102 protein-coding genes, 1 tRNA gene and 2 pseudogenes (1 of these 105 running past the window's edge) are annotated in these 115,343 nt (G+C 72.3%); 66 read left to right on the top strand and 39 right to left on the bottom strand.

Annotated elements, in window-relative coordinates:
* A protein-coding gene (locus tag ACZ404_RS17555; protein ID WP_468440726.1) for an ATP-binding cassette domain-containing protein crosses the window boundary here: on the bottom strand, positions 1-285 show its start. It extends 534 nt beyond the left edge of the window; only the first 285 of its 819 coding nucleotides appear in the window; its start codon is at positions 283-285; its stop codon lies off the left edge, out of view.
* 176 nt (positions 286-461) lie between these two features.
* Here ACZ404_RS17555 and ACZ404_RS17560 point away from each other — a divergent pair, with 176 nt between their 5' ends.
* From ACZ404_RS17560 to ACZ404_RS17570, 3 genes are all read left to right on the top strand, one after another.
* The gene (locus ACZ404_RS17560) at positions 462-1,085 is read left to right on the top strand and encodes an SAV_6107 family HEPN domain-containing protein (RefSeq protein WP_468440728.1); all 624 of its coding nucleotides are present in this window, start codon (positions 462-464) and stop codon (positions 1,083-1,085) included.
* Positions 1,086-1,326: 241 nt separating this feature from the next.
* Positions 1,327-2,151 carry a methyltransferase gene (locus tag ACZ404_RS17565; RefSeq protein WP_468440730.1) on the top strand — a complete coding sequence of 275 codons (825 nt, stop codon included), beginning with the start codon at positions 1,327-1,329 and terminating at the stop codon, positions 2,149-2,151.
* Positions 2,152-2,427: 276 nt separating this feature from the next.
* On the top strand, positions 2,428-2,811 hold the full coding sequence (locus tag ACZ404_RS17570) for a DUF3040 domain-containing protein (protein ID WP_468440732.1): 384 nt from the start codon (positions 2,428-2,430) through the stop codon (positions 2,809-2,811).
* A 117-nt stretch (positions 2,812-2,928) separates the two neighbouring features.
* Here ACZ404_RS17570 and ACZ404_RS17575 read toward each other — a convergent pair whose 3' ends face one another.
* The 4 genes from ACZ404_RS17575 to ACZ404_RS17590 form a co-directional block, all read right to left on the bottom strand.
* Positions 2,929-5,316, bottom strand: coding sequence for a transglutaminase TgpA family protein (locus ACZ404_RS17575; RefSeq protein WP_468440734.1), 2,388 nt, complete (start codon positions 5,314-5,316; stop codon positions 2,929-2,931).
* Complete coding sequence (locus tag ACZ404_RS17580; RefSeq protein ID WP_468440736.1) at positions 5,313-6,671, bottom strand: DUF58 domain-containing protein; 1,359 nt, start codon at positions 6,669-6,671, stop codon at positions 5,313-5,315. The genes ACZ404_RS17575 and ACZ404_RS17580 overlap by 4 nt, the downstream gene beginning before the upstream one ends.
* Positions 6,671-7,708 carry an AAA family ATPase gene (locus ACZ404_RS17585; protein WP_468440738.1) on the bottom strand — a complete coding sequence of 346 codons (1,038 nt, stop codon included), beginning with the start codon at positions 7,706-7,708 and terminating at the stop codon, positions 6,671-6,673. Before ACZ404_RS17585 ends, ACZ404_RS17580 begins: the two co-directional genes overlap by 1 nt.
* 262 nt (positions 7,709-7,970) lie before the next feature.
* Positions 7,971-8,519 carry a beta-class carbonic anhydrase gene (locus ACZ404_RS17590; RefSeq protein WP_468440740.1) on the bottom strand — a complete coding sequence of 183 codons (549 nt, stop codon included), beginning with the start codon at positions 8,517-8,519 and terminating at the stop codon, positions 7,971-7,973.
* Between the two features lie 387 nt (positions 8,520-8,906).
* Between ACZ404_RS17590 and rsmH the strand changes: the two genes are divergently transcribed.
* The 16 genes from rsmH to ACZ404_RS17670 all read left to right on the top strand — a co-directional run bounded on the left by rsmH (position 8,907) and on the right by ACZ404_RS17670 (position 26,665).
* Positions 8,907-9,863, top strand: coding sequence for a 16S rRNA (cytosine(1402)-N(4))-methyltransferase RsmH (gene rsmH / locus ACZ404_RS17595; protein WP_468440742.1), 957 nt, complete (start codon positions 8,907-8,909; stop codon positions 9,861-9,863).
* Positions 9,864-9,926: 63 nt separating this feature from the next.
* Positions 9,927-10,511 (top strand): cell division protein FtsL, encoded by a 585-nt coding sequence (gene ftsL, locus ACZ404_RS17600; RefSeq protein WP_468440744.1) that lies wholly within the window; start codon positions 9,927-9,929, stop codon positions 10,509-10,511.
* A gap of 5 nt (positions 10,512-10,516) precedes the next feature.
* Positions 10,517-12,484 (top strand): peptidoglycan D,D-transpeptidase FtsI family protein, encoded by a 1,968-nt coding sequence (locus ACZ404_RS17605; protein WP_468440746.1) that lies wholly within the window; start codon positions 10,517-10,519, stop codon positions 12,482-12,484.
* Between the two features lie 41 nt (positions 12,485-12,525).
* Complete coding sequence (locus ACZ404_RS17610; RefSeq protein ID WP_468440748.1) at positions 12,526-14,193, top strand: UDP-N-acetylmuramoyl-L-alanyl-D-glutamate--2,6-diaminopimelate ligase; 1,668 nt, start codon at positions 12,526-12,528, stop codon at positions 14,191-14,193.
* A gap of 4 nt (positions 14,194-14,197) precedes the next feature.
* Positions 14,198-15,604, top strand: a complete 1,407-nt coding sequence (locus tag ACZ404_RS17615) for a UDP-N-acetylmuramoyl-tripeptide--D-alanyl-D-alanine ligase (protein WP_468440750.1) — start codon at positions 14,198-14,200, stop codon at positions 15,602-15,604.
* On the top strand, positions 15,601-16,674 hold the full coding sequence (gene mraY, locus ACZ404_RS17620) for a phospho-N-acetylmuramoyl-pentapeptide-transferase (RefSeq protein ID WP_468440752.1): 1,074 nt from the start codon (positions 15,601-15,603) through the stop codon (positions 16,672-16,674). Before ACZ404_RS17615 ends, mraY begins: the two co-directional genes overlap by 4 nt.
* Positions 16,656-18,092: a UDP-N-acetylmuramoyl-L-alanine--D-glutamate ligase gene (gene murD, locus ACZ404_RS17625; protein ID WP_468440754.1), complete on the top strand. Its 1,437-nt coding sequence runs from the start codon at positions 16,656-16,658 to the stop codon at positions 18,090-18,092. The genes mraY and murD overlap by 19 nt, the downstream gene beginning before the upstream one ends.
* 69 nt (positions 18,093-18,161) lie before the next feature.
* On the top strand, positions 18,162-19,526 hold the full coding sequence (gene ftsW, locus ACZ404_RS17630) for a putative lipid II flippase FtsW (RefSeq protein WP_468440756.1): 1,365 nt from the start codon (positions 18,162-18,164) through the stop codon (positions 19,524-19,526).
* Between the two features lie 6 nt (positions 19,527-19,532).
* Entirely contained in the window at positions 19,533-20,621 is a 1,089-nt protein-coding gene (gene murG / locus ACZ404_RS17635) for an undecaprenyldiphospho-muramoylpentapeptide beta-N-acetylglucosaminyltransferase (protein WP_468440758.1), read from the top strand.
* Positions 20,622-20,647: 26 nt separating this feature from the next.
* The gene (locus ACZ404_RS17640; RefSeq protein WP_468440760.1) at positions 20,648-21,442 is read left to right on the top strand and encodes a cell division protein FtsQ/DivIB; all 795 of its coding nucleotides are present in this window, start codon (positions 20,648-20,650) and stop codon (positions 21,440-21,442) included.
* Between the two features lie 279 nt (positions 21,443-21,721).
* Positions 21,722-22,933, top strand: a complete 1,212-nt coding sequence (gene ftsZ, locus ACZ404_RS17645) for a cell division protein FtsZ (protein ID WP_468440762.1) — start codon at positions 21,722-21,724, stop codon at positions 22,931-22,933.
* Positions 22,930-23,658 carry a peptidoglycan editing factor PgeF gene (pgeF, locus tag ACZ404_RS17650; RefSeq protein ID WP_468440764.1) on the top strand — a complete coding sequence of 243 codons (729 nt, stop codon included), beginning with the start codon at positions 22,930-22,932 and terminating at the stop codon, positions 23,656-23,658. Before ftsZ ends, pgeF begins: the two co-directional genes overlap by 4 nt.
* Positions 23,659-23,664: 6 nt before the next feature.
* Positions 23,665-24,384 carry a YggS family pyridoxal phosphate-dependent enzyme gene (locus tag ACZ404_RS17655; protein ID WP_468440766.1) on the top strand — a complete coding sequence of 240 codons (720 nt, stop codon included), beginning with the start codon at positions 23,665-23,667 and terminating at the stop codon, positions 24,382-24,384.
* Between the two features lie 127 nt (positions 24,385-24,511).
* Positions 24,512-25,153, top strand: coding sequence for a cell division protein SepF (locus ACZ404_RS17660; protein ID WP_468440768.1), 642 nt, complete (start codon positions 24,512-24,514; stop codon positions 25,151-25,153).
* Positions 25,154-25,203: 50 nt separating this feature from the next.
* A complete protein-coding gene (locus tag ACZ404_RS17665) occupies positions 25,204-25,491 on the top strand; it encodes a YggT family protein (protein WP_468440770.1) in 288 nt (95 codons plus the stop codon).
* 55 nt (positions 25,492-25,546) lie between these two features.
* Positions 25,547-26,665, top strand: coding sequence for a DivIVA domain-containing protein (locus ACZ404_RS17670; protein WP_468440772.1), 1,119 nt, complete (start codon positions 25,547-25,549; stop codon positions 26,663-26,665).
* 239 nt (positions 26,666-26,904) lie between these two features.
* On the opposite strand, the gene ileS is transcribed toward ACZ404_RS17670, so the two are convergent.
* Positions 26,905-30,048 (bottom strand): isoleucine--tRNA ligase, encoded by a 3,144-nt coding sequence (gene ileS, locus ACZ404_RS17675; RefSeq protein WP_468440774.1) that lies wholly within the window; start codon positions 30,046-30,048, stop codon positions 26,905-26,907.
* A gap of 606 nt (positions 30,049-30,654) precedes the next feature.
* Here ileS and ACZ404_RS17680 point away from each other — a divergent pair.
* From ACZ404_RS17680 to ACZ404_RS17705, 6 genes are all read left to right on the top strand, one after another.
* Complete coding sequence (locus tag ACZ404_RS17680) at positions 30,655-32,241, top strand: TraR/DksA family transcriptional regulator (protein ID WP_468440776.1); 1,587 nt, start codon at positions 30,655-30,657, stop codon at positions 32,239-32,241.
* Between the two features lie 68 nt (positions 32,242-32,309).
* Positions 32,310-32,909: a signal peptidase II gene (gene lspA, locus ACZ404_RS17685; RefSeq protein ID WP_468440778.1), complete on the top strand. Its 600-nt coding sequence runs from the start codon at positions 32,310-32,312 to the stop codon at positions 32,907-32,909.
* A gap of 72 nt (positions 32,910-32,981) precedes the next feature.
* Positions 32,982-33,926 carry an RluA family pseudouridine synthase gene (locus ACZ404_RS17690; RefSeq protein ID WP_468440780.1) on the top strand — a complete coding sequence of 315 codons (945 nt, stop codon included), beginning with the start codon at positions 32,982-32,984 and terminating at the stop codon, positions 33,924-33,926.
* Complete coding sequence (locus ACZ404_RS17695; RefSeq protein ID WP_468440782.1) at positions 33,923-34,390, top strand: GNAT family N-acetyltransferase; 468 nt, start codon at positions 33,923-33,925, stop codon at positions 34,388-34,390. The genes ACZ404_RS17690 and ACZ404_RS17695 overlap by 4 nt, the downstream gene beginning before the upstream one ends.
* Positions 34,391-34,508: 118 nt before the next feature.
* Positions 34,509-36,095 (top strand): Na+/H+ antiporter, encoded by a 1,587-nt coding sequence (locus ACZ404_RS17700; RefSeq protein ID WP_468440784.1) that lies wholly within the window; start codon positions 34,509-34,511, stop codon positions 36,093-36,095.
* Between the two features lie 131 nt (positions 36,096-36,226).
* Entirely contained in the window at positions 36,227-36,967 is a 741-nt protein-coding gene (locus ACZ404_RS17705) for an SDR family NAD(P)-dependent oxidoreductase (protein ID WP_468440786.1), read from the top strand.
* A gap of 13 nt (positions 36,968-36,980) precedes the next feature.
* Here the strand turns inward: ACZ404_RS17705 and ACZ404_RS17710 are convergent, their stop codons facing one another.
* Positions 36,981-38,087 (bottom strand): mechanosensitive ion channel family protein, encoded by a 1,107-nt coding sequence (locus ACZ404_RS17710; RefSeq protein ID WP_468440788.1) that lies wholly within the window; start codon positions 38,085-38,087, stop codon positions 36,981-36,983.
* A 105-nt stretch (positions 38,088-38,192) separates the two neighbouring features.
* Between ACZ404_RS17710 and ACZ404_RS17715 the strand changes: the two genes are divergently transcribed.
* Positions 38,193-38,762, top strand: a complete 570-nt coding sequence (locus ACZ404_RS17715) for a dienelactone hydrolase family protein (RefSeq protein ID WP_468440790.1) — start codon at positions 38,193-38,195, stop codon at positions 38,760-38,762.
* A 19-nt stretch (positions 38,763-38,781) separates the two neighbouring features.
* On the opposite strand, the gene ACZ404_RS17720 is transcribed toward ACZ404_RS17715, so the two are convergent.
* From ACZ404_RS17720 to ACZ404_RS17735, 4 genes are all read right to left on the bottom strand, one after another.
* A complete protein-coding gene (locus ACZ404_RS17720) occupies positions 38,782-40,452 on the bottom strand; it encodes an alkaline phosphatase D family protein (protein WP_468440792.1) in 1,671 nt (556 codons plus the stop codon).
* 90 nt (positions 40,453-40,542) lie between these two features.
* The gene (locus ACZ404_RS17725; RefSeq protein WP_468440794.1) at positions 40,543-41,370 is read right to left on the bottom strand and encodes a thioredoxin domain-containing protein; all 828 of its coding nucleotides are present in this window, start codon (positions 41,368-41,370) and stop codon (positions 40,543-40,545) included.
* 66 nt (positions 41,371-41,436) lie between these two features.
* A complete protein-coding gene (locus tag ACZ404_RS17730; RefSeq protein WP_468440796.1) occupies positions 41,437-42,153 on the bottom strand; it encodes a hypothetical protein in 717 nt (238 codons plus the stop codon).
* A 68-nt stretch (positions 42,154-42,221) separates the two neighbouring features.
* Positions 42,222-43,562 (bottom strand): DUF2252 domain-containing protein, encoded by a 1,341-nt coding sequence (locus tag ACZ404_RS17735; RefSeq protein ID WP_468440798.1) that lies wholly within the window; start codon positions 43,560-43,562, stop codon positions 42,222-42,224.
* Between the two features lie 170 nt (positions 43,563-43,732).
* Between ACZ404_RS17735 and dnaE the strand changes: the two genes are divergently transcribed.
* Positions 43,733-47,272, top strand: a complete 3,540-nt coding sequence (gene dnaE, locus ACZ404_RS17740) for a DNA polymerase III subunit alpha (protein WP_468440800.1) — start codon at positions 43,733-43,735, stop codon at positions 47,270-47,272.
* Between the two features lie 93 nt (positions 47,273-47,365).
* Here dnaE and ACZ404_RS17745 read toward each other — a convergent pair whose 3' ends face one another.
* Positions 47,366-47,545, bottom strand: a complete 180-nt coding sequence (locus tag ACZ404_RS17745) for a hypothetical protein (RefSeq protein WP_468440802.1) — start codon at positions 47,543-47,545, stop codon at positions 47,366-47,368.
* 225 nt (positions 47,546-47,770) lie between these two features.
* Here ACZ404_RS17745 and ACZ404_RS17750 point away from each other — a divergent pair, with 225 nt between their 5' ends.
* The 4 genes from ACZ404_RS17750 to ACZ404_RS17765 all read left to right on the top strand — a co-directional run bounded on the left by ACZ404_RS17750 (position 47,771) and on the right by ACZ404_RS17765 (position 52,089).
* Complete coding sequence (locus ACZ404_RS17750; RefSeq protein WP_468440804.1) at positions 47,771-48,991, top strand: NYN domain-containing protein; 1,221 nt, start codon at positions 47,771-47,773, stop codon at positions 48,989-48,991.
* A gap of 522 nt (positions 48,992-49,513) precedes the next feature.
* A complete protein-coding gene (locus tag ACZ404_RS17755; protein WP_468440806.1) occupies positions 49,514-50,527 on the top strand; it encodes an ABC transporter ATP-binding protein in 1,014 nt (337 codons plus the stop codon).
* Positions 50,528-50,591: 64 nt separating this feature from the next.
* A complete protein-coding gene (locus ACZ404_RS17760) occupies positions 50,592-51,413 on the top strand; it encodes an ABC transporter permease (RefSeq protein ID WP_468440808.1) in 822 nt (273 codons plus the stop codon).
* Positions 51,414-51,447: 34 nt separating this feature from the next.
* The gene (locus ACZ404_RS17765; RefSeq protein ID WP_468440810.1) at positions 51,448-52,089 is read left to right on the top strand and encodes an AAA family ATPase; all 642 of its coding nucleotides are present in this window, start codon (positions 51,448-51,450) and stop codon (positions 52,087-52,089) included.
* 2 nt (positions 52,090-52,091) lie between these two features.
* On the opposite strand, the gene ybaK is transcribed toward ACZ404_RS17765, so the two are convergent.
* The 4 genes from ybaK to ACZ404_RS17785 form a co-directional block, all read right to left on the bottom strand.
* On the bottom strand, positions 52,092-52,595 hold the full coding sequence (gene ybaK, locus ACZ404_RS17770; RefSeq protein WP_468440812.1) for a Cys-tRNA(Pro) deacylase: 504 nt from the start codon (positions 52,593-52,595) through the stop codon (positions 52,092-52,094).
* A gap of 25 nt (positions 52,596-52,620) precedes the next feature.
* Positions 52,621-53,361, bottom strand: coding sequence for an LON peptidase substrate-binding domain-containing protein (locus tag ACZ404_RS17775; RefSeq protein WP_468440814.1), 741 nt, complete (start codon positions 53,359-53,361; stop codon positions 52,621-52,623).
* Positions 53,362-53,372: 11 nt separating this feature from the next.
* Positions 53,373-54,425 (bottom strand): hypothetical protein, encoded by a 1,053-nt coding sequence (locus ACZ404_RS17780; protein WP_468440816.1) that lies wholly within the window; start codon positions 54,423-54,425, stop codon positions 53,373-53,375.
* Positions 54,426-54,549: 124 nt separating this feature from the next.
* The gene (locus ACZ404_RS17785) at positions 54,550-56,127 is read right to left on the bottom strand and encodes an oxidoreductase (protein ID WP_468440818.1); all 1,578 of its coding nucleotides are present in this window, start codon (positions 56,125-56,127) and stop codon (positions 54,550-54,552) included.
* 231 nt (positions 56,128-56,358) lie between these two features.
* On the opposite strand from ACZ404_RS17785, the gene hisD reads away from it, so the two are divergent.
* The 8 genes from hisD to hisF are packed head-to-tail and all read left to right on the top strand — an operon-like array spanning position 56,359 to position 62,073.
* Positions 56,359-57,684 (top strand): histidinol dehydrogenase, encoded by a 1,326-nt coding sequence (gene hisD, locus ACZ404_RS17790; RefSeq protein WP_468440820.1) that lies wholly within the window; start codon positions 56,359-56,361, stop codon positions 57,682-57,684.
* Positions 57,681-58,793: a histidinol-phosphate transaminase gene (locus ACZ404_RS17795; RefSeq protein WP_468440822.1), complete on the top strand. Its 1,113-nt coding sequence runs from the start codon at positions 57,681-57,683 to the stop codon at positions 58,791-58,793. Before hisD ends, ACZ404_RS17795 begins: the two co-directional genes overlap by 4 nt.
* Positions 58,790-59,383, top strand: a complete 594-nt coding sequence (hisB, locus tag ACZ404_RS17800) for an imidazoleglycerol-phosphate dehydratase HisB (protein WP_468440824.1) — start codon at positions 58,790-58,792, stop codon at positions 59,381-59,383. The genes ACZ404_RS17795 and hisB overlap by 4 nt, the downstream gene beginning before the upstream one ends.
* A 4-nt stretch (positions 59,384-59,387) precedes the next feature.
* Positions 59,388-59,552 carry a hypothetical protein gene (locus tag ACZ404_RS17805; RefSeq protein WP_468440826.1) on the top strand — a complete coding sequence of 55 codons (165 nt, stop codon included), beginning with the start codon at positions 59,388-59,390 and terminating at the stop codon, positions 59,550-59,552.
* Complete coding sequence (hisH, locus tag ACZ404_RS17810) at positions 59,543-60,193, top strand: imidazole glycerol phosphate synthase subunit HisH (RefSeq protein WP_468440828.1); 651 nt, start codon at positions 59,543-59,545, stop codon at positions 60,191-60,193. Before ACZ404_RS17805 ends, hisH begins: the two co-directional genes overlap by 10 nt.
* Before the next feature lie 4 nt (positions 60,194-60,197).
* Complete coding sequence (gene priA, locus ACZ404_RS17815; RefSeq protein WP_468440830.1) at positions 60,198-60,923, top strand: bifunctional 1-(5-phosphoribosyl)-5-((5-phosphoribosylamino)methylideneamino)imidazole-4-carboxamide isomerase/phosphoribosylanthranilate isomerase PriA; 726 nt, start codon at positions 60,198-60,200, stop codon at positions 60,921-60,923.
* Positions 60,920-61,321, top strand: a complete 402-nt coding sequence (locus ACZ404_RS17820; protein WP_468440832.1) for a RidA family protein — start codon at positions 60,920-60,922, stop codon at positions 61,319-61,321. Before priA ends, ACZ404_RS17820 begins: the two co-directional genes overlap by 4 nt.
* Positions 61,318-62,073, top strand: coding sequence for an imidazole glycerol phosphate synthase subunit HisF (gene hisF / locus ACZ404_RS17825; protein ID WP_468440834.1), 756 nt, complete (start codon positions 61,318-61,320; stop codon positions 62,071-62,073). The genes ACZ404_RS17820 and hisF overlap by 4 nt, the downstream gene beginning before the upstream one ends.
* Before the next feature lie 12 nt (positions 62,074-62,085).
* Here the strand turns inward: hisF and ACZ404_RS17830 are convergent, their stop codons facing one another.
* Complete coding sequence (locus ACZ404_RS17830) at positions 62,086-62,484, bottom strand: VOC family protein (RefSeq protein ID WP_468440836.1); 399 nt, start codon at positions 62,482-62,484, stop codon at positions 62,086-62,088.
* A 13-nt stretch (positions 62,485-62,497) separates the two neighbouring features.
* A complete protein-coding gene (locus ACZ404_RS17835) occupies positions 62,498-63,133 on the bottom strand; it encodes a TIGR03085 family metal-binding protein (RefSeq protein ID WP_468440838.1) in 636 nt (211 codons plus the stop codon).
* Between the two features lie 83 nt (positions 63,134-63,216).
* Here ACZ404_RS17835 and hisI point away from each other — a divergent pair, with 83 nt between their 5' ends.
* From hisI to lgt, 11 genes are all read left to right on the top strand, one after another.
* Entirely contained in the window at positions 63,217-63,621 is a 405-nt protein-coding gene (gene hisI / locus ACZ404_RS17840; RefSeq protein WP_468440840.1) for a phosphoribosyl-AMP cyclohydrolase, read from the top strand.
* Positions 63,622-63,632: 11 nt separating this feature from the next.
* Complete coding sequence (locus tag ACZ404_RS17845) at positions 63,633-65,111, top strand: anthranilate synthase component I (protein WP_468440842.1); 1,479 nt, start codon at positions 63,633-63,635, stop codon at positions 65,109-65,111.
* 105 nt (positions 65,112-65,216) lie between these two features.
* Positions 65,217-65,855 carry a TIGR02234 family membrane protein gene (locus tag ACZ404_RS17850; protein ID WP_468440844.1) on the top strand — a complete coding sequence of 213 codons (639 nt, stop codon included), beginning with the start codon at positions 65,217-65,219 and terminating at the stop codon, positions 65,853-65,855.
* Positions 65,856-66,023: 168 nt separating this feature from the next.
* Positions 66,024-66,281: an HGxxPAAW family protein gene (locus ACZ404_RS17855; protein WP_468440846.1), complete on the top strand. Its 258-nt coding sequence runs from the start codon at positions 66,024-66,026 to the stop codon at positions 66,279-66,281.
* Positions 66,282-66,379: 98 nt separating this feature from the next.
* A complete protein-coding gene (locus ACZ404_RS17860; protein ID WP_468440848.1) occupies positions 66,380-66,811 on the top strand; it encodes a DUF2752 domain-containing protein in 432 nt (143 codons plus the stop codon).
* A 165-nt stretch (positions 66,812-66,976) separates the two neighbouring features.
* Positions 66,977-67,786, top strand: a complete 810-nt coding sequence (gene trpC, locus ACZ404_RS17865; protein WP_468440850.1) for an indole-3-glycerol phosphate synthase TrpC — start codon at positions 66,977-66,979, stop codon at positions 67,784-67,786.
* A gap of 21 nt (positions 67,787-67,807) precedes the next feature.
* Positions 67,808-68,002, top strand: a complete 195-nt coding sequence (gene trpM / locus ACZ404_RS17870) for a tryptophan biosynthesis modulator TrpM (RefSeq protein ID WP_468440852.1) — start codon at positions 67,808-67,810, stop codon at positions 68,000-68,002.
* Positions 68,003-68,208: 206 nt separating this feature from the next.
* The gene (trpB, locus tag ACZ404_RS17875) at positions 68,209-69,492 is read left to right on the top strand and encodes a tryptophan synthase subunit beta (RefSeq protein WP_468440854.1); all 1,284 of its coding nucleotides are present in this window, start codon (positions 68,209-68,211) and stop codon (positions 69,490-69,492) included.
* Complete coding sequence (gene trpA / locus ACZ404_RS17880) at positions 69,489-70,307, top strand: tryptophan synthase subunit alpha (RefSeq protein WP_468440856.1); 819 nt, start codon at positions 69,489-69,491, stop codon at positions 70,305-70,307. The genes trpB and trpA overlap by 4 nt, the downstream gene beginning before the upstream one ends.
* A 78-nt stretch (positions 70,308-70,385) precedes the next feature.
* Positions 70,386-71,162, top strand: a complete 777-nt coding sequence (locus ACZ404_RS17885) for a DsbA family protein (protein WP_468440858.1) — start codon at positions 70,386-70,388, stop codon at positions 71,160-71,162.
* Positions 71,163-71,246: 84 nt separating this feature from the next.
* Positions 71,247-72,254: a prolipoprotein diacylglyceryl transferase gene (lgt, locus tag ACZ404_RS17890; protein ID WP_468440860.1), complete on the top strand. Its 1,008-nt coding sequence runs from the start codon at positions 71,247-71,249 to the stop codon at positions 72,252-72,254.
* Between the two features lie 79 nt (positions 72,255-72,333).
* Here lgt and ACZ404_RS17895 read toward each other — a convergent pair whose 3' ends face one another.
* The 7 genes and pseudogenes from ACZ404_RS17895 to ACZ404_RS17925 all read right to left on the bottom strand — a co-directional run.
* Positions 72,334-73,146, bottom strand: a complete 813-nt coding sequence (locus ACZ404_RS17895) for an HpcH/HpaI aldolase/citrate lyase family protein (protein ID WP_468440861.1) — start codon at positions 73,144-73,146, stop codon at positions 72,334-72,336.
* Entirely contained in the window at positions 73,143-74,345 is a 1,203-nt protein-coding gene (locus ACZ404_RS17900; protein WP_468440863.1) for a CaiB/BaiF CoA transferase family protein, read from the bottom strand. Before ACZ404_RS17900 ends, ACZ404_RS17895 begins: the two co-directional genes overlap by 4 nt.
* Positions 74,342-75,235 (bottom strand): ribokinase, encoded by an 894-nt coding sequence (gene rbsK / locus ACZ404_RS17905; RefSeq protein WP_468440865.1) that lies wholly within the window; start codon positions 75,233-75,235, stop codon positions 74,342-74,344. Before rbsK ends, ACZ404_RS17900 begins: the two co-directional genes overlap by 4 nt.
* The gene (locus tag ACZ404_RS17910) at positions 75,232-76,593 is read right to left on the bottom strand and encodes an ADP-ribosylglycohydrolase family protein (protein WP_468440867.1); all 1,362 of its coding nucleotides are present in this window, start codon (positions 76,591-76,593) and stop codon (positions 75,232-75,234) included. Before ACZ404_RS17910 ends, rbsK begins: the two co-directional genes overlap by 4 nt.
* Entirely contained in the window at positions 76,581-77,765 is a 1,185-nt protein-coding gene (locus ACZ404_RS17915; RefSeq protein ID WP_468440869.1) for an ADP-ribosylglycohydrolase family protein, read from the bottom strand. Before ACZ404_RS17915 ends, ACZ404_RS17910 begins: the two co-directional genes overlap by 13 nt.
* 8 nt (positions 77,766-77,773) lie before the next feature.
* Positions 77,774-78,892 (bottom strand): ADP-ribosylglycohydrolase family protein, encoded by a 1,119-nt coding sequence (locus ACZ404_RS17920; RefSeq protein WP_468440871.1) that lies wholly within the window; start codon positions 78,890-78,892, stop codon positions 77,774-77,776.
* A 983-nt stretch (positions 78,893-79,875) separates the two neighbouring features.
* Positions 79,876-80,898 (bottom strand): annotated as a pseudogene (locus ACZ404_RS17925) (ADP-ribosylglycohydrolase family protein); the annotation flags it as partial.
* 247 nt (positions 80,899-81,145) lie between these two features.
* On the opposite strand from ACZ404_RS17925, the gene ACZ404_RS17930 reads away from it, so the two are divergent.
* Positions 81,146-81,877, top strand: coding sequence for a VIT1/CCC1 transporter family protein (locus ACZ404_RS17930; protein ID WP_468440873.1), 732 nt, complete (start codon positions 81,146-81,148; stop codon positions 81,875-81,877).
* Between the two features lie 306 nt (positions 81,878-82,183).
* Here ACZ404_RS17930 and ACZ404_RS17935 read toward each other — a convergent pair whose 3' ends face one another.
* Positions 82,184-82,336 (bottom strand): hypothetical protein, encoded by a 153-nt coding sequence (locus tag ACZ404_RS17935; protein WP_468441389.1) that lies wholly within the window; start codon positions 82,334-82,336, stop codon positions 82,184-82,186.
* Here ACZ404_RS17935 and gltB point away from each other — a divergent pair.
* Complete coding sequence (gene gltB, locus ACZ404_RS17940) at positions 82,278-86,870, top strand: glutamate synthase large subunit (protein WP_468441369.1); 4,593 nt, start codon at positions 82,278-82,280, stop codon at positions 86,868-86,870. The genes ACZ404_RS17935 and gltB overlap by 59 nt on opposite strands.
* Positions 86,863-88,326 (top strand): glutamate synthase subunit beta, encoded by a 1,464-nt coding sequence (locus ACZ404_RS17945; protein ID WP_468440875.1) that lies wholly within the window; start codon positions 86,863-86,865, stop codon positions 88,324-88,326. The genes gltB and ACZ404_RS17945 overlap by 8 nt, the downstream gene beginning before the upstream one ends.
* A gap of 146 nt (positions 88,327-88,472) precedes the next feature.
* Here ACZ404_RS17945 and ACZ404_RS17950 read toward each other — a convergent pair whose 3' ends face one another.
* Positions 88,473-89,348 carry a rhomboid family intramembrane serine protease gene (locus tag ACZ404_RS17950; RefSeq protein ID WP_468440877.1) on the bottom strand — a complete coding sequence of 292 codons (876 nt, stop codon included), beginning with the start codon at positions 89,346-89,348 and terminating at the stop codon, positions 88,473-88,475.
* A 141-nt stretch (positions 89,349-89,489) separates the two neighbouring features.
* On the opposite strand from ACZ404_RS17950, the gene ACZ404_RS17955 reads away from it, so the two are divergent.
* On the top strand, positions 89,490-90,221 hold the full coding sequence (locus ACZ404_RS17955; RefSeq protein WP_468440879.1) for a VWA domain-containing protein: 732 nt from the start codon (positions 89,490-89,492) through the stop codon (positions 90,219-90,221).
* A 37-nt stretch (positions 90,222-90,258) separates the two neighbouring features.
* Here the strand turns inward: ACZ404_RS17955 and ACZ404_RS17960 are convergent, their stop codons facing one another.
* Together ACZ404_RS17960 and ACZ404_RS17965 are read right to left on the bottom strand one after the other, a co-directional pair.
* The gene (locus ACZ404_RS17960; protein WP_468440881.1) at positions 90,259-91,428 is read right to left on the bottom strand and encodes an acyl-CoA dehydrogenase family protein; all 1,170 of its coding nucleotides are present in this window, start codon (positions 91,426-91,428) and stop codon (positions 90,259-90,261) included.
* A complete protein-coding gene (locus ACZ404_RS17965) occupies positions 91,428-92,567 on the bottom strand; it encodes an acyl-CoA dehydrogenase family protein (protein WP_468441371.1) in 1,140 nt (379 codons plus the stop codon). The genes ACZ404_RS17960 and ACZ404_RS17965 overlap by 1 nt, the downstream gene beginning before the upstream one ends.
* Before the next feature lie 66 nt (positions 92,568-92,633).
* Between ACZ404_RS17965 and ACZ404_RS17970 the strand changes: the two genes are divergently transcribed.
* The 3 genes from ACZ404_RS17970 to ACZ404_RS17980 are packed head-to-tail and all read left to right on the top strand — an operon-like array spanning position 92,634 to position 95,224.
* Positions 92,634-93,419 carry an SDR family oxidoreductase gene (locus ACZ404_RS17970; RefSeq protein ID WP_468440883.1) on the top strand — a complete coding sequence of 262 codons (786 nt, stop codon included), beginning with the start codon at positions 92,634-92,636 and terminating at the stop codon, positions 93,417-93,419.
* Between the two features lie 15 nt (positions 93,420-93,434).
* On the top strand, positions 93,435-94,046 hold the full coding sequence (locus ACZ404_RS17975; protein WP_468440885.1) for a TetR/AcrR family transcriptional regulator: 612 nt from the start codon (positions 93,435-93,437) through the stop codon (positions 94,044-94,046).
* Positions 94,047-94,063: 17 nt separating this feature from the next.
* Complete coding sequence (locus ACZ404_RS17980; protein WP_468440887.1) at positions 94,064-95,224, top strand: acetyl-CoA C-acetyltransferase; 1,161 nt, start codon at positions 94,064-94,066, stop codon at positions 95,222-95,224.
* A 153-nt stretch (positions 95,225-95,377) separates the two neighbouring features.
* Here ACZ404_RS17980 and ACZ404_RS17985 read toward each other — a convergent pair whose 3' ends face one another.
* From ACZ404_RS17985 to ACZ404_RS18000, 4 genes are read right to left on the bottom strand one after another with little or no spacing between them, the layout of a single operon-like run.
* A complete protein-coding gene (locus ACZ404_RS17985) occupies positions 95,378-96,442 on the bottom strand; it encodes an NAD(P)H-dependent flavin oxidoreductase (protein WP_468440889.1) in 1,065 nt (354 codons plus the stop codon).
* Entirely contained in the window at positions 96,442-97,185 is a 744-nt protein-coding gene (locus ACZ404_RS17990; RefSeq protein ID WP_468440891.1) for a CoA-transferase subunit beta, read from the bottom strand. Before ACZ404_RS17990 ends, ACZ404_RS17985 begins: the two co-directional genes overlap by 1 nt.
* On the bottom strand, positions 97,182-98,030 hold the full coding sequence (locus tag ACZ404_RS17995; protein WP_468440893.1) for a CoA transferase subunit A: 849 nt from the start codon (positions 98,028-98,030) through the stop codon (positions 97,182-97,184). The genes ACZ404_RS17990 and ACZ404_RS17995 overlap by 4 nt, the downstream gene beginning before the upstream one ends.
* The gene (locus ACZ404_RS18000; protein ID WP_468440895.1) at positions 98,031-98,774 is read right to left on the bottom strand and encodes an enoyl-CoA hydratase family protein; all 744 of its coding nucleotides are present in this window, start codon (positions 98,772-98,774) and stop codon (positions 98,031-98,033) included. It lies immediately after the preceding gene.
* A gap of 100 nt (positions 98,775-98,874) precedes the next feature.
* On the opposite strand from ACZ404_RS18000, the gene ACZ404_RS18005 reads away from it, so the two are divergent.
* A complete protein-coding gene (locus tag ACZ404_RS18005; protein WP_468440897.1) occupies positions 98,875-99,723 on the top strand; it encodes an SDR family oxidoreductase in 849 nt (282 codons plus the stop codon).
* Between the two features lies 1 nt (position 99,724).
* Positions 99,725-100,636, top strand: coding sequence for an SDR family oxidoreductase (locus ACZ404_RS18010; RefSeq protein ID WP_468440899.1), 912 nt, complete (start codon positions 99,725-99,727; stop codon positions 100,634-100,636).
* Positions 100,637-100,661: 25 nt separating this feature from the next.
* Here the strand turns inward: ACZ404_RS18010 and ACZ404_RS18015 are convergent, their stop codons facing one another.
* On the bottom strand, positions 100,662-101,129 hold the full coding sequence (locus ACZ404_RS18015; protein ID WP_468440901.1) for a MarR family winged helix-turn-helix transcriptional regulator: 468 nt from the start codon (positions 101,127-101,129) through the stop codon (positions 100,662-100,664).
* 118 nt (positions 101,130-101,247) lie between these two features.
* Between ACZ404_RS18015 and ACZ404_RS18020 the strand changes: the two genes are divergently transcribed.
* The gene (locus ACZ404_RS18020) at positions 101,248-102,687 is read left to right on the top strand and encodes an MFS transporter (RefSeq protein WP_468440903.1); all 1,440 of its coding nucleotides are present in this window, start codon (positions 101,248-101,250) and stop codon (positions 102,685-102,687) included.
* A gap of 82 nt (positions 102,688-102,769) precedes the next feature.
* Here the strand turns inward: ACZ404_RS18020 and ACZ404_RS18025 are convergent, their stop codons facing one another.
* On the bottom strand, positions 102,770-103,651 hold the full coding sequence (locus tag ACZ404_RS18025) for a hypothetical protein (RefSeq protein ID WP_468440905.1): 882 nt from the start codon (positions 103,649-103,651) through the stop codon (positions 102,770-102,772).
* 140 nt (positions 103,652-103,791) lie between these two features.
* Between ACZ404_RS18025 and ACZ404_RS18030 the strand changes: the two genes are divergently transcribed.
* From ACZ404_RS18030 to ACZ404_RS18040, 3 genes are all read left to right on the top strand, one after another.
* Positions 103,792-104,142: a chorismate mutase gene (locus ACZ404_RS18030; protein WP_468440907.1), complete on the top strand. Its 351-nt coding sequence runs from the start codon at positions 103,792-103,794 to the stop codon at positions 104,140-104,142.
* A gap of 80 nt (positions 104,143-104,222) precedes the next feature.
* Positions 104,223-106,703, top strand: a complete 2,481-nt coding sequence (gene pepN, locus ACZ404_RS18035; protein WP_468440909.1) for an aminopeptidase N — start codon at positions 104,223-104,225, stop codon at positions 106,701-106,703.
* A gap of 109 nt (positions 106,704-106,812) precedes the next feature.
* The gene (locus ACZ404_RS18040) at positions 106,813-107,652 is read left to right on the top strand and encodes an SDR family oxidoreductase (protein WP_468440911.1); all 840 of its coding nucleotides are present in this window, start codon (positions 106,813-106,815) and stop codon (positions 107,650-107,652) included.
* Between the two features lie 24 nt (positions 107,653-107,676).
* Here the strand turns inward: ACZ404_RS18040 and ACZ404_RS18045 are convergent, their stop codons facing one another.
* Positions 107,677-108,228, bottom strand: coding sequence for a GNAT family N-acetyltransferase (locus tag ACZ404_RS18045; RefSeq protein ID WP_468440912.1), 552 nt, complete (start codon positions 108,226-108,228; stop codon positions 107,677-107,679).
* Positions 108,229-108,608: 380 nt separating this feature from the next.
* Between ACZ404_RS18045 and ACZ404_RS18050 the strand changes: the two genes are divergently transcribed.
* Both ACZ404_RS18050 and ACZ404_RS18055 read left to right on the top strand, forming a co-directional pair.
* Positions 108,609-109,967: a pyridoxal phosphate-dependent decarboxylase family protein gene (locus tag ACZ404_RS18050; protein ID WP_468440914.1), complete on the top strand. Its 1,359-nt coding sequence runs from the start codon at positions 108,609-108,611 to the stop codon at positions 109,965-109,967.
* Positions 109,964-111,376 (top strand): lysine N(6)-hydroxylase/L-ornithine N(5)-oxygenase family protein, encoded by a 1,413-nt coding sequence (locus ACZ404_RS18055; RefSeq protein ID WP_468440916.1) that lies wholly within the window; start codon positions 109,964-109,966, stop codon positions 111,374-111,376. Before ACZ404_RS18050 ends, ACZ404_RS18055 begins: the two co-directional genes overlap by 4 nt.
* Before the next feature lie 55 nt (positions 111,377-111,431).
* On the opposite strand, the gene ACZ404_RS18060 is transcribed toward ACZ404_RS18055, so the two are convergent.
* A complete protein-coding gene (locus ACZ404_RS18060; RefSeq protein ID WP_468440918.1) occupies positions 111,432-113,234 on the bottom strand; it encodes a bifunctional metallophosphatase/5'-nucleotidase in 1,803 nt (600 codons plus the stop codon).
* 229 nt (positions 113,235-113,463) lie between these two features.
* On the opposite strand from ACZ404_RS18060, the gene pyk reads away from it, so the two are divergent.
* On the top strand, positions 113,464-114,900 hold the full coding sequence (gene pyk, locus ACZ404_RS18065; RefSeq protein ID WP_468440920.1) for a pyruvate kinase: 1,437 nt from the start codon (positions 113,464-113,466) through the stop codon (positions 114,898-114,900).
* 7 nt (positions 114,901-114,907) lie between these two features.
* Here the strand turns inward: pyk and ACZ404_RS18070 are convergent.
* Positions 114,908-114,994: pseudogene (locus ACZ404_RS18070) on the bottom strand (helix-turn-helix domain-containing protein); the annotation flags it as partial.
* A 248-nt stretch (positions 114,995-115,242) separates the two neighbouring features.
* Positions 115,243-115,325, bottom strand: a tRNA-Leu gene (locus ACZ404_RS18075).
* Positions 115,326-115,343 lie beyond the last annotated feature (18 nt).

Consider the following 115,343-nt stretch of genomic DNA (forward strand, 5'->3'; position numbering starts at 1 on the left):
CAGGGCCGGTTCGAGGTCGGTGACCCCGGGCACGTTGGCCACGGCGGCGGTCCGCCGCACGGCCGCCATGTGCCGGGGGAGTTTGAACCCGCCCACCGCGGCCACTCCTTCGGTGGGCTTCATCCGTCCCGTGAGCGCGAGCAGCAGACACGTGCGGCCGGAGCCGGACGGTCCCTCGATCGCGATCAGCGAGCCGGGCTCCGCATCGAGGGTGATGCCGCGAAAGGCCCACCCCCGCGGCCCCTTGAGCCCGAGGTCCTCGGCTGTGACGTCCACGCCGTCCACAAGCCCCCCTGCTGTTTCCCGTTTTTGAACTGACTGGTCAGTTCAAAAATACGCCCGAACCCATGACCGAGGCAAAGCCGCAGGTCAGAACGGATTGTCAGTGCCATACCTCACGATGGGCACATACGGCACCACCTGACAGGGAGTGCCGTCACCCAGACGACAGGAGGTTCGTCATGGCCAGCTCGTCCGCAGCCGCCGCCCGCCGGCGCCGCGCCTCCGGCCCTGCCCCCTCACTGACCGGCCCGGCGAGCGACGTGCACCCCGTGCTCCGCCGGGCCACGGCCCCGCCCGCCGCCCTCGACCTGCTCGCCCAGGCCCGCTCCGCACTGGAGGAGGCCACCGTCCTGCAGACGCCCAACGAGCGCTACGCGACGGCGCATCTGGCCGCCCTGCGCACCGCCGCCGCCGTGCTCGCCGCCCGGGGCCGCCCCGAGACCTCCCCGCGCCGCCGGGCCCGGATCCGCAGCGCCTGGGAGGTGCTTCCCGAGATCGCCCCCGAACTGACCGAGTGGAGCGCCCTGTTCGCCTCCGGCGCCGCCCGCCGCGCCCGCGCCGAGGCGGGCATCCAGGGCGCGGCCGGACAGCGGGACGCCGACGACCTGATACGCGACGTGGCGATGTTCCTCCGCATCGTCGAGCGGATGCTGGTGCTCCAGCCCGTCCTGCCCCAGCCCCGCCAGGACACCTCCGTCCCGCCCCAGCCACGTCAGGACGCCCCCGCGCCGCCCCGGCCACGCCCGGACCCCGCAGAGCCGGGCGCCCCGGGCGGGCGCGGCGGCCTGCCGGACGCGGGCTGACCCGCACCGCCGGCCACCGGGCGGCCGCCCCTGCCGCCTCCCTCGCCCCCCCGTCGGCCGCCCCGCCGGTCCGACGTGCGAGACGCAGCGGGCCGTACCCGGCCGCGACGACCGGGTGGGGCGGGGAGGCAATAGGGTGGAGAGCGCCTGAAGGCCTCCCCTCCTGCCACGCCCGGGCCGGGGAGGCACCCCGTTCGCGCCGCCGGGCAACAGGCGGTGCCGCGCCGAGGAGTCAACTGCCGTGTCGGACCCGATGCGCCCGCCCGCGTCCCACCACCGCCCCCCGACGGCGTCGCTGCGCTCCGACCCCCGGCCGCGGGCCTCCCTGCGGACCGCCGTGGTCTGGGACGTCCTGCAGGACGCCCTCGACCGCCGGGTCAAGGCCACGGGCCGCGAGTCGCTGGACGTGCTCGACACCGGAGGCGGCAGCGGCAACTTCGCCGTGCCCGTCGCCCGCCTCGGCCACCGCGTCACCGTCGTCGACCCCAGCCCCAACGCCCTGTTCGCGCTGGAGCGCCGTGCCGCCGAGGCCGGCGTCGCCGACCGGGTCAAGGGCGTGCAGGGCGACGCCCACGGCCTGTTCGACGTGGTCGAGCGCGGCGGCTACGACGCGGTGCTGTGCCACGGCGTGCTGGAGTACGTCGACGACCCCGCCGAGGGTGTCCGCAACGCGGTGGCGGCGCTGCGCTCCGAGGGCGTGCTCAGCCTGCTGGCCGCCGGGCTCGGCGGCGCCGTGCTCGCCCGCGCCCTCGCCGGGCACTTCAAGGAGGCCAAGCGGGCCCTGGAGGACCCCGAGGGCCGCTGGGGCGCCGGCGACCCGGTGCCGCGGCGCTTCACCGCCGAGCAGCTCACCGCGCTGGTCGAGGGTGCCGGCCTGCGGATCGGCGCCGTGCACGGCGTCCGGGTCTTCGCCGACCTGGTGCCCGGCGTCCTGGTGGACACCGAGCCCGGCGCCCTCGACGCCCTGCTGCAGCTCGAGGCCGCGGCGGCCGAGCTGCCCGCGTTCCGCTCGGTGGCCACCCAGCTCCACGTGCTCGGTGAGACCGAGGGGTCGGCGGAGGCCTGAGCGCCCCCTGCGACCCGTCGCTGATCAGGGCCTCGGCAGCGGATGGAGTACGCCACAAGCCCCCCGATCGAGCGGTTTGCGCCGTATGATCGAGGTACACGGTCCGGCATGACGGGTCGGCCGCCGGGGAATGGAAGCCTCAGCGAGCCGGGACGGCCAGGGCGGATCCCGGTTGGCCAATTGGCGTAGAGGGGCGGGTTTCACGGGGTCGATTCCCTGCCTATCCTGAAGGGACCCCCCGGGTCGCCCCGGCGACTGCACGATGAGGAGGACTCCGTGCCGCTCTCTGAGCACGAGCAGCGAATGCTTGAGCAGATGGAGCGAGCGCTGTACGCCGAAGACCCCAAGTTCGCGACAGCGCTTGAGGGAAACGGGCTGCGCACGTACACCCGGCGGCGGGTCTACCAGGCGGTCGCGGGCTTCCTCGTGGGTATCGCGCTCCTCATGGCCGGAATGGTCGCACAGCAGATCTGGGTCAGCGTGGTGGGTTTCCTCGTCATGCTGGGTTGTGCCGTACTCGCCGTCACCGGCTGGCGCAAGGCGCCCAGGCCCGGTGAACAGCCGGCGGGCGTCGCCCGCCGCCAGGTGCGGCCGAAGCGCTCCATGATGGACCGGATCGAGCAGCGCTGGCAGCGCCGCCGGGACGAGCAGGGCCGCTAGCCGCTCCCCGGCACAGCGACCTCCGTGTCCGACAGACGTGAGGGGCGGCCACCAGCCGGTGGCCGCCCCTCACGCGTGTCCCACTTCTGGGTCCCGGCTCTTCGCTCTTCCCGTGCCTCAGCTCTGCTGCCCGCTCGGCCTGCGCAGCGTCGGCCGCGCCGCCACCAGCCGCGCCCGCAGCGCCGCCCATCGGGCCGACGCCGCCCACAGCACCCGCACCGCCGAACGCGGAGCGAGCAGCGCCCGCAGCCGGGTCCGCCCGCTCACCGTGCCGTTCAGCGCGGCGACCACCCGGCGCACATCCTCCGCGAGGCCCGCCACCGGGCGCGGCCGGGGCGCGTACAGCACCTGCTCCACCGCGTCCGCCACCCGGTGCACCGCGGCCCCGGCCGCCGGGTCGAGCTGCCCCAGCCGGACGATGCGTGCCGCCGCCGTGCGCGGGGTCTGCGACTCGTCCAGCGGGATGCCGAGGTCCCAGGCGCTGTCGGTCAGCTCCTGCCAGGCCGCCAGCGTGTGGGCTGCGGCGCCCTCCTCGGTCCGGGCGTGCCCGCCGAGCCTTCTGGCACGCACCCGCGTCCGCCACAGCAGCGGCGACAGCGGGACCGCCAGCGCCGCCAGCGCACCGAGCGCGATCAGCCCGTACCACAGCCCCTGCCAGGGGCTGCCGCCACCGCTCTGCGGTGCCACCGCCGCCGACGGGCTCTCACAGGAGTCCAGCTTGCGAAGCTGCGCCGAGCAGCTGTCGCTCGGGGAGGCCGCCGCCGAGGGCGCCCGGGACGCCCCGCGCGAGGGCAGGGCCTCGTCCGGCAGCGAGGTGCCGGGGGTGTCCGGCTGGGTGTACGACGGCACGGTGCCGCGGCTCGGGGTCGGCTCGAAGCGGGTCCAGCCCACGCCCTCGAAGTACAGCTCGGGCCAGGCGTGCGCGTCCTTCAGCGTCACCGAGACCGTGCCGTCCGCCTGCGGGGTGCCGGGCGCGAATCCCACGGCCACCCGGGCCGGGATGCCGAGCGTGCGGGCCATCGCCGCCATCGCGAAGGAGAAGTGGACGCAGAAACCCTGCTTCTTCTTCAGGAAGTTCGCGATCGCGTCCGGGCCGCGGCCGACCTCCACCCGGGTGTCGTACTGGAAGCCGCCGGTCACCGAGAAGTAGTCCTGGAGCTTGACCGCCTCCTCGTAGTGGCCGGCCGAGCCCGCGGTGACCTCCCTGGCCGTCCGCGCCACCACCTTCGGCAGCGCCGACGGCACCTTGGTGTACTCGCGCTTCAGGGCCGCGGGCGGCTGCGGCGCGGCGGCCAGCTGCGCGGCGGTCGGCTGCACGTCCAGGCTGGTGACCTGGTAGGCCGCCCCGCGCGTGCTCTGCCCGTGGTCGCCGACGAGCGTCATGCCGACCGGCTCGTACCGCCAGTTGCCGCTGACCTTCACGCCGCTCGGCGGGTACGGCATGGGCAGCCAGTCCTGCGCGTACCAGTCCGCCGCCCGCACCGTCGTCCTCACCGTCGCGCGCTTGACGCCCGGGTCCAGTCCGATGGGCGTGGGGAAGACGTCCGGCACGCCCACGATGTGCCGCTGGGACGGCTTCCAGGTCGTGCCGTCGAAGTCGTCCAGGGACACGATCCGCAAGTACATGTCGGAGAGGTCGGACGCACTGGTCTTCAGCGAGAGCACCTGGCGGTCGTTCTCCACGTTCAGGCTGTCGCGCAGCGACACCAGAGGGTTGACCGCGGAGATCGTGCCGCCGTTCCCGTTGCCCGTGCCCACACCCGTTCCGGCCGCGTCCAGCAGACCGCCCTGCATCGCGGGCAGGGCGAGCGGCACCATCAGGGCGACCCCGAGGGCGACGGCGCCGATCCGGCGCCCGGTGCGCACCGGGGCCACCGCACCGCCCTCCGGGGCGCCCGGGGCGCGGGCCGCGCCGCCGAAGACGCGCCCCCACTGGGCGAGCCGCTCCCGGCCCTCGGCGAGCAGCAGCATCAGATAGCCGGCCGCCGCGAGCAGGAACCACACCCAGTCGCCGGCGCCGTCGGACAGCCCCGCGGCCACCGAGTACAGCGCGAGCAGCGGCAGCCCGGCCGGGGCCGCGCTGCGGAAGGTCACCGCGAGGGTGTCCACCAGCAGGCCGATCAGCAGCACACCGCCGATCAGCATCAGCTTGATGCCGTCGGTGAGCGGCGCCGGTATCGCGTACCGGCTGACGTCGTCCGAGCCCTGCTGGAGCAGGTCGGCGAAGTGCTGGAAGGCCTGCGGGCCGGGGATCAGCCCGGCGACCGACTGCTGCCGGGCGAAGACCAGGCACAGCAGCATCAGGGACACCAGGGCCTGTGCCGCCACGGTCAGCGGCCGGGCCAGCGGAACCCGCCGGGCCACCGCGCCCACGATGGTCTGCACCGCGACCAGCACGCCCGCCTGCAGCAGCCAGGTGGGCTGATCGACCAGGGGCAGCAGGGCGCACGCGGCCAGCAGCGTGGCCGCCGCGGCGCACAGCGCCAGTCGTGCCCGCCCGCTCATCCCCGTGCCTCCCCGCTCACGGCGGTCAGACCCGAGCGCTCCCGGTCCGCCTGCCGCCACAGATCGTCCAGCGAGGCGCCGCGCGGCACGCTCAGCGCCGTCCAGCCCGCCTCCCGCAGCATGCGCAGCCGCTCCGCGTGCCGGTCGCCCGGCTTCGGCACGTCGGTCGCCTCGCGCACCCAGGTGTCCGGGTCCAGCAGGAAGGCGACCGCGCCGCCGCTGCGCCGGCTCATCTTGGCGATCGTCGCCGCCTGCTCCTCGTCCAGGTCGCCCAGGAAGGCGATCAGCAGCCCCTCGTTCCCGCCGCGCAGCGTGTCGTAGGCCCGGGACAGGCTCACGCCGTCGGAGTGGTCGATCACCGCGAGGGTGTCCATCATCAGCCCGGCCGCGTCCGCGGTCTCCTGCCCGCCCGCGAACCCGTCGGCGCCCTCGCCGGGCACCGCGCTGCCGCCGTCCGTGAGGAGGCGCACCGAGAAGCCCCGCTCCAGCATGTGCACCAGCACCGAGGCGGTGCCGGAGACGGCCCACTCGAAGGCCGAGTCGGGGCCCGCGCCCTCGTAGCCGACGGCCCGGGTGTCCAGCAGCACCGTGCAGCGGGAGCGGCGCGGCTGCTCCTCGCGGCGCACCATCAGCTCGCCGTAGCGCGCGGTGGAGCGCCAGTGGACCCGGCGCAGGTCGTCGCCGTAGCGGTACCCGCGCGGGATCACGTCGTCCTCGCCGGCGAGGGCCAGCGCGCGCTGCCGCCCGTCGCCGTACCCCTTGGCCTCGCCGCTGAAGCGGACCGGGGCCAGCGGCGTCACGCGCGGGATCACGGTCAGCGTGTCGTACGCCGAGAAGGCGCGGGTCAGTTCGCACATCCCGAACGGGTCGCTCAGCCGCAGCTGCAGCGGGCCCAGCGGATAGCGGCCGCGCAGGTCGGAGCGGACCCGGTAGGACACCTCGCGGCGGCCCCCCGGCTCCACGCGGTCCAGCACGAAGCGGGGCCGGGGCCCCAGCACGTAGGGCACCCGGTCCTGGAGCATCAGCAGGCCGGTGGGCAGCCGGGAGACGTTGTCCACCCGCAGATGCACCCGGGCCTCGCTGCCGGCGGGCACGCGTGCGGGGGAGAGCCGGCGGCCGCCGGCCACGCGGTAGCGCGTGCGGTGGAGAACGGCCGCGCACAGCAGGGGCAGCACGGAAAGCAGCAGGCCGACCCGCAGCAGATCGCTCTGGCCCAGCACATACGCGCAGATCGCGGCCGCGACCCCGGCGGCCAGGAAGGAGCGCCCGCGGGTGGTGAGGCCCGCGAGGGCCGTACGGACGCCGCCCGCCTCCCCGCGGTCGGCCTCCGCCCGCCCCGTCCCCCCGGTGCTCATCACAGACTCCGCGGCGGCTGCTGGGGATACGCCGGGATGGTGCGGCCCAGCCCGCCGAAGCCGTTCTGCTGCGGTGTCGCGGGCACCGGGGTGTGCTGCAGGATCTCCTGCACCACCTGCTCGGCCGTACGGCGGTTCAGCTGGGCCTGGGCGGTGGGCAGCAGCCGGTGGGCGAGGACGGCGACCGCGAGCGCCTGGACGTCGTCCGGCAGCGCGTACTCCCGCCCGCCGAGGGCGGCGGCCGCCTTGGCCGCGCGCAGCAGGTGCAGCGTCGCGCGCGGGGAGGCGCCGAGTCTGAGGTCGGGGTGGGTGCGGGTGGCGGCGACCAGCTCGACCGCGTACCGCCGGACGGCCTCGGAGACGTGGACCCCGCGCACGGCCTCGATCAGCTTGACGATGTCGTGCGCGTGCGCCACCGGCTGCAGGTCCTCCAGCGGGCTCACCCCGCCGTGGACGTCGAGCATCTGCAGCTCGGCCTCCACGCTCGGGTAGCCCACCGAGACCCGGGCCATGAAGCGGTCGCGCTGGGCCTCGGGCAGCGGGTAGGTGCCCTCCATCTCGACCGGGTTCTGGGTGGCCACCACCATGAAGGGGCTGGGCAGTTCGTAGGTCTGCCCGTCGATGGTGACCTGCCGCTCCTCCATCGACTCCAGCAGCGCCGACTGGGTCTTGGGCGAGGCGCGGTTGATCTCGTCGCCGATCACGATCTGCGCGAAGATGGCGCCCGGCTTGAACTCGAAGTCCCGGCGCTGCTGGTCCCAGATGGACACACCCGTGATGTCCGAGGGCAGCAGGTCGGGCGTGAACTGGATGCGCCGCACCGAGCAGTCGATGGACCGCGCCAGTGCCTTGGCGAGCATCGTCTTGCCCACCCCGGGGACGTCCTCGATCAACAGGTGTCCCTCGGCGAGCAGTACGGTCAGCGAAAGCCGTACGACCTCGGGCTTGCCCTCGATCACACCCTCCACCGAACTGCGGACGCGCTCCACAGTGGCGGTCAGATCAGTGAGGCTCGCTCGATCGTCATAGGTCGTCACCCGGCCCTCCTCGGCCCGTTCTTACTCCGGGCCGACGCTCTGTGCTGCGAAACCGGCCCACCCCGAATCACGGACACCGTGCGGAAAAAGTTCCGCGCGACGCCACACCCGCATTCTTGCTGCCGTTACCGATTCGTGTCACTCGCCTGTGGACAACTGCCCGCACTATGTCGGTCTTACGGTCTTTTCGGCCGCTCTTTTCGACACGGTGCGGCGGCATCCCGGCGCGGCACGGGTGTTCGCGGCGGGCCGGTGCCCGTCGTCAGGCGGGGTCGATCTCGCGCAGCCGGCCGGTCTTGACGTCGAACACGAATCCGCGCACGTCCTCGGTGTGCAGCAGGAACGGCGAGGTCCGCACGCGCTGCATCGACTGGCGCACGTCCTGGTCGACGTCCCGGAAGGCCTCCACGGCCCAGGCGGGACGCTGGCCGACCTCCAGCTCGAGGTCGTGCCGGAAGTCCTCGGTGAGGGACTCCATCCCGCACCCGGTGTGATGGATCAGGACGACGCTGCGGGTGCCGAGCGCTCGCTGGCTGATGGTCAGGGAGCGGATCACGTCGTCGGTGACGACTCCGCCCGCGTTGCGGATGGTGTGACAGTCGCCGAGCTGGAGACCGAGGGCCTTGTGCAGGTCGAGTCGGGCGTCCATGCAGGCCACGACCGCGACGCGGAGGACCGGACGGGCGTCCATCCCGGGGTCGGTGAACTCGTCGGCGTACGCCTGGTTGGCCTCGAAGAGGCGATCGGTGACCGTTTCGCCGCCTGCTATGGCGCCCTCGCGCCCGGTGGGAGCTGCTGCAGAAGTCGTCATACTCAAGAAGGTAATGGTCATCCGCGTTCCGGTCCTGCTGTGCAGAGCGGACAAAGAACGCCATTGTGGCTTGTTGTGAGCGACTCCACACGCAGGGCAAACCGGATCCGCACTCGACCGGGCGACGCGCAGGCCGGTTGATTGACCGCGAGACGCGGTGGACTAAAGTGACGCGCAGCGGGAGGCGCGGCTCTCCCTGCTGGTGAAACCCCCGGAGACCCCGGCCGACACCCGGACCGTCTCCCCACGTGCGCGGCGCGTACGTACGGCTCGGCCTCCTCCCGCTCCCGGCCGGCTGACGCTTCCGGCGCCGGCAGGCCTCCCCTTCACCGAGCGGGCGGGGACCCGGCGGTGCGTACGGGCCCGCCGGAAAGCGAGAGGCCCCCCTTGAGCGAGAGTCGACACGTCCCCGTCATGCTCCGGCGGTGCCTGGATCTGCTGGCACCCGCCCTGGAGCGGCCGGGAGCGGTGGTCGTCGACTGCACCCTCGGCCTCGGCGGCCACAGCGAGGCGCTGCTGGCCCGGTTCCCCGAGGCGCGGCTGATCGGCCTCGACCGGGACAAGGAGGCGCTGCGCCTGTCGGGTGAGCGGCTGGCGCCGTACGGGGAGCGCGCCACCCTCGTGCACGCCGTCTACGACGAGCTGCCCGACGTCCTCGAACGGCTCGGCATCCCGCGCGTGCAGGGCGTGCTGTTCGACCTCGGCGTCTCCTCCATGCAGCTGGACGAGGCCGGCCGCGGCTTCGCCTACGCCCAGGACGCCCCCCTCGACATGCGCATGGACCAGACGACCGGCATCAGCGCCGCCGAGGTCCTCAACACCTACCCGGCCGGCGAGCTGGTGCGCATCCTGCGCGCGTACGGCGAGGAGAAGCAGGCCAAGCGGATCGTCTCCGCGATCGTCCGCGAGCGCGAGAAGGAGCCGTTCAGCAACAGCGCGCGGCTCGTGGAACTGATCCGGGACGCCCTGCCGCAGGCCGCCAAGCGCACCGGCGGCAACCCGGCCAAGCGCACCTTCCAGGCGCTGCGCATCGAGGTCAACGGCGAGCTGTCGGTCCTGGAGCGGGCCGTCCCGGCGGCGGTGAAGGCGCTCGACGTGCGCGGGCGCATCGCCGTGCTGTCGTACCACTCGCTGGAGGACCGGCTGGTGAAACAGGTGTTCGCGGCGGGCGCCGCCTCCACCGCGCCGCCCGGGCTGCCGGTCGTGCCCGAGCGCTACCAGCCGCGGCTCAAGCTGCTCACGCGCGGTGCCGAACTTCCCACCGAGGAAGAGATCGCCCAGAACCGCCGGGCCGCTCCGGCCCGGCTGCGGGGTGCCGAGCGCATCAGGGAGGACGCCGAGTGAGCGAAACGGGTCGGTTGGCTTTCCGCACTCGACCGTCGGCGCCCCGAAGCCACCGGAGGCCCAGTGAGTAGGACACCCGAACTGAAGGGGAGGGCCGCCCGGCTCGCCCGGCTCTTCCCGGCCGGCCGCGCCCGCGCCGCCCGCGCCCCGTTCGTCCTCCTCGTCGTTCTGCTGCTCGGCGGCGGCCTCATCGGGCTGCTGGTGCTGAACTCCGCGCTCAGCGCGGGCTCCTTCAAACTCGACGACCTGCAGAAGCAGACGAAGAACCTCACCGACGAGGAGCAGGCCCTCCAGCGCGACATCGACGCCTACTCGTCCCCCGACGCCCTCCAGCGCCGCGCCCGCGAACTCGGCATGGTCCCCGGCGGCGACCCGGCCTTCCTCGCCCCCGACGGCACCGTCAAGGGCGTACCCGGCCCGGCGAGCCCCGAGCCCGCCTCCCTCACCGGCCCGGCCGCCCCCGGCACCGCCGCCACCCCGGCCGCCGGACCCTCCGCGGCCCCCGCGGCCTCCTCGGCGCCGCCGGCCGAGCCCCCCGCCACGCCCGCGCCCACGTCCTCGGCGCCGGCCGGGGCGGCCACCCCGGCGACGGCGGTGGCGCCGCTCACCACCCTCCAGCCCGTTCCCACCCCGACCCCCGGCAGGTGACGGAAGTGTCCGACAGGGAACCGCCGCGCCGTCGCGTCCCCGGCCCCGCGAAGCCACCCCGGCCGCGAGGCGCCGTGCGGCGGCAGCCCGGCCCCGGCGCCCGCCCGGCGGCCCGCCGCCCCGGCGGCTACCGGCCCCCGCCCCCGCCCGTCCTCAGGCTCGGCAGCCCCCGGCCCCGGCTGCGCATGGTGGGCCTCGCCCTGACCCTGGTGCTGGCCGCCTTCGTCGTACGACTGCTCCAGGTCCAGGCCGTGGACGCCAGCACCTACACCGCCAAGGCCGAGCAGAACAGATACGTCGTGCACACCCTGGCCGCCGAGCGCGGCGGGATCACCGACCGCAACGGCGTCGCGCTCGCCATCAGCGAGGACGCGTACGACATCACGGCCGATCCCACGATGTTCACCGCCAAGCAACTGAAGATCGCCGACGGGCCCGAGCAGGCCGCCGCGCTGCTCGCGCCGATCCTCGGCCAGGACCAGGCCGCGATCGTCAAGAAGCTCAGGCCCCAGAACAAGCTGTCCCGCTACGCCAAGCTCGCCTCCCGCCAGACCCCCGAGGTCTGGAAGCAGATCAAGGACCTCAAGGCCGCGCTCGCCAAGAAGGCCGGGACCGACGCCAGGTCCGCCAACGTCCTCGCCGGTGTCTTCGCCGACCCCAGCAGCAAGCGCGTGTACCCCAACGGCGACCTCGCCGCCGGGATACTGGGCTGGGTCAACGCCGACGGCAAGGGCGGCGGCGGCATCGAGCAGGAGCTGAACAACCAGCTGTCCGGCAAGGACGGCCGGATCCGCTACGCCCAGTCCGGCGGCCGCGAGGTGCCCACCGCGGGCTCCACGGAGACTCCCGCCGTGCCCGGCTCCGACGTCGAGCTCACCATCGACCGCGACATCCAGTGGGCTGCGCAGAACGCCATCACCGAGCAGGTCAAGCAGTCCAGGGCGGACCGCGGCTACGTCGTCGTCCAGGACACCCGCACCGGGCAGGTGCTCGCCATGGCCAACTCGCCCGGCTTCGACCCGAACGACCTGGCGAAGGCCGACGGCGACGCCATGGGCAACGCGGCCGTCCAGGACGCCTTCGAGCCCGGCTCCACCGCCAAGGTGATGTCGATGGCGGCCGTGCTGGAGCAGGGCGTGGCCACCCCGCTCACCCATGTCGTCGTACCGAACCGGCTGCACCGAGGCGATCGGCTCTTCCAGGACGACGTCGACCACGGCACCTGGTACCTGACCCTCAACGGCGTGCTCGCCAAGTCCAGCAACATCGGCACGATCCTCGCCACCGGCGAGCTGGGCAAAACCCAGCCGCAGGCCAACAAGGTGCTCTACTCGTACCTGCACAAGTTCGGCATCGGCGCCCCCACCGGGCTCGGCTTCCCCGGCGAGACCAGTGGCATCCTGGCCCCGCCCGGCGCGTGGTCGACGTCGCAGCAGTACACGATTCCTTTCGGCCAGGGCTTCTCGCTCAGTGCCATGCAGGCCGCCTCCGTGTACTCGACCATCGCCAACGGCGGCGTCCGGGTGGAGCCGACCCTGGTGCGCGGCACCAAGGGCCCCGACGGGCGCTTCACGCCGGCCCCGCAGCCCAAGAAGACGCGCGTGGTCAGTGCGAAGACCGCCAGGACGGTCGCCCAGATGTTGGAGTCCGTCGTGGACGACGAGCAGGGCACCGGCATCAAGGCCCGCATTCCCGGGTACCGGGTGGCGGGCAAGACCGGCACGGCCAACCGTGTGGATCCGGCCACCGGCCGGTACCGCGGCTACACCTCGTCGTTCGCCGGATTCGCACCCGCGGACAAGCCGCGGATCACCGTCTACTGCGCGATCCAGAACGCCACGTCCGGCAGCTACTTCGGCGGCCAGATCTGCGGCCCCGTCTACAAGCAGGTGATGGAGTTCGCCCTGAAGACCCTCCAGGTCCCGCCGACCGGGGCGAAGCCCGCGAACCTGCCCGTCAGCTACAAGCCCTGATCAGCCGCCCGCGGCGGCGAACGACCCCCAGGAACGAACCCGTGACGACGATCACTCCCGATTCCGGGAACCAAGGCGCCCCCGAGGGCACCCAGGAGCCCTCACTTCGCTCCGGAGCGGGTGCGCCCGGTACGCTCACCGCCGTGCCACACGCTGATCAGTCCCAAACCACCCAGAAGGGCGCTTCCGTGACATACCCGGGGCCGCCGCGACCGGTTCAGGTCTCCGCCACACCCCTCGCGGAACTGGCCGATCAGCTGGGTACCGCCGCTCCGGCGGCGGCCGCCGGGGTCACGGGGATCACCCACGACTCGCGCGCCGTCCGCCCCGGCGACCTGTACGCCGCCCTCCCGGGGGCCCGCCTGCACGGCGCCGACTTCGTCACCCAGGCCGCCGGCCTCGGCGCGGTCGCCGTGCTGACCGACCCCACGGGCGCCGAGCGCGCCGCCGCGACCGGACTGCCGGTCCTGGTCGTCGACGACCCCCGCGCGCGGATGGGCGAACTCGCGGCCACCATCTACGGCCGGCCCGGCCGCGACCTGCTCCAGATCGGCATCACCGGCACCTCCGGCAAGACCACCACCGCCTACCTCGTCGAGGGCGGCCTCAGGACGGCCAAGTCCACCGGCCTGGTCGGCACCGTCGAGATGCGCATCGGCGACGAGCGCATCAAGTCCGAGCGCACCACCCCCGAGGCCACCGACCTGCAGGCCCTGTTCGCCGTCATGCGCGAACGCGGCGTCGAGGCCGTCGCCATGGAGGTCTCCAGCCACGCCCTGGTCCTCGGCCGGGTCGACGGCTGCGTGTTCGACATCGCGGTGTTCACCAACCTCAGCCCGGAACACATGGAGTTCCACTCCGACATGGAGGACTACTTCCGGGCCAAGGCACAGCTCTTCACCCCGAAACGCAGCAGACTGGGCGTCGTCAACACCGACGACGCCTACGGCCGCCGGCTCGCGACGGAGGCGACCGTCCCGGTCGTCACCTTCTCCGCCGAGGGCCACCCGGACGCCGACTGGCGTGCCGAGGACGTCCGGATCGGCCCCCTGGACTCGACGTTCACCGTCCTCGGCCCGCACGGTGAGCGCGTGCACGCCAGGTCGCCGCTCGCCGGGCCCTTCAACGTGGCGAACACCCTCGCCGCCATCGTCGCCCTCGCCGCGGCCGGCCTCGATGCGCAGGCCGCCGCCGACGGCATCGCCGCCGTGCCGGGCGTCCCCGGCCGCCTGGAGCGGGTGGACGCCGGGCAGCCCTACCTCGCCGTCGTCGACTACGCGCACAAGACCGACGCGGTCGAGTCGGTCCTCAAGGCGCTGCGCAAGGTCACCAAGGGCCATCTGCACGTCGTCCTCGGCTGCGGCGGCGACCGCGACCGGACCAAGCGCGCCCCGATGGGCGCCGCCGCGGCCCGGTTCGCCGACACGGCCGTACTGACCTCCGACAACCCCCGCTCCGAGGATCCCCTCGCGATCCTCGCCGCCATGCTCCAGGGCGCGGCCTCCGTGCCCGCGCACGAACGGGGCGAGGTGCTCCTCTTCGAGGACCGGGCCGCCGCGATCGCCGCCGCGGTGGGCCGCGCCGCGCCCGGCGACACCGTGCTGGTCGCGGGCAAGGGCCACGAGCAGGGCCAGGACATCGCCGGCGTGGTCCGTCCCTTCGACGACCGCCAGGTGCTTCGCGAAGCTATCCAGAAGACCCAGGGATGAACTTGTGATCGCCCTCTCCCTCGCCGAGATCGCAGCAGTCGTCGGCGGGCAGACGCACGACATACCGGATCCGTCCGCGGCTGTCACCGGACCGGTCGTCCGGGACTCCCGTGAGGTGGTGCCCGGCAGCCTGTTCGCCGCCTTCGTCGGCGAACGCGTGGACGGCCACGACTACGCCCGGGCCGTCGTGGAGGCGGGCGCGGTCGCCGTACTGGCGTCGCGCCCCGTCGGCGTGCCCGCCATCGTCGTCGAGGACGTCCAGGCGGCCCTCGGCGCCCTCGCCCGCCATGTCGTACGCCGGCTCGGCGCCACCCTCGTCGCCCTGACCGGCTCGGCCGGCAAGACCAGTACCAAGGACCTCATCGCCCAGGTGCTGCAGCGCAAGGCGCCGACCGTGTTCACGCCCGGCTCGCTCAACAACGAGATCGGGCTGCCCCTGACCGCCCTGTCCGCCACCGAGGAGACCCGCTTCCTCGTGCTGGAGATGGGCGCCCGCGGCATCGGGCACATCCGCTACCTCACCGGCCTCACCCCGCCCAGGATCGGCCTGGTGCTCAACGTCGGCAGCGCCCACATCGGCGAGTTCGGCGGCCGTGAGCAGATCGCGCAGGCCAAGGGTGAACTGGTGGAAGCCCTTCCGGAGGACGGGGCGGCGATCCTGAACGCCGACGACCCGCTGGTGCGCGCCATGGCGTCCCGTACCAAGGCGAAGGTGGTCCTTTTCGGAGAGTCGGCCGAAGCGGACGTACGGGCCGAGAACGTACGACTCACGGACAGCGGACAGCCCTCGTTCAGGCTTCACACACCCTCCGGTGCAAGCGATGTGACGATGCGCCTGTACGGTGAGCACCACGTGTCGAACGCGCTCGCCGCGGCCGCCGTCGCCCATGAGCTGGGCATGTCCGCGGAAGAGATCGCCACCGCGCTCTCCGAGGCGGGCTCCCTCTCCCGCTGGCGCATGGAGGTCACCGAGCGCCCGGACGGCGTGACCATCGTCAACGACGCCTACAACGCCAACCCCGAGTCCATGCGGGCCGCCCTCAGGGCACTCGCGGCCATGGGCAGGGGGCGGCGCACGTGGGCGGTGCTCGGCAAGATGGCCGAGCTGGGGGACGAGGCGCTCGCCGAGCACGACGCCGTCGGACGGCTCGCCGTCCGGCTCAACGTCAGCAAGCTCGTCGCGGTCGGGGGGATCGAGGCCTCCTGGCTGCAACTGGGCGCATATAACGAGGGTTCGTGGGGTGAGGAGTCGGTGCACGTGTCCGACGCACAGGCGGCGGTCGACCTGTTGCGCAGCGAGTTGCGCCCGGGGGACGTCGTACTCGTGAAGGCGTCCCGTTCGGTGGGGCTCGAGAGCGTTGCCCAGGCGCTCGTCGAGACGGGGGCCGAGGGTGAGGTCGCCGCCCGATGATGAACCAGATCCTGTTCTCGGGTGTCATTGGCCTCTTCCTGACGCTGGTCGGCACCCCGCTGCTGATCAAGCTCCTGGCACGCAAGGGCTACGGTCAGTACATCCGTGACGACGGCCCGCGCGAGCACGCCAGCAAGCGCGGTACGCCCACCATGGGCGGCATCGCCTTCATCCTGGCGACGATCGCCGCCTACTTCCTCAGCAAGGTGATCACCGGCAAGCCGCCGACGTACTCCGGACTGCTGGTCCTCGGACTGATGTTCGGCATGGGCCTGGTGGGCTTCCTGGACGACTACATCAAGATCGTCAAGCGGCGCTCGCTGGGCCTGCGGGCCAAGGCCAAGATGGCCGGCCAGCTGATCGTCGGCATCGCCTTCGCCGTGCTGTCCCTGATGTTCTCCGACGCGCGCGGCAACACCCCGGCGTCCACGAAGCTGTCGTTCATTACCGACTTCGGCTGGTCGATCGGCCCGGTGCTGTTCGTCGTCTGGGCGCTGTTCATGATCCTCGCGATGTCGAACGGCGTGAACCTCACGGACGGCCTCGACGGCCTCGCCACCGGCGCCTCCGTGCTCGTCTTCGGCGCCTACACGTTCATCGGCGTCTGGCAGTTCCAGGAGTCCTGCGCCAACGCGCAGACCCTGACCAACCCGAACGCCTGCTACGAGGTGCGCGATCCGCTCGACCTCGCCGTCGTCGCCTCCGCGCTGATGGGCGCCTGCCTGGGCTTCCTGTGGTGGAACACCTCGCCCGCCAAGATCTTCATGGGTGACACCGGCTCGCTCGCGCTCGGCGGCGTCCTCACCGGCCTGGCCATCCTCTCCCGCACGGAGCTGCTGGTGGCCATCATGGGCGGCCTGTTCGTCCTCATCACCATGTCGGTCGTCATCCAGGTCGGCTCCTTCCGGCTCACCGGCAAGCGCGTCTTCCGGATGGCACCGCTCCAGCACCACTTCGAACTCAAGGGCTGGTCCGAAGTCCTGGTGGTGGTCCGCTTCTGGATCATTCAGGGCATCTGTGTGATCGTCGGACTGGGCCTCTTCTACGCGGGATGGGCAGCGGAAAAGTGACCACCGGCTCGGAGCTCTTCGACTTCCAGGGCAAGCACGTCACCGTCGCCGGGCTCGGCGTCTCGGGCGTCCCGGCGGCGAAAGTGCTGCACGCGCGCGGGGCGGCCGTCACGGTCGTCAACGACGGCGACGACGCACGCGCGCGTGCGCAGGCCGAGGAGCTGCGGGCGCTCGGCGTCACCGTGCGCCTCGGCGACGGATCGACCCTGCCGGAGGGCACCGAGCTGATCGTCACCGCGCCCGGCTGGAAGCCCGACAAGCCGCTGTTCCTGGCGGCCGGGAAGGCGGGCGTGCCGGTCTGGGGCGACGTGGAGCTGGCCTGGCGGCTGAGGGGGCCCGACGCGGCCCCCTGGCTGGCCGTGACGGGCACCAACGGCAAGACCACCACCGTGCAGATGCTCGCCTCCATCCTGAAGGCGGCGGGCCTGCGCACGGCAGCCGTCGGCAACATCGGCGTCTCCCTGCTGGACGCGGTCCTCGGCGCCGAGACCCATGACGTCCTCGCCGTCGAACTCTCCAGCTACCAGCTGCACTGGGCGCCCTCCCTGCGCGCCCACTCCGCGGCGGTCCTCAACCTCGCGCCCGACCACCTCGACTGGCACGGCTCCATGGAGGCGTACGCGCGCGACAAGGGCCGTGTCTACCAGGGCAATCGGGTCGCCTGCGTCTACAACGCGGCCGACAAGCTCACCGAGGAGCTGGTGCGCGAGGCCGATGTCGAAGAGGGCTGCCGGGCCGTCGGGTTCACCCTCGGGACCCCGGCGCCCTCCCAACTCGGCGTCGTGGACGGCATCCTGGTCGACCGCGCCTTCGTCGAGAACCGGCAGAAGAACGCGCAGGAGCTGGCGGAGGTCTCCGACATCACCCCGCCGGCCCCGCACAACGTCGCCAACGCCCTTGCCGCCGCGGCCCTCGCGCGCGCCTTCGGGGTGCCCGCCGCGGCCGTGCGCGACGGCCTCAGGGCCTTCCGCCCCGACGCCCACCGCATCACGCACGTCGCCGACATCGACGGGGTGGCGTACGTGGACGACTCCAAGGCGACCAACACCCATGCCGCCGAAGCCTCGTTGGCGGCATATGAACCGATCGTATGGATTGCGGGTGGTCTGGCGAAGGGCGCGACCTTCGACGAACTGGTCGCCAGGTCCGCGCGCCGGTTGCGCGCCGCCGTGCTGATCGGCGCCGATCGCGCCCTGATCCGCGACGCCCTCGCGCGACACGCCCCGGAAGTACCCGTCGTCGACCTCGAACGGACCGACACTGGGGCGATGCTCCAGGCGGTGACGGAGGCCAAGCGGCTCGCGCAGCCCGGCGACACGGTGCTGCTGGCCCCGGCCTGCGCCTCCATGGACATGTTCACCAACTACAACCAGCGCGGTGACGCGTTCGCGGAGGCGGTCCGCGAACTCGGCGCCTGACCCCGGCCCGCCTGCCGGGCGGATCTTGGGAGGGACGCGTGGGACGGCCGACGTTCAGTGGAGGCGCCGATGCCCGGTAGCCGTACCGGCGGCCGCCCGCCCGTACAGAAGGCGTCCCGGCGGCCCGCCGTCGCCCGGACCGCCCGCGAGAACGCCGTCCAACGGCTCTACACGCGCGCGCGCAAGGCCTGGGACCGCCCGCTGACCGCCTACTACCTGATCCTCGGCGGCAGCCTGCTGATCACCGTGCTCGGCCTGGTGATGGTCTACTCGGCCTCCCAGGTCACCGCGTTGCAGCTGTCGCTGCCGGGGTCGTACTTCTTCCGCAAGCAGTTCCTCGCCGCGGTCATCGGCAGCGCACTGCTGTTCGTCGCCTCCCGCATGCCGGTGAAGCTGCATCGCGCGCTGGCCTATCCGATCCTGGCCGGCGCCGTCTTCCTGATGGCCCTGGTACAGGTGCCCGGGATAGGGATGGCGGTCAACGGCAACCAGAACTGGATCTCCCTCGGCGGCTCCTTCCAGATCCAGCCCAGCGAGTTCGGAAAGCTGGCCCTGGTGCTGTGGGGCGCGGACCTGATCGCGCGCAAGCAGGAGAAGAAGCTGCTGACCCAGTGGAAGCACATGCTGGTGCCGCTGGTGCCGGTCGCCTTCCTGCTGCTGGGCCTGATCATGCTCGGCGGCGACATGGGCACCGCGATCATCCTCACGGCCATCCTGTTCGGCCTGCTGTGGCTCGCGGGGGCGCCGACCCGGCTGTTCGCGGGGGTGCTGTCGGTCGCCGGGCTGATCGGACTGGTCCTCATCAAGACCAGCCCCAACCGGATGGCCCGGCTCGCCTGCATCGGCGCCACCGAGCCCCGGTCGGGCGTCGCCGACTGCTGGCAGGCCGTGCACGGCATCTACGCCCTGGCGTCCGGCGGACTCTTCGGCTCCGGGCTCGGCGCAAGTGTGGAAAAATGGGGCCAACTCCCTGAGGCCCACACCGACTTCATCTTCGCCGTCACCGGTGAGGAGCTGGGCCTGGCGGGGACGCTGTCGGTGCTCGCCCTGTTCGCGGCTCTAGGCTATGCGGGTATCCGCGTGGCCGGACGCACGGAGGACCCCTTCGTGAGGTACGCCGCGGGAGGCGTGACCACCTGGATCACCGCCCAGGCGGTGATCAACATCGGTGCGGTGCTCGGCCTGCTGCCGATCGCCGGCGTCCCCCTCCCGCTGTTCTCCTACGGAGGGTCCGCCCTGCTGCCGACCATGTTCGCCATCGGGCTGCTGATCGCCTTCGCGCGTGACGAGCCCGCTGCGCGGGCGGCGCTTGCGATGCGGCAACCTCGCTTTGGTAGAAAGCGGGCGGGAGGCTCCGGTGCCGAGCGGGGGCCTCGGAGATGGAACACGATGCGACGGCGTGCCTCGGCGGCGCGTCCGTCCGGAGAGCGGTGAATTTCGGTGCATGTCGTACTCGCCGGTGGGGGGACCGCCGGCCACATCGAGCCCGCGCTCGCCCTCGCGGACGCCCTGCGCAGGCAGGACCCGACCGTGGGGATCACGGCCCTGGGCACGGAGCGGGGCCTGGAGACCCGGCTCGTCCCGGAGCGCGGCTACGAGCTGGCGCTGATCCCGGCCGTGCCACTGCCGCGCAAGCCCACACCCGAGCTGATCACCGTCCCGGGCCGGCTGCGCGGCACGATCAAGGCCGCCGAGCAGATCCTGGAGCGCACCAAGGCGGACGCCGTCGTCGGTTTCGGCGGCTACGTCGCCCTGCCCGGCTACCTGGCGGCCAAGCGCCTCGGCGTGCCGATCGTGATCCACGAGGCCAACGCCCGCCCGGGCCTGGCCAACAAGATCGGCTCCCGGTACGCGGCCCGTGTCGCCGTCTCCACCCCGGACAGCAAGCTGCGCGACGCGCGCTACATCGGCATCCCGCTGCGCCGCTCCATCGCCACCCTGGACCGCGCCGCCGTGCGCCCGGAGGCCCGCGCGCGCTTCGGCCTCGACCCCAACCTGCCCACGCTGCTGGTCTCCGGCGGCTCCCAGGGCGCCCGGCGGCTGAACGAGGTGGTCCAGCAGGTCGCCCCGCGGCTGCAGCAGGCCGGCATCCAGATCCTGCACGCGGTCGGCCCGAAGAACGAACTGCCGCAGGTGCAGCAGATGCCGGGAATGCCCCCCTACATCCCGGTAAGTTACCTGGACCGGATGGACCTCGCGTACGCCGCGGCCGACATGATGCTCTGCCGCGCGGGCGCGATGACCGTCGCCGAACTCTCCGCCGTCGGGCTGCCGGCCGCCTACGTCCCGCTGCCCATCGGCAACGGTGAACAGCGGCTGAACGCCCAACCGGTGGTCAAGGCCGGCGGCGGACTTCTCGTCGACGACGCGGAACTCACGCCCGAGTGGGTGCAGCACAACGTCCTGCCCGTGCTCGCCGATCCGCACCGGCTGTACGAGATGTCCCGCGCCGCAAGCGAGTTCGGCCGCCGGGACGCCGACGAGCTGCTCGTCGGGATGGTGTACGAGGCGATCGCCTCGCGCCGATAGGACGATATGCACGGAGGGCAGTGAGCGTGGCCGGACCGACGACCGCCGAGCGCGGTGACCGCCAGCAGGAGTCGTCCGGCCCGCCGCCCGCGGGGTGGTCGGCCAAACGCCGCCTCCGCCTGCTCGTGGTCCTGGCCGCCCTCCTGGTCTTCCTCGGATCCGGCGCCACCTGGGTGCTGTACGGCTCCGCGTGGCTGCGTGTGCAGTACGTCTCGATCTCGGGCACGCGCATGCTCACCCCCGCCGATGTCCGCGAGGCCGCCTCCGTGCCGATCGGGGGACCGCTCGTCTCGGTCGACACGAAAGCCATCGAAGCCCGACTTCGCCGGAAATTGCCCAGAATTGACACCGTTGATGTCGTCCGTTCCTGGCCCCACGGAATCAGCCTGAAAGTGACCGAGCGGACTCCGGTCCTCCTGGTCCGGAAAGCCGGGAACTATGTCGAAGTCGACGACGAAGGCGTCCGTTTCGCCACGGTTTCGCAGCCGCCGAAAGGCGTCCCGCTGCTGGAACTGACCGCATCCCGGTCGGGTTCGGCCGCCGCGAGTTTCCGGCGCTTCGGCACCGACAGGCTGGTGCGGGAGGCGGTCGGGATCGCCGGCGACCTGCCGCCGGTGGTCGCGCGGGACACCCGGACGCTGCGTGTCCACTCCTACGACGACGTCCAACTGGAGTTGGGCGACGGCCGCGTGGTGGCATGGGGCAGCAGCGAGAACGGCGGCGCCAAGGCACGGGCCCTCACAGCTCTCATGAAAGCAGCTCCCGGCGCGCGGCACTTCGACGTGAGTGTCCCCACCGCCCCTGCGTCATCGGGGAGTTGACGCACATCAGCGCAGGCCAGCACCCTGGTTGGGCACTGCTACGGCTGATCACATAGGGTGAAAAGAAAAACGGGAGGTTCGGCGTGTTCGTTGAACGGGCGCCACTTGTCGACTTAGTGTCCTGTTCAGAAGACTCCAGGGAACAGACACACTGGTAACCCTAAACTTCAGGGTTAGGGTTCGGGTCGGCGCTACGGACCGTCCCATTCGGCATCCGTCGTCCCGGCGCGGGGCACCGCACGGCGGCGACAACGTAATTCGAGGCGAGAGGCCTTCGACGTGGCAGCACCGCAGAACTACCTCGCAGTCATCAAGGTCATCGGTGTCGGCGGCGGTGGTGTCAATGCCATCAACCGGATGATCGAGGTCGGTCTCAAGGGCGTCGAGTTCATCGCCATCAACACCGACGCACAGGCGCTGTTGATGAGCGACGCGGACGTCAAACTCGACGTCGGCCGGGAACTCACCCGCGGACTCGGCGCCGGAGCCAACCCGGCCGTCGGCCGCAAGGCCGCCGAGGACCACCGCGAGGAGATCGAGGAGGTCCTCAAGGGGGCCGACATGGTCTTCGTGACGGCCGGTGAAGGCGGCGGCACCGGCACCGGCGGGGCACCCGTCGTGGCCAACATCGCGCGCTCGCTGGGCGCCCTGACCATCGGCGTGGTCACCCGTCCCTTCACCTTCGAGGGACGCCGCCGCGCCAACCAGGCCGAGGACGGCATCGCCGAACTCCGCGAAGAGGTCGACACCCTCATCGTCATCCCCAACGACCGGCTGCTGTCCATCTCGGACCGCCAGGTCTCGGTCCTGGACGCGTTCAAGTCCGCCGACCAGGTCCTGCTCTCCGGCGTGCAGGGCATCACCGACCTCATCACCACCCCCGGCCTGATCAACCTCGACTTCGCCGACGTCAAGTCGGTCATGTCCGAGGCCGGTTCCGCCCTCATGGGCATCGGCTCGGCCCGCGGCGACGACCGCGCGGTGGCCGCCGCCGAGATGGCGATCTCCTCGCCGCTGCTGGAGGCGTCCATCGACGGCGCCCGGGGCGTGCTGCTCTCCATCTCCGGTGGTTCCGACCTCGGTCTCTTCGAGATCAACGAGGCCGCCCAGCTCGTCAGCGAGGCCGCCCACCCCGAGGCCAACATCATCTTCGGTGCGGTCATCGACGACGCCCTCGGCGACGAGGTCCGGGTCACCGTGATCGCGGCCGGATTCGACGGGGGCCAGCCCCCGGCCCGCCGGGACAACGTGCTCGGTTCGTCCTCCTCCTCGGCGCCGGCCCGCCGGGACGAGCCGGCGCCGGTACGCCAGCCGGAGAGCCGCCCGTCCTTCGGCTCGCTCGGCAGCGTGACGCCGAAGGAGGACCCGGAGCCGGTCCCCGCCGAGCCGGTGGCCGACCTCCCGGTTCCCCCGCCGGTCACGCCGTCGCCGCGCACCTCCTACTCGGACAGCGGGGCCGAGGAACTGGACGTACCGGACTTCCTGAAGTGATAGGACAGCGCGAGAGCGTGAGCGGCGCGCACTTCGCCTTCACCGACCGGTGGGGCGGGGTGAGCGCCGCTCCGTATGAGGAGCTCAACCTCGGCGGAGCGGTCGGCGACGACCCGCAGGCCGTACGCACCAACCGGGACCTCGCGGCCAAGTCGCTCGGTCTCGACCCCGGCCGGGTCGTCTGGATGAACCAGGTGCACGGCAACGAGGTCGTCCTGGTCGACGGACCGTGGGGCGACCGGCAGCCCCCGCAGGCCGACGCCGTCGTCACGACGGTGCGGGGCCTCGGCCTCGCCGTTCTCACCGCCGACTGCGTGCCGGTCCTGCTCGCCGACCCGGTCGCCGGCGTGGTCGCCGCGGTGCACGCCGGGCGGCCCGGCATGGTCCGCGGTGTCGTCCCCGCCGCGGTTCGGGCCATGGCCGAACTCGGTGCCGAGCCGCGCCGGATCGTCGCCCGCACCGGACCGGCCGTGTGCGGCGGGTGCTACGAAGTGCCGGAGGAGATGCGCGCCGAGGTGGCCGCCGCTGAGCCGGCGGCGCACGCCGAGACGCGCTGGGGCACGCCCGCTGTCGACGTGAGCGCCGGAGTGCACGCGCAGCTCGACCGGCTCGGGGTGCGCGACCGGGCGCACTCGCCGGTGTGCACGCGGGAGTCGGACGACCACTTCTCGTACCGCCGCGACCGCACCACCGGGCGGCTCGCGGGTTACGTCTGGCTGGACTGATGGGGCATGACGGACCGTAAGACCGAACTCGCCGCAAATCTGGCGAAAGTGGAGCAGCGCATCGCCGCCGCGTGCGTGGCAGCGGGGCGCGACCGGGCGGAGGTGACCCTGATCGTGGTCACCAAGACCTACCCGGCGAGCGATGTACGGATCCTCTCGGAACTCGGGGTGCGCCATGTCGCCGAGAACCGGGACCAGGATGCTGCCCCGAAGGCGGCCGCCTGCGCGGATTTGCCCCTGAAATGGCACTTTGTTGGGCAGTTGCAGACCAACAAGGTGCGCTCCGTGGTCGGTTATGCGGATGTGGTGCAGTCCGTGGACCGTTCGCGGCTCGTCGCGGCGCTGTCCAAGGAGGCCGTGCGGGCCGGGCGCGAGGTGGGGTGTCTGCTCCAGGTCGCACTCGACGCCGGCGTGAGCGGGCGCGGGGAGCGCGGAGGTGTCGCGCCGGGCGGAATCGAAGAGTTGGCCGACCTCGTCGCCGGTTCACCCGGACTGCGGCTCGACGGTCTGATGACCGTCGCCCCGCTCACCGGCGAGTACGCGGGACGCGAACAGGCGGCGTTCGAGCGGCTCATGGATTTGTCGACCGACCTGCGCCGAGCCCATCCGGCTGCAACCATGGTGTCCGCAGGGATGAGTGCGGACCTCGAACAGGCCGTGGCCGCCGGGGCGACACATGTGCGCGTCGGCACCGCGGTACTCGGAGTCCGCCCCAGGCTCGGGTAACGTCGCCAGGAAGTCGGACCACAGCAGAAAATATGGTCAGTGCCGTGCAGAAGGGCACAACGACCACGTGGATCGCGGGCACTTGGCGGTCGTCAGCGGATCCACCACAGAGCGGAGGACTCAGAGCATGGCCGGCGCGATGCGCAAGATGGCGGTCTACCTCGGCCTCGTGGAGGACGATGGGTACGACGGCCGTGGATTCGACCCCGACGACGACTTCGAGCCCGAACTGGACCCGGAGCCCGAGCGGGACCATCGGCGGCACGAGCCGTCACACCAGTCGCACGGTGCACTTCAGACCCAAAGGGACGAAGAGGTACGAATCGTGCAACCGCCCGCGCCACGCGAACCGGTGGCCCGATCGACTTCGCTCGCCGCGGAATCCGGGCGTCCGGCGCGCATCGCGCCCGTGGCATCCATCACACAAGAACGTCAGTCCCTGGAGAAGAACGCACCGGTGATCATGCCCAAGGTCGTGTCCGAACGAGAGCCGTACCGGATCACCACGCTGCACCCCCGGACGTACAACGAGGCCCGTACCATCGGGGAACACTTCCGTGAGGGCACGCCGGTGATCATGAATCTGACTGAGATGGATGACACAGACGCGAAGCGACTTGTCGACTTTGCGGCCGGTTTGGTGTTTGGTCTTCACGGCAGCATCGAGCGGGTGACGCAGAAGGTGTTTCTGTTGTCGCCTGCTAACGTCGATGTCACGGCGGAGGACAAGGCCCGCATCGCAGAGGGCGGGTTCTTCAACCAGAGCTGAGACGCACCACCGGAAAGAAGCACGGGACAGGGGAGAGGGAAAGTCAGGCCATGAGCGTGTTCGCGCAGGTGATCTACATCGCGCTGATGGTGTTCCTCGTCGTGCTCATTTTCCGGCTGGTCATGGACTACGTCTTCCAGTTCGCCCGCTCGTGGCAACCCGGCAAGGCGATGGTGGTCGTCCTGGAGGCCACCTACACTGTCACCGATCCACCGCTGAAGCTTCTGCGGCGGTTCATCCCGCCGCTGCGTCTCGGGGGCGTGGCGCTCGACCTGTCCTTCTTCGTACTGATGATCATTGTCTGGATCCTCATCTCCGTTGCGCAGAGCTTCCTGTGATGAGGGTGGACGATACGGTCTTGCCGACTGCCGATGACTACGTTGAGGTGAAGAGATGCCGTTGACCCCCGAGGACGTGCGGAACAAGCAGTTCACGACCGTCCGCCTCCGAGAAGGCTATGACGAGGACGAGGTCGATGCCTTCCTCGACGAGGTCGAAGCCGAACTGACCCGTCTGCTCCGCGAGAACGAGGACCTGCGCGCCAAGCTGGCCGCGGCCACGCGCGCTGCTGCGCAGAACCAGCAGAACATGCGCAAACCTCCGGAGCAGGACCAGCCACCGCATCCCCAGCAGCAGGGCATGCGAGGTCCCGGCGCGCCAGTGCCCGCCGGGATATCGGGCCCGCCGCAGCAGCAGATGGGTGGCCCCATGGGTGGTCCGCCCCAGCTGCCGAGCGGTGCTCCGCAGCTGCCCGCCGGTCCCGGCGGTCAGGGTGGCCCGCAGGGCCCCGGTCCGATGGGCCAGGGTCCGATGGGTGGCCCCATGGGCGGTCAGCCGCCCATGCAGCAGCAGATGGGCGGTCCGATGGGCGGCCCCATGGGCGGTCCGATGGGCGGCCCCGGTCAGGGCCCCGGTGGCGACAGCGCCGCCCGAGTCCTCTCGCTGGCCCAGCAGACCGCCGACCAGGCGATCGCCGAGGCCCGCTCCGAGGCCAACAAGATCGTCGGCGAGGCCCGCAGCCGCGCCGAGGGTCTCGAGCGTGACGCCCGCGCCAAGGCCGACGCGCTCGAGCGGGACGCGCAGGAGAAGCACCGCGTGGCCATGGGCTCCCTGGAGTCCGCGCGCGCCACGCTGGAGCGCAAGGTCGAGGACCTGCGCGGCTTCGAGCGCGAGTACCGCACGCGCCTGAAGTCGTACCTGGAGTCCCAGCTGCGCCAGCTCGAGACCCAGGCCGACGACTCGCTGGCCCCGCCGCGCACCCCGGCCACCGCGTCCCTCCCGCCGTCCCCGGCGCCGTCCATGGCCCCGGCCGGCGCGAGTGCCCCGTCCTACGGCGGCAACCAGACGATGGGCGGGTCCCCTGCGCCGTCCGCCCCGTCCTACGGCGGTCAGCAGCAGATGACCCCGGCGATGACCCAGCCCATGGCTCCGGTCCGCCCCCAGGGTCCGTCCCCGATGGGCCAGGCGCCCTCGCCGATGCGAGGCTTCCTGATCGACGAGGACGACAACTGACAGGTCACTGAAACGAGTACGACAACGGCGTCGGCAGCGTTCAGAGCGGAGCCCCGGACTTCGGTCCGGGGCTCCGCTCTTTCTGCTCGGGCGGCTCTTTCTGCTCGGAGTGTCGGGACTGCTCGGACTGCCGGGACTGCTCGGACTGCCGGGACTGCTCGGGCTGCTCGGGCCACTCGGGAAAAGGAAGGCCCGGCCTCCGGGCTGGAGGCCGGGCCTTGTCGAGAAGGCGCGGGCGCTTACGCCTTGCGCAGCCGGAACGTCAGCGACAGCCCCTCGTCGGTGAACGGCTCGCCGTACGTCTCGTCGGCCTCGCCCTGGCCGAAGTCGGTCGACAGGACCTCCTCGGCGATCAGTTCGGCGTGCTCGGTGAGCGCCGCGACCACCGCCGGGTCGGTCGACGTCCAGCGCAGGGCGATCCGGTCGGCCACGTCCAGCCCGCTGTTCTTGCGGGCCTCCTGGATCAGCCGGATCGCGTCACGGGCCAGGCCCGCCTGCCGCAGCTCCTCGGTGATCTCCAGGTCCAGGGCGACCGTCGCACCGGAGTCGGAGGCCACCGACCAGCCCTCGCGCGGGGTCTCCGTGATGATCACCTCGTCCGGGGCGAGCGAGACGGTCTCCCCGTCGACCTCCACCGACGCCGTGCCCTCGCGCAGCGCGAGGGACAGCGCCGCCGCGTCCGCGGTGGCGATCGCCCTGGCCACCTCCTGCACCCGCTTGCCGAACCGCTTGCCCAGCGCCCGGAAGTTCGCCTTGGCCGTCGTGTCGACCAGCGAGCCGCCGACCTCCGACAGGGACGCCAGCGAGGAGACGTTCAGCTCCTCCGTGATCTGGGTGTGCAGCTCACGGTCGAGGGACTCGAAACCGGCCGCCGCGACCAGCGCCCGCGACAGCGGCTGACGCGTCTTGACGCCCGACTCCGCGCGCGTGGCCCGCCCCAGCTCCACCAGCCGGCGCACCAGCACCATCTGCTTCGACAGCTCCGGGTCGATGGCGGAGAGGTCCGCCTCCGGCCAGGGGGCCAGGTGCACCGACTCCGGGGCACCCGGGGCCACCGGCACGACGAGGTCCTGCCACACCCGCTCGGTGATGAACGGGGTGATCGGCGCCATCAGCTTGGTGACCGTCTCCAGCACCTCGTGCAGCGTGCGCAGCGCGGCCTTGTCACCCTGCCAGAAGCGACGGCGCGAACGGCGGACGTACCAGTTCGACAGGTCGTCGACGAACGCGGACAGCAGTTTGCCGGCGCGCTGGGTGTCGTACGCCTCCAGCGCCTGCGTCACCTGGTCGGTGAGCGCGTGCAGCTCGGACAGCAGCCAGCGGTCCAGCAGCGGACGCTCGGCCGGGGCCGGGTCGGCGGCGGACGGCGCCCAGTTCGACGTACGGGCGTACAGCGCCTGGAAGGCGACCGTGTTCCAGTACGTGAGCAGGGTCTTGCGGACGACCTCCTGGATGGTGCCGTGGCCCACGCGCCGGGCCGCCCAGGGCGAGCCGCCGGCCGCCATGAACCAGCGCACCGCGTCCGCGCCGTGCTGGTCCATGAGCGGGATCGGCTGCAGGATGTTGCCCAGGTGCTTGGACATCTTGCGGCCGTCCTCGGCGAGGATGTGGCCCAGGCAGACGACGTTCTCGTACGACGACTGGTCGAAGACGAGCGTGCCGACGGCCATCAGCGTGTAGAACCACCCGCGGGTCTGGTCGATCGCCTCGGAGATGAACTGCGCCGGGTACCGGCTCTCGAACAGCTCCTTGTTCTTGTACGGGTAGCCCCACTGCGCGAACGGCATCGAACCCGAGTCGTACCAGGCGTCGATCACCTCCGGCACGCGCGTGGCCGTCTTCGCACAGCCCTCGTGCGGGCAGGCGAAGGTGACGTCGTCGATGTACGGCCGGTGCGGGTCCAGGTTCGACTGGTCCGTGCCGGACAGCTCGGTCAGCTCCGCGCGGGAGCCGACGCAGGTGAGGTGGTCGTCCTCGCAGCGCCAGATGGGCAGCGGGGTGCCCCAGTAGCGGTTGCGGGACAGCGCCCAGTCGATGTTGTTGTTCAGCCAGTCCCCGTAGCGGCCGTGCTTGACGGTCTCCGGGAACCAGTTGGTCTTCTCGTTCTCCTGGATCAGCCGGTCCTTGATCGCCGTCGTGCGGATGTACCACGACGGCTGCGCGTAGTAGAGCAGCGCGGTGTGGCAGCGCCAGCAGTGCGGGTAGCTGTGCTCGTACGGCAGGTGCTTGAAGAGGAGGCCGCGCTGCTTCAGGTCCTCGGTGAGCTTCTCGTCGGCCTTCTTGAAGAAGACACCGCCGACCAGCGGGACGTCCTCCTCGAAGGTGCCGTCGGGGCGGACCGGGTTGACCACGGGCAGGCCGTAGGAGCGGCAGACCCTGAGGTCGTCCTCACCGAACGCGGGGGACTGGTGGACCAGACCCGTACCGTCCTCGGTCGTGACGTAGTCGGCGTTCACCACGAAGTGCGCCGCTTCGGGGAAGTCGACGAGCTCGAACGGCCGTTGGTACGTCCAGCGCTCCATCTCGGCGCCGGTGAAGGTCTGGCCGGTGGTCTCCCAGCCCTCGCCGAGCGCCTTCCCGACCAGCGGCTCGGCGACGACGAGCTTCTCCTCGCCGTTCGTGGCGACGACGTAGGTGACCTCCGGGTGCGCGGCGACCGCCGTGTTGGACACCAGGGTCCAGGGGGTCGTCGTCCAGACCAGCAGCGCGGCCTCGCCGGCCAGCGGACCGGAGGTGAGCGGGAAACGAACGTACACGGACGGGTCGACGACCGTCTCGTAGCCCTGCGCCAGCTCGTGGTCCGACAGGCCGGTGCCGCAGCGGGGGCACCAGGGGGCGACGCGGTGGTCCTGGACCAGCAGGCCCTTGGTGAAGATCTCCTTCAGCGACCACCAGACCGACTCCACGTACTCCGGGTCCATGGTCCGGTACGCGTCGTCCAGGTCGACCCAGTAGCCCATGCGGGTCGTCAGCTCGGCGAAGGCGTCCGTGTGCCGGGTCACCGACTCGCGGCACTTGGCGTTGAACTCGGCGATGCCGTACGCCTCGATGTCCTGCTTGCCGGAGAAGCCCAGCTCCTTCTCCACCGCCAGCTCCACGGGCAGGCCGTGGCAGTCCCAGCCGGCCTTGCGGGCCACGTGGTAGCCCCGCATGGTGCGGAAGCGGGGGAAGACGTCCTTGAAGACGCGTGCCTCGATGTGGTGGGTGCCGGGCATGCCGTTCGCGGTGGGCGGGCCCTCGTAGAACACCCACTCCGGGCGTCCCTCGGACTGCTCCAGGCTCTTGGCGAAGATCTTCTGGTCGCGCCAGAAGTCGAGCACGGCGTGCTCAAGCGCGGGCAGGTCGACCTGGGCGGGCACCTGGCGGTACGTCGGCGCTGTCATCTGCGAGCATCCTCCAACGGACTTGCTGCCTTCCGTCGGAGGGACGAGAGCCTGCTGTTTCGCCTGCGCCGTGTGCGGCGCGCTCCCGCGGTACCACCCTCCTTGGCCCTCCGTCGCGCCGTACGCGCCGGTGAGCCCCCTCATTGGGGTCGCGAAGCCGGTTCTACTCGCGCTGGCCCTTCGGCAGCGGCTTTCTTCCGGCGGCTCCGGGGTGATCTTCACGTCGCGCTCGCCCCCGGGCTCACACCGTCCCCGGGTCGCTCTGGGCTGCTTACGCCGCTACTCGTCCCCATCCACGCTTTTCGCTCCGCCCAGTGTACGGCGCCGCGCGGACAGCGGCCGACCGCTTTTCCGGCGCGGGCGGGTGAGCGGCCGGGCAGGCGGCGGGATGCCCCGAATGGCGAGGGGGCAGGAGCTCGTCTCCGCGGACGCCGGGCTCGGCGGATTACCCGGCGGGGAGCTGGGCACAACGGATGCAGGTCCGCCGACGCGGGGGGTGCGGGCGGGCGAATCGGGCGGTGTGCCCCGTTGCCGCGGGACTCAAGTCGATTTATCGTCCCAGCACGATTCGCGAGCAAGATCACAATATGTGAAGGGGCCGCGGCCATGGTGGCGAAGAAGACCGCCGTACAGCAGCCGGCGACCGGCCGCCCCAGGGGCGCGGCCGCCTCCGGTGCTACGGCTGCCCCCGGCGGCGAGGCCAAGGGAGCGGACGGCAAGAAGACCACCCGCGCGCGTGCGGCGTCGGCCACGCCGGTGAAGACCGCGCGGGCGCCCGCTGCTGCGCGCGGGGCCATGGCGGCGGCGAGCGCTGGGCGGCCGGCGGGCAGCGCGGGGAAGCCGCCTGCCGGTGACAGGACGGCCGCCGCTGGGCAGAACTCCGCGGAGAAGCGGCGTGCGGCGGGGAAGACGGCGGAGAAGGCCGCCGGGAAAGCCGCCGAGAAGGTGGATGCGTCGGCGGTCATGAAGAAGACGGGGGCGAAGAAGGCCGCTGAGGCGAAGAAGGCGGCGGCGAAGAAGGCGGCGGCGAAGAAGGCGGTGCCCGAGGAAACGGTCCCTGGGAAGACAGCGGCACGGAGCACAGCGGTCAAGAAGGCAGCGGTCAAGAAGGCAGCGGTCAAGAAGACGGCCGGGAAGAAGACGGCCGGGAAGAAGACGGCCGGGAAGAAGACGGCCGCGGAGAAGACGGCAGCCAGGAAGACCACGGGCAAGGCCGCGGCCGCCGAAAAGGCGGGCGCCAAGAGGGCACCCGCCGCGGAAGCGGCCGGCAGGGAGGAGGCGGCCAGGAAAACGACCGCCGAAACGGCTGCCGAAGGGGCTGCTGTCAAGGACACGGCCGTCGAAGAGACCGCGGTGAAGAAGGCGGCGGCCAGGAAGGGAGCCGCCAAGAGCACAGCCGCCGAGAAGCCGGCCGGCCACAGGACGGCCGCGCAGAAGGCGGCCGCGGACAAGACCGCCGCCGAGAAGGCAGCTGTCCGCGAAACGGCCGCCGAGCAGCCCGCTGTCCAAGCGGCGCCGGAGCGGGCAGTCGGGAAGAGCGCCGTCGGCGGGAAGCAGCCCGGGACGGTCACCGAGGAAGGAGTCGGCGGGGCGACGGCCGGGGAGGCCGGTGTGGAGAAGGCGGCCGCCGAGGACGTCTCGACGGGAGCGGCCGAGAAGAGCACGGCCAATCAAGCGGGCGCGGCGCGGGCCGCGAAGCAGACGGGAGCCACGACAGTGGTTGCGAAGAAGACTCCTGGCACGGCCATGGCGGACCAGTCCGCCGTTCCCAAGGCACGGGTCGCCGCGGCGGAGCCCGGCGAGCTGGCGGTGCGCCCGGGTGAGGATCCCTGGACCGCCGAGGAGGTCGCGGAGGCGCGCGCGGAGCTGACCGGCGAGGCGAAGCGGCTCACCGACGAGATCAGCTCCTCGGAGACGTCCCTGGCGGGCCTGATGCGGGACTCCGGGGACGGCGCCGGCGACGACCAGGCCGACACCGGCACGAAGAACATCACGCGCGAGCACGAGATGGCGCTGGCCGCCAACGCGCGCGAGATGCTCATCCAGACCGAGCGCGCCCTGGAACGGCTGGACGCGGGCACCTACGGCCTGTGCGAGAACTGCGGCAATCCCATCGGCAAGGCCCGCATGCAGGCGTTCCCGAGGGCCACCCTGTGCGTGGAGTGCAAGCAGAAGCAGGAACGTCGCTCCTGACCATCGGGGTCCGCGCGGGCGTGCCGTAGTCTCGTCCTCAGTCAGGCACCTAGGGTTGAGGGACTCACGTGGCAGAGGCGGAGCGCATCATCGGTACGCCGGACACCCCGGACGACGGCGGCGAGCGGACGGCGGCGCCCGGCACGGACGCGCAGGAGGCGGCGCAGCCGCAGCGGACCGGGCGCGGTCGCCGGATCGCGGTGCTGTTCACGGTGGCCGCCTTCGCGTACGCCCTGGACCTGATCAGCAAGACGCTGGTGGTCGCGAAGCTGGAGCACCGCGCGCCGATCCAGCTCATCGGCGACTGGCTGGAGCTGCACGCCATCCGCAACCCGGGCGCGGCCTTCGGCTTCGGCGCGGCCTTCACCGTGATCTTCACGGTGATCGCGGCCGCCGTGATCGTGGTCATCATCCGCCTGGCCCGCAAGCTGTACAGCCTGCCCTGGGCGATCGCGCTCGGCCTGCTGCTCGGCGGTGCGCTCGGCAACCTCACCGACCGGATCTTCCGGGCGCCCGGCGTCTTCGAGGGCGAGGTCGTGGACTTCATCGCGCCCAAGGGCTTCGCGGTGTTCAACCTGGCCGACTCGGCGATCGTGTGCGGCGGCATCCTGATCGTGCTGCTCTCCTTCCGCGGCCTGGACCCGGACGGCACGGTCCACAAGGACTGAGCCGGGTCGTCGCGGGGACGGTTGTCCACAGGCTCGTTCGGGGCGGTCGAAGCCGTCCGGCATACTCGACGGGTGAGCACCCTTCCCGAGATCCGTACCCTGCCCGTGCCCGACGGCCTGGAGGGCGAGCGCGTCGACGCCGCCATCTCCCGCATGTTCGGCTTCTCCCGCACGAAGGCGGCGGAGCTGGCCGCGTCCGGCAAGGTCCAGGTCGACGGCGCGGTGGTCGGCAAGTCGGAGCGGGTGCGCGGTGGTGCCTGGCTCGAGGTCGAGATGCCGCAGGCGCCCGCGCCCGTGCAGGTCGTCGCGGAGCCGGTCGAGGGCATGGAGATCGTGCACGACGACGAGGACGTGGTCGTGATCGTGAAGCCCGTGGGCGTGGCCGCCCACCCGTCCCCGGGCTGGACCGGGCCGACGGTCATCGGCGGTCTCGCCGCCGCCGGGTACCGGATCTCCACCTCCGGTGCCGCCGAGCGCCAGGGCATCGTGCACCGCCTCGACGTGGGCACCTCCGGCCTGATGGCGGTCGCCAAGTCCGAGCGGGCCTACACGTCGCTCAAGCGCCAGTTCAAGGAGCGCACGGTCGACAAGCGCTACCACACCCTGGTCCAGGGCCACCCGGACCCGACGAGCGGCACGATCGACGCGCCGATCGGCCGCCACCCCCAGCACGACTACAAGTGGGCGGTCACGGCCGACGGCAAGCCCTCCGTGACCCACTACGACCTCATCGAGGCCTTTCGCGCCGCCTCCCTGCTCGATGTCAAGCTGGAGACCGGCCGCACCCACCAGATCCGCGTCCACATGGCCGCCCACCGCCACCCCTGCGTCGGCGACCTGACCTACGGCGCCGACCCGACCCTCGCCAGGCGCCTGCACCTGACCCGCCAGTGGCTGCACGCCGTCCGGCTCGGCTTCGAGCACCCCGGCGACGGGCAGTGGGTCGAGTTCGAGAGCGACTACCCGGCGGACCTGCAGAAGGCCCTCGACCAGGTGCGTGAGGAGACCTACGGGTGAGCACGCCGTACACCGTCCGGATCGCCGAGGACCCCGCCGACCGCGAGGCCTGCTTCACGGTGCGCAAGGACGTCTTCGTCCGCGAGCAGGGCGTCGCCGAGGACATCGAGTACGACGCCTACGACGCCGTTGCCGTGCACGTCCTGGCGGTCCGCGAGGACGGCGTGCCGCTCGGCACCGGGCGCCTGCTGTACGGCGAGGCGGCCGCCGCGAAGACCGGCGGGGACATCTCCGTGGGGTCCCTGGGGCGGCTCGCCGTGACCCGTGCGGCGCGCGGGCTGGGCGTCGGCGTGGCCCTGGTGCGGGCCATCGAGGAGGCGGCACGCACGCGCGGCCTCACGGCCGTGGACCTGCACGCGCAGACGCAGGCGCTCGGCTTCTACGAGCGCCTCGGGTACGAGGCGTACGGCCCGGAGTTCCCGGACGCCGGCATCCCGCACCGGGCGATGCGCCGCGTCCTGTAGGCGCCTCATGCCCCTGGGGCCCAGGGGCCGGCGGGGGCGTGCCCGGCACCTCCGGGCGGCGCCCGGCGTGGCAGGCTTGAGGCCTGCCATGTGATCGTCGACTCCCGGAGCGCCCGCCGTGGATCAACTGGCCCTGCTGTTCGTGCTGCTGCTCGGGGCCTTGGTGAGCGTCCCGGTCGGGGACCGGCTCGGGGTGCCGGCGCCGGTGCTGATGACCCTGCTCGGCGGAGGCCTGGCGATCGCCGACTTCGTGCCCAACGTGGACATCCCGCCGGACCTGATCCTGCCCGCGCTGCTGCCGCCGCTGCTCTACGCCGCCGTACGCCGCACCTCCTGGCGGCAGTTCGCGGCGAACCGGCGGCCCATCTTCCTGCTGGCCGTCGCGCTGGTGTTCGTGACGACGGCGTGCGTGGCGGTGGTCGCCAACGCGATCGTGCCCGGACTGTCGATCGCCGCCGCCGTGGCGCTGGGCGCGCTGATCGCCCCGCCCGACCCCGTCGCCGCGACCGCCGTCGCCGGGCAGCTCGGGCTGCCGCGCCGGCTGGTGTCGATCCTGGAGGGCGAAGGGCTCTTCAACGACGTGACGGCCATCGTGCTGTACCACGTGGCGATCGCCGCCGCGGTGAGCGGTGAGTTCTCGTGGTGGCGCGCCGGGCTGGACCTGGTGCTGTCGGCCGTGGTCGCGGTCGCCGTCGGGCTGGCGCTGGGCTGGGGCGCGAACAAGCTGATGGACCTGCTCGGCGACCCCACCCTGCAGATCGGGCTGACCCTGCTCGTGCCGTACGCCTCCTACGTGCTGGCGGAGGAGCTGCACGGCTCCGGGGTGCTGGCCGTGCTCACCACCGCGCTCTTCCTCGCCGAGTACGCCACCGGCGCCGACGACGTGTTGACCCGGCTCGCCGGGCACACCTTCTGGGACATCGTCGACACGCTCGTCACCGGGGTCGCCTTCGGGCTGATCGGTCTGGAGCTGCACAACGCGATCAGGACGGCGTCCGGGCGGTGGGGCGAACTGCTCGGCTGGGCGGGCGCGATCACGGGCGTGGTGGTCTTCGTCCGGCTGGTGTGGCTGCTGCCGGCCACCTGGCTCACCAAGCGGCTGCACGCCCGCCGGGACTACGACGAGGAGATCCCGGTGAGCTGGCGGGAGACCGTCGTGATGTGGTGGTCCGGGATGCGCGGCGTGGCCTCGGTGGCGCTGGTGCTGGCCATTCCGCTCAAGACCGACGCCGGTTCGCCCTTCCCCGACCGGAACGAGATCGTGTTCATCGCGTTCGGGGTGATCATCGCCACACTGGTGCTGCAGGGGCTGACGCTGCCCTGGCTGGTGCGGCGGCTGGAGGTACGGGCCGACTCCGAGCGGGAGAAGGAGTTCGAGAAGGAACTCGCCGTGCGGGCGGCCAAGGCCGCGAAGCGCCGGCTCAGGGAGATCGAGCAGGTGGAGGAGTTGCCGGAGGAACTGTCGGAGCAGATGCTGCGGCGGGCCTACGACATCGGCATCCGGATCAGCCCCGACATGGGGGAGGAGGAGCGCAGGGAGGCCCACCACCGGCGGGCCCAGCGCCTGAAGAGGGTGCGGCGGATCCAGGGCGAGATGCTCAGCGCGGCGCGGCACGAGGTGCTGGCGGCCCGGAGCGAACCCGGTGCGGATCCGGAGATCGTGGACCGCGTCCTGCGCCATCTCGACGTGCGGAGCCTGCGGTGAGCGGCACCGCGAGCGGCATGCTTGTCGTCGGTCCTTCCGGCCGTCACAGGACCTGACGGTAAGTCATACAAGAGCACCGATCCTGTGGACAACTTTGCGCACGCCCCGGGGTGTCCTCCTACGCTCGCAGCATGACTCGCAACATCGTGATCAGTGGTGGCGGTACGGGCATCGGGCTCGCGGCGGCGCGGGCGTTCGCGGCGGACGGCGACCGGGTGCTGTTGCTCGGGCGGCGCCGGGAGGTGCTGGAGAAGGCCGCCGTGCCCGGCGCGCTCACCTACGCGGCGGACCTCGCCGAACCCGAGGAGGTGCGCGGCGTCGCCCGGTTCGTCGCCGGGGAACTCGGCACGGTCCACGTGCTGGTGCACAGCGCCGGAGGCGCCGGCAACCTGGAGCCCCCGGCCGCCGGCGACGACCCCCTCGACCGGGTGGCGCACGCCTGGACCGTCAACTTCCGGCAGAACACCCTGACCGCCGCCCTCCTCACCGAAGCCCTGAAGGACCGGCTCGCCGAGCCCGGCGGCCGGGTGCTCCTGATCAGTTCCATCGCCGCCTACCGGGGTTCGGGCAGCGGCGCCTATGCGGCGGCCAAGGCCGGGCTGCATCCCTACGCCCACGACCTGGCCCGCGAGTTGGGCCCGCGGGGCATCACCGTGAACGTGGTGGCGCCCGGGTATGTCGAGGAGACCGAGTTCTTCGGCGACACCATGGACGAGGCCCGGCGGCAGCGGCTCATCGACGACACCTCGACCGGCCGCCCCGGTATACCCGGGGACGTGGCCGCCACCCTGCACTGGCTGGCCTCGCCCGGCGCCGGGCATGTCACCTCGCAGATCATCCAGGTCAACGGCGGTGCCGAGCGGGGGCACTGAGGGGGCGGGCCGGTCAGCCCCGGCCCGTGCGCGGGAAGTCGTAGGCCTTGCGCAGCGCTGTGCGGTCCGGGGACGGGACGCGGGTCGGCGGCAGCACCGAGTCCGACGTGTTGACCCGGGGAAGGGCGTAGGGGTGCTCCGCCGACAGCCAGGTGATCATCTCCTCGCGGACGGTGACCCGCACCGTCCAGATGTCGTCCGCGTCCTTCGCGGTCACCAGGGCGCGCACCTGGATGGTGTTCTGGGTGGTGTCCGTCACCTGCAGACCGTAGGCGCGGCCGTCCCAGGCCGGGCACTGGCGCAGGATGTCGCGCAGCTTCTCGCGCATCGCCTCGATCGGCGCGCTGTGGTCGAGGTGCCAGTAGACGATGCCCGTCATCTGCGGGGTGCCCCGCGACCAGTTCTCGAACGGTTTGGAGGTGAAGTACGACACCGGCATGGTGATCCGGCGCTCGTCCCAGGTCCGTACCGTCAGGAAGGTCAGGGTGATCTCCTCGACCGTGCCCCACTCGCCGTCGACGACCACCGTGTCGCCGATGCGCACCATGTCGCCGAAGGCGATCTGCAGGCCGGCGAACATGTTGGACAGCGTCGACTGGGCGGCCACACCGGCGATGGCGGCGATGATGCCCGCCGAAGCCAGCAGCGAGGCGCCCGCCGCGCGCATCGCGGGGAACGTCAGCAGCATCGAGGAGGCGGCCACGACGATGACGATCGCCGAGACCACCCGCATGATCAGTTCCACCTGCGTGCGGACCCGGCGGACCCGCGCGGCGTCCCGGTGGATGCGGGCATAGCGGCTGTAGGTCGTCTCGACGACGGCCGCGGCGATCCGGATCACCAGCCAGGCCGCGGACCCGATCAGCACCAGGGTCAGTGTCCGGCCGATGCCCACCTGATGCCGTTGCAGCAGCTGCGCCTGGTCGTAGGAGCCTCTGAGCATCGCGGCGCACAGGACGAGCTGGTAGGGGATGCGGCCACGCCGCAGCAGCCCCCACAGCGGGGTGTCGGTGTTCCGGTCGTCGGCCTTGCGCAGCAGCCGGTCCGTGACCCAGCCGAGGGCCAGGGTGAGCAGGACGGTGCTGCCGATCACGATCATCGGGCGGAGTACGTTCTCCATGCCTCCGCTCCTAACCGGCGGGCGGCGGGCATGAACATGTGAGTCCGGTGGGAATGTGGGTAGGGCTGCCCCGGCACTGCCGTATCCGGCTGGCACCATGGCCCCATGAACATCATGCTCTTTCACTCGACCTACGGGCTCAGGCCCGCGGTGCGCGAGGCCGCGGACCGGCTGCGCGCGGCCGGCCACGAGGTGTGGACGCCGGACCTCTTCGAGGGGCGCACGTTCGACACGGTCGAGGAGGGCATGGAGTTCAAGGAGCGGATCGGCAAGGACGAGCTGCTGAAGCGGGCCGTGCTGGCGGCGGCGCCGTACTCGGAGCGCGGCCTGGTGTACGCCGGGTTCTCGCTCGGGGCCTCCGTCGCGCAGACCCTGGCCCTCGGCGACGAGAAGGCGCGCGGCCTGCTGCTCCTGCACGGCACGTCGGACATCGCGCCGAACGCGCACGTGGACGAGTTGCCGGTGCAGTTGCACGTGGCCGAGCCGGACCCGTTCGAGACGGACGACTGGCTGAGCGCGTGGTACCTGCAGATGGGCAGGGCGGGAGCGGACGTGGAGGTGTACCGGTACGCCGGGGCCGGCCACCTCTACACCGACCCCGGACTGCCGGACCACGACGCGGAGGCCGCCGAGGCCACCTGGCGGGTGGCGCTCGGCTTCCTCGCATCCCTGTAGCCGACGGCCGTGACGCCGGTTACACGGGGTCGTAGGTGCGCTCGACCTTCTGGGTGCCGCTGCGGGTGCGGTAGGAGCGGACCCAGGTGGAGGTGGCGTCGGCGTCGGTGCGGTCGGACAGGACGTAGTAGTCCATCTGCGCGCGGTCGGCTGTGATGTCCAGCACGCCATAGCCGTGCCGGTCGGTGTCCACCCAGTGGACGTGCCGGTTGGCGGCCCTGATGATCGGGGAGGCGATGGCGGAGACGGTGCCCTCGGGGACCTTGACGATGTCGTCGAGGTTGTCGGAGGTGATCGAGGTGACCACGAACTCGGTGGCCGCCGAGGGCGAGAGCGGGTAGGTGCCCGCGTCCACCGGCACGTCGTTGGCCCACGCCATGTGGATGTCACCGGTCAGGAAGACGGTGTTGCCGATGGCGTGGGAGCGCAGGTGGTCCAGCAGCTCGCGGCGGTCGTCGGTGTAGCCGTCCCACTGGTCGGTGTTGAGGGCGATGCCCTCCTGCGGCAGCCCGAGCAGTTTGGCGAGCGGCCTCAGCAGGTCGGCGGGGAGCGAGCCGATGGCGAACGGCGAGATCATCACGGAGTTGCCGACCAGCCGCCACCGGGTGTCGGAGGCCTGCAGACCGGCCTTCAGCCAGTCCAGCTGGGCGCGGCCGGTGATCGTGCGATTCGGGTCGTCGACCGAGCCGCTGGCCGTGGACGCCTGCTGGGAGCGGAAGGAGCGTAGGTCGAGCAGGGACAGGTCGGCGAGCTTGCCGAAGCGCAGCCGGCGATAGGTGGTGCCGGCGATCGCCGGGCGGACCGGCATCCACTCGAAATAGGCCTGCTTGGCGGCCGCCTGACGGGCGGTCCAGGTGCCCTCGGCGCCCTCGGTGTGGTTGACCGCGCCGCCCGACCAGGCGTTGTCGGCGAACTCGTGGTCGTCCCAGATGGCGATGACCGGCGCCTTCAGGTGCAGGGCCTGCAGATCCGGGTCGGTCTTGTACTTGGCGTGCCGCATCCGGTAGTCGGCGAGGGTGAGGATCTCGTTCGTCGGGGCGTGCTGCCGTACGACCGTGCCGCGCGCCGCGTACTCGCCGGACTTGTACTCGTAGATGTAGTCGCCGAGGTGCAGCCAGGCGTCCAGGTCGCTGCGGGCAGCGAGATGGCGGTAGGCGGAGAAGTAGCCGGCCTCCCAGTTGGCGCAGGAGACCACGCCGAAGCGCAGGGAGGGGACGACCGCGTCCGCCGCCGGCGCGGTGCGGGTGCGCGCCGCCGGGGAGACGGTACCGCCGGCCGAGAAGCGGAACCAGTAGTCGGTGGCCGGTTCCAGACCGCGGATGTCGGCCTTGACGGTGTGGTCGGAGGCGGCCGTCGCGGTGAGGGAGCCCTTGGCGACGACGTCGGTGAACGCCTTGTCCCGGGCGACGACCCAGCTCACCTCGGTGTCCGGACCGACCCCCGAGCCCGGTATCGCCTCGGGGACGGGGGTGACCCGGGTCCACAGCAGGATGCCGTCGGGCAGCGGGTCACCGGAGGCGACGCCGTGCAGGAAGGCGGGGGCCTGGTCGGCCGCGTGCGCCGGAAGGGTGGCGGCGAGCGGGCCGGCCAGCACAGCCGTCGCCGCCGCGGCCTTGACGACCGTACGGCGGCGGGGCGACAGAGAGTTGAGGGCTTGGTAGGCCTCGGATGATCTGTATCGACTGGTCACGACCGATCAGGTTACTGATCGGTACGCCCGAGGGCGGGCGAACTCCGAAAGTTCGCCCGCTCTTCACACGCGGACCGGCCTGAGGGGCACTCAGCCCTTGAGGGCCGCGTCCATCAGCCGGTTGAAGTCCGCCACCGTCATGGGCGGGTTGCCGTCGGGTCGGCCGTCGGTGGTGAGCTTCTTGCCGTCCATGACGAGGCTCGGCGTGCCGGAGACGCCGTCCTTGTTCGTGTCGAAGAGCTTCGACTCGGCCATCGCCCAGGCGTCGTAGGTGCCCTTCTTGACCGCGTTCCGGAACGCCGTGTTGTTCTTCAGCGCGGGGACGGTGTCCGCCACCTTGATGAGGTAGGCGTCGTCCTTGAACTTGTCGTCGTTCTCGTCCGGGTGCCACTTCGTCGAGTACAGCGCGGACTTGTACTCGAGGAACGCCTCCGGGCTGACGTTCAGCGCGGCACCGAGCGCGCTGAGCGCGTTCTTGGAGCCCACGCCGTTGTCGTGGTTGTCGATGAACGTCGCGCCGATGTACTGGATCTTGAACTTGCCGTCGTCGATGTCCTTCTTCACCGTCGAGCCGACGGACTGCTCGAACGCGGCGCACACCGGGCAGCGCGGGTCCTCGTAGAGCTTGAGGGTCTTCTTCGCGGTGTCCTTGCCTATGACGACCGTGGTGCCGTCGGTGCCGCTGGTGTGGGCGGGGGCGACGACCTTGTCGGTGTCCTTCAGGCCCTCCCAGTAGCTCGGCTTGTTGGCCTGGACGACGGCCCAGCTGATGCCGCCGGCGGCCGCCAGCACGGCCACGACCGAGCCGGCCACGATGGCCTGCCGCTTGGCCTTGTCGCGCTTGGCCTGCCGCTCGCGCTCCAGACGCAGCCGCTCCCGGGCCGCCGTCTTCGAGGCCTGGCTGTTCCGCTTGCTCATGTTGGTGATCTCCATGTGGGACGCGCACATGTCGTACGCGGGATACGTGTGGGGGACTCGTCGTGCTCAGCTGCCGACGCTCAGGCCTCGGACAAGGGCCCGGGCGAGGGCGGGCGAGCACGGCGGTCCACGCCGTCCCAGGGAGTGCACGAGGAGCCGGTCGCGGGCGGTGGCCGGCCGTGGCGCCGGGCGCGGCAGCCGGTGGGCCGGGGACAGCCGGACGGTGACCGCGGCCACCGCCAGCAGCAGCGGCCGGAAGGTGGTGGCGGCGACCGCGCGCAGCAACTGCGTCAGGGCCCGCTCGCCCCGGCGCAGCCAGACGGCGGCCAGCAGCCCCACGCACACGTGCACGGCGAGCAGCAGCCAGGCGGCGGCCGGGCTGGCGTGCGCGAGCAGCGCCGCGGCGCCCCGGCCGGAGTGACCGGTCACCTGGGCCAGCGGAGTGCCCACGCCGCCCCGGCACAGCACGTCCAGGCCGACGGCGCGCAGCGGACCGGCCACCGGGCCGCCCGCCCGGCCGTAACAGGCGTCCTGGCCGGTGGTGAAGACCGTGTCCGCGGCCAGCTCCAGCGGGATCAGCAGGGCCGCGATCCGGCCGAAGCCGCGCTCCCGGCCCGCCAGCGCGTACGCGGTGACGAACACGCCGGCGGCGACCGCGGCCACGGTCGCGGCCGGCAGCGGGGCCCTGGACAGCAGAACGTGCGACGCGGTGCTGAGCGTCACGACGACGGCCGTGAACAGCGCCGCGCGCACGGCTCTGAGATGGGTCCCGGATATGTCCATAGCGAAATCAGAGTGTGTCACGGACGCGGGTAGGAGACCCCTAAAGGGTGCCTGTGAGCGGGCGAAGGTCACAGCCCCGGAATGCGCCCGTTGCGGAACAGGTCGAGGAAGATCTGGTGGTCGCCACGCGCGCGTGCGCCGTAGGCGTGCGCGAAGTCCACCAGAAGCGGTGCGAAGCCCTCCTCGTCGGCCGCGAGCGCCGCGTCGATGGCCCGCTCGGTGGAGAACGGCACCAGGGATTCCCCGGAGGTGTCGTCCGCCGCCGCGTGCATCGTGGCCGTGGCCCGGCCCAGGTCGGCGACCACGGCCGCGATCTCCTCCGGATCGTCGATGTCGCCCCAGTCCAGGTCGACGGCGTACGGCGAGACCTCGGCGACCAGCTGCCCGGTGCCGTCCAGCTCGGTCCAGCCCAGCCACGGGTCGGCGTGCGCCTGCAGGGCGCGCTGGGAGATCACCGTGCGGTGGCCCTCGTGCTGGAAGTACTCCGCGATCGCCGGGTCCGTGATGTGCCGGGAGACGGCCGGGGTCTGGGCCTGCTTGATGTAGATCACCACATCGTTCTCGAGGGCGTCGCTGTGGCCCTCCAGCAGGATGTTGTACGACGGCAGGCCCGCCGAGCCGATGCCGATGCCCCGGCGGCCGACGACGTCCTTCACGCGGTAGGAGTCCGGGCGGGCCAGCGAGGAGTCCGGCAGGGTCTCCAGGTAGCCGTCGAAGGCCGCGAGGACCTTGTACCGGGTGGCGGCGTCCAGCTCGACGGAGCCGCCGCCGGGCGCGAAGCGGCGCTCGAAGTCGCGGATCTCGGTCATCGAGTCCAGCAGGGCGAACCGGGTCAGCGAGCGGGCGTCACGCAGCGCGTCCAGCAGCGGACCCTGCGCGGTGTCCAGCGTGAACGGCGGCACCTCGTCGCTCTTCGCGCCCGTGGCCAGCGCGTGGATGCGCTCGCGGTAGGCGCCCGCGTAGACCGTCACCAGCTCGGTGATCTGCTCGTCGCTGAGCGCCTTCGCGTACCCGATCAGCGCGATGGAGGCCGAGAAGCGCTTCAGGTCCCAGGTGAACGGGCCGACGTACGCCTCGTCGAAGTCGTTGACGTTGAAGACCAGGCGGCCGTTGGAGTCCATGTAGGTGCCGAAGTTCTCCGCGTGCAGGTCGCCGTGGATCCACACGCGCGAGGTGCGGTCGTCCAGGTACGGACCGCCGCGCCTCGACCCGAACTGATTGTTCGCAGTCAGGTCGTGGTAGAAGAGGCACGCCGTGCCCCGGTAGAACGCGAAGGCCGAGGCCGCCATCTTCCGGAACTTCACCCGGAACGCGGCCGGGTCGGCGGCCAGGAGCCGGCCGAAGGCGGTGTCGAAGACGGCGAGGATCTCCTCGCCGCGCTGCTCGTCGTTGAGCTGGGGGACCGACATCGCGGGGTGCCTCCTGGTGCAATACCTGTACGACAGCGTCTCTGCCGTACCCAACGCATGAAGGTACGCGGGAGTGCCCGTCCGGTGTCAGTGGCCGGGCATAGACTTCGACGCTGACCCCCAGACTGTCCGCCCACCCGTCGCCGAGAGTTTCCGTTGGAGGCCACACCGTGTCGAAGCCGCCGTTCACGCACCTGCACGTCCACACCCAGTACTCGCTGCTGGACGGTGCCGCGCGGCTCAAGGACATGTTCAACGCCTGCAACGAGATGGGCATGACGCACATCGCCATGTCCGACCACGGCAACCTCCACGGGGCGTACGACTTCTTCCACTCCGCGAAGAAGGCCGGAATCACCCCGATCATCGGGATCGAGGCGTATGTCGCTCCCGAGTCGCGACGCAACAAGCGCAAGATCCAGTGGGGTCAGCCGCACCAGAAGCGGGACGACGTCTCCGGCTCCGGCGGTTACACCCACAAGACGATGTGGGCGGTCAACAGCACGGGCCTGCACAACCTCTTCCGCCTCTCCTCCGACGCCTACGCCGAGGGGTGGCTGCAGAAGTGGCCCCGCATGGACAAGGAGACCATCGCCCAGTGGTCCGAGGGCATCGTCGCCTCCACCGGCTGCCCCTCCGGCGAGGTGCAGACCCGGCTGCGCCTCGGCCACTTCGACGAGGCCCTGAAGGCCGCCGCCGACTACCAGGACATCTTCGGCAAGGACCGGTACTTCCTGGAGCTGATGGACCACGGCATCGAGATCGAGCACCGGGTCCGCGAGGGCCTCCTGGAGATCGGCAAGAAGCTCGGCATCCCGCCCCTGGTCACCAACGACTCGCACTACACGTACGCGCACGAGGCCGGCGCCCACGACGCCCTGCTGTGCATCCAGACCGGCAAGAACCTCTCCGACCCCGACCGCTTCAAGTTCGACGGCACCGGCTACTACCTGAAGTCCACGGACGAGATGTACGCCATCGACTCCTCGGACGCCTGGCAGGAGGGCTGCGCCAACACGCTCCTCGTCGCCGAGATGGTCGACACCACCGGCATGTTCGAGAAGCGCGACCTCATGCCCAAGTTCGACATCCCCGAGGGCTACACCGAGGTCACCTGGTTCAAGGAGGAGGTCCGCCGCGGCATGGAGCGCCGCTACCCGGGCGGCATCCCCGAGGACCGCCAGAGGCAGGCCGACTACGAGATGGACACGATCATCTCGATGGGCTTCCCGGGCTACTTCCTCGTCGTCGCCGACTTCATCATGTGGGCCAAGAAGCAGGGCATCGCGGTCGGCCCCGGCCGAGGCTCCGCGGCCGGCTCGATCGTCGCCTACGCCATGGGCATCACCGACCTCGACCCCATCCCGCACGGCCTGATCTTCGAGCGGTTCCTCAACCCCGAGCGCATCTCGATGCCCGATGTCGACATCGACTTCGACGAGCGCCGGCGCGTCGAGGTGATCCGGTACGTGACCGAGAAGTACGGCGCCGACAAGGTCGCCATGATCGGCACCTACGGCACCATCAAGGCCAAGAACGCCATCAAGGACTCCGCGCGCGTGCTGGGCTACCCGTACGCCATGGGCGACCGCATCACCAAGGCCATGCCCGCCGACGTCCTCGGCAAGGGCATCCCTCTGTCCGGCATCACCGACCCCGAGCACCCCCGCTACTCGGAGGCCGGCGAGGTCCGCGCTATGTACGAGAACGAGCCGGACGTGAAGAAGGTCATCGACACCGCGCGCGGCGTCGAGGGCCTGGTCCGGCAGATGGGCGTGCACGCGGCCGGCGTGATCATGTCCAGCGAGACCATCACCGAGCACGTCCCGGTCTGGGTGAGGCACACCGACGGCGTGACCATCACCCAGTGGGACTACCCGAGCTGTGAGTCGCTCGGCCTGCTGAAGATGGACTTCCTGGGCCTGCGCAACCTCACGATCATGGACGACGCGGTCAAGATGGTGAAGGCCAACAAGGGCCTCGACATCGACCTGCTCTCCCTGCCGCTCGACGACCCCACGACCTTCGAACTGCTCCAGCGCGGCGACACCCTCGGTGTCTTCCAGTTCGACGGCGGCCCCATGCGCTCGCTGCTGCGGCTGATGAAGCCCGACAACTTCGAGGACATCTCCGCCGTGTCGGCCCTGTACCGGCCGGGCCCGATGGGCATGAACTCGCACACCAACTACGCGCTGCGCAAGAACGGGCAGCAGGAGATCACGCCGATCCACAAGGAGCTCGAAGAGCCCCTGAAGGAGGTCCTGGACGTCACCTACGGCCTGATCGTCTACCAGGAGCAGGTGCAGAAGGCCGCCCAGATCATCGCGGGCTACTCGCTCGGCGAGGCCGACATCCTCCGCCGCGTGATGGGCAAGAAGAAGCCCGAGGAACTGGCGAAGAACTTCACCATCTTCCAGGCCGGCGCCCGCAAGAACGGCTACAGCGACGAGGCCATCCAGGCGCTGTGGGACGTGCTGGTCCCCTTCGCCGGCTACGCGTTCAACAAGGCGCACTCGGCCGCGTACGGCCTGGTGTCGTACTGGACGGCCTACCTCAAGGCCAACCATCCCGCCGAGTACATGGCCGCCCTGCTGACCTCCGTCAAGGACGACAAGGACAAGTCGGCGGTCTACCTCAACGAGTGCCGCCGCATGGGCATCCGGGTGCTCCCGCCGAACGTCAACGAGTCCGAGGCCAACTTCGCCGCCCAGGGCGACGACGTGATCCTCTTCGGCCTCTCCGCCGTCCGCAACGTCGGCACCAACGTCGTCGAGTCGATCATCAAGTGCCGCAAGGCCAAGGGGAAGTACGCCTCCTTCCCCGACTACCTCGACAAGGTCGAGGCGGTGGTCTGCAACAAGCGCACCACGGAATCCCTGATCAAGGCCGGCGCCTTCGACGAGATGGGCCACACCCGCAAGGGGCTCATGGCGCAGTACGAGCCGATGATCGACAACGTGGTCGCGGTCAAGCGCAAGGAGGCCGAGGGCCAGTTCGACCTCTTCGGCGGCATGGGCGAGGAGACCACCAGCGAGCCCGGCTTCGGCCTGGACGTGGAGTTCACCACCGAGGAGTGGGACAAGACCTATCTGCTCGCCCAGGAGCGGGAGATGCTGGGTCTGTACGTCTCCGACCACCCGCTCTTCGGCCTGGAGCACGTGCTGTCCGACAAGGCCGACGCGGGCATCGCCCAGCTCACCGGCGGTGAGCACGCCGACGGTGCGGTCGTCACCATCGGCGGCATCATCTCGGGCCTGCAGCGCAAGATGACCAAGCAGGGCAACGCCTGGGCCATCGCCACCGTCGAGGACCTGGCCGGCTCCATCGAGTGCATGTTCTTCCCGGCGACCTACCAGCTGGTGTCCACCCAACTGGTCGAGGACGCCGTGGTGTTCGTCAAGGGCCGCCTCGACAAGCGCGAGGACGTGCCCCGGCTCGTCGCCATGGAACTGATGGTCCCGGACCTGTCCAACGCCGGCACCAACGCGCCCGTGATCCTCACGATTCCGGCGGTCAAGGTGACCCCGCCGATGGTCAGCCGCCTCGGCGAGATCCTCAGCCACCACAAGGGCGACAGCGAGGTCCGCATCAAGCTCCAGGGCCCGCGCAAGACCACCGTGCTGCGCCTGGACCGGCACCGGGTCAAGCCCGACCCCGCCCTCTTCGGCGACCTGAAGGTGCTGCTCGGTCCGTCCTGCCTGGCGGGCTGAACCCGGTCACGCGCGAAGGGGCGCACCCGGCGGGGTGCGCCCCTTCTGTGTGCCTGGGCTTCAACAACTGCCCTTTAGTCGTGGCCGAAGCCTTCAGTTGTGGCCGAAGCTCTTCTGCTTCTTGCGCGCGGCCTCCGAGGGGCTGCCGGAGATGTGTGCCATCTCGGACTCGTGCTCCTCGGCCGAGGGACGCTGCGCGCGCTCCGGTGCGTGCTCGTTCTGCGGAGCACGGTTCTGCGGGCCGGCCTGCTTGCGGTTCTTGTTCTTGGCCATGGTGATCTGCCTCCTGTGGGGGATCTAGGGGCCAGGGCCGGGACCAGATTCACATACGCTGACATCAAGCGCATGTCGGATAATTACCGTGTGTGACAGGGCAGGTGGGCGGACGCGCGTCGCAAACGCCACGCCGAAGATCGAGTTCGGGCCGTTAACCCCCGCCAGGTCGGGCAGACTCGAAGGAAGTCCGAAGCAAAGCCTCCCGGGAAGAGGGTGAGTCGCGTGGACCGCTGCATCGTCCTGGTGGACGCCGGGTATCTGCTGGGTGCCGCCGCCAGCCTCCTCGCCGGTGAGCCCTCGCGGTCCCGGATCACCGTCGACCACGCGGCGCTGATCCAGGCCCTGCGCGAGCGGGCGGAGTCGGAGACCGAGCGTCCGCTGCTGCGCATCTACTGGTTCGACGGCGCCCCCGACCGGGTCCCCCAGCCGGAGCACCGCCGGCTGCGCGTGATGCCCCGGGTCACCGTCCGGCTCGGCGCCCTCACTCGCAGTGACGGGCGCTGGGCGCAGAAGGGCGTCGACGCCGCCATGCACGCCGAGCTGACCGAACTGGCCCGCAACCGCGCGTGCTCGGACGTCGTCCTGGTCACCGGCGACGGCGACCTGCTGCCGGGCATGATGGCCGCCAAGGAGCACGGCGTCGCCGTCCACCTGTGGGCCGTCCAGGCCGCCGACGGCGACTACAACCAGTCCGAGGACCTGGTCGCCGAGGCCGACGAGCGGCGCGTCCTGGACCGGGCCTGGATCACCCAGGCCGTCCGCGCCAAGGAGCTGACCGGCGTCTGCGCACCGCCGCCCGTGCCCCGCCCGGAGATCGCCGCGATCCTCTCGGCGCCGCTGCCGGAGTCCGCGCTCGGCACGGCCGCCGAGCGCCCCGCCGAGGAGCGGCCGCACCCGCCGGCCGCCGCCGCCACGGAGAACGGCGCCCAGGAGCGGGTGCCCGCCTCCAAGGGCGTCCCGACCCCCAAGGACCTCGCCGCACTGCGCGCACCCGGCGTCCAGGCCGTGCAGCACCCCACCACCGCGACCCTGCGCTGGTCCTCCGACAAGGGCTGGGTGGACCGGCCGGGGGCGGTCTCCGAGCCGCCCGAGATCGCCTCCATGCCGACGCTCGCCCAGCTCACCACCGCCGAGCAGCGCTGGGCCGACCGGGAGGAGGACATCACCACGGTCGGCGGTGACCCGTACGAGGTCGGGCAGGTGTTCGCCCGCCGGTGGATCTCCCGGCTCGGCGACCAGAGCCATCTGCAGCGGCTGTCCACGATGTACCCGCGCATCCCGCACCGCATCGACGGCGAGCTGCTGCGCTACGCCGCCCGGTTCGGGCTGCTCGCCCACAAGGACGACCAGATCGACGAGCACGACCGTTACGCCATCCGGGCGGGCTTCTGGCGAGAGATCGACGTCCCGGCGACGGCCGAGCACGCCGGAACCGGCGACTGAACGCCCAACGCCGCCCGACGCCGACACGGTGCCGCGGCTGATAGCGGGCCCGGCTTGCGCGCGGCGGTGGGTTCCGCGAGTGAGCGCCGTCTTGGGTGCGAAGGCGGGGGCCTGCGCGGCGCCGTGGGTTCCGCGCGACGGTCGAGGGGCGTCCTGACTTGCGGGGCGGTCGCCTGCGGGCCGGACACCGTGGGGGCTGATCGTGGTGCCGGGGACGTGCGCGCGGCGGCCGGCTCCGTCTGCGGGCCGAGCGCCGTGTTGGCTCCGGGGCGGGGCTTGCGCGCGGCCGGCGGCTCCGCCCGGGGCCGAAGGGCGCCTTGGCCGTGGGGGTGCGAGGTGGCCGTCGGTTCCGGCTGCGGGCCCTGGACCACTGGGTGGTCCCGGTCCGCAGGTGGGGCGCCCCGCAGCACGCAACCCACCTCCGAACCGGCGCCCCAGGTGGGCTCGGGGCGGACCGGGGCGCGGCTTCGTAGGGCGACCCAAAGGCGAGTAAAGCGCCCGGACCCCTTAGGCTCGTTCCTTGTGAGTACGCGCGCGGGACAGGCACTTCGGTACGACGAGGTCGTACGCGTGCGTGGGCTCAGCAAGACCTACCCGGCCGTCAAGGGGCGGCGCGGGGCGCCGGGCACCCCCGAGGTGCGGGCCACCGACGGGGTCGAACTGGACGTACGGCGCGGGGAGATCTTCGGGCTGCTCGGCCCCAACGGTGCCGGCAAGTCCACCCTCGTACGGCAGCTCACCGGGCTGCTGCGGCCGGACGCGGGCAGCGTCGAGATCCTCGGCCACGACATCGTGCGCTACCCCGAGCGGGCCGCGCGGATCCTTGCCTATCTGGGCCAGGAGTCCTCCGCCCTGGACGAGCTGACCGTGGCGCTCGCCGCCGAGACCACCGGGCGCCTGCGCGGGCTGGACGTACGGCAGGCGCGGGCCGAACGGGACGCCGTCCTCGAGGAACTCGGGCTCACCCCGATCGCCGGACGAGCGCTGAAGAAGCTGTCCGGCGGCCAGCGCCGGCTCGCCTGCTTCGCCGCCGCCCTGGTCGGTCAACGGCACCTGCTCGTGCTGGACGAGCCGACCACGGGCATGGACCCGGTGGCCCGGCGCGCGGTCTGGGCGGCCGTGGACCGCCGCCGCGCCGAGTCCGGTACGACCGTGCTGCTGGTCACCCACAACGTCATCGAGGCCGAGACCGTCCTCGACCGGGTCGCCGTCCTGGACCGGGGCCGGGTCATCGCCTGTGACACCCCCGCCGGGCTGAAGGAGCAGGTCTCCGGCGAGGTGCGGGTGGAACTGGTGTGGCGGGAGCGGGCGCCGCTGGAGGTGCCCGAGGTCGCCTCCTTGCGCGAACGCGCCGTGGAGTCCGGCCGGCGCTGGACGCTCCGGCTCGCCCCCGAGGAGGCCCGGGCCGCCGTCGCCACGGTGACCGGCGGGGCCGCCTTCGCCGCGCTGGACGACTTCACGCTCGCCACGCCCAGCCTGGAGGACGTCTACCTGGCGCTGGGCGGCGCGGCCCGGCAGGGGCTGGTGAAGGCATGAGCGCGCGGGCCGCGGCATGCGTATCGGTGTGCGCGACTGCCGTACGGAAGAGGAGCAGCTCGTCGTGAGTGTGGTACCCGCCGACGTTCTGCCGGGCGGCGCCCGGGCCCTGCCCGAGCCGGCCCGGGACGCGGCCGAGCTCGGGCCGCGCGCGCGGCTGTGGCCGTCGCTGGTGGCCGTCTACCGCGCCCAGCTGTCCCGGGCCCGGGTGGCGCGGATCCCGCTGCTGTTCGTGGCCACCTTCCAGTCCATCGGCATCGCCGTGATGATGCGCGGCGTCGTCGACAACGCCGGCGAGGCGCGGTCCGTGGTGGCGGGCTCCTCGGTGCTGGTGGTCGCCTATGTGGCGCTGAACCTGCTGTCGCAGTACTTCGGGCAGCTGCGGGCCAGCGGCGGCCTCGACCACTACGCCACGCTGCCCGTGCCGCCGGCCGCCGTGGTGCTGGGCGCGGCGGGGGCGTACGCCTCCTTCACCGTGCCGGGCACCCTGGTGACCGCCGTCTTCGGGTGCGTGCTGTTCGGGCTGCCGCTGTCCAACCTGTGGATCCTGGTGGCCGTGATCCCGCTCGCCGGGGCCGCGCTGTCCGGGCTGGGCGCCGCCTGCGGGCTGCTCGCGCCGCGGCCCGAGCTGGCCACGCTGCTCGGTCAGCTCGGCATGTCGGCGGCGCTGCTGCTGGGGGTGCTGCCGGCCGACCGGATGCCGGAGGTCGTACGGCTGGCCCGTGATCTGCTGCCGTCGACGTACGGCGTGGAGGCCTACGCGCGGACGTTCGGGGAACACCCGGACTGGACCGCTGTCGTCGCTGACCTGGGGGTGTGCGCGGGTGTCGGAATCGTCTCGCTGGCCGTGGCGGCCCGGGCGTACCGCAGGGCGGCCGTCCGGTGACGCGGCGCGCGATGCCACCTGGCACGATGGCAGGGTGACCGCACCGCTGACGCCGCCTCCGCCGCCGCACGACGACTCCCCGCACCAGGTCCGGCAGGCACCGCCTGCCGGGGTCCTGACCGGGGACAGGCACGAACAGGACGGCCCTGGAATGAAGACCGAAGTGCGGGAGGCCGCCGTGGTCACGGTGGCCGTGGCGCTGAGCGGGGTGCTGCTCGGGCTGCTGTGGTGGTGGCTGGCGCCGCACGTGCCGCTGGTCGGGGACCAGGTCGGCAAGAGCTGGGTGGTCTACCTCGAGGACACCGAGGGGGAGCAGGCGGCCGGGGTGGACGGAACGTTCACGCTGCTCGGGCTCGCGTTCGGGCTCGTCAGCGCGGTGGCCGTGTTCCTGGCGCGGCGGCGCGGCGGTGTGCCGCTCGTGGTGGCGCTCTGCCTGGGCGGGGTGCTGGGGTCGCTGCTGGCGTGGCGGCTCGGGATATGGCTGGGGCCCCAGTCGGACGTGATCGCGCACGCGAAGGCGGTCGGGAAGGGGGTCACCTTCTCGGCGCCGTTGAGGCTGGGCGCGAAGGGCGCGCTGCTGGCGTGGCCGCTGGGCGCCGTGCTGGTGCATCTGGGCCTCACCGCGCTGTTCGGGCCCCGGGACCCCGAGGTCCCGTACCCGCACCCGCAGGGCTGAGGTCAGCCCCGCCCGATCGGCGCCGAGACCGCCCCCGTCAGCTTCGTCAGGTCCTCCGGCGCCAGCTCCACCTCCAGGCCCCGCCGTCCCGCCGACACGCAGATCGTGGGGTGGGAGAGGGCCGAGTCGTCCAGGACCGTCGGGAGCTTCTTGCGCTGGCCCAGGGGGGAGATGCCGCCGCGGACATAGCCGGTGGTGCGTTCCGCCTGGGTGGGGTCGGCCATGGTGGCCCGCTTGCCGCCGACCGCCGCGGCCAGGGCCTTGAGGTCGAGCGTGCCGGAGACCGGAACCACGGCCACGGTCAGGTGGCCGTCGACGTCGGCCACCAGGGTCTTGAAGACGCGGTCGGGGGAGACGCCCATCGCCTCCGCGGCCTCCTCGCCGTAGGACGGGTGGGAGGGGTCGTGGTCGTAGGCGTGGACCGTGAACTCCACGCCCGCTGCCGTCAGGGCCACCGTCGCCGGGGTGCCTGCGGACTGCTGCTGCTTCTTCGACTTCTTCGCCATCGGGGTGCGCCGGCCTCGGTCTTCCTCAGTTCAGGCTCGTCGGCGCGCGCGTCAACTCGTACGCGGGCAACGACGGCAGGCTACGGATGATGGACGTCTCGGAGCGCAGGAGCTTCAGCTCGTCCCGCAGACGGGAGGCCGTGTCCGGCGCCTGCAGCAGCCGCTGCTTCGTCGGCGTGTCCAGGACCATCGCCGCCGCCACCAGGTAGGAGACCACCGAGGGGTCGTCCGGGAGGTCCGCGCCGGTGGACAGGGACCGTTCGCGGGCCCCCGCCAGCCGCTTCTGGTACTGCCGGAAGGAGCGCAGCACCCCCTCCGCGAGGGCGCCCGCCTCGTCGCCGGGCTGCTCCTCCAGCTCCTCCAGCTCGGCCGTCAGGAACGGCCCCGAGGTGTCCACGGACAGCAGCCGCACCCGGGTCGTCCCGGTCGCCAGCACCTCGAACGTGCCGCCGGGGCGCTCCCGGACGGTCGCCGCATCCGCCACGCAGCCCACGCCGTGGAAGGACTTCAGGGGATCCTGGCCGAAGCCCGCGGCCGGGCCCCGCTCGGGCTGTGCCGTCGGATCCGGCATGCCCGGGGCGCTCGGCGCCACCTCGTGGCCGTCGCGGATCGCCACGACGGCGAACCGGCGCGGCTCGTCCTCGGGAGTCTTCAAAAGCTCGCGCATCATGGCGCGATAGCGCTCCTCGAAGACGTTCAGGGGCAGCACGAGCCCGGGGAACAGCACCGAGTTCAGCGGGAAGAGGGGCAGACGGACGGTGGTCACGGCGCCCCAGCCTAATGGTCATCCGCGCGCGCTCGTCCGCGGTGCTCGCTGCGCGGCCGCGGCGGCGCCTGCACCAGCTCCGTCAGGACCGCGCGGGGAGCGGACCCGAGCAGTGCCTCGCGCACCCGCAGGAAGTGGCCCAGCGGGTCGTCGGAGAAGCGGTCCCAGGGGAAGGAGGTGGCGTACGGGCCGGTCAGCCGGAGCTGGGCGCCGGCCTCCTCCCAGCGCTCCAGCCGGGCGAGGACGTAGACCAGCTTGTTGCGCATCCCGGCGGGCCAGGGCGTGGCCGCCGGGAAGCGCCAGGAGAGCGCCACCGCCCGGTCGGCCGCCGCGTGCAGCCGCTCGAGCGGCACCTCGGGCCCGCAGCCGTCGGTCAGGTAGGAGAAGGCCGCACGGGTCGGCAGCGCCTGGACGAGCGAGTCCGCCGGGGCGTCCTGGGCGGCCAGGTCGGCGAAGTCGAAGCACTCGCGGTGCGAGCCGTGCCAGAAGGTGCCCAGGTAGCGCAGCGCGGCCACATGGCAGCCGTAGTGGTGCGGGGCGCGCCGGACCGCCGCCTCCCACAGCTCCTCGAAGTACCGGTGGCCGGCCCGGGAGCCGCGCGCGTGGTCGAGCGCGATCCGCCACGGCACCGGGTCCCGGTCGTCGGCCCGCGCGGCGGCCGTGATCAGCGGGCTCACCTCGCGCAGCAGCTCCGCGCGGGCCGGCGAGGGCCAGGCACGGTCCACCGCGAGCTGGGCGGCCACGAGAGCGGCGTCCGGGTCGTCCGGGGCGGCCGCGCGCCACTGCTCGAACCACTCCGGCCGGGCGTGGGCGAACGCCGCGAGCTGCCGGGCGTACCGGTCGCGGTCCTCCCAGGCGGCCCCCGTACGGGTGGCGGCGAGCAGGGCGGAGGCGGCGCCGTACTCACCTTGCGCGGCCGCGACCAGCGCGGGCGAGAGGAGTGCGTCGGGCGCGTCGAGAACGGCCTCGTCGCCGGCCGGCAGGGGGGAGGCCGGGCGCGGGGCACGTCGTATCGTCCGAGTGGGGCGGAGAAACGCCGGCAGCAGAGCCATGGTGTCGACCATTGAAAGACCGCTGGTCCGCGCTGCGCCAGAGGGAGCGGACAAGTCGTGGAAAGTTGTACGCCCACAGGTCAAGGACGGGTAAAAGGTTAGTGTTCAACTATTGTGGCGTACCTGTCAGCGTGCCTCAGCTGCGCCGCAGCAGCCGGGTCGCCCCCGCCGCCACCGTGGTCGCGAGGATCCAGCCCAGCAGCACCATCACCGCCGCCAGCCACTGCCACACGCCGCGCAGCTGCCACTGGCCGACCTGGCCCAGGTCGATCACCGGCAGCAGCAGATCCAGCGTGAACAGGGCGGGGCTCCAGGTCGGATGGCCCCCGGAGTTCACCGGCGGATGGTCGGCGTGCGCGAAGGCCAGCGTGCCCGCCGCCCACAGCACCGCCATCCACACCGCGGCCCGGCCCGGCCGGTAACCGTAGGCGACCGTCCAGTCCTGCACGTAGCCCCAGAACTTGGCCGCGAACGGCAGCGTCTCGCGACGCCGGCGCTGCTTGGCCAGCAGCACCTCGCGCGCGTCCTCGTCCTCCCCGGCCGCGCGCAGCACGGCGGCCAGCCGCTCGTACGGCTCCGGGTGGTACTCGGCGGTGGCCGCCGCCACCCAGTCCAGACGCCGGGTCAGCGGGAACGGGCCCCGCGGCACCAGGCTCTCGTACGTGAAGCCGCCCATCTGCAGGTTGCCCGGATCCGGCCAGCTGCCCGCGCGGTCCATCAGGTTGACGATCCGGGCGCCGGACAGCACCACCTTGCCGCGCTGCGGCCGGTCGCCCAGGAAGCGCAGCTCCGGCGTCTGGATCCGGCGCAGCGACAGTTCCTGGTCGTCGGTGAAGACGAACCGGGCACGCTCCAGGTCCACGGCGTCCCCGAACCGCCCGTCGTCCAGCCGCACCCCGCCCCGGCACTCGAAGCGCTGGATCCGCGTCCCGCGCGCGGGAGTCGTCCCGCTCAGCAGCGGGCTGCCCACGCCCGCCGGGGTCAGGTACAGCGTGCGCTCCACCGTCAGCTGGGGCGCGTTCAGGGCGAGACGCGCGTAGGGGTTGGCCAGTTTCGCACCCCGCAGACTCAGCGAGACCCCCACCTTGGCGCTGCGCAGACTGAACTCGCCGTGCGACTCCAGCAGCTCGGCCTGCAGGTCCTGGCCGACGGTCAGGCCGTCCGCCGCGATGGACCGCCCGCTGCGGTCCCGGTAGGCGATCGCCTGGTTGAGCAGCAGATCGGTGCCGATGTGCGCGTCGGTCAGCCGCACCCCGTTCTGGAAGCGGCAGCGCGGCAGATGCAGATCGCCCTCGGTGTGCACCCGGGCCGCCTCCAGCCGCGGCACCGCGCAGTCCACCAGCCGCAGCGTGGTGAACCGGGCCTCGGGCAGCAGCACCTGCTCGTCGAAGCGACAGCCGCGCAGCTCCACGTACGGCGTCACCGTGCCGCCCGCCAGGTCCAGCGTGCCGGTGATCCGGACGCCGGCCAGCTTCAGCGAGGACACCCGGCCGGCCAGCGCCGGCGGCCCGTCGAGCAGCAGCCAGCACACGATGCGCGCCCGGACGCTGCGCCCGGGTCCCCAGGGATGCCCGCCGTGCGGATCGTCCACGACGGCGTCCCCGCTGCTCAGGTCGTACACGCTGCCGTTGCGGAAGGCCTGCCACATGCCGGCCTCGGCCGCCGTCAGGTCGTCCGGCAGGTCCCCGGCGCGGAGGCCGGCCCCCTCGGTCACCGCTGTTCCCTCTTCCTCGCCCCGTACAGAAAACGACTACGTTCCGTGTCCACTTGTGCGTCACCTGTGTCGTACAGCTGTTCATGCCCGATCTGTGACGCCCGGAACACATGCGGTGAAGGTGATCTTCTGAGTTCCGGCCACGTTCTGTAGCAGCCATTGAGCCGTGTTCCGTATCAGCCATTGATACGCGCGCACGTCTCCCGACCCCGGTCTGAGAGAATTGAGTACGTGATCTCCCGAATCGATCTGCGCGGCGACGCCCTTCCCGAGGGCCCCGCCCTGCGCGACCTGCTGCCCCGAGCCGACTTCGACGTTGCGGCCGCCCTGGAGAAGGTGCGTCCGATCTGCGAGGCCGTGCATCATCGGGGCGACGCGGCGCTGATCGACTTCGCCGAGAAGTTCGACGGAGTGCGGCTGGAATCGGTCCGTGTCCCGGCCCAGGCGCTCACCGACGCGCTCGAGGCCCTCGACCCGGCCGTGCGCGCCGCGCTGGAGGAGTCCATCCGCCGCGCCCGTCTGGTCCACCGCGAGCAGCGCCGGACCACGCACACCACCCAGGTGGTGCCCGGCGGGTCCGTGACCGAGAAGTGGGTGCCGGTCGAGCGCGTGGGGCTGTACGCGCCGGGCGGCCGGTCGGTCTACCCCTCGTCCGTGATCATGAACGCCGTCCCGGCGCAGGAGGCCGGCGTCGAGTCCATCGCGCTCGCCTCGCCGGCCCAGGCCGCGTTCGGGGGCCTGCCGCACCCGACGATCCTCGCCGCCTGCGCGCTGCTCGGCGTGGACGAGGTGTACGCGGCCGGCGGCGCCACCGCCGTCGCGATGTTCGCCTACGGCACCGAGTCCTGCGCTCCCGCCAACATGGTCACCGGCCCCGGCAACATCTGGGTGGCCGCGGCCAAGCGCTTCTTCACCGGGAAGATCGGCATCGACGCCGAGGCCGGCCCGACCGAGATCGCGATCCTCGCGGACGACACCGCCGACCCGGTGCACGTGGCCTCCGACCTGATCAGCCAGGCCGAGCACGACCCGCTCGCGGCCGCCGTCCTGGTCACCGACTCCGTCGAGCTGGCGGAGGCGGTGGAGAAGGAGCTGCAGCCGCAGGTCGCCGCCACCAAGCACGTCGAGGACCGGATCGTGCCCGCGCTGGGAGGCCGACAGTCCGCGATCGTGCTGGTCGACGGCGTCGAGGAGGGCCTCAGGGTCGTCGACGCGTACGGCGCCGAGCACCTGGAGATCCAGACCGCCGACGCGGCGGCCGTGGCGGACCGGGTGAAGAACGCCGGCGCGATCTTCATCGGCCCCTGGGCCCCGGTCTCCCTCGGCGACTACGCGGCCGGGTCCAACCACGTCCTGCCCACCGGCGGCTGCGCCTGCCACTCCTCGGGCCTGTCCGTCCAGTCCTTCCTGCGCGGCATCCACATCGTCGACTACACCAAGGACGCGCTCGCCGAGGTCGCCCACCACGTGGTGACGCTGGCGGAGGCGGAGGACCTGCCGGCGCACGGCGCGGCGATCAAGGCGAGGTTCGGCTGGAAGGTACCCGAGAGCAAGTGAGCGACGTGAGGATCGACGATCTTCCCGTACGGGACGAACTGCGCGGCAAGTCCCCTTATGGCGCGCCCCAGTTGGACGTCCCCGTACGGCTGAACACCAACGAGAACCCCTACCCGCTGCCCGAACCGCTGGTCGAGCGGATCGCGGAGCGGGTGCGCGAGGCCGCCCGCAACCTGAACCGCTACCCCGACCGGGACGCGGTCCAGCTCCGCACCGAGCTGGCCAAGTACCTGACGAAGACGGGCAAGCACCCGCTCGGCACCGAGAACGTGTGGGCCGCCAACGGCTCCAACGAGGTCATCCAGCAACTGCTGCAGACCTTCGGCGGACCGGGCCGCACGGCGATCGGCTTCGAGCCCTCGTACTCGATGCACGCGCTCATCGCGCGGGGCACGGGCACGGGCTGGATCTCTGGTCCGCGGGGCGAGGACTTCACCATCGACGTCCCGGCGGCCGTCGCGGCGATCGCGGAGCACCAGCCGGACGTCGTCTTCATCACCACCCCCAACAACCCCACCGGCAACGCGGTCCCGCCCGAGACGGTCCTCGCACTGTACGAGGCGGCCCAGGCGGCCAAGCCGTCGATGGTGATCGTGGACGAGGCCTACATCGAGTTCAGCCACGGCGCCTCGCTTCTGCCGCTGCTGGAGGGCCGGCCGCACCTGGTCGTCTCCCGGACGATGTCGAAGGCGTTCGGCGCCGCCGGCCTGCGCCTCGGCTACCTCGCCGCCGACCCGGCGGTGGTCGACGCGGTCCAGCTCGTCCGCCTGCCGTACCACCTGTCGGCGATCACCCAGGCGACCGCCCTGGCCGCCCTGGAGCACACCGACACCCTGCTGGGATACGTCGAACAGCTCAAGGCGGAGCGGGACCGGCTGGTCGCCGAGCTGCGTGCGATCGGCTACGAGGTCACCGACTCCGACGCGAACTTCGTGCAGTTCGGCCGGTTCGCGGACGCGCACACCGCCTGGCAGAGGATCCTCGACCGGGGCGTCCTGGTCCGGGACAACGGCGTACCGGGGTGGCTGCGGGTGTCCGCCGGCACCCCGGAGGAGAACGACGCGTTCCTCGACGCGGTCCGTCAGCTGAAGAAGGAGCAGGGTTCATGAGCCGCGTTGGACGCGTGGAGCGCACCACCAAGGAGACCTCGGTCCTGGTCGAGATAGACCTCGACGGCACCGGGAAGACCGACATCAAGACCGGCGTCGGCTTCTACGACCACATGCTCGACCAGCTCGGCCGGCACGGCCTGTTCGACCTGACCGTGAAGACCGACGGCGACCTGCACATCGACTCCCACCACACCATCGAGGACACCGCCCTCGCGCTCGGCGCCGCCTTCAAGCAGGCGCTCGGCGACAAGGTGGGCATCTACCGCTTCGGCAACTGCACGGTCCCGCTGGACGAGTCCCTCGCCCAGGTCACCGTCGACCTCTCCGGCCGCCCCTACCTCGTGCACACCGAGCCCGAGAAGATGGCGCCGATGATCGGCGAGTACGACACCACGATGACCCGGCACATCCTGGAGTCCTTCGTGGCCCAGGCGCAGATCGCGCTGCACGTGCACGTGCCCTACGGGCGCAACGCGCACCACATCGTGGAGTGCCAGTTCAAGGCGCTCGCCCGGGCGCTGCGGTACGCCAGCGAGCGGGACCCGCGCGCGGCCGGCATCCTCCCCTCGACGAAGGGCGCGCTGTAACCCCATGAACGGTCTCTCGACCCTGCTGATCGTCGTCGGCCTCTTCCTGGTCGGCGGGATCATCTCCTTCGCCAAGCAGAAGATGCCCACGAGCCTGATCGTGCTGCTGTCGATCGGCGCGGGCATGTGCCTCGTCGCGGGCGTCATGCGACTGGAGGTGTGGAATTGAGCGCTTCTGTGAAAAAGGTCGTCGTCTTCGACTACGGCTTCGGCAACGTCCGTTCCGCCGAGCGTGCCCTCGCGCGCGTGGGCGCCGACGTCGAGATCACCCGGGACTTCGACCGGGCGATGAACGCCGACGGCCTGCTGGTGCCCGGCGTCGGCGCGTTCGCGGCCTGCATGCAGGGCCTGCGGGCCGCGCGCGGCGACTGGGTGGTCGACCGGCGGCTGTCCGGAGGCCGGCCCGTGATGGGCATCTGCGTCGGGATGCAGATCCTCTTCGCGCGCGGCATCGAGCACGGCGTGGAGGCCGAGGGCCTGGACGAGTGGCCCGGCACGGTCGAGCCGCTCCAGGCGGACGTCGTGCCCCACATGGGCTGGAACACCGTCGAGGCCCCGGCCGGCTCCGAGCTGTTCGCCGGCCTGGACGCCGACGCCCGCTTCTACTTCGTGCACTCCTACGCCGTCCACGACTGGGCCCTGGAGACGCACAACCCGGTGATCGCGGCCCCCAAGGTCACCTGGTCCACGCACGGCAAGCCCTTCGTGGCCGCCGTGGAGAACGGCGCCCTGTGGGCCACCCAGTTCCACCCCGAGAAGTCCGGCGACGCCGGTGCCCAGCTCCTCACCAACTGGATCGGAACCCTGTAGAGACATGGCCAAGCTCGAACTGCTCCCCGCCGTCGACGTCCGCGACGGCCAGGCCGTCCGCCTCGTGCACGGCGAGTCCGGGACCGAGACGTCGTACGGCTCCCCGCTGGAGGCCGCCCTCGCCTGGCAGCGCTCCGGCGCCGAGTGGCTGCACCTGGTCGACCTGGACGCCGCGTTCGGCACCGGCGACAACCGCGCCCTGATCGCCGAGGTCGCGGGGGCCATGGACATCAAGGTCGAGCTGTCCGGCGGCATCCGCGACGACGACACGCTCGCCGCCGCGCTGGCGACGGGCTGCACGCGCGTGAACCTCGGCACGGCCGCCCTGGAGACCCCCGAGTGGGTCGCCAAGGTCATCGCCGAGCACGGCGACAAGATCGCCGTCGGCCTGGACGTACGCGGCACGACCCTGCGCGGCCGCGGCTGGACCCGCGACGGCGGCGACCTCTACGAGACGCTGGAGCGCCTCGACAAGGAGGGCTGCGCCCGCTACGTCGTCACCGACATCGCCAAGGACGGCACCCTTCAGGGGCCGAACCTGGAGCTGCTGAGGAACGTCTGCGCGGCGACCGACCGCCCGGTCGTGGCCTCCGGCGGCGTGTCCTCCCTCGACGACCTCCGCGCCATCGCCGAGCTGGTACCCCTCGGTGTCGAGGGCTCCATCGTCGGGAAGGCCCTGTACGCGAAGGCGTTCACCCTGGAAGAGGCCTTGGAGGCTGTGTCGTCATGAGCGATGCCGTGCGGCGTGTGCAGAGCGGAAGTCCCTGGGAAGAGAGTTTCGGGTTCGCACGCGCCGTCGCGGCGGGTGACCGGGTGCTGGTGGCCGGCACGACGTCCTTCAGGGGCAGTGTGCTGTACGGGGAGGGCGACCCCTACGAACAGGCCAAGGTGGCCTTCACCAGCGCGCTCGAGGCGCTCGGCGAGCTCGGGCTCGACATCGGGTCCGTGATCCGCACCCGGATGTACCTGACCCATGCGCGGGACGTGGACGCCGTGGGCCGCGCCCACAAGGAGCTGTTCGACAGCGTCCGCCCGGCCTCCACCCTGCTGGTCGTGGAAGGCTTCGTCGACCCGCGCATCCTGGTCGAAGTGGAACTAGAGGCATACAGAGGAGCCGTGGATTCATGACCCTGGCGGTCCGAGTCATCCCCTGCCTGGACGTGGACAACGGCCGGGTCGTCAAGGGCGTCAACTTCCAGAACCTGCGCGACGCGGGCGACCCCGTCGAGATGGCCAAGGTGTACGACACCGAGGGCGCCGACGAGCTGACGTTCCTGGACATCACCGCCTCCTCGGGCAACCGGGAGACGACCTACGACGTGGTGCGCCGCACCGCCGAGCAGGTCTTCATCCCGCTGACCGTCGGCGGCGGCGTCCGCACGGCCGAGGACGTCGACAAGCTGCTGCGGGCGGGCGCCGACAAGGTGGGCGTCAACACCGCCGCGATCGCCCGCCCCGACCTCATCCGCGAGATCGCCGAGCGCTTCGGCCGTCAGGTCCTCGTGCTGTCGGTCGACGCCCGCCGCACCGAGTCCGGGAGCTTCGAGGTCACGACCCACGGCGGCCGCCGTGGCACCGGCATCGACGCCGTCGAGTGGGCCCACCGGGCCGCCGAACTCGGCGCCGGCGAGATCCTGCTCAACTCGATGGACGCCGACGGCACCAAGGACGGCTACGACCTCGAGATGATCGCCGCCGTCCGCAAGCACGTCACCGTCCCGGTGATCGCCTCCGGCGGCGCCGGCCGGCTCACCGACTTCCCCCCGGCCGTCCGGGCGGGCGCGGACGCCGTCCTGGCCGCCTCCGTCTTCCACTTCGGCGACCTCCGCATCGGCGAGGTCAAGCAGACCCTGCGCGAGGCCGGGCATCCGGTCAGGTAGGCCCGGGCCGCTTCACTCCTTCGGCTGAACCAGCTGCACCAGATTGCCGAGCGTGTCGTCGAAGACCGCCGCGAGGACCGGCCCCTGTTCCTGCGGCGGGTGGGTGAAGCGGACCCCGAGGGCCCGCAGCCGGGCGTACTCCGCCGGCAGGTCGTCGACGGAGAAGACGATGCACGGGATGCCCTGCTCGTACAGAGCCGTGCGGTAGGGCTCGGCGATGGGCCCCTGGCCGGGCTCCAGGAGCAGCTGAAGGTCCGGCTGGGCGCCCGCGGGTGCGCCGACCGTGACGAACGGCGTGCCGTCGCCGAGATCCATGCGCAGCCGGGTCTCGAAGCCCAGCACCTCCGTGTAGAAGGTGTGCGCCCGGGCCACGTCGTCCACGTACACGCTGGTCATCGCGACCCTGATCACGGCCGGGCCCGCCTCAGATGCCCAGCTGCTTGGACGCGTGCAGCGTGTCGATCGCGTCCGCGTCGCCGTCCAGGTCCACCTTGGCCGCGTCCTGCCGGCCGAAGGCGAACATCAGCAGCTCCGAGGGCTCACCGGTCACCGTGACCACGGGAGTGCCCCGGTGGGCGACCGCCGTCTGGCCGTCCGGACGGCGCAGCACCAGACCCGTCGGCACGCCCCGGCCCATCAGCCGGGCGGTGCGCTCCAGACGCGACCACAGGGTGTCCTGGAAGACCGGGTCCAGCTCGCGCGGGCTCCAGTCGGGCTGGGCCCGGCGCACGTCCTCGGTGTGCACGTAGAACTCGACGATGTTGGCGGCCTCGTCGATCTGCTTGAGCTGGAAGGGGGAGAAGCGCGGCGGTCCGGTGCGGATGAGCTGGATCAGCTCCTCGTACGGCTTCGCGGCGTACTCGGCCATCACCTTCTCAAGGCGCCCCGCGAGCGGCTTGATCAGCGCGCCCCCGGCCGCGTCCGGACGGCGCTCGCGCACCACCACGTGCGCGGCCAGGTCCCGGGTGCGCCAGCCCTCGCAGAGGGTCTCGGCGTCGGGGCCCACGGTTTCCAAGAGGTCGGCGAGCAAGAGCCGTTCACGCTGGGCGAAGGTCGACATACAGTCAGCCTACGACCCGCTGCCGCGTCCGCGCAGTGGACAGGGACCCGGCCCCGCCGGTGCCGCGCGGCACAATGGCAGCCATGACCAGTACGACCGGTACGCCCCGGCCCAGCAGCCTCGATCCCGAGATCGCCGCACGCCTCAAGCGCAGCGCCGACGGGCTCCTGCCCGCCATCGCCCAGCAGTTCGACACCGGCGAGGTACTGATGCTCGGCTGGATGGACGACGAGGCGCTGCACCGCACCCTCACCACCGGCCGCTGCACCTACTGGTCGCGCAGCCGCCAGGAGTACTGGGTCAAGGGCGACACCTCCGGCCACGTCCAGCGGGTGAAGTCCGTCGCCCTGGACTGCGACGCCGACACCCTGCTGGTCCGGGTCGACCAGGTGGGCGCCGCCTGCCACACCGGTGCGCGCACCTGCTTCGACGCGGACGTCCTCCTCAAGGACGGCGCCGGTTCCGGCGAGCCGTCCTCGGATCAGTAAGGTCTGCCGCCATGGACCTCGAGACCTTCCGCAAGCTCGCCACCGACCGGCGCGTCATCCCGGTCACGCGCAAGCTCCTCGCCGACGGCGACACCCCGGTCGCGCTCTACCGCAAGCTCGCCGCCGAACGCCCCGGCACCTTCCTGCTGGAGTCCGCGGAGAACGGCCGCTCCTGGTCCCGCTACTCCTTCGTGGGCGTGCGCTCCGCGGCCACCCTGACCTCGCGCGACGGCGAGGCCCACTGGCTCGGCACCCCGCCCGTCGGCGTCCCCGTCGACGGCGACCCGCTCGCCGCCCTGCGCGCCACCCTGCAGACCCTGCACACCCCCCACCAGGAGGGCCTGCCCCCCTTCACCGGCGGCATGGTCGGCTACCTCGGCTACGACATCGTCCGCCGCCTGGAGAAGATCGGCCCCGGCGAGCGCGACGACCTGAAGCTGCCCGAGCTGACCATGCTCCTCACCAGCGACCTCGCCGTCATGGACCACTGGGAGGGCTCGGTCCTGCTGATCGCCAACGCGATCAACCACAACGACCTCGACACCGGCGTCGACGAGGCGTACGCCGACGCCGTGGCCCGGCTCGACGCGATGGAGGCCGACCTCACGCGCGCGGTCGCCCAGCCCCCGGCCGTGCTGCCGCCCTCCGAGCTGCCCGAGTACACCGCGCTGTGGGGCGGCCCCGACTTCCGGCGGGCCGTCGACGACATCAAGGAGCGCATCCGCGCGGGCGAGGCCTTCCAGGTCGTCCCCTCGCAGCGCTTCGAGACCCCGTGCACGGCGAGCGCCCTCGACGTCTACCGGGTCCTGAGGGCCACCAACCCCTCCCCGTACATGTACCTCTTCCGGTTCGACGGGTTCGACGTCGTCGGCTCGTCCCCGGAGGCCCTGGTGAAGGTCGAGGACGGGCGCGCGATGGTCCACCCCATCGCCGGCACCCGGCACCGCGGGGCCACCCCCAAGGAGGACCAGGCCCTCGCCGACGAGCTGCTCGCCGACCCCAAGGAGCGCGCCGAGCACCTGATGCTGGTCGACCTCGGGCGCAACGACCTCGGCCGGGTCTGCGAGCCCGGCTCGGTGGAGGTCGTGGACTTCATGTCCATCGAGCGCTACTCGCACGTCATGCACATCGTCTCCACCGTCACCGGCCGCGTGGCACCGGGACGTACCGCCTTCGACGTGCTCACCGCCTGCTTCCCGGCGGGCACCCTCTCCGGCGCCCCCAAGCCGCGCGCCATGCAGATCATCGACGAGCTCGAACCGTCCCGGCGCGGCCTGTACGGCGGCTGCGTCGGCTATCTGGACTTCGCCGGCGACTCCGACACCGCCATCGCCATCCGCACCGCCCTGCTGCGGGACGGCACGGCCTACGTCCAGGCCGGCGCCGGCATCGTCGCCGACTCGGACCCGGCCGCCGAGGACCAGGAGTGCCGCAACAAGGCGGCGGCGGTGCTGCGGGCAGTGCACACGGCCAACCGCCTGGGCGGCTGAGGCGCTCACGGCGGCGCCTGCACGGTCAAGTGGGGCGCTTCTCAGGCAAGTGGGGTGCTTCTCATACGAACCCCGGGTGACGGTTCGCCCGGGGTTCGAGCGATAGTGGTGTGCGTGACTGCCGTACCTCACCCCCGTTCCGAAGCCGCCGCACCCACTGGATCCGGCCGGCGGAGTCTCGCCGTCGCCCTGCTGTGCGGTGCGCTCGGCGCGGCCGTGGCGCTGCTCGCGACGCGGCAGCGCTGGTCGGAGGGCACCGCTTCGGTGGCCGGCGGCGCGTTCCCGCTGACCGCCAAGGGCAGCGACGTCACCGGCGTCCCCGCCGCCCTGGCCATAGTGGGCCTCGCCGCGCTCGTCGCGGTCTTCGCCGTGCGCCGGGCCGGTCGCGTCGTGGTGGCGGGCCTGCTCGCGCTCTCCGGCGCCGGCATCGTGGCCGCGGCGCTCGTCGGCGCCTCCGACAGCTCCGCGCTGGACGAGAAGGCCGCCCAGGCCACCGGCGACACCTCGGCCGGTGTCTCCGCCCTCAGCCACACCGGCTGGCCCTACGTCGCGGCCGTCGGCGGCGTCCTGCTCCTGCTCGCCGGCCTGCTCGCCCTGCGCTACGGCCGCCTGTGGCCCGCCATGTCCGGCCGCTACGAGCGCGGCACCGAGCGCCCCCGGCGCACGGCCCGGCCGGCCGACCCGGAGCGGCCCGAGGAGATCTGGAAGGCCCTGGACCGCGGCGAGGACCCCACCGGCGCCTGACCGCGCCGGATGTGGCGAACCAGACGCCACCCCCGCGTCCGGCACACGTGCGCGTACGGAACAATGGACGAAGAGCGTCCGGCTCGGACAGTGACGGGCGGGCTCGGCACCGTACGACGAGACGTACGACGCGTACTACGACACGTCCACAGCAACGAGGAGCAAGTCATGGCGGGCAGCAGCCACGGTCACACCCCGGCCGCCTGGACCGGCGTCACCATCGCCTTCATCGGTTTCTGCGTCGCGGGCGCCTTCATGGTGATGGCCCAGCCGGTCGGCTTCTGGGCCGGCATGGTGATCGTGCTGCTCGGCGGCGTCGTCGGCGGCGTCATGCGCGCCATGGGCCTCGGCCAGCCCAAGAAGACCCACGCCACCCCGCACGCCGTCGCCGCCCCGACCCGCGAGCCGGCCGGCGTCGAGAGCTGAGCACCGGCGCGTCCGACGAGGGGCGGCCCGGCACCGGAGGACCTGGTGCGGGCCGCCCCTCGCGCGCGTGGGGCGAGGGCACGGGGGACAATGCCCGCGTGACAGTCGACAGCCGTACCGCGCCCACACCCACCCCCCTCTGGAGCCGGCTCGCCGTCCCGGGCGGGGTCCTCGCGGCCGTCGCCGGGGCCTTCGCCTACGTCGGCGCCGTCGACCCCGACGAGCCGGGGCACTACCCGGTGTGCCCGCTGTACCGGCTGACCGGGCTGTACTGCCCCGGCTGCGGTGGGCTGCGCAGCGCGCACGCCTTCATCCACGGTGACTTCACGGCCGCCCTGCACGACAACGCGCTGGGCGTGGCCGCCTATCTGGGCTTCGCGGTGCTGTGGACCCTCTGGGCGGTGCGCGCGGTGCGCGGGCGGCCGGTGCGGCTCGCCCTCGGGCCGGCGCAGACATGGGGCGTCGGCGCGCTGCTGCTCGTCTTCACCGTTGTCCGGAACCTGCCGTTCGGTGGCTGGCTGCATCCTTGATCGTCCGGCGAATGTCCAGGTAGTGGGACCGGGACGGAGCGGATGCGAAGCCCGTGCGGTCCTGCGGATACCATCGCAGTGACCACGGGTTTTCGAACCCCGGGTTGCAGAACCCGCCCGGGGCTTCAACCTGAAGGAACGACCGTCTGAAAGGGGGCCGCTCGCGTGAGTGTGCTCGACGAGATCATCGACGGAGTCCGTGCCGACCTCGCGGAGCGGCAGGCGCGCGTCAGCCTCGACGAGCTCAAGGAGCGTGCGGCGAAGGCCCCTGCCGCCAAGGACGGGGTGGCCGCGCTCAAGGGCGACGGCGTCAAGGTGATCTGCGAGGTCAAGCGCTCCAGCCCCTCCAAGGGCGCGCTGGCCGCGATCGCCGACCCCGCAGGTCTCGCCGCGGACTACGAGGCGGGCGGCGCCGCCGTCATCTCGGTCCTCACCGAACAGCGCCGCTTCGGCGGCTCGCTGGCCGATCTGGAGGCCGTCCGCGCGCGCGTGGACGTCCCCATCCTGCGCAAGGACTTCATCGTCACCTCCTACCAGCTGTGGGAGGCCCGCGCCTACGGCGCCGACCTCGCGCTGCTGATCGTGGCCGCCCTGGACCAGCCGGCCCTGGAGTCGCTGATCGAGCGGGCCGTCTCCATCGGGCTCACCCCGCTCGTCGAGGTGCACGACGAGGACGAGGTCGAGCGGGCGGTGGACGCGGGGGCCCGGATCATCGGCGTCAACGCGCGCAACCTGAAGACGCTGAAGGTCGACCGCGGCACCTTCGAGCGGGTGGCCCCGGAGATCCCCGACGGCATCGTCAAGGTGGCCGAGTCCGGGGTGCGCGGGCCGCACGACCTGATCGCCTACGCCAACGCCGGTGCGGACGCGGTGCTGGTCGGCGAGTCCCTCGTCACCGGGCGCGACCCGAAGGCCGCCGTCTCCGACCTGGTCGCCGCCGGGGAGCATCCCGCGCTGCGGCACGGGCGGGGCTGAGCTTCGGTAGGCTGTCCGCCGATGACGCTCTCGATCACTACGCCGGCGATGCGGGACCCCTATGCCCGCCTCGCCCGGGGCTGCCGGCCCCGGGGCTGCCGTGCGCCCGCGCGGCGGGTGCACGGGCGGCGGGTGCGGTATGTGATCGGGGACGAGCCCGGGCAGGTGAACGGGATGCGATGGCGTGGCCGTGCGTTGTCACCTGCGGTGAGCTGAGCCGGTCCTCCCACGCCGGTCGACCTGTGCTCCTCGTTGCGCCCGGACCACCAGGGGCTCCGCCCCCCCCGCACCCCGGGCCTTTGCCCACTCCGGCCTTCCCGACAGCATGGGGAGGGTGGTGGGAAAGCACCGTCAGGGCAGCGCACGCGTATTCGTACCCCAAGTCCAGCTACCCGGGGCGTACGCCCCTGCGAGGTATCCGCATGCCCAGCGAGTTCTTCATCCCTGACCCCACCGGCCAGGTGCCCAGCGCCGAGGGCTACTTCGGCGCGTTCGGCGGCAAGTTCATCCCGGAGGCCCTCGTCGCCGCCGTGGACGAGGTCGCCGTCGAGTACGACAAGGCCAAGGCCGACCCCGAGTTCGCCCGCGAGCTCGACGACCTGCTCGTGAACTACACCGGCCGGCCCAGCGCCCTCACCGAGGTGCCGAGATTCGCCGAGCACGCCGGCGGTGCCCGGGTCTTCCTCAAGCGCGAGGACCTCAACCACACCGGGTCCCACAAGATCAACAACGTGCTCGGCCAGGCCCTGCTCACCAAGCGCATGGGCAAGACCCGCGTCATCGCCGAGACCGGCGCCGGCCAGCACGGCGTCGCCACCGCCACCGCCTGCGCGCTGTTCGGCCTCGCATGCACCATCTACATGGGCGAGATCGACACCGAGCGCCAGGCCCTCAACGTCGCCCGCATGCGCATGCTCGGCGCCGAGGTCGTCGCCGTGAAGTCCGGCAGCCGCACCCTGAAGGACGCCATCAACGAGGCGTTCCGGGACTGGGTCGCCAACGTGGACCACACCCACTACCTGTTCGGCACCGTCGCCGGACCGCACCCGTTCCCGGCCATGGTCCGCGACTTCCACCGGGTCATCGGTGTGGAGGCGCGGCGCCAGCTGCTCGAACGCGCCGGGCGCCTGCCCGACGCCGCCATCGCCTGCGTCGGCGGCGGCTCCAACGCCATCGGCCTCTTCCACGCCTTCATCCCCGACGAGGGCGTCCGCCTCATCGGCTGCGAGCCGGCCGGACACGGTATCGAGACCGGTGAGCACGCCGCCACCCTCACCGCCGGTGAACCCGGCATCCTGCACGGCTCCCGGTCGTACGTCCTGCAGGACGAGGAGGGCCAGATCACCGAGCCCTACTCCATCTCGGCCGGCCTGGACTACCCGGGCATCGGCCCCGAGCACTCCTACCTCAAGGACTCCGGCCGCGGCGAGTACCGCGCGGTCACCGACGACGCGGCCATGCAGGCCCTGCGCCTGCTGTCCCGCACCGAGGGCATCATCCCGGCCATCGAGAGCGCCCACGCCCTCGCCGGCGCCCTGGAGGTCGGCCGGGAACTGGGCGAGGACGGGCTCATCGTCGTCAACCTGTCCGGCCGCGGCGACAAGGACATGGACACCGCGGCCCGCTACTTCGGCCTCTACGACACCGACGCCCAGGTGGCCGCCAACGAGGCCGACACCGCCGAGATCGAGGGGGACGCCAAGTGAGCGGGAACGTGCAGCTGCTGACCGACACCCTCGCCGCCGCCAAGGCGGACGGGCGCGCCGCGCTCATCGCCTACCTCCCGGCCGGGTTCCCGACCGTGGACGGCGGCATCGAGGCGATCAAGGCCGTCTTCGACGGCGGGGCGGACGTCGTGGAGGTGGGGCTGCCGCACAGCGACCCCGTCCTCGACGGCCCCGTCATCCAGACCGCCGACGACATCGCCCTGCGCGGCGGCGTGAAGATCGCCGACGTCATGCGGACGGTCAAGGAGGCCTTCGCGGCCACCGGCAAGCCCGTCCTCGTCATGACGTACTGGAACCCCATCGACCGCTACGGCGTCGAGCGCTTCACCGCCGAGCTGGCCGAGGCGGGCGGCGCGGGCTGCATCCTGCCCGACCTGCCCGTCCAGGAGTCGGCGCTGTGGCGGGAGCACGCCGACAAGCACGGCCTCGCCACCGTCTTCGTCGTCGCGCCCAGCAGCAAGGACGCGCGGCTCGCGCAGATCACCGCGGCGGGCAGCGGCTTCGTCTACGCCGCCTCCCTCATGGGCGTCACCGGCACCCGCGAGTCCGTCGGCGCGCAGGCCCAGGACCTGGTCGGGCGCACCCGGGCGACCGGCACCGAGCTGCCCGTGTGCGTCGGGCTCGGCGTGTCCAACGCGGCCCAGGCCGCCGAGGTCGCCGGCTTCGCCGACGGCGTCATCGTCGGCTCGGCGTTCGTGAAGCGGATGCTGGACGCCCCCGACCACCCCTCCGGCCTGGAGGCGGTGCGGGTGCTCGCCGGCGAGCTGGCGAAGGGCGTGCGCGGACAGGCGTAACACCCCAATTCGGTCACTCGAACGGGTGGACATCGGGCCGGGGAGGCGCGCTGCGCCTCCCCGGTTCGTTCTGGGGGTGTGAGCGAGAAGAACCGTGACGGAAAGCGCACCGCCCGGGAGCGGCTGGCGGTCGAGCGCGCGAAGCAGAAGGCCGCGGAGAAGCGACGGCGCACGCTGATCGTGGGCGCGAGCGTCGTCTGCGTCCTCGGCCTCGCGGCGGTGATCGGCGTGATCGCCGCCAACGCCGGCAAGAACAAGGGAAGCAGCAGCGCGGGCCCGGTCGTGGCGCCCTCGGGCGCGCAGGGCAAGAACAGCCTCGCGATCCCGGTCGGCAAGGACGGCGCCAAGTCGACGCTCACGGTCTGGGAGGACTTCCGCTGCCCGGCCTGCCAGGCCTTCGAGACGAGATACCGCTCGACGCTGCACGAGCTGACCGACTCCGGCAAGCTCAGGATCGAGTACCACCTGGTCCGCCTGATCGACGGCAACACGGGCGGGCGCGGCTCGCTGCACGCGGCCAACGCGGCGGCCTGCGCCCAGGACGCGGGCAGGTTCCGCGACTACCACGACGTGCTGTACGACAACCAGCCGCCGGAGACCACCGACGCCTTCGCGGACGACGCCAAGCTGATCGACCTGGCGCGCAAGGTGAAGGGCCTGGACACCCCCGCGTTCCAGAAGTGCGTCAAGGACGGCACCCACAACAGCTGGGTGGACAAGAACCACCAGGCCTTCCAGGACGCCCGCTACGGCGGCACGCCCACCGTCCTGTTCGGCGGGAAGAACATCTACGAGGACCAGACGCTGACCCCGGACAAGCTCAAGCAGATGGTGGAGGCGGCCGACCGCGGGTAAGGGCGTTTCTCACGTGCCCGTTATGGAGCCGTAGCCGGGCTGCCTGCCGTGCTCGCGGCCCGGCACGGTAGCGTCGACCCTGCCATGGAACTTGCCTACATTCCCAGCCCGTCGCGCGGGGTGCTGTACCTCGGCCCCATCCCGCTGCGCGGTTACGCCTTCTGCATCATCATCGGCGTCTTCGTCGCCGTCTGGCTCGGCAACAGGCGGTGGGTCGCCCGCGGTGGCCGCGCCGGCACGGTGGCCGACATCGCGGTCTGGGCCGTGCCGTTCGGCCTGGTCGGCGGCCGGCTCTACCACGTGATCACGGACTACGAGCTGTACTTCAGCAAGGGCCGTGACTGGGTGGACGCCTTCAAGGTGTGGGAGGGCGGCCTGGGCATCTGGGGCGCCATCGCCCTGGGCGCGCTCGGGGCGTGGATCGGGGCGCGGCGCCGGGGCATCCCGATGCCCGCGTACGCCGACGCCGTCGCGCCCGGTATCGCCCTCGCACAGGCCATCGGCCGCTGGGGCAACTGGTTCAACCAGGAGCTGTACGGGCGCGAGACGCACGTTCCCTGGGCGCTGCACATCACCTCCTCCGAGGGCGGCCGGGTGCCGGGGTACTACCACCCGACGTTCCTGTACGAGTCGCTGTGGTGCATCGGCGTCGCGCTGCTCGTCATCTGGGCCGACCGCCGCTTCACGTTGGGCCATGGCCGGGCCTTCGCGCTGTACGTCGCCGCCTACTGCGTGGGCCGTGGCTGGATCGAGTACATGCGCGTCGACGACGCCCACCACTTCCTGGGCATCCGCCTCAACGACTGGACGGCGCTGATCGTCTTCCTGCTGGCGGTGACGTACATCGTGGTCTCGGCGAAGAAGCGCCCGGGCCGCGAGGCCGTGGTCGAACCCGGCGCCTCCGACGACGCCCCTGCCGAGGGCGCCGAGGAGACGGAGCACAAGGCTGCCGCCGAGACGGAGTCTGCCGAGGCCGAGGCCCACGACAAGGCCGAGGCAAAGGCGCAGGACAGCCCGCAGGACAAGGCGCAGGACGCGGCGGAGGGCAAGGCCGAGCCGGAAGCGGTGGAGGCCGAGCCGAAGAAGAGCTGACCGGGCTGTACGACGCCGAGGGCGCCCCGCACGTGTGGGGCGCCCTCGGCGTGTGCCGGCAGGCGGGCCGCGCCGATGGTCAGCGCCGGTGGGACAGCGACAGGGTCCTGTGGGCCGCTGTGACCACCGCCGTGTCGATGAAGCGGCCGTTGGGGAGGGCCTGGGCACCCTGGTGGGTGGCGGCTGCCTTGATGATCGTCTCCGCTTCCTCGATCTCCGCCTCCGTCGGCAGATAGGCCCGCTCGATCACCGGGAGCTGCCGGGGATGGATCGCCGCCCGCCCCAGGAAGCCCAGCGCGCGGCCGTGGGCGCAGGACGCGGTCAGGCCGTCGAGGTCACGGATGTCGGGGTGGACGGACTGGGCCGGCGGCGCGAGTCCCGCCGCGCGGGCCGCCACGACCACCCGGGAACGGGACCAGTCGAGGCCCGCGTCGGCCCGTACCCCCAGGTCGGCCCGGAGGTCGGCCTCGCCGAGGGAGATGCCCCGCAGGCAGGGGTGGGCGGCGGCGATCTCGTACGCCCGCTCGATGCCGAGGGCCGTCTCCAGCAGCGCGTACAGCGGGCGCCGGGTGGCCGCGGCGGCCTCCCGCACCTCCTCCGGCCCCGTCACCTTGGTCAGCCGCAGCCCGGACACGCCCGGCAGGGCGGCGAGCGCGGCCAGCTCCGCCGCCGCCCACGGTGTGTCCAGCGCGTTGAGCCGCACATGCACCGGGACCGGCTGGGGGTCGGCAAGGAGGTCGGCGGTGGCGCAGCGGGCGTACTCCTTGCGGTCGGGGGCGACCGCGTCCTCCAGGTCGATCACCACCACGTCGGCGCCCGCCGCCAGCGCCTTGGTCACGACGTGCGGCCGGTCCCCGGGGACGTAGAGCCAGGTCAACGGGAAGGGGGTCACAGGGCGCCCTCCTCGCGCAGGGCGCGCAGCTCGGCCGGGGTGAGGCCCAGTTCGGTGAGCACCGCCTCCGTGTCGGCGCCGTGCGGCCGGCCGGCCCAGTGGATCGCGCCGGGGGTGGAGGAGAGCCGGAAGAGGACGTTCTGCATGCGCAGCGGGCCCAGCTCCGGGTCGTCGACGGTGGTCACCGTGCCCAGGGCCTGGAACTGCGGGTCCGTCATGACGTCCCGGACGTCCTGCACCGGGGCCGCCGCCGCCTCCGCCTTCTCGAAGGCGGCGAGCACCTCGGCGCGGGTGCGGGCCGCGATCCAGGAGCCGACCGCCTCGTCCAGTACATCGGCGTGCGCGGCCCGCTGCGCGCCCGTGGCGAACCAGGGCTCCTCGATCAGCTCCGGGCGGCCCACCAGCCGCATCACCCGTTCCGCCACGGACTGCGCGGAGGTGGAGACGGCGACCCAGCAGCCGTCGGCGGTGCGGTAGAGGTTGCGCGGCGCGTTGTTCGCGGACCGGTTGCCGGTGCGCTCCTGGACATGGCCGAGCTGGTCGTACCAGGTGAGCTGCGGGCCCAGCACAGCGAGCATCGGCTCGACGATGGCCAGGTCCGCGACCTGCCCCTCGCCGGTCCGCTCCCGGGCGGCCAGTGCCGTCAGCACGGCGTACGCCGTCGCCAGCGCCGCGACGGAGTCCGCGAGCCCGAACGGCGGGAGCGTCGGAGGCGCGTCCGGTTCACCGGTGAGCGCGGCGAAGCCGCTCATCGCCTCGGCCAGCGTGCCGAAGCCGGGCCGGTGCGCGTAGGGGCCGAACTGCCCGAAGGCGGTCACCCGGGCGAGGATCAGCCGGGGGTTCGCGGCGGACAGCTCGGACCAGCCCAGGTTCCACTTCTCCAGGGTGCCGGGGCGGAAGTTCTCGATCACCACGTCGGCGGTCGCGGCGAGCCGGAGCAGGGTCGCGCGGCCGCCGGGCGTGGACAGGTCCAGGGTGATGGCGCGCTTGTTGCGCCCGAGCACCTTCCACCACAGGCCGACGCCCTGCTTGGCCGGGCCGTGCCCGCGGGAGGGGTCGGGCCGGTCCGGGTGCTCCACCTTGATCACCTCGGCGCCGAAGTCACCGAGCAGGGTGGCGGCCAGGGGGCCGGCGAACAGGGTGGCCAGATCCAGGACGCGCAGGCCGTCGAGGGGCTGCGCACGTGCCGTCGTCCTCATGCGGTGTACTGCGCGTCGATCTCCGGGCGGTACGGCATCGACGCCGACGCCCCCGCCCGCTGCACGGACAGGGCCGCCGCGGCCGCCGCCCAGGACAGGGCCTCGCGCACCGGTTTCTCCTCGGCGAGGGCGACCGCGAGCGCACCGGCGAAGGTGTCACCGGCGCCGGTGGAGTCCACGGCCCGCACCTGCGGCGCGGGCACCACCAGCGGCTCCGCGCCCCGCGCCAGGTACAGGCTGCCGGTCGCCCCCAGGGTGACGACGACCTCCGGCACCAGCTCCAGCAGCGCGGCGGCCGCCTCCCGCGGGTCGGTCCGGCCGGTGAGGGTGACGGCCTCGTACTCGTTGGGCAGCAACAGCTCCGTCGCCGCGAGGAGTTCGGGTGGCAGCGGCTGGGCGGGGGAGGGCGTGAGGACGGTACGGACACCGTGCCGGCGGGCCGCCTCGGCGCCCGCGACGACCGCGGCCAGGGGAATCTCCAGCTGGAGCAGCAGGGCGTCCGCGGAGGCGATCACCCCCTCGTCGCCGGGGGAGAGGTGGTCGACGGTGCCGTTCGCGCCGGGGATGACGACGATGGAGTTGCCGCCCTCGTCGTCCACCACGATGTGCGCGGTGCCCGACGGGCCCTCGACCGTGCGCAGGGAGTCGGTGTCCACACCCGAGTGTTCGAGGGTCTCGCGCAGCCGCGCGCCGAACCCGTCGTTGCCGACCGCGCCGATCATCGACACGGTGGCGCCGGCGCGGGCCGCGGCGATGGCCTGGTTGGCGCCCTTGCCGCCCGGGATCGTACGGAACTCCCGTCCTGTCACGGTCTCGCCGCGCTGCGGAGCCTTGCCGACGTACGTGACGAGATCCATGTTCGTGCTGCCGAGGACGGCGATGTGGGTCATGGGCGGGTCGCCTCCAGGTGCGTGAGGTGGGCGAGGGTGTCGAAGCCGGTGCCGTCGAAGTCGGCGACGGTGGTGGCGAGCCGGTTCTTCAGCGGCGCCCGCCAGCGGTCGGGCAGTGCCTCCGGGCCGCCCGCGAGGAGACCGGCGATGCTGCCGGTGGTCGCGCCGCCCGAGTCTGTGTCCCAGCCGCCGGACACCGCCCGGCAGACGGAGCCGGAGAAGTCGCCGTCGGCGTGGGTGAGGGCGGCGACGGTCAGCGCGGTGTTGGGGATGGCGTGGACCCAGTGGTGGGTGGCGGCGTAGGTGGCGTGGAGCGCGTCCACGACGTCGTCGAAGTCCGGGTGCCGGGCGGCCACTTCGAGCGCGTGGTCGATCGCCTTCGCCAGGCGGGAGCGGGGCGGGACCACCGCGCGGCCGGTGCGCAGGCAGGCGTGGACGTCCTGGGTGCCGGTGGCCGCGGCGGCGAGGACGGCGGCCGTGAACATCGCCGCGTAGACGCCGTTGGCGGTGTGGGTGAGGGCCGCGTCCCGGTACGCCTGCTCCGCGGCGGCACCTGGGTCGCCCGGGTTGGTCCAGCCGTGGACGTCCGCGCGGATGAGGGCGCCGATCCACTCGCGGAACGGGTTGCGGTGGCGGGCGGTGTGCGGGGGCTCGATGCCGCTGAGGAGGTTGCGGAAGGCGACGCGCTCGGCGGTGAAGGTGCGCCCCGGCGGGAGTTCGTCGAGCCAGAGCCGGGCCACGTCGGCGGTGGTGAAGGTCCTTCCGTGGCGCTGGAGCAGCAGCAGGTTGATCAGGGGGTAGTTGAGGTCGTCGTCCTCGGGCATGCCGTCGATGTTCTCGGCGAGGGAGGTGCCGGCCGAGCGGCGGTTCCAGGGGTGCGCGTCCAGCAGGTCGCGGGGGACGCCCTTCGCCGTGAAGTAGCCGGTGAGCGGCCAGTTGCCGGACGCCCGGGCCAGGGCGCGGATGGCGTCGAGGGGGAGCTTCTCCACGGGCTTGCCGAGCAGGCAGCCGATGGCGCGGCCCAGCCAGGACCCCTCCAGGGCGAGGGGTGTGGTGCGCGCGCGGCCGGCCGCGGCCGGCCAGTCGGGGCAGGCCGCCCTGATGCCGGCCAGGTCCACCGGCTCGTCCTCGGCCAGCCGGCTGGGCAGGTCGGCCAGTTCGTCCAGCAGATCCTCGGCCAGGAGCCGGAGGTAGCGGGAGGCCCGGTCCGGGGAGGCGCCGGCCCGCTCCGGGGCGTCCAGGCCGCCGGCCGCGCGCCAGCGGGCCTCGATCCGCGAGGGTTCCCGGCCGTCCAGGCGGGCCTGGCGCAGTTCGTGGCCGAGCAGGTCCTCCGGCTGGACCCAGGTCAGTCGCAGCATGCGGTGCCTCCGAGCGCCGCGAAGGCCTCCTCGTGGGCGCGCCGGCGGCGTACGTCCCGGGCGAAGATCTCCCGGGTGACCTCCGCCAGGGCGCGGGCCGGCTCCCACAGGTCCAGCCGGCTGGCCTCCGCCACCGTCTTCGCCCAGTCCTCCGGCACCGGGGAGCCCAGGGCGCCCGCGAGCGCGCCGGCCATCGTGGCGATCGAGTCGCAGTCGCGGCCGTAGTTGACCGAGCCGAGGACCGCGTGCCGGTAGTCGCCGCCGGAGACCACCAGTATGCCGAGCGCGACCGGGAGTTCCTCGATGGAGTGCAGCCGGGAGGGGCGCCGGGCGCCGAGCGAGGGGGCGCGGTAGTCGGGGCCGACCGTGTCGTACGGTTCCACCGCCGCGCGCAGGGGCTGGAGCGCCGACTCGAAGTCGCTGTGGCCGTGCGCCACTTCACAGACCTTCTCGATCGCCGTGCGCGTGCCGTCCTTCGCCAGGGACAGGCAGGCGGCCACCACCGAGTCCGGGGTCGCGCCCGGTGCGGTGGCGGCGGCGACCGCGGCGGCGAAGACCCCGGCTGCCTCGCGCCCGTACGACGACTGGTGGGCGCCCGCGACGTCCAGCGCCTCGGCGTACGCGGCGGCCGGGTGGGCGGCGTTGACCAGGCCGACCGGGGCCATGTACATCGCCGCGCCGCAGTTGACGATGTTGCCGACGCCCGCCTCCCTGGGGTCCGCGTGACCGTGGGCGATGCGGGTCACGAGCCACTTCTCGGCGAGGAAGAGCCGGTGCAGCGGCAGCGTCTCGGTCTCCAGCTCCGGGATCCAGCGCGGGTTCGTCATCAGGTCCGGGACCAGGTGGTCGGCGACCGCGTAGGCGTCGAGGTGGTCGCGGACGCGCTCGTAGACCCGGATCAGCGCGTGGGTCATCAGGGTGTCGTCGGTGACGTGGCCGTCGCCCTTGTGGTACGGGGCGATCGGGCGGGCGGTGCGCCAGGCGTCACCGTGCCAGGGGCCGACGACGCCGTGGACGCGGCCGCCGTGGCGGTCGGTGATCTGGTCGGGGGAGTAGCCCTCGACCGGGCCGCCGAGCGCGTCGCCGACGGCGGCTCCGACCAGGGCCGCGGTGATGCGCTCGTCGAGACTGTGCCGGCCCGGGTCGCCGCATTCTTCTTCTTTGGGCGTCATGCCCCGAATCATCCTCCTGGTCGGGCCCGTTGCGCGGCTTCCAGGAGTCCGGCGAGTTCCACCAGGTCGGTGCCGGTGAGGCGGGGCAGGGCGCAGCCGGAGAGGGTGCGGCAGGCGTCCCGCCAGGTGGCCGGAATCGCCGCGCCGCCGCCCAGCGCGCCGGTGAGGGCTCCGGCGAGGGCGGGGGCGGAGTCGGCGACCCGGGACAGACAGGCGGCGGCCGGCACGGCCTCGGCGATGCGGCCGCGGGCCGCGGTGGCCAGGGCGAGGGCGACCGGGACGGTCTCGGCGGCGGCGATGCCGTAGCTGTAGACGTGGTCGACGATCTGGTGCTCCAGAGGCGGGACCAGGGCGAAGGCCGAGTCGCTGTCCTGGGCGAGGGCGAGGGCGCACCGGGTGTTGCGGCCGATCTCCGTCGCGGCGGGCAGTTCGGCGAGGGCGGCCTTGACGCAGGTGTCCGGCTCCGCGCCGGCGAGGGCGAGCGCGAGGGCCGCCGCCATCGCGCGGGCGCCGTGCACGCCGTCGCCGTCCTGGGTGTAGCGGGCGTCGAACTCGGCGAGGTCGGCGGCCCGTTCGGGATCGCCGGGGTGGGCCACCGCCAGGACGCAGGCGCGGACGCAGGCGGCGTCGTCGAAGTAGTGCGGGTTGTCGTGGCCGGTGGCGGGCGGACGCAGGCCGGTGGCCAGGTTGCCGAGACCGGCGCGGACGGAGATGCGGGCGCGCAGGGGGAGTACGGCGGACTCGATCTCGGGCGCGCGGTCCGCTGCCGCGGCGACTTCGGCGGCCACGGCGGTCCAGGTGAGGTCGATGGCGGCGCGCATCCGGCGTTCCCGGCTGAGGTCGCCGAGGACGTCGTCGGCGCCGGCCCGCAGGACCGCCTCCGCGGCGAAGGCCGCCCACTCGGCGTCGTCGGAGGGGCCGAGGCGGAGGGGCTCGGGGGGCTGGTTGAGGGCGATCGGTACGGGGAGGGTGGTGGTGGCGTTCTGCTCGGCGAAGGTGTCGAGTTCGCGGGTCAGGCGGCGGGTCCACTCGGGCATGCGTGCGGCGCGGTGGCGGGCCGCGGGCCAGCCGGCGGCGTCCCCCGCGGCAAGCCCGAGGAGCAGGCCTTCGATACGGCGCGTCGTCATGCCTCGCCCTCACTGTCCTGCCGCCCGGGACCGCGGATGCCGACCAGGGGACTGCGCCCCCTGGACCCCCGTCCCTCCGTCCGCCCACCACCCGACCCACCGGCACCCGCCGAGGCCACCGGCTCGACCGGAGGAGAGACGGCCGCGGGCGACTCGGGGGCGGCCGGGGGGAGGAGGCGCACCTCCTGGGGAGCGGGAGCGGTCGCGACGAGGGGGAGGGGCGGCTCGGTGGGCGGCGAGGTGGGCGCGACGAGGGGGAGGGGCGGCTCGGTGGGTGGCGAGGTGGGCGCAACGAGGGGTACCGACGGCTCGGTGGGTGGCGAGGTGGGCGCGACGAGGGGGAGGGACGGCTCGGTGGGTGGCGAGGTGGGCGCGACGAGGGGTACGGGAGCCTCGGGCGATTGCAACGTGCCGGGAGGCCCCGCGAGAGCCAACACGACCGGCTCCCGCACCTCCTTGCCCCGCACCTCCGGGTCCTGCGCCTCCGGGTTCGGCATCTCCGGGTCCTGCGCCACCGGGTTCTGCGCCTGCGGGTTCGGCATCTCCGGGTCCTGCGCCACCGGGTTCTGCGCCTGCGGGTTCGGCATCTCCGGGTCCTGCGCCACCGGGTTCTGCGCCTGCGGGCCCGGCATCTCCGGGTCCTGCGCCACCGGGTCCGGCATCTCCGGGTTCGGCGCCACCGGGCCGGGCGCCACCGGGTCCAACACCTTCGGATCGCGCGCCAGCAGCTCCCGCGCCACCGGCTCCCGTACGCCCCTGTCCGCTACCGCGTCCCGCGTCTCCGGGTCCGCCGTCCCCGCCTCCTGCGTGGCCAGGTCCCGCACCTCCGTGCCCCCTCTCCCCGGCTCGGGGAGAACCAGGTCCCGCAGTGCCACGTCCCGTACCACCACGCCCGGTGCCGCCGATTCCCGTACCCCCACGCCCGGTCCCGTCAGGTCCCGTACCCCCCACCCCCGCAGCGCGTCGGCCAGGGAGCCCGGGGGTACGACCTCCGCTCCCCACTTGCCGCCCTCCTCCGGGACCAGGAGTTCCGCCACGTCGAGGATGTGGTGGCCGGCCATGGAGGGGAGGCAGCGGCCGCGGGCCGGGCCGATGGCCGCGGACCAGCCGGGGGGGATGGCGGAGATGCCCTGGGTCGCGCCGGACAGGGCGCCCGCGACCGCCGCCGTCGTGTCGGCGTCGCGCCCCATGTTGACGGCCGTCAGGACCGCCTGGACGAAGTCGCCGTCGGCCGCCGCGTACGCGCCGAACGCGAGGGCGACCGCCTCGGGGGCCAGGTCGGTCCAGGGATAGCCGCCGATGACCACCCCGGAGCGGACCGCGCGTTCGCCGCGGTGCGCCACGGTCACCGCGCGGCGCAGCGAGCGGGCCGTCCAGGAGTCCTCGGGGATCGCGGCGAGGGCCGCGGCGACCACGACGGGCGGGGCCGCCCCCGCCATCGCGGCCGCCACACCCGCCGCGACCGCCTGCCCGCCGTAGATGCCCTCGCCCTCGTGGCTGACCGAACCGTCGATCGCCACCAGCCGGGCCGCCTCGGCCGGCCGCCCGGCGGCGAAGACGCCGAAGGGCGCCGCCCGCATCGCCAGGCCGTCGCTCCAGGCGTGCCGGTGCTGGGCGGAGATGGGTGCCGCGAGGCCGCGGCGGAGGTTCTCCAGGGTGCCCCGCTCGCTGAAGCCCGCGCCCCGGAAGGGCCCCTCGGCCCGGTCGGCGATCCACTCGTGCCAGGCCGCCTCCACATGCGCCGGCGTCAGCGCCGAGCCGTGCCGGGCCAGCAGCAGTCCCGAGAAGATCGCGTACTCGGTGTCGTCCGTTCCGCACGGCCTCTCGGTGACGTACCCGGTGATGCGGCCCCAGCGGGCGCGGATCTCGGACGGCTTCAGATTCTCCGCGGGCGCCCCCAGCGCGTCGCCGACGGCCAGGCCGAGCAGCGCGCCGCGTGCCCGCTCGCGCAGTCCGGCGGCGTCCCCGGGCGCCGGGGCCGGGGGAGTGCAGGCGATGGATGCCATGGGCGGCCTCTCCTTCCTCTGCGGATGTGTCCCACGGCAGCGGCGTCCCCGAGCCTCGGCGGGCCCGGTGTCACCCGGTCGGCATCTGAGCAGCCAGTGACACGGATGAGCACAAACGGGCATACCCGCTGGTTAGCCCAGCCTTTCCTTGCTGGCGGCGAGGGCCTGAACGGCGTAGGTTCAGGAGAGTCGAAAAGTAGAACTCGTCCAAAGTTAGCTTTGGCTAAGCTTTCCTGGGGGACCCCGCATGGCCATCATCGAGACCGAGGCGGCGCTGCACGAGGCGCACCGCGACAACCACACCCACCGCGACGTCAACGGCGGCTGGCTGCGCCCCGCCGTCTTCGGTGCGATGGACGGTTTGGTCTCGAACCTCGCCCTGCTGACCGGTGTCGCGGGCGGGTCCGTCGGTCACCAGACCATCGTCATCACCGGCCTCGCCGGCCTCGCCGCCGGCGCCTTCTCCATGGCGGCCGGTGAGTACACCTCCGTCGCCTCCCAGCGCGAACTGGTCGAGGCGGAACTCGACGTCGAGCGCCGCGAGCTGCGCAAGCACCCGCAGGACGAGGAGAACGAGCTCGCCGCGCTGTACGTGGCCCGCGGCGTCGAGCCGGACCTGGCCCGCGAGGTCGCCCGGCAGCTCTCCAAGGACCCCGAGCAGGCCCTGGAGATCCACGCCCGCGAGGAGCTCGGCATCGACCCCGGTGACCTGCCCTCGCCGCTGGTCGCCGCCGTCTCGTCGTTCGGCTCGTTCGCGCTGGGCGCCCTGCTCCCCGTCCTGCCGTACCTGCTGGGCGCGACCGCCCTGTGGCCCGCCGTGCTCCTCGCCCTCGCCGGCCTGTTCGGCTGCGGCGCGGTGGTGGCCAAGGTGACCGCGCGCACCTGGTGGTACAGCGGGCTGCGTCAGCTCGCGCTGGGCGGTGCCGCGGCCGGTGTGACGTACGCCCTGGGCAGCCTGTTCGGAACCGCCGTAGGATGACCGGAGCGGATCTTATGCGTCGGACCGCATAAGTAGCCGTTACTCGCTGGTTTCAGATGCATGACCACCGGGCATGAGCCGTAAGCACTGTGGGCAATGACGCCTGCGGCGCACTCCCGGGGCGGGCGAAGACGCTCTCCCCGCCCCCTCGGGTCACCGGATGCCGATCTGATCGATCTTGTCCGGTTCGGCCCCCCATACTTTCCGCCGCCGAGTGCGGCACCCGCGCCGTGACCCACGGCGCCCTGCCGCCACCGCGGCGTCCGCATGTTGGAACGGAGTATCCGGTTCCCGAGAATCGCTCCATCATGTAATCTGCACGAAATTTTGCACTTTACGCAGAGGGCCAACGTCGTCCCTCGGCACCAGCACATGCCACATGACGACGACGGGAGAGCCGATGCGTACGCCGCGCCAGCCGTCCCAGCATTCCGCGAATGGCCAGAAGTGGTCGTTCATGGATGCTCGCCCTGCTGCGCAGGGTATGTACGACCCCCGCAACGAGCACGACGCCTGTGGCGTCGGCTTCGTGGCCACCCTCACCGGAGAGGCGAGCCATGCGCTGGTCGAGCAGGCGCTGACTGTTCTGCGCAACCTCGAGCACCGTGGCGCCACCGGCTCCGAGCCGGACTCCGGCGACGGTGCGGGCATCCTCTCCCAGGTCCCCGACGCCTTCTTCCGCGAGGTGGCCGGATTCGAGCTGCCCGCCGCGGGCTCGTACGCCGTCGGCATCGCCTTCCTGCCGGAGGACGGCACCCAGGACGCCGTCTCGACGATCGAGACGATCGCCGGCGAGGAGGGCCTCACCGTCCTCGGCTGGCGCGAGGTCCCGGTCGCCCCCGAGCTGCTCGGCGCCACCGCCCGCTCCACCATGCCGGTCTTCCGGCAGGTCTTCGTCACCGACGGCGCCAGCGAGGGCATCGCGCTGGACCGCAAGGCCTTCGTGCTGCGCAAGCGCGCCGAGCGGGAGGCCGGTGTCTACTTCCCGTCCCTGTCCGCGCGCACCATCGTCTACAAGGGCATGCTGACCACCGGCCAGCTCGAGCCCTTCTTCCCGGACCTGTCCGACCGCCGCTTCGCCTCGGCCGTCGCGCTCGTCCACTCGCGCTTCTCCACGAACACCTTCCCCTCCTGGCCGCTCGCGCACCCGTACCGCTTCGTCGCGCACAACGGTGAGATCAACACCGTCAAGGGCAACCGCAACTGGATGCGCGCCCGCGAGTCGCAGCTCGTCTCCGACCTCTTCGGAGACCGGGGCCTCGAGCGCATCTTCCCGGTGTGCACCCCGGACGCCTCCGACTCCGCCTCCTTCGACGAGGTCCTCGAGCTGCTGCACCTCGGCGGCCGCTCGCTGCCGCACTCCGTGCTGATGATGATCCCGGAGGCGTGGGAGAACCACGACTCCATGGACCCGGCCCGGCGCGCCTTCTACCAGTTCCACTCCACGATGATGGAGCCCTGGGACGGCCCCGCCTGCGTCACCTTCACCGACGGCACCCAGGTCGGCGCCGTGCTCGACCGCAACGGACTGCGCCCCGGCCGCTACTGGGTCACCGACGACGGTCTCGTCGTCCTCGGCTCCGAGGTCGGCGTCCTCGACATCGACCCGGCCAAGGTCGTCCGCAAGGGCCGCCTGCAGCCCGGCAAGATGTTCCTCGTCGACACCGCCGAGCACCGCATCATCGAGGACGACGAGATCAAGCGGACGCTCGCTCAGGAGCAGCCGTACGCGGAGTGGCTGGAGGCCGGCGAGATCGAGCTGGGCGACCTGCCCGAGCGCGAGCACATCGTCCACACCCACGCCTCGGTCACCCGGCGCCAGCAGACCTTCGGGTACACCGAGGAGGAGCTGCGCGTCATCCTCGCCCCGATGGCCCGCTCCGGCGCCGAGCCGATCGGCTCCATGGGCACGGACTCCCCGATCGCGGCCCTGTCCGAGCGCCCGCGCCTGCTCTTCGACTACTTCACCCAGCTGTTCGCCCAGGTCACCAACCCGCCGCTGGACGCGATCCGCGAGGAGCTGGTCACCTCCCTGCGTTCCTCGCTGGGCCCCGAGGGCAACCTGCTGGACCCGACGGCCGCCTCCTGCCGCTCGGTCACCCTGCCCTTCCCGGTGATCGACAACGACGAGCTGGCCAAGCTCATCCACATCAACGCCGACGGCGACATGCCCGGCTTCAAGGCCGCGACCCTGTCCGGCCTGTACCGGGTCTCCGGCGGCGGTGACGCGCTGGCCGCGCGCATCGAGGAGATCTGTGCCGAGGCCGACGCGGCCATCGAGAACGGCGCCCGCCTGATCGTCCTGTCGGACCGGCACTCCGACGCCGAGCATGCGCCGATCCCGTCGCTGCTGCTCACCGCGGCCGTCCACCACCACCTCATCCGCACCAAGCAGCGCACCCAGGTGGGCCTGCTGGTCGAGGCCGGCGACGTCCGCGAGGTCCACCACGTCGCCCTGCTCATCGGCTTCGGCGCCGCCGCCGTGAACCCGTACCTGGCGATGGAGTCGGTCGAGGACCTGCTGCGCGCCGGCACCTTCCTCAGCGGCCTGGAGCCCGAGAAGGCCATCAAGAACCTGATCTACGCCCTCGGCAAGGGCGTGCTCAAGGTCATGTCCAAGATGGGCATCTCCACCGTCGCCTCCTACCGCGGCGCGCAGGTCTTCGAGGCCGTCGGCCTGGACGAGGCCTTCGTCGAGAAGTACTTCAACGGCACCGCCACCAAGATCGGCGGCGTCGGCATCGACGTCATCGCCCGGGAAGTGGCCGCCCGGCACGCCAAGGCCTACCCGGCCTCCGGCATCGCCCCGGCGCACCGCGCGCTGGAGATCGGCGGCGAGTACCAGTGGCGCCGCGAGGGCGAGCCGCACCTGTTCGACCCGGAGACGGTCTTCCGCCTGCAGCACTCCACGCGCACCGGCCGGTACGACATCTTCAAGAAGTACACGTCCCGCGTGAACGAGCAGTCCGAGCGCCTGATGACGCTGCGCGGCCTGTTCGGCTTCAAGTCCGACCGGCAGCCGATCCCCGTCGACGAGGTCGAGCCGGCGAGCGAGATCGTCAAGCGCTTCTCGACGGGCGCCATGTCGTACGGCTCCATCTCCAAGGAGGCGCACGAGACCCTCGCCATCGCCATGAACCAGCTGGGCGGCAAGTCCAACACCGGTGAGGGCGGCGAGGACCCGGAGCGCCTGTACGACCCGGCGCGCCGCTCGGCGATCAAGCAGGTCGCCTCCGGCCGCTTCGGCGTCACCTCGGAGTACCTGGTCAACGCGGACGACATCCAGATCAAGATGGCCCAGGGCGCCAAGCCCGGCGAGGGCGGCCAGCTGCCCGGCCACAAGGTCTACCCGTGGGTCGCCAAGACCCGTCACTCGACGCCGGGTGTCGGCCTGATCTCCCCGCCGCCGCACCACGACATCTACTCCATCGAGGACCTGGCTCAGCTGATCCACGACCTCAAGAACGCCAACCCGGCCGCGCGCATCCACGTGAAGCTGGTGTCCGAGGTCGGCGTCGGCACGGTCGCGGCGGGTGTGTCCAAGGCCCACGCGGACGTCGTGCTCATCTCCGGTCACGACGGCGGCACCGGTGCCTCCCCGCTGACCTCGCTGAAGCACGCCGGCGGCCCCTGGGAGCTCGGCCTCGCCGAGACCCAGCAGACCCTGCTGCTCAACGGCCTGCGCGACCGGATCGTCGTCCAGACCGACGGCCAGCTCAAGACCGGCCGTGACGTGATCATCGCCGCGCTGCTCGGCGCCGAGGAGTTCGGTTTCGCGACCGCGCCCCTCGTGGTCTCCGGCTGCGTGATGATGCGCGTCTGCCACCTGGACACCTGCCCGGTCGGCATCGCCACCCAGAACCCGGTGCTGCGCGACCGCTTCGCCGGCAAGGCCGAGTACGTGGTGAACTTCTTCCAGTTCATCGCCGAGGAGGTCCGCGAGCTGCTGGCCGAGCTGGGCTTCCGCTCCATCGAGGAGGCCGTCGGCCACGCCGAGGTGCTGGACGTCGAGCGCGCGGTGGACCACTGGAAGGCGCAGGGCCTGGACCTGGAGCCGCTGTTCCACGTGCCGGACCTGCCCGAGGGCGCCGTCCGCCACCAGCTGATCGAGCAGGACCACGGCCTGGAGAAGGCCCTGGACAACGAGCTGATCAAGCTCGCGGCCGACGCCCTGGCCGCCTCGGACGCCACCGAGGCCCAGCCGGTGCGCGCGCAGGTCGCCATCCGCAACATCAACCGCACGGTCGGCACCATGCTCGGCCACGAGGTGACGAAGAAGTTCGGCGGTGCGGGCCTGCCCGACGACACCATCGACATCACCTTCACCGGTTCCGCCGGCCAGTCCTTCGGCGCGTTCCTGCCGCGCGGCGTCACGCTGCGCCTGGAGGGCGACGCCAACGACTACGTCGGCAAGGGCCTGTCCGGCGGCCGTGTCATCGTCCGCCCGGACCGCGCGGCCGACCACCTCGCCGAGTACTCGACCATCGCGGGCAACACCATCGGCTACGGCGCCACCGGCGGCGAGCTGTTCCTGCGCGGCCGCACCGGTGAGCGGTTCTGCGTCCGCAACTCCGGCGCGCTGGTCGTCTCCGAGGGCGTGGGCGACCACGGCTGCGAGTACATGACCGGTGGTCACGCGGTCGTCCTCGGCCCGACCGGCCGCAACTTCGCGGCGGGCATGTCCGGCGGCGTCGCCTACGTCATCGACCTCGACCGCGACAACGTCAACGTCGGCAACGCCCGGTCGGTCGAGGCGCTGGACGAGGCGGACAAGCAGTGGCTGCACGACGTGGTGCGCCGCCACGCCGAGGAGACCGGTTCGACGGTCGCCGAGAAGCTGCTCGCGGACTGGGAAGCCGCCGTGGAGCGCTTCAGCAAGATCATCCCCAGCACGTACAAGGCAGTGCTCGCCGCCAAGGACGCCGCCGAGCGAGCCGGTCTGACCGAGACCGAGATCACCGAGAAGATGATGGAGGCGGCGATCAATGGCTGACCCGAAGGGCTTCCTGAACCACGGCCGTGAGGTCGCCAAGTCCCGTCCCGTCGAAGAGCGCGTCAAGGACTGGAACGAGGTCTACGTTCCCGGCTCCCTGCTGCCCATCATCAGCAAGCAGGCCAGCCGCTGCATGGACTGCGGCATCCCGTTCTGCCACAACGGCTGTCCGCTCGGGAACCTGATCCCGGAGTGGAACGACTACGCCTACCGCGAGGACTGGGGCGCCGCCTCCGAGCGGCTGCACGCGACCAACAACTTCCCGGAGTTCACCGGTCGCCTCTGCCCCGCCCCCTGCGAGTCGGCGTGCGTGCTCGGCATCAACCAGCCGCCGGTCACCATCAAGAACGTCGAGGTCTCGATCATCGACAAGGCGTGGGAGACCGGTGACGTCGCCCCGCAGGTGCCCGAGCGCCTGTCCGGCAAGACGGTCGCGGTCATCGGCTCGGGCCCGGCGGGTCTCGCCGCCGCCCAGCAGCTCACGCGGGCCGGCCACACGGTCGCCGTCTACGAGCGCGCGGACCGCATCGGAGGCCTCCTCCGGTACGGCATCCCCGAGTTCAAGATGGAGAAGCGGCACATCAACCGCCGTATCGAGCAGATGCGCGCGGAGGGCACCCGCTTCCGCACCGGCATCGAGATCGGCCGCGACCTCAAGGCGACCGACCTGAAGAAGCGGTACGACGCGATCGTCATCGCCGCCGGCGCGACGACCGCCCGTGACCTGCCGGTGCCGGGCCGCGAGCTCAAGGGCGTCCACCAGGCGATGGAGTACCTGCCCCTGGCCAACAAGGTCCAGGAGGGCGACTACGTCACCACCCCGATCTCCGCCGAGGGCAAGCACGTCGTCGTCATCGGCGGCGGCGACACCGGCGCGGACTGCGTGGGCACCGCCCACCGCCAGGGCGCGGCCTCCGTCACCCAGCTGGAGATCATGCCCCGCCCCAGCGACGAGCGGCACCCGGTCAGCCAGCCGTGGCCGACCTTCCCGATGCTCTACAAGGTCACCTCGGCCCACGAGGAGGGCGGCGAGCGGGTCTACTCCGTCTCCACCACCCACTTCGAGGGCGACGAGGACGGCAACGTCCAGTGGCTGCACCTGGTCGAGGTGGAGTTCGTCGACGGCAAGCTGACCCAGAAGCCGGGTACGGAGCGCAAGATCCCGGCCCAGCTGGTGACGCTGGCGATGGGCTTCACGGGCACCGACCGGGAGAACGGCCTGGTCGAGCAGTTCGGCCTGGAGCTCGACGAGCGCGGCAACATCGCCCGCGACGCCGACTTCCAGACCAACGTCCCCGGTGTCTTCGTCGCCGGTGACGCGGGCCGCGGCCAGTCGCTCATCGTCTGGGCGATCGCGGAGGGCCGCTCGGCCGCCCGCGGCTGCGACCGCTTCCTGACCGGTGCCAGCGACCTGCCGGCCCCGATCCGTCCGACGGACCGCTCGCTGATGGTCTGACGGCACCCGAAGAACCTCCCGTACAACGGCGTACGGGCGGGTCGTCCGGGGGGAGACCCCCGGACCCCGCAGACGGCGCCTGCCCACCTGTCCCCGACCGGACGCTTGGGCAGGCGCCGCCGCATGCCCGGGCCCGGGCCGGCCGGTCAGGCCGTGCCGGACCTCAGCGAGGACACCTTCACCACCGTGAGCACCAGCAGCAGCGCCAGCAGGGCCACGCACACGCCCGCCTGCACCAGGGTCCGGCGGCGGTCCCGGGGGGCGTACGCGTACGCCACCGTCACGGCCGCGCCCGCCAGCAGCCCGCCGAGGTGGCCCTGCCAGGACGTCATCCATGCGGAGATCACCAGCCACAGCAGCAGACCGGTCATGTACTGGTTGACCGCGCGCATGTCGTAGCCGAGGCGGCGGCCCATCACCCAGTACGCGGCGCCCAGGCCGAAGATGGCGCCGGACGCGCCGACCGTCGGCGTCTCGGGGGCGAGCAGCAGCACCATGACCGAGCCGCCCAGCGCCGACAGCAGGTACAGCGCGAGATAGCGCACCCGCCCGAGCTGCACCTCGACCACCCGGCCGACGTTCCACAGCGACAGCATGTTGACCAGGATGTGGGTGATGCCGAACGCGCCCTCGGTGGGCGTCAGATGCAGGAAGGCACCGGTCAGCAGCCGGTACCACTCCCCGTGGGCGACACCCTCCGGCAGATAGCCCGCCGGCACCGTGCCCAGCATGTCGAACCGGTCCTCGACCGAGGGCCGCGCCAGCTCCGCCAGATAGGCGAGCACGTTCAGCCCGATCAGGACGTACGTCAGCAGCGGCACCGCCGTGACCCGGCCGCCGAACGCGGTGCGGGCCTGCCGTACCGTCCGCGCGCCCTCCTTCACGCACTCCACGCACTGGTGGCCGACGGCGGCCTCCCGCATGCAGTCCGGGCAGATGTAGCGCTCGCAGCGGGTGCAGCGGACGTGGGACTCCACCTTGGGATGACGAAAACAGGTGGTCACGGCGGACTCGGCGGTCACGGCCGGCTCCTCGGGGAAGATCGGGACAGGGTGAGCCGGTGGGGACGGCGGCGAACAAAATAGCGAACTCGAGTGACGGCAGCGACGGCCGGGGCCCGGTGATCACGTAGGCTCGACTCCCGGAACGCCAAGGGGGGAACCATGGCCGCGATCAGTCTGCGCAAGGTCGAGGAGACCGCGCCCGCACTCGTCGGGCCGTACCGGTCGGCCGGGGTCTGCCTGCGCAAGCACGGCCTGGACGGCCTGCGGGCCGCCGTCTACCTCGTGGTCGACTACTCGGGTTCGATGAAGCCCTACTACCGGGACGGCAGCGTGCAGGCGCTCGCCGACCGGGTGCTGGGCCTGTCCGCGCACCTGGACGACGACGGCCGGGTGCCGGTGGTGTTTTTCTCCACCGGCATCGACGCGGTCACCGACATCGCCCTCGACGGCCACGAGGGCCGCATCGAGCGGATCGTGTCCGGGCTCGGGCACATGGGCAGGACCAGTTACCACCTGGCGATGGACGCCGTCATCGACCACTACCTCGACAGCGGGGCCACCGACCCCGCACTCGTCGTCTTCCAGACCGACGGCGGCCCGATCAACAAGCTCGCCGCCGAGCGATATCTGTGCAAGGCCGCGAAACTGCCGCTGTTCTGGCAGTTCGTCGGCTTCGGCGACCCGGGCAGCCGCCAGTTCGAGTTCCTGCGGAAGCTGGACGAACTGGCGGTGCCCGGCAAGCGGATCCTCGACAACGCCGGCTTCTTCCACGCCGGCCAGGACCCGCGGCGCGTCTCCGACGCGGAGCTGTACGACCGCCTCGTCGCCGAGTTCCCCCAGTGGCTGGCCGCCGCCCGGGCCGCCGGGGTTGTGGGCGCCGGGCGGGGTTGAGGGTGCCCGCCGTCGGCCAGGCGTGAGGCCGTCGCCGTCAGGCGGGGCCGAGAGCGTCCGCGAGGACCAGGTCCCGGCACTCCTGCGGGGTGCCCCAGGCCGAGCGCAGGGCGCGGGCCCGGGTCAGCCACAGCGACAGGTCGTACTCCGCCGTGTACCCGATCGCGCCGTGGAGTTGGAGCGCGGTGCGGGCGGTGGCGTACGCCGCCTCGCAGGCCCGCAGCTTGGCGGCGGCCACGTCCGCGGGACGCAGGGACAGCGCCGCACCGAAGAGCAGCGGCCGGGCGAACTCCAGGGCGGTCTTCGCATCGGCGAGCCGGTGCTTGACCGCCTGGAAGGAGCCGACGGGGACGCCGAACTGGGTGCGCCCGCGAACGTGTCCGACGGTCCGGTCGAGGAGGGCGAGCCCGACACCGAGGGCCTGGGCGGCGGTGGCCAGGCGGGCCCAGGTGAGCGCCTGCCCGGCGGCCACGGCGACCTGTGGTCCGGTGGCGAGGACTTCCCCGTCGGACGCGGCCGGGAAGAGCCGCCGGGCGGGATCGAGGGAGCGGCGCCCCGGGCCGGTGGGCGGGGGGACCAGGAGCAGTTCGGCGGCCGGGCCCTCCCCGGCGGCATACCGTGCTCCGGGCGGGCCGCCCCGCCCCGCCGGCGCGCCCGGCCTCGGGCTCCCTCCGGCCCCGTGCCGAGCTTCGCCCGGCTCGTCCCGTGGCGTCGGCGGGGCGTGGGGGCCGCCCGGGCTCGGGCTTTCTTCGGTCACGTCGCGGGAGCTGCCCGGGCCGCCGCGCGCTGTCAGCCGGATCCCGGCCGCTTCCGCGTCCAGGGTGTGCGCCGTGCCGAGGGTCAGCGTCGCCGGTGTCCCGCCCGACACCACCTCGGGCAGAAGCCGTTTCGCGGGCGCCGGATCCTCCAGCGCGGTGAGCAGGACCGCCGCGCCCACCGTCTCCGCGACCGGACCGGGCACCGCATGCCGGCCCAGCTCCACGCACGCCAGGGCCAGCTCCACCGGATGCCGCCCGACCCCGCCGTACGCCTCCGGGGCCGCCAGCCCGAACACCCCCGCCTCCCCCAGCCGCCGCCACAGTGCACGGCCGCTCGTGAAGTCCCCGCGCCCCCAGTCCCGTATGGCCGACGGGGTGTCCGCCGCCGTCAGCATCGCCTGCAGCGACTCGGCGAAGGCGCGCTGCTCGGTGTCGGGGAGGAAGCGCATCAGCGGCGTCCCTTCGGCAGGCCGAGCAGGCGCTCGGCGACGATGTCCCGCTGGATCTCGTTGGTGCCGGCGTAGATGGGCCCGGCGAGGGAGAAGACGTACCCCTCCGCCCACTCGGTGTCCGCCAACTCGCCCTCCTCAGCGAGGAGATCCAGCGCCGCCTCGTGCAGCGCCAGGTCGAGCTCGGACCAGAAGACCTTGTTCATGCTGGACTCCGGGCCGAGCGCGGCGCCGTCCAGGAAGCGGGAGGCGGCCGCGTAGGTGAACAACTGGTAGGCGCGGGCGGCGGTCAGCGCGTCGGCCACCTGCGCCCGGGCGTGCTCCGGGCAGCCCCGCGCCCGCCACAGGCGGAGCAGCCGGTCGGCGGAGGCGAGGAAGCGGCCGGGGGAGCGCAGGGTGAGTCCGCGTTCGTTGCCCGCCGTGGACATCGCGATCCGCCAGCCCTGCCCGGGTGCGCCGATCACGTCCTCGTCCGGCACGAACACGTCGTCCAGGAACAGCTCCGCGAACGCCGGTTTTCCGTCCAGGCGGCCGATCGGGCGGACGGTGACCCCCGGCGCCCGCAGGTCGAACATGACGTACGTCAGACCCTGATGCGGCTTGGGCGCCCCGGGGTCGCTGCGGAACAGGCCGAAGGCCCGGTCGGCGAAGGCCGCTCGCGAGGACCATGTCTTGTGCCCCCGCAGCAGCCAGCCGCCGTCCGTCCGCACGGCTCTGGAGGTGAGCGCGGCCAGGTCGGAGCCCGCCTCCGGCTCGGACCACGCCTGGGCCCAGATCACCTCCCCGCAGGCCATCGGCGGCAGCACACGCGCGCGTTGCTCCTCGGTGCCGTGGTCGAAGAGGGTCGGGGCGAGCAGGCTGATGCCGTTCTGACCGACCCGGCCCGGCGCGCCCGCCGCCCAGTACTCCTCCTCGAACACCAGCCAGCGCAGCAGGCCCGCGTCCCGGCCGCCGTACCGCTGCGGCCACGACACCACCGACCAGCGGTCCGCGGACAGCTCGGCCTCCCAGGCGCGGTGCGCCGCGAAGCCCTCGGCCGTCTCCAGGGAGGGCAGTGGCTCGCGCGGCACATGCGCCCGCAGCCAGGTGCGGGCCTCGGCCCGGAACTCCTCGTCGGCCGGGGCGTGGGTCAGGTCCACGGCTGCCGTCACCATCCTTCCCCGTGATTCTTCCCTAACAAGTGTTTGGTAGGTTAGCGTGGCCCCATGACAGGCGTCGAGAGCCCGGCGTACGTGCCCGGGCACGGGCTGCTGGCCGGCCGTACCGCCGTGATCACCGCGGCGGCCGGCACGGGGATCGGCGGGGCGACCGCGCGCCGCTTCCTCGAGGAGGGCGCGCGCGTCCTGATCAGCGACGCGCACACGCGCCGCCTGAAGGAGCACGAGGCCGAGCTCGGCCGCGAGTTCCCCGGCGCGGTGACCGCCGTGCCGTGCGACGTCACCGACGAGGCCCAGGTGCGGGCCCTGTTCGAAGCGGCCGAGGCCGCGCACGGCCGGCTGGACGTCGTCGTCAACAACGCGGGCCTGGGCGGCACCTCGGACCTCGTCGACATGACCGACGAGCAGTGGTCCCGCGTCCTCGACGTCACCCTGAACGGCACCTTCCGCTGCACCCGGGCCGCCCTGCGCGCCCTGCGGGAAACAGGCGGCGGAGTGATCGTCAACAACGCCTCCGTCGTCGGCTGGCGCGCCCAGGCCGGACAGGCCCACTACGCCGCCGCCAAGGCCGGGGTGATGGCGCTGACCCGGTGTGCCGCGATCGAGGCGGCCGCGTACGGGGTGCGGGTCAACGCGGTCGCCCCCAGCCTCGCCCTGCACCCGCACCTGGTGAAGGTGACGACGCCCGAGCTGCTGGAGGAACTGACCGCGCGCGAGGCCTTCGGCCGGTACGCCGAGCCCTGGGAGGTGGCCAACGTGATCGTGTTCCTGGCGTCCGGCTACTCCTCGTATCTGACGGGCGAGGTCGTCTCGGTGAGCAGCCAGCATGCCTAGGACCACAATGGGGGCGTGCCGACCAAGAAGAAGCCCCAGGTGACCGCCGCCGCCGAGCGCCGCCGCGAACTCCTCGACACCGCCGCAGAGGTGTTCGCCGAGCAGGGCTACAACGCCACCACCGTACGCAAGATCGCCGACCATGCGGGCATGCTCGCGGGCAGCCTCTACTACCACTTCGACTCCAAGGAGTCGATGCTGGAGGAGATCCTGCAGACCTTCCTCGACGAGCTCTGGGACGGCTACGACAGCGTGCTGGCCGCCGGACTCGGCCCGCGCGAGACGCTCGAGGCGCTGGTCACCGAGTCCTTCCGGGAGATCGACCGGCACCGCGCCGCCGTCGCGATCTACCAGAAGGAGAGCAGGCACCTGGTCGCGCAGGAACGGTTCACGTTCCTCGCCGAGTCACAGCGCAAGTTCGAGAAGGCGTGGCTGTCCACGCTGGAACGCGGGGTCGCCGCGCACGTCTTCCGCGCCGACCTCGACGTCCGCCTCACCTACCGGTTCGTCCGCGACACCGTCTGGGTCGCCGCGTCCTGGTACCGGCCCGGCGGACAGCACAGCCCCGAGGAGATCGCCCGGCAGTACCTGTCGATGGTGCTGGACGGGATCGCCGTACGCACGTAACCCAGTGGGGAGTCGCCATGGCCGAGGCCTACATCGTCGAAGCGGTCCGCACGCCCGTCGGGCGGCGCGGGGGAGGGCTCAGCGCGGTCCACCCGGCCGACCTGGGCGCGCATGTGCTCACGGCCCTGATGGAGCGGACCGGGATCGACCCGGCGGCCGTGGAGGACGTCGTCTTCGGCTGCCTGGACGCGGTCGGGCCGCAGGCCGGGGACATCGCCCGCACCTGCTGGCTGGCCGCCGGACTGCCCGAGGAGGTGCCGGGCGTGACCGTCGACCGGCAGTGCGGCTCCTCCCAGCAGGCCGTGCACTTCGCCGCGCAGGCCGTGCTCTCCGGCACCCAGGACCTGGTGGTCGCGGGCGGCGTGCAGAACATGTCGCAGATCCCCATCGCCTTCGCCACCCGGCAGGCCGCCGAGCCCCTCGGCTTCACCGAGGGCCCCTTCGCGGGCAGCGAGGGCTGGCGCGCCCGCTACGGCAGCCGGCCCGTCAACCAGTTCGCCGGCGCCGAGATGATCGCCGCCAAGTGGGGCATCAGCCGCGAGGACCAGGAGGAGTACGCCCTGCGCTCGCACCGGCGGGCGGTGTGGGCCATCGACACCGGCCGCTTCACCCGCGAGACCGTCCCCCACGGCGAGGTCACTGTGGACGAAGGCCCGCGCCGGGACACCTCCCTGGAGAAGATGGCCGCGCTCCGGCCCGTCCTCGACGGCGGCACCGTCACCGCGGCCTGTTCCTCCCAGGTCTCCGACGGCGCCGCCGCCCTGCTGCTCGCCTCCGAACGGGCGGTGCGGGAACACGGCCTGACCCCGCGCGCCCGCGTCCACCACCTCTCCGTGCGCGGCGAGGACCCCATCCGCATGCTCACCGCCCCCATCCCGGCCACCGCGCACGCCCTGAAGAAGACGGGCCTGACCATCGACGCCCTCGACCTCGTCGAGATCAACGAGGCGTTCGCCCCGGTCGTCCTCGCCTGGCTGAAGGAGACCGGCGCGGACCCGGAGAAGGTCAACGTCAACGGCGGCGCGATCGCCCTGGGCCACCCCCTCGGCGCCACCGGCGCCCGCCTGATGACCACCCTGCTGCACGAACTGGAGCGTACGGGCGGGCGGTTCGGCCTCCAGACCATGTGCGAGGGGGGCGGCCAGGCCAACGTGACGATCATCGAACGGCTCGGATGACCGAACGGGGGCGGCGGCCGGCCGCGCCGCCCCACCGCCGTGCCCCCGGTACGGGCGGAACTCGTGCTGCTCCGTGTCCATGTCCTCGGCTCCGCTCGCACAGGTGGCGCCCCGGTACCCCCCATGCGTCCCGGGGCCCACTGGTCCTCTCCGTCATGCGCGCAGCGAAGCACCGCCCTTCGCCAACGCGTCGACGACGTCCCCGGCCTGCGCCATCACCCGCTCCACCAGCTCCGCGCAGGACGGCAGATCCTCGATGACCCCGGCCACCTGCCCCGCCGCCATCACCCCCGCGTCCGTACGCCCGTCCACCATCGCCGACTTCAGCAGCATCGGCGTGTTCGCGGCCAGCAGCACCTGGCTCCAGGACAGCTCCCTGCCGTGCCGCATGGCCAGCCCGTCGCGGACCAGCCGGCGCCAGGTGAGGCCGGTGAGCCGGCGGAAGGCCGCCGCGTGACGCACGGCGAGGAGCAGCGCCCTCGCGCGGCCCGAGCCCTCCAGCGCGTCGACCAGGTCGGTGCGCAGCATGCGGTGGGGCAGGCCGTCGACAGCCCGGGTGACCGTGACGTCCCGCACCGTCGCCGCCAGATACCGCGCCTTCACCGCGTCCGGCACCGTCGAGTCCGAGGTCAGCAGGAACCGCGTCCCCATCGCCACGCCCGCCGCCCCGTACGCCAGCGCCGCCACCAGGCCCCGCCCGTCGAAGAAGCCGCCCGCCGCCACCACCGGTATCCGCACCGCGTCCACCACCTGCGGCAGCAGCACGCTGGTCGCCACCTCACCGGTGTGCCCGCCGCCCTCGCCGCCCTGCACGATCACCGCGTCCGCGCCCCACGCGGCCACCTTCTCGGCGTGCCGCCGCGCCCCGACGGACGGGATCACGACCACACCGGCCTCCTTCAGCTCGGTGATCAGCTCACGGGAGGGCGCCAGAGCGAAGGACGCCACCCGGACCCCCTCCTCGATGATCAGACGGACCCGGTCCCCGGCGTCCCCCGCGTCCGCCCGGAGGTTCACCCCGAACGGTGCGTCCGTGCGGGCCGCGACCTCGCGTATCGCCGCGCGCAACTGGTCGAGGGTCATCGTCGCGGACGCCAGGATGCCCAGCGCCCCCGCGTTCGCCGCCGCCGACACCAGGCGCGGGCCCGCCACCCAGCCCATCCCCGGCTGCACCAGCGGATGCCGGACCCCGGTCAGCCGGGTGAGCGCGGTCTCCATCAGCCCCGCACCCCCTCGGGGACCTCGCGCGCCCGGGCACCGTCCGGGTCGAGCACCTCGCGGATCAGGCGCAGCTCCTCTGCCGTCGGCTCCCGAGTCGCCGGCACCTCGTCCGGCACCACCGGCGCGAACCCCGTCGCCTCCCGCACCGCCGCGACGCTCACCCCCGGATGCAGCGAGGCCAGCCGCATCGAACGGTCGGGCGTGGCGAAGTCGAACACGCCGAGGTCGGAGACGACCCGGGGGATGCGGTGGAAGCGGGCCGCGCTCCCCAGCTCCGCCGCCCGGTCGTAGCCCACCCCGCACACCATGTCGACCCGCTCCACGAACACCCGCCGGGAGTGCCGAGGAACCCAGTAACTCGTCGGGTTGTTCAGCGTGTTGAGCGGCGCCCCGCGCACCCCGAGCAGCTGCCGCCGGGGCTGTTGCCAGTCGCCGATGCAGGAGATGTTCTGGTTGCCGTACCGGTCGAGCTGGCTCGCCCCCATCATCACGTGCCGCCGGCCTCCCGCCACCAGGGCCAGGTGCTGCCGGTAGGGCAGCCAGCCCTCCGGGGTGCCGTCCGGCCGCACCAGCAGCGCCTCGCCGTCGGTCAGCAGCAGGTCCGGTGCGAAGGTGAGCCGGGCCAGCCGCGCGCCCAGCGACGGGATCAGGCCCATCGGACTGGCGAGGATCTCCCCGGCGCCGCGCCAGGCGTCGGCGCAGGCGATCACGCAGTACTCGGCACGGGTCGCTCCCGTCATCGCCGCTCCTCCCGCCAGTCCCGCACCGCCGATGCGTACGCCTGCTCGTCCCCCGCGAGGAACCGCTCGGTGAACTTCGGCCAGGGCGTGGAGACGTACGCCCGCTGGAACTCCTCGTCCCGCCCGTAGTCGCCCGCGCAGGACGTGAAGTGCGCCCCGCTCGGCGCCTCGACGACGCCCGTCACGACATGCCGTTTGAGGAGCAGGGTCTGCGGGGCCGCCTCCTTCGTCAGCTCGGCCGTGTCCACGATCCGCTCGCAGGAGACGTACGCCGCGTCCGCCGCCTCGCAGAACAGGTCGTCGAAGTACGGATCCGGGCCCAGACACTGCCCGTTGCCGAGCCGGTCGGCGCGATTGACATGGACCAGGGCCGCGTCCAGCCGCAGCGCGGGCATGGCCACGAACGTCTCCCCGTCCTCGTACGGAGACGTGACCGTCCGCAGGCCGGGGTCGACCCGCATCACGTCCGAGCCGATCCCCGCCCGCACCGGCAGGAACGGCAGCCGGTGCGCGGCCGCGCGCAGCCCGGACAGGAACATCCCTTCGTCCACCTCCGTCAGCTGCAGGGCGCCCCGCTCGCGAGCCGCGCGATAGTGCGGTTCGAGCGGCACGGAGTCGAGCGTGACGAAGGCGGCGACCAGCTTCCGGATCCTCCCGGCGGCGGCCAGCATCCCGATGTCCGGGCCGCCGCACGACACCACCGTCAGATCGCCGATCCCGGACCGCAGCAGGGCCCTGACCAGTGCCATCGGCTTGCGCCGGGAACCCCAGCCGCCGATGCCGAGGGTCATGCCGCTCTCCAGCCGCGCCACCACCTCGTCGGCGGTCATCGTCTTGTCGCCCACCTACGCCCCCTCCTTTCCGAACGTGTCCCGGACCCGGTCGGCCACCCCGCTCACGGCCGCCTCGAAGGTGAAGCCCTGCTCGAACCGGTAGCTGCGGCGCACATCCACCGGATCGATGCCGTTGAGCGCCGCCTTGGCCAGGCGCAGCAGCTCCCCGTCCTTCGCGGCGATCTCCCGGGCCAGCTCCAGCGCAGCCGCCGGCAACCGGTCGCGCGCCACCACCCGCCACACCGAGCCGTGCGCGTGCAGCTCGGCGGCGCTCACCGTGCGCGCCGTGTAGTACAGCGCCCGCATCAGGTGCTGCGGGACCAGCCGGGCCAGGTGCGTGGCCGCACCCAGCGCGCCCCGGTCCAGCTCGGGCAGCCCGAAGGTGGCGTCCTCGCTCGCCACGATCGCATCCGCGTTCCCCGCCAGGCCTATCCCGCCGCCCAGGCAGAATCCCTGCACCGCCGCGATCACCGGCACCGCGCACTCGTACACCGCCGCGAAGGCCTCGGCGCAGCCGCGGTTGGCGCCGATCAGCGCCGCGTGACCGTCGGCCTGTATCTCCTTGATGTCCACGCCCGCGTTGAACCCGCGGCCCTCGGCGGCGAGCACCACGCACCGCACGCCGGGGTCGCGGCCCGCCGCGCGCACGGCCTCGGCCAGGGCGGACCAGCCGTGCACCGGCAGCGCGTTCACCGGCGGGAAGTCGACGGTGACGACGGAAATCCCCTTTTCCGGGGCCGACAGGGAGACACCCATGGACGCATCAGCTACCTTCGCACTCAACGCCTTTCCACCAAACATTTGTTAGGTGTGAGGCTTCGAAGCTAGCAGCCGCCGAAGACGAGCGGGAGGGCCTGTGGAAAACTCCGGGGCAGCGCCTGTGGGCAACTCGCTGCGTGGCAGAACCGTCCTCGTCACCGGCGGCACCCGCGGAGTCGGGGCCGGTATCGCACGCGCCTTCGCCCACGCCGGCGCCCGGGTCCTCACCTGCGCCCGCCGCGTCCCTGAACAGCCGGTCGACGGCGTGGAGTTCACCCCGCTCGACCTGCGCGACCCGCCCGCCGTCCGCGCGTTCTTCGCCGGCCTGCCCCGGCTCGACGTCCTCGTCAACAACGCGGGCGGCACCCCGCACCGCCTCCTGACCGAGGCCGAGGCCGAACGGCACGCCCGGGTCGTCGAACTGAACCTGATCGCGCCGCTGACCGCGTCCCTCGCGGCGTACGAGCACCTGCGGCGGGCCCGCGGCTCGGTCGTGATGATCGGCAGCGTCAGCGGCACCCGGCCCTCGCCCGGTTCGGCGGCCTACGGCGCGGCCAAGGCGGGGCTGGCCGGCCTGGCCGCCTCCATGGCCGTCGAATGGGCTCCGGAGGTCCGCGTCAACACACTGGTCGTCGGCATGGTGGGCACCGAGCTGTCCCACCTCCACTACGGCGGCCCGGACGGCGTCGCCGCCGTCTCCCGCACCGTCCCGCTCGGCCGGCTGGCCACCCCGGCCGACGTCGGCGCGGCCGCCGTGTTCCTCGCCTCCGACGCGGCCGCCTACATCAGCGGGGCGAGCCTGCTCGTCCACGGGGGCGGCGAGCGCCCCGCCTTCCTGGACGCCGCGACGGCCGGTGCGGACACCGGCGTGAAGGCCGCTCCCGGGGCCGGCGCAACCGCCGACGCGGCCGCCCTCGCCCAAGCCCCCGCCGACAAGGAGACCTGACATGAGCGGAATCTGCACCGGCCGCGTCGTCGCAGTCACCGGCGCCGGGCGAGGACTGGGCCGCGCCCACGCCCTCGCCTTCGCCGCCGAGGGCGCGCGGGTCGTCGTCAACGACCTGGGGGTCGCACTGGACGGGGCGCCCGGCGCCGACAGCCCCGCCGAGTCGGTCGTCGCGGAGATCCGGCGGGCCGGCGGCCAGGCGGTGGCGCACGGCGGCGACATCGCGACCACCGACGGCGCCGCCTCGCTGATCCAGGCCGCCCTCGACACGTACGGCCGGCTCGACACCCTCGTCAACAACGCCGGGTTCCTGCGCGACCGCATGCTCGTCAACCTCGACGAGGACGACTGGGACGCCGTCGTCCGCGTCCACCTCAAGGGTCACTTCCTGCCCCTCAGACACGCCGCCGCACACTGGCGGGCCGAGGCCCGGGCCGGCCGTGCACCGGTGGCCCGGATCGTCAACACCAGCAGCGGAGCGGGCCTGCTGGGCTCGGTCGGGCAGGGCAACTACAGCGCCGCCAAGGCCGGGATCGTCGGGCTCACCCTGGTCGCGTCGGCCGAGCTGGCCCGGTACGGCGTCCAGGTCAACGCCATCGCCCCGGCCGCCCGGACCCGCATGACGGAACGCGCCTTCGCCGAGACCATGGCGGCCCCGGCCGCCGGCTTCGACGCGATGGCGCCCGAGAACGTCTCGCCCCTGGTGGTCTGGCTCGGCTCCGCCGCGTGCGCCGGCGTGACCGGCCGCGTGTTCGAGGCGGAGGGCGGCCGGATCACCGTCATGGAGGGCTGGCGCCCTGGTCCCAGCACCGACAGGCAGGCGCGCTGGAGCCCGGCGGAGGCGGGGGAGACGGCACGGAAGCTGCTGGCGCGCGCCGAGCGGCCGGGGGCGGTGTACGGGGCCCGGGAGTAGGCCGGTTCAGCGGGAGTGGGCCGGTTCAGCCCGTCAGCCGGGCGGTGGCCGCGCGCTGCCGTTCGCTCATCACCGAGAGGAAGCGGGTCACCGTCGCCAGTTCCTGCGTGCTGAACGCCTCGCAGGCCTCGACGATGTCACGCGCCCAGTCCTCGAAGAACTCGGCGAGCTCGGCGAGTTTGGCGTCGTTGAGCTCGACCAGCACCCGGCGTCCGTCCGTCGGGTGCGGGACCCTGCGGACGAAGCCCTTGGCCTCCAGGCGGTCGAGAAGGCCGGTGACGGAGGCGGGGGCGAGCCCGGTGAGACCGGCCAGCTCCTTGGCGGTGAGCGGGCCCTGCCGCTGGAGGTAGTCGAGCGTCTTCTCCTCGGTCGCGTTCAGCCCCTGCTTGGCGGCGATCGCCGAGTGGAACATGACCGTGACCGCGCTGTGCGCCCGGCCCACCTCCATGAGCTGCCGCAGGGTCTCGGCCCGCTTGTCGTCCGCCTCGCTCATGGCACCAGGCTAGCAAAAATTTCGTTCGGACGAACTAACCACTTGCGGCCGGTGGCGCTCGGTGCAATCGTTTCGTTAGGCCGAACGAAATAAATGCGACGACGACCGGGGGACCTCCATGTCCGCGACACTCACCACAGACCCGCCCGCCACCGCCGAGCCGTATCCACGCCGCTGGGCCGCCGCCGTCGTGATGATGGTCGCGGAGCTGATGGACCTGCTGGACGGCACGATCGTCAACGTGGCACTCCCGTCCATCGGCCGCGAACTGCACGCCTCGCCGAGCGAACTGCAATGGACGGTCTCCGCCTACCTGCTCGGCTTCGCCGCCGCCCTGATCCTCTCCGGCCACCTCGGCGACCGCCTCGGCCGCCGCACCCTCTTCCTCGTCGGAACCGCCGGCTTCGGACTGGCCGGCCTCGCCTGCGGCATCGCCCAGACGCCCGCACAGCTGATCGCCGCACGGGCGGTGCAGGGCGTCCTCGCGGCCGTGCTGGTGCCCCAGGTGCTCGGCTCGTTCCGCACGCTGTTCCAGGGCAAGGAGCGCGGAGCCGCGTTCGGGATGTACGGCGCCGTCGCAGGGTTCGCCTCGGCGATCGGGCTGCTGCTCGGCGGAGTGCTCACCGACGCCGACCTGTTCGGCTGGGGCTGGCGCTCGGTCTTCCTGGTGAACGTGCCGATCGCCGTCGTGACCTTCGTGGGCGGGCTGCTGCTGGTCCCGGCCACGCGGGAGCGGTCGGCGGGCCGGCCGGACGTGCTGGGCAGCCTGCTGCTGGCGGGCGGCCTGGTGGCGGTCGTGCTGCCCCTGGTCCAGGGTCGCGAGAACGGCTGGCCCCTGTGGGGCTGGCTCTGCCTCGCCGGCGGGATCGTCGCGGTCGCCGGGCTGGGACTGTACGAGGCCCGGCGGCGCCGGCCCGGCACGGTGCCGCTGCTGCCGGCGCGCGCCTTCGGGCTCCCGGCGTTCTCCGTGGGCGTCCTGGTCCAGCTGCTGTTCTCCCTCGGCATGCAGGGCTTCTTCCTGGTGTTCGCGCTCTGGCTGCAGGGCGGGCAGAGGTACACGCCGATGCAGGCCGGGCTGGTCACCGTGGCCTTTTCGGTCGGCGGCTTCCTGACGGCGCCCGCGGCGGACGGACTCGCCGTGAAGTACGGCCGGACGGTGCTCGGCGCCGGGGCGCTGATGATGGCGGCCGGCTTCGGCTGGGTGTGGAGTGCCGTGCACGGAGCGGGCGCCGTGCACACCGGAGCATGGCCGCTGGTGCCGGGGCTGGTGGTCGCCGGAGCGGGGCTCGGTTTCCTGGTGGTGCCGCTGGTGAACGTGGTGCTGTCGGCGGTGCCGGGGGATCTGGCCGGTGCGGCGTCCGGGATCTTCTCCACCGCTCAGCAGTTCGGAGGAGCGCTGGGAGCGGCGGTCGTCGGCACGGTGTTCTTCGGGCACGTGGGGGAGGGATTCGGCGCAGGTCTCACCGCCGCGATGCCGTGGGTCGTGGGCTCCTTCGTGGTGTGCGGGGCGCTGTGCGCCGCTCTGCCCCGGCGGGCGGTGGCCGGGCACGCGGACTGACCTGCCGCACCGGCCCGTGCGACAAGCCCAGGGTCTTTCGTTCGGACCAGGCCGGATCAGGGCGTGATCCGAACGAGAGGCCCTAGGTGTCGCACTCCAGCACCGTCCGGCACAGCCCGCACCGTGCCCGCACGCGGCCCCGCACCGGCACCCTGATCCGCTGGTGGCAGGTCGGGCACGGGAAGGACACCCGGAGGCTGCCGCCGCTGTCGCAGGTGAAGGCGTACGACGCCGTCGGCTGCACCCCGGCGACGTGGCGCCGGTCGTGGGCGTAGCGGCGGCGCCCCGCCCAGCCGGCCGCCGTCAGCGGAGGCTGCTGCTCGTCGCGCCGGGCCCGGTCCCTGCCCTTGACGTACGCCGTGTAGGCCTGCGGGCTGGTGAACCACAGGGAGGGATCCTCATGGAACAGCGCGGACCGCTTGGCGAGGACGTACCCGAATTCCTCCGGGGTGAGATAGCCGAGCTTCTGGGACGACGCCCCGTCCTCCCGGTAGGCGTCCAGCAGCAGCCAGCCCGCGCCCAGGTAGGTCGTCACCGTGTCCGTGAGGATCTCGTTCTCCGCCGTGGTCGGGAAGGTGAGGCCGAGACGGTGCAGGTAGACGTGCGCGACCTCGTGGGCCAGGGCCGCACCGATGTCCCTGCGGTGGGTGCGGAAGCGGTCGTTCAGCTCCACGAAGTACTCGGGCCCCGCCGCCAGTTCCACGTTCGCCGCGTGGGTCATCTCCCGGAAACCGACGATCAGCCGCGCGTCCGGCAGCCGGAAGTGCCGCACGATCTCCCGGGCCACGCGCTGCGCGCCCAGATGCAGGTCGTCCGTGTCGCAGAACGTCACGTCCGCCGGGGCCACGCTGCCGGCGAAGGTCTGGACGATGTCGTACGACAGCCGCCTGTACAGCGCGGTGACGGCGGCCCGCACCGTCTCCAGATGCGGGTAGCCGTGCTCGACCGGTCCGCCGTCCGCCACGTCCGACCCCCAAAGACGCCTGGAACTTCCTTCCACTGTAGGCGGGCCCGACCGGATTTTCTGCGGACGCGGAGCGAAGCCTGACCGCATGCCGAACAGCTCATGATCGGCACCCGCCGCTGCCCTTAGGGTGGGCGCCCATGACCATCAGCAACACCGGTAACGGGGACGTCGACCCCGCGGTCCGCCAGGAGCTCGAACGGCTGCGCGAGAGCATCGACAACATCGACGCCGCCGTCGTCCACATGCTCGCCGAGCGCTTCAAGTGCACCCAGCAGGTCGGCCGGCTCAAGGCGGTGCACCAGCTGCCGCCCGCCGACCCCGCCCGCGAGGCCCGGCAGATCGAGCGGCTGCGCACCCTCGCCGAGAACGCCCGGCTCGACCCGGCCTTCGCCGAGAAATTCCTCAACTTCATCATCGCCGAGGTCATCCGGCACCACGAGCGCATCGCCGGGGACACCGCCAACGGACAGGCCCCGTCGGGAGACTGACCCGGGCGCACGGGGTGGACATAAGCCGTGTAACGGCCCACCCCTGTGCGCTGTCAGTCCGATCAGGCAGCATGGCCTGCATGTCCGTCATCACGCGCGACGAAGCGCAGCTGCGAGCAGAGTTCCTCGACGTCCACCGCTACACCGTCGAGCTCGACCTCACCACGGGGGACGACACCTTCGACTCCCGCACCGTGATCACGTTCACCGCGCGGTCCGACGGGGACACGTTCGTCGAGCTGAAGCCCGCCGAGCTGCGCTCCGCCACCCTCGACGGACAACCCCTCGACCCCGAGACCCTGCACGAGGACCGGCTGCCGCTGAAGAACCTCACCGCGGGCAGGCACGAACTCCGCTTCGACGCGGCCATGCGCTACTCCCGCACCGGTGAGGGCATGCACCGCTTCACCGATCCCACCGACGGCGAGACCTACGTCTACACCCAGATGTTCCTGGACGACATCCAGCGCGTCTTCCCCGCCTTCGACCAGCCCGACCTCAAGGCCGTCTTCGACCTCACCGTCACCGCCCCCGAGGGCTGGACCGTCCTCGCCAACGGCATCACCGAACACCTCGGCGGCGGCCGCTGGCGGGCCGCCCCGACGCCGCTGATCTCCACCTACCTCGTCGCCGTCGCCGCCGGCCCCTGGCACTCCGTGCGCACCGAGCACCGCGGCCTGCCCTTCGGCATCCACTGCCGCCGCTCCCTCGCCCCGTACCTCGACGCCGACGCCGACGAGATCCTCGACGTCACGCGCGCGTGCTTCGACCGCTACCACGAGAAGTTCGAGGAGCCCTATCCCTTCGACTCCTACGACCAGGCGTTCGTCCCCGAGTTCAACGCCGGCGCCATGGAGAACCCCGGACTGGTCACCTTCCGCGACGACTTCGTCTACCGCTCCGCCGTCACGGACACCGAGCGGCAGACCCGCGCCATGGTCATCGCCCACGAGATGGCCCACATGTGGTTCGGCGACCTCGTCACCCTCAAGTGGTGGGACGACATCTGGCTGAACGAGTCCTTCGCCGAGTACATGGGCTACCAGACCACCCTCGAGGCGACCCGCTTCACCCAACCCTGGGTCGAGTTCGGCGTCACCCGCAAGTCCTGGGGCTACGACGCCGACCAGCGCCCCTCCACCCACCCCGTCGCCCCCGACTCCGTCGACGACACCGCCGCCGCCCTGCTCAACTTCGACGGCATCTCCTACGCCAAGGGCGCCTCCGCGCTGCGCCAGATCGTCGCCTGGCTCGGCGAGAAGGACTTCCTCGCCGGCATCAACATCCACTTCAAGCGGCACCGGTTCGCCAACGCCACCCTCGCCGACTTCATCGACTCCCTCGCCGCGGCCACCGAACGCGACGTGCACGCCTGGGCCGACGCCTGGCTGCGCACCACCGGAGTCGACACCCTCACCCCGGTCATCGAGTCCGCCGACGGCACCTGCACCCTCACCGTCGACCGCGCCGGCAGCCGCCCCCACCGCGTCACCGCCGGCCTCTACGACCACGACCTCACCGACGAGGGCCGCCTCACCCTGCGCGAACGCATCGGCCTCGACGTCCCCCACGGCGCCCCCCAGCCCATCGGCAAGCGCCCCGCCCTGCTCCTGCTCAACGACGGCGACCTGACCTACGCCAAGGTCCGCTTCGACCCCGAGTCCTTCGCCGCGATCCGGGGCGGCCTCGCCGGCCTGCCCGACCCGCTCACCCGCGCGGTCGTCTGGAACGCCCTCCGGGACGCCGTCCGCGACGGCGAACTCCCGCCCGGCGCCTACCTCGACACGGCCCGCGCCCACCTCCCGCTGGAGACCGACCTCGCCATCGCCGAGGGCGTCCTCGCCTTCGCCTCCGCCCACATCGCCGACCGCTACCTGCACCCCGAGGACCGCCCGGCCGCGCTCGCCACCCTCAGCTCCCTCTGCCGCGACCTGCTGCGCCGCACCGAGGACGGCGACAACCCCGGCCTGCGCCTGATCGCCGTACGGCACTTCATCGACGTCGCCGCCCACCCCGAGACCATCGCCGCCTGGCTCGCCGACGGCACCGTGCCCGGCGGCCCCGAACTCGACCCCGAGCTGCGCTGGCGCATCCTCGGCCGGCTCGCCGTGCTCGGCGCCACCGACGAGGCCGCCATCGCCGCCGAACTCGACCGCGACCCCTCCGCCACCGGCCAGGAGGGCGCGGCCACCTGCCGCGCCGCGCTGCCCGACCCCGAGGCCAAGCGCACCGCCTGGGAGGCGATGTTCACCACCGACGACCTCTCCAACTACCTCTTCACCGCCACCGCGCGCGGCTTCTGGCAGCCCGAGCAGGCCGACCTGGTCCGGGACTACGTACCGCGCTACTACGAGGACGTCGTCGCGCTCGCCGCCCGCCGCGGCCCCGCCATCGCCGCCGCAGCCGGCCGCTGGGCCTTCCCGCACCACGCGGTCGACGCCGAGCACCTCGCCCTCGGCGAGGCCTGCCTGCGCGAGTCCGACCCGGTCGCCGCCCTGCGCCGCAGGCTCGCCGACGAACTCGACGACCTGGCACGGGCACTGCGCGTCCGGGGGGAGTAGGACCACAGGCCCAGGACCCGGCTGGTCCCTGCAGGCGATGCGGGGACCGGCCGTGCTGCCTAGGCTGCGGTGGGTCGGAGACGATCGACCGAGCCCTGGAGGCGAACCCGTGATCGTAGTGACCGGAGCCACCGGCAACGTCGGCCGCGCCCTCGTCCGCCGCCTGCTCGCCGCAGGCCGGCCCGTGCGCGCGCTGACCCGTGACCCGCAGCGGGCCGCACTGCCCGAGCAGGCGGAGGTCGTGCGGTTCCGGACCGACGAACCGGCCGCCCTGTTCGAAGGAGCCACCCGGCTCTTCCTGTACGCCCAGGCCGGCGCCGGGCAGACCGCCGCCCTGCTCGCCGCGGCCCGCGCCCACGGCGTGCGGCACGTCGTCCTCCTCTCCAGCGGCATCGTCAAGGAAGGCGCCGACCCCACCCACCCCATCCACGTCATGCACGCCACCGTCGAACAGCAGATCCGCGACAGCGGCCTGGCATGGACGTTCCTGCGGCCCAACGCCTTCGCCACCAACGCCCTGCAGTGGGTGCCGCAGATCCGCGCCGGGAACACCGTGCGCGGCGTTCACCCGGACGGGCTCAGCGCGCCCATCCACGAGGACGACATCGCCGCCGTCGCCGAGCGCACGCTGCTCGACCCCGGCCACGAGGGAGCCGTGCACCGCCTCACCGGACCGGAGGCGATCACCAACGCCGAGCAGCTCGCCGCGATCGGACGCGCCCTCGGCCGGGACCTGACGTTCGTCGAACTGCCGCCCGAGGCGGCCGGGCCCGAGCTGTTCCCGCACGTGCCGCCGCACCTGCGGGACGCGCTGCTGAAGACGATCGCGGACACGGTCGGGGTGCCCCCGGAGATCACCGACACGGTCGAGAAACTCACCGGCACCCGGGCCCGCACCTTCGCCCAGTGGGCCCACGACCACGCGGCGGACTTCCGGCCACAGCCATAGGCTCCGCCGGGAGGCCCTACGGGCTCAGCCGGCCCCCGCCCGCCGCAACTCCGCCCGGCGTACGCCCGCCTCGCGGGGGCCCGGGCGGCGGTTGCCCACCTCGGCCGGTGCCGGTGCCGGGGCGTACAGGGTGAAGCCGAGACGCTCCAGGAAGCGCTCGCCCGAGCGCCAGCCGGCCGGGACCGTCGCCGTGACCAGGGGCCGGTCGCCGGCCCGGGCCAGCAGGGACTCGGCCAGCGCACGGCCGAGCCCCCGGCCGCGCGCCCACGGCGCCAGCAGGAACAGGCCCACCGCCACCGCGCCGGGCCGCGGATGGTCCCGCACCGCGTCCACCAGGCCCGCGACCACACCGTCCCGCTCCAGCACCAGCAGCACCTTGTCGGCCTCGCTCGCGCCCTCCGGCAGCGAGTAGAACAGGCTCTGCACATCGCCCGGCCCCGACGGCAGCCCCGTGGCCGCCACGAACCAGTCCTCGCACTCCTCGAAGAGCGTCAGCAGCGGCCCCTCGTCGGCGGGACCGGGCTCACGCACCACCACCCGCTCACCGGGCACGTCGATCATCCACGCGTCAACCACCCGACCGACGGTAGCGCACCGCTCCAACGCGTTTTCCCCGTACGGCAGTACCCCCTTTCGGGTTCCGATCGTTGGGCTTTCCGGACGCGTGGCCCTCTTCCCGTACAAGCTGGAAGCCACCGGACACACGCCGCCGGCCACAAGCCGTCGGACACGAGCCACCGGCCACAAGCCCGGACACGAGCCACCGATCACGAGCCACCGGTCACAGCTCCGCACCGAACAGCCTCGCCTTCACGCACCGGACGCAAACCGTCGGCCACAAGCCACAAGCCACAAGCCACAAGCCACCGGCCACAAGCCACCGGCCACCGGCCACAAGCACCGCACAGCAGCCTCCGCACCGAACAGCCCTGCCCCCGCGCCCCGGAGGAGAGCCCATGAGCATGCCGCCCCTCGCCTCAGGACCCGACGGACCCGGAGCCCTCCGGCCCCTGCTGGACACCGTCCTCGACGCCCTCGCCGGCGGCGGCCGGGCCCGCGGCGGGCCGCTGCCGGCCGGCGGACCCCAAGCCGTCGCCGCGCGCATCACCGACGCCCTCGGCGACGTCCTGCCCGAGCACGGCGACCCCGACGCCCTGCGCACCCTCGTGCACGCCCTCGCCGAAGGCGCCGCCGACCCCGCCGACCCGCTCTGCGCCGGGCACCTGCACAGCCCCCCGCTCGCCGTCGCCACCGCCGCCGACCTCGCCGTCAGCGCCCTCAACCCCTCCCTGGACTCCTGGGACCAGGCCCCCGGCGCCGCCACCCTCGAAGCCGAGGTCGCCCGCGCCCTCGCCCAGGAGATCGGCCTCGCCGACGCCCTCGTCACCACCGGCGGCAGCGAGTCCAACCACCTCGCCCTCCTCCTCGCCCGCGAAGCCCACGGCGGCAGCGTCCAACTCGTCTGCGGCGCCAACGCCCACCACTCCCTGCCCCGCGCCGCCTGGCTGCTCGGCCTGCCCGACCCGGTCGTCGTCCCCGCCCCAGGCGGCACCCTCGACCCCGCCGCCCTCGACGCCGCCCTCACCGCCCTGCCCGGCCCCCTGCTCGTCGCCGCCACCGCCGGCACCACCGACGCCGGACTCATCGACCCACTGCCCGAGATCGCCGGCCTGTGCACCGCCCACGGCGCCCGCCTGCACATCGACGCCGCCTACGGCGCCGGCCTCGCCTTCAGCGACCGGCACCGGGAGAAACTCGCCGGCCTCCAGGCCGCCCACACCGTCACCCTCGACCTGCACAAACTCGGCTGGCAGCCCGCCGCCGCAGGCCTCCTCGCCGTCGCCCGCCCCCGCGACCTCACCGCACTCCACCACCGCGCCGACTACCTCAACGCCGAGGACGACACCGAGGCCGGACTCCCCGACCTCCTCGGCCGCGCCCTGCGCACCACCCGCCGCCCCGACATCCTCAAGATCGCCGTCACCCTCAGAACCCTCGGCCGCACCGGCCTCGGCACCCTGGTCGACCAGGTCTGCGCCCACGCCCGCGACCTCGCCGAACTCGTCCGCGAACACCCCGGCTTCGAGCTCTACGACCGCCCCGTCATCAGCACCGTCTGCTTCCGCCCCACCGGCGCGACCGACGACACCGTGGCCGACCTGCGCCGCAGACTGCTGCACGAGGGCCGCGCCGTCCTCGGCCGCGCCCGGCTCGACGGCCGCCTCTGGCTCAAGGCCACCCTCCTCAACCCCCACACCCGGCCGGACGAACTGGCCCAGCTCCTCAAACTCGCAGAAGGAACGACCCCCAGATGACCACCCCCCCACGCCACGCCCCCGACTCACCCCGCGACCTCGTCGGCATCGGCATCGGTCCCTCCAACCTCTCCCTCGCCGCCCTCGCCCACCCCCTCGCCGAACTCGACGCCGTCTTCTACGAACAGCGCCCCCGCTTCGACTGGCACCCCGGCCTCCTCATCGACGGCGCCACCATCCAGGTCCCCTACCTCGCCGACCTGGTCACCCTCACCGACCCCACCAGCCCGTGGAGCTTCCTCAACTACCTCAAGGCCCACGACCGGCTCTTCCCCTTCTACTTCGCCGAGCGCCACCACATCCAGCGCGCCGAGTACGACGCCTACTGCCGCTGGGTCTCGCAGCACCTCCCCGGGCTCCGCTTCAGCCACCAGGTCGACGGCGTCCGCTGGGACCCCGAACGCGACGTGTTCGAGGTCGACTTCACCCAACTCGACGCCGACGGCGAAGCCGAAGCACTCGGCCGCACCTACACCCGCAACGTCGTCCTCGGCATCGGCACCACCCCCTACGTGCCCGACCCCCTCAAGCCCCTCGCCGAGGCACCCGGCGTCCCCGTCGTCCACGCCGCCGACTACCTCGACCACCGCGACACCGTCCTCGCCGCCGGACACGTCACCGTCGTCGGCTCGGGACAGTCCGGCGCCGAAGTCTTCCTCGACCTGCTGCGCCACCGCCCCGCCGGCCGTGAACAACTCCACTGGATCGGCCGCACCGAGGCGTTCGCCCCCATGGAGTACTCCAAACTCGGCCTGGAGCACTTCACCCCCGACTACACCCGCTACTTCCACGCCCTCGCAGAACCCGTCCGCGACCGGCTGGTCCCCGCCCAGTGGCAGCTCCACAAGGGCATCGACTCCGGCACCCTCGCCGCCATCCACGACGAGCTCTACCGGCGCACCCTGCACGGCGGCTGGCCCGACGCCGTCCTCACCCCCGGAGTCCGCGTCCGCACCGCAGGCCGCGTCGCCACCACCAAGGTGGAACTCCACCTCGAACACCTGCAGCAGGGCAGCCGCACCCGCCTCACCACCGACGCCGTCGTCCTCGCCACCGGCTACCGCGAACGCCCCCTCGACCGCATCCTCGCCGGACTCGACCCCTACCTGCGCCGCGACAGCAGCGAACGCCCCCGCATCGACGAGGACTTCCGGCTCGCCCTCGACCCCGGCGTCATCGGCTCCGTCTACGTCCAGAACGCCGAACTCCACACCCACGGCGTCGGCGCCCCCGACCTCGGCCTCGCCGCCTGGCGCAGCGCCACCATCCTCAACTCCCTCACCGGAAAGGAGCAGTACCCCCTGCCCGCCCGCACCGCCTTCACCACCTTCGGACTCCAGGAACCGGCCCACCGGGTTCCGCACACCCGGCAGGCCCAGCACCTGACCCCGCTCGTCGACGGACGGTAACGGCACCGAGGACGCCGGCGGCTCCACCCCCGCCGGCGCCCCGCCACCCCGGCCTCTAGAACAGGGGCGTACCGTTCCGCGTCAGCCGCCAGTCCACCGACGCGAAGTCCTTCGGGTCCAGCACACCCTTCGCGGTCACCCACTCCGCGATCCGGGTACGGATCTCCGTCGACTCCGACCACAACTCCCTGGCCGAGGCCACATGCGGAAAGGCGCCACCCCCGTTCGCCCGGTAGTTGTTCACCGCGAAGACGAACTCCTGGGCGTCGTCCAGCGGGGCACCGCCGAACGTCAGGTTTTTGATCCGCGACCCGGCCGGCTGCGCGATGTCGATCTCGTACGACAGGCCGGAGACATAGTCGTAGTTGTAGTCCGGACGGCCACCCGCGTTCGTCAGCTGCTCCACGTCCACCACCGCGTCGGCGGCCGTCCGGACGTAGTACTGAGCCGAGTACTCCAGGTACGCCCGCACCTGCGCGCCCGTCATCAGCTTGGCGACCAGCGTGTTGTCGTACACGTACAGGCCCGACAGGTCCCGGATCGTCACGTCGCCCGCCGGGATCTGCGACGTGCGCGAGAACGGCGAGGCCTGTGCGAGCACCGGCAGCGCGGCATGCTCGGTGCCCGCCAGCGCCGCCCTGACCACGTCCTCCTGGACCTTCGTGATCAGATCGATGATCGGAGCGTCCTTGTACCGGGCCTCCACCGTCGTCAGCGTCTCGGTCGCGCGGCCCACCACCTGGTTGACGTACGCGACCACCTTCGCGTGCTCGTCCTGCAGCAACCGGGTGATCCTCGGGTCGTCCGCGACCGCGTTCGCGTTGCGCAGCGACGCCGAGACCGACTCGACCTCCCACCGGCCCCTGCGGAACACCAGCTCGATGTCGAACAGCGTCAGCCGCTCCGCGAAGCACAGCGGCTCCGACAGCACGACCGTCCTGCCCGTCCGCTCGTTGGTGACCTTCAGCTCCGGGATCTCCAGGTGCGCGTGCCCGACCAGGATCGCGTCGATCCCGGGCACCTGACGGGCCACATTGGCCGCCGCGTCCTCCACGTACGGCAACTGGTCACCGTACGACGACTTCCCGGACGTACCCGAGTGCGCCGACACCACCACCACATCGGCGCCCATGGCCCGCAGCTTCGGCACCCACTTCGCCGCCTGTTCCTCCAGGCCCGGGAACGCCAGCTTCCCCTGCACATACGCCTTGTCCCAGATGGCGATGCCCGGATTGGTCAGACCCAGTACCGCCACCTTCACCGGCGGCGCGCCAGGCACCCGGAACTTCTTGATCATGTACGGCGGGAAGGCCGGCCGCAGCGTCTTCGCGTCGACCGCGTTGGCCCCGAGCAGCGGAAAGTCCAGCTGCTCCTCGAACCGGCGCAGCGTCTCGATGCCGTAGTTGAACTCGTGGTTGCCGAGCGCCGCGGCGTCGTAGCCGATGGCGTTCATCGCCTGCGCCATCGGATGCACCGGACCACCCTCGGCGGTGATCGGGTCGACCTTCGCGTAGTAGTACGTCAGCGGAGTGCCCTGGATCGTGTCGCCGGCGTCCAGCAGCAGCGTGTTGCAGCGCCCCTTCTCCGCGCGCACCTGCTCGACCAGCGTCGAGATCCGGGCCAGGCCCTGCGCGTTGCCCGCCTTGTCGGAGTACTCCGCGTCCTTGAAGTAGTCCCAGTTGAAGACGTGCCCGTGCAGGTCGGTGGTACCCATGACGGTCAGCGCGTACCGCTTGCCGTGCTTCGTCTCCGGGTCCTGAGCCGCCTCGGCCGCCGGCGCCGCCGCCGCATGGGCGATCGCCGCTCCCGCCCCGGTCGCGGCGGTCTTCGTCAGGAACTTCCGGCGGTTCAAGGGCATCTCTCGGTCTCCTCCGGGAAAGGTCAACAACGCGCGTAGATTCTGACCCGTCCATGACCAGCTGCACCAGACCCGGAACGTTTCGATCGGGTGACCGGTTCGGGCGCGCTCGCTCAGAGGAGCGGACTGCCGCACACTTCAACCCTTGTCAACGACCCTTCACCCAAAGGTTGTTGAGCAGTCACGCGGCCCGGATTCTCTACCGGCGGGTAAGGCCTAGGCTCGAACCATGCGCCGAGCAAAGATCGTCTGCACCCTGGGACCCGCCACCGACTCCTACGCCCAGATCAAGGCACTGGTCGAGGCCGGAATGGACATCGCCCGGTTCAACCTCAGCCACGGCACCCACGCCGAGCACGAGGAGCGCTACCAGCACGTACGCAAGGCAGCCGACGAGACCGGCCGCAGCGTCGGCATCCTCGCCGACCTTCAGGGCCCGAAGATCCGCCTCGGCCGCTTCACCGAAGGCCCCGTACTCCTTGAACGCGGCGACACCTTCACCATCACCGTCGAGGACGGCGTCGAAGGCGACCGCCACCAGTGCGGGACCACCTACGCCGGCCTCGCCGACGACGTCACCCCCGGCGAACGCGTCCTCGTCGACGACGGCAAGGTCTGCCTCGAGGTCACCGCCGTCGACGGCCCCCGCATCCGCACCCGCGTCGTCGAAGGCGGCATGATCTCCGACCACAAGGGCCTCAACCTGCCCGGCGTCGCCGTCTCCGTCCCCGCCCTCTCCGAGAAGGACGAGGACGACCTGCGCTGGGCGCTCACCACCGGCTTCGACCTTGTCGCCCTCTCCTTCGTCCGCAGCGGCAAGGACGCCAAGGACGTCCACCGCATCATGGACGAACAGGGCCGCCGCCTCCCCGTCATCGCCAAGGTCGAGAAGCCCCAGGCCGTCCACAACATCGACGACATCGTCGCCGCCTTCGACGGCATCATGGTCGCCCGCGGCGACCTCGGCGTCGAAATGCCCCTCGAACAGGTGCCCATCGTCCAGAAACGCGCCATCAAGCTCGCCAAGCGCAACGCCAAGCCGATCATCGTCGCCACCCAGATGCTCGACTCGATGATCGACAACTCCCGGCCGACCCGGGCCGAGGCCAGCGACGTCGCCAACGCGGTCATCGACGGGACCGACGCGGTGATGCTCTCCGGCGAGACCAGCGTGGGCAAGTACCCGATCGAGACGGTCCGCACCATGGCGAAGATCGTCGCGGCCGCGGAGGAGGACATCCTCGCAAAGGGCCTGCCGCCCCTGACCGAACGCAACAAGCCCCGCACCCAGGGCGGCGCCGTCGCACGCGCCGCGGCGGAGATCGGCGACTTCCTCGGCGCCAAGTTCCTCGTCGCCTTCACCCAGTCGGGCGACACCGCCCGCCGCCTCTCCCGCTACCGCTCCCCGATCCCCCTCCTGGCCTTCACCCCCGAGCCGGCCACCCGCTCGCAGCTCAGCGTCTCCTGGGGCATCGAAACCTTCCTCGGACCCCACGTCGACTCGACCGACGCGATGGTCGACCAGGTGGACGAACTCCTCCTGAAGTACGGCCGCTGCCAAAGGGGCGATGTGGTCGTCATCACGGCCGGCTCCCCGCCCGGAGTCTCCGGCTCCACCAACCTGGTCCGCGTCCACCACATCGGCGAGGACGACAGCCCGAAGTAGCGGTGGCTCAGTGCTTGGGGCCCACGTGGACGTCCATCAGGGCTACGGAGGCTTTGCGGGCGACGGAGATGTTGAACGGGTCGCTGCCCCGAGCCGCCGTCGGAGTGGAAGAGCCCCCGGCGCCACGCGGTCCAGAGGGCGTGTGTCCAGTGGCCGACCGTGCCGAGCGGGACGTTCAGGCGTCGTGCAACGTCCGCGTTCCTTGCGCCGTCCCGGAGCGGCGTGAGGGCCTTCTGTCGCACTTGTGTGCTGTGACGGTTCATGTGGACACGCTGCGTGATCCGATACGACACGCAGCAGAAAGCGGAGAACCACGCGTACGTGATCCTCCGCTTTGGGAAGTGCCGGGTGCGGGATTCGAACCCGCAAGCCCTCACAGGCAGAGGTGTTTGAGACCTCCGTGTATACCGTTCCACCAACCCGGCGGGACTGGCTGCACGGAA

This window comes from Streptomyces sp. NPDC030798, from assembly GCF_055572275.1.

Bases quoted from the DNA above. Each gene is read 5' to 3' on its own strand.
- ACZ404_RS17560 (WP_468440728.1), top strand. From the start codon at position 462: ATGGCCAGCTCGTCCGCAGCCGCCGCCCGCCGGCGCCGCGCCTCCGGC.
- ACZ404_RS17575 (WP_468440734.1), bottom strand. From the start codon at position 5,316: ATGAGCGGGCGGGCACGACTGGCGCTGTGCGCCGCGGCGGCCACGCTG.
- ACZ404_RS17580 (WP_468440736.1), bottom strand. From the start codon at position 6,671: ATGAGCACCGGGGGGACGGGGCGGGCGGAGGCCGACCGCGGGGAGGCG.
- ACZ404_RS17590 (WP_468440740.1), bottom strand. From the start codon at position 8,519: ATGACGACTTCTGCAGCAGCTCCCACCGGGCGCGAGGGCGCCATAGCA.
- mraY (WP_468440752.1), top strand. From the start codon at position 15,601: ATGATGAACCAGATCCTGTTCTCGGGTGTCATTGGCCTCTTCCTGACG.
- murD (WP_468440754.1), top strand. From the start codon at position 16,656: ATGGGCAGCGGAAAAGTGACCACCGGCTCGGAGCTCTTCGACTTCCAG.
- ftsW (WP_468440756.1), top strand. From the start codon at position 18,162: ATGCCCGGTAGCCGTACCGGCGGCCGCCCGCCCGTACAGAAGGCGTCC.
- ACZ404_RS17655 (WP_468440766.1), top strand. From the start codon at position 23,665: ATGACGGACCGTAAGACCGAACTCGCCGCAAATCTGGCGAAAGTGGAG.
- ACZ404_RS17660 (WP_468440768.1), top strand. From the start codon at position 24,512: ATGGCCGGCGCGATGCGCAAGATGGCGGTCTACCTCGGCCTCGTGGAG.
- ACZ404_RS17665 (WP_468440770.1), top strand. From the start codon at position 25,204: ATGAGCGTGTTCGCGCAGGTGATCTACATCGCGCTGATGGTGTTCCTC.
- ACZ404_RS17670 (WP_468440772.1), top strand. From the start codon at position 25,547: ATGCCGTTGACCCCCGAGGACGTGCGGAACAAGCAGTTCACGACCGTC.
- ileS (WP_468440774.1), bottom strand. From the start codon at position 30,048: ATGACAGCGCCGACGTACCGCCAGGTGCCCGCCCAGGTCGACCTGCCC.
- ACZ404_RS17680 (WP_468440776.1), top strand. From the start codon at position 30,655: ATGGTGGCGAAGAAGACCGCCGTACAGCAGCCGGCGACCGGCCGCCCC.
- ACZ404_RS17705 (WP_468440786.1), top strand. From the start codon at position 36,227: ATGACTCGCAACATCGTGATCAGTGGTGGCGGTACGGGCATCGGGCTC.
- ACZ404_RS17710 (WP_468440788.1), bottom strand. From the start codon at position 38,087: ATGGAGAACGTACTCCGCCCGATGATCGTGATCGGCAGCACCGTCCTG.
- ACZ404_RS17715 (WP_468440790.1), top strand. From the start codon at position 38,193: ATGAACATCATGCTCTTTCACTCGACCTACGGGCTCAGGCCCGCGGTG.
- ACZ404_RS17725 (WP_468440794.1), bottom strand. From the start codon at position 41,370: ATGAGCAAGCGGAACAGCCAGGCCTCGAAGACGGCGGCCCGGGAGCGG.
- ACZ404_RS17730 (WP_468440796.1), bottom strand. From the start codon at position 42,153: ATGGACATATCCGGGACCCATCTCAGAGCCGTGCGCGCGGCGCTGTTC.
- ACZ404_RS17735 (WP_468440798.1), bottom strand. From the start codon at position 43,562: ATGTCGGTCCCCCAGCTCAACGACGAGCAGCGCGGCGAGGAGATCCTC.
- ACZ404_RS17745 (WP_468440802.1), bottom strand. From the start codon at position 47,545: ATGGCCAAGAACAAGAACCGCAAGCAGGCCGGCCCGCAGAACCGTGCT.
- ybaK (WP_468440812.1), bottom strand. From the start codon at position 52,595: ATGGCGAAGAAGTCGAAGAAGCAGCAGCAGTCCGCAGGCACCCCGGCG.
- ACZ404_RS17780 (WP_468440816.1), bottom strand. From the start codon at position 54,425: ATGGTCGACACCATGGCTCTGCTGCCGGCGTTTCTCCGCCCCACTCGG.
- hisB (WP_468440824.1), top strand. From the start codon at position 58,790: ATGAGCCGCGTTGGACGCGTGGAGCGCACCACCAAGGAGACCTCGGTC.
- ACZ404_RS17805 (WP_468440826.1), top strand. From the start codon at position 59,388: ATGAACGGTCTCTCGACCCTGCTGATCGTCGTCGGCCTCTTCCTGGTC.
- priA (WP_468440830.1), top strand. From the start codon at position 60,198: ATGGCCAAGCTCGAACTGCTCCCCGCCGTCGACGTCCGCGACGGCCAG.
- ACZ404_RS17820 (WP_468440832.1), top strand. From the start codon at position 60,920: ATGAGCGATGCCGTGCGGCGTGTGCAGAGCGGAAGTCCCTGGGAAGAG.
- hisF (WP_468440834.1), top strand. From the start codon at position 61,318: ATGACCCTGGCGGTCCGAGTCATCCCCTGCCTGGACGTGGACAACGGC.
- ACZ404_RS17835 (WP_468440838.1), bottom strand. From the start codon at position 63,133: ATGTCGACCTTCGCCCAGCGTGAACGGCTCTTGCTCGCCGACCTCTTG.
- hisI (WP_468440840.1), top strand. From the start codon at position 63,217: ATGACCAGTACGACCGGTACGCCCCGGCCCAGCAGCCTCGATCCCGAG.
- ACZ404_RS17845 (WP_468440842.1), top strand. From the start codon at position 63,633: ATGGACCTCGAGACCTTCCGCAAGCTCGCCACCGACCGGCGCGTCATC.
- ACZ404_RS17855 (WP_468440846.1), top strand. From the start codon at position 66,024: ATGGCGGGCAGCAGCCACGGTCACACCCCGGCCGCCTGGACCGGCGTC.
- trpM (WP_468440852.1), top strand. From the start codon at position 67,808: ATGACGCTCTCGATCACTACGCCGGCGATGCGGGACCCCTATGCCCGC.
- trpB (WP_468440854.1), top strand. From the start codon at position 68,209: ATGCCCAGCGAGTTCTTCATCCCTGACCCCACCGGCCAGGTGCCCAGC.
- lgt (WP_468440860.1), top strand. From the start codon at position 71,247: ATGGAACTTGCCTACATTCCCAGCCCGTCGCGCGGGGTGCTGTACCTC.
- ACZ404_RS17900 (WP_468440863.1), bottom strand. From the start codon at position 74,345: ATGAGGACGACGGCACGTGCGCAGCCCCTCGACGGCCTGCGCGTCCTG.
- rbsK (WP_468440865.1), bottom strand. From the start codon at position 75,235: ATGACCCACATCGCCGTCCTCGGCAGCACGAACATGGATCTCGTCACG.
- ACZ404_RS17910 (WP_468440867.1), bottom strand. From the start codon at position 76,593: ATGCTGCGACTGACCTGGGTCCAGCCGGAGGACCTGCTCGGCCACGAA.
- ACZ404_RS17915 (WP_468440869.1), bottom strand. From the start codon at position 77,765: ATGACGCCCAAAGAAGAAGAATGCGGCGACCCGGGCCGGCACAGTCTC.
- ACZ404_RS17920 (WP_468440871.1), bottom strand. From the start codon at position 78,892: ATGACGACGCGCCGTATCGAAGGCCTGCTCCTCGGGCTTGCCGCGGGG.
- ACZ404_RS17930 (WP_468440873.1), top strand. From the start codon at position 81,146: ATGGCCATCATCGAGACCGAGGCGGCGCTGCACGAGGCGCACCGCGAC.
- gltB (WP_468441369.1), top strand. From the start codon at position 82,278: ATGCGTACGCCGCGCCAGCCGTCCCAGCATTCCGCGAATGGCCAGAAG.
- ACZ404_RS17935 (WP_468441389.1), bottom strand. From the start codon at position 82,336: ATGAACGACCACTTCTGGCCATTCGCGGAATGCTGGGACGGCTGGCGC.
- ACZ404_RS17945 (WP_468440875.1), top strand. From the start codon at position 86,863: ATGGCTGACCCGAAGGGCTTCCTGAACCACGGCCGTGAGGTCGCCAAG.
- ACZ404_RS17955 (WP_468440879.1), top strand. From the start codon at position 89,490: ATGGCCGCGATCAGTCTGCGCAAGGTCGAGGAGACCGCGCCCGCACTC.
- ACZ404_RS17960 (WP_468440881.1), bottom strand. From the start codon at position 91,428: ATGCGCTTCCTCCCCGACACCGAGCAGCGCGCCTTCGCCGAGTCGCTG.
- ACZ404_RS17970 (WP_468440883.1), top strand. From the start codon at position 92,634: ATGACAGGCGTCGAGAGCCCGGCGTACGTGCCCGGGCACGGGCTGCTG.
- ACZ404_RS17980 (WP_468440887.1), top strand. From the start codon at position 94,064: ATGGCCGAGGCCTACATCGTCGAAGCGGTCCGCACGCCCGTCGGGCGG.
- ACZ404_RS17985 (WP_468440889.1), bottom strand. From the start codon at position 96,442: ATGGAGACCGCGCTCACCCGGCTGACCGGGGTCCGGCATCCGCTGGTG.
- ACZ404_RS17990 (WP_468440891.1), bottom strand. From the start codon at position 97,185: ATGACGGGAGCGACCCGTGCCGAGTACTGCGTGATCGCCTGCGCCGAC.
- ACZ404_RS18000 (WP_468440895.1), bottom strand. From the start codon at position 98,774: ATGGGTGTCTCCCTGTCGGCCCCGGAAAAGGGGATTTCCGTCGTCACC.
- ACZ404_RS18010 (WP_468440899.1), top strand. From the start codon at position 99,725: ATGAGCGGAATCTGCACCGGCCGCGTCGTCGCAGTCACCGGCGCCGGG.
- ACZ404_RS18015 (WP_468440901.1), bottom strand. From the start codon at position 101,129: ATGAGCGAGGCGGACGACAAGCGGGCCGAGACCCTGCGGCAGCTCATG.
- ACZ404_RS18020 (WP_468440903.1), top strand. From the start codon at position 101,248: ATGTCCGCGACACTCACCACAGACCCGCCCGCCACCGCCGAGCCGTAT.
- ACZ404_RS18030 (WP_468440907.1), top strand. From the start codon at position 103,792: ATGACCATCAGCAACACCGGTAACGGGGACGTCGACCCCGCGGTCCGC.
- pepN (WP_468440909.1), top strand. From the start codon at position 104,223: ATGTCCGTCATCACGCGCGACGAAGCGCAGCTGCGAGCAGAGTTCCTC.
- ACZ404_RS18050 (WP_468440914.1), top strand. From the start codon at position 108,609: ATGAGCATGCCGCCCCTCGCCTCAGGACCCGACGGACCCGGAGCCCTC.
- ACZ404_RS18055 (WP_468440916.1), top strand. From the start codon at position 109,964: ATGACCACCCCCCCACGCCACGCCCCCGACTCACCCCGCGACCTCGTC.
- ACZ404_RS18060 (WP_468440918.1), bottom strand. From the start codon at position 113,234: ATGCCCTTGAACCGCCGGAAGTTCCTGACGAAGACCGCCGCGACCGGG.
- pyk (WP_468440920.1), top strand. From the start codon at position 113,464: ATGCGCCGAGCAAAGATCGTCTGCACCCTGGGACCCGCCACCGACTCC.